Below are 115343 nucleotides of genomic sequence, written 5' to 3' on the forward strand. Positions count from 1 at the left end.
TGTGTTATATCTCTCATTTAAAAGCTTTATAGCATCTCTAACTTTTTCTTTAACAACTACATCAAGTCCTATAGTAGGCTCATCTAGATATAAAACCTTTGGCCCATGAATTAAAGAAGCTGCAATATCTGCTCTCATTCTTTGTCCTAAAGAAAGTGTTCTAACAGGTCTTTCTATGAATTCTTCTAGCTCTAAAATATCATTTAGGAATTTCATTTTTTCTTTAAATTCATCATCATTAATATCATAAATTACCTTTAAAATTTTAAAGGTTTCTCTAAGAGGAATGTCCCACCACAATTGAGTTCTTTGTCCAAATACCACTCCTATATCTTTAGCATTATTTTCTCTGTCTTTATATGGAATTTTTCCATTTACAATAACTCTTCCCTTAGTAGGTGTTAAAATTCCTGTCATCATTTTTATAGAGGTTGATTTTCCTGCTCCATTAGAACCTATATATCCAACAATTTCTCCTTCATTTATTGTAAAAGATATATCTTTTACAGCACTTTTAATTTCACATTTGTTACTAAATAATCCTTTTACAGCTCCTTTCAATCCTTCCTCTTTAATTTTAATTTTAAAATCCTTACTTAAATTCTCTACAACTATCATTATTATCCCCCCTTATTTTTTGTAACTCTTTAGGAATCGTTTCCATAAACAATATTAATCCCCCCTTTTATTAAATAAATATTTATCTCAATTTAAATGTTTTCATTAACTATTTTACACCTAAATTTTAAAATATAATATATATATCGTAATATTATATTTCTCCTTTACTTAAATAATTAATTATTTTTCTTTTTAATTTTAATTGTAATCGGAATTAATTTTTTTGAATATATTTATATTAATAACTGTTAGGAGGTATCTTAATGTTTATGTACGCTTTATCATTAATAATGGCTTTTTCTTTTATATTTATACCATTTATAGCTATTATAAAAAGCTCTGTTACATTATCAAATTTCCTAATTTTCACTGGTTATATTGGAAAGACACTCCAAAAGAAAAGGCTTAATATTAAACGAAAAGTTATAAATAAAACTACTTATTTAAGAATTTCATTTTTAATGCAATTTTTGCTTGGCTTTTTACTAACTCTATTAAGTTTAATTTTATTTACTAAAAATACAAATTCATATTTCAATATATTAATAATATTTTGTGTTAGCTTATTTGGAAGCATAATAATTGGAACAAATTTAAATAAGTATTTAGTCACAAACTAAATTTTACCATGAATAAATAGTATTATTATAGCTTAAAATATTACTGCGTAATAATACTATTCTTTAAATATCTTATAACCAAACGTGGAGTATAAAACTCCTCTATTCCACTAATTATATAATAAAAAAAAGAGTGTCTTAAGGATATATAATCACTTTAGACACTCATTTTTTTATATTAATTAAAACTTACTCTATCTTTACAAATCCAAGCAGAACCACCATTATAATTTATTCTGTACCATCCATTAAGTTTACCTGTTACAGTTACTCTAGTTCCATTATTTAAGTAACCTACTCCATCATTATTCCAATTTGGATGTCTTGTTATATAAGTGAATGGTCCACCTTTAAAATCTACTGTTCCTACTTTATTCATAAGGAAGTTTCCTGATGTATCTACTCTATCTTTGCAAATCCAAGCAGTTCCTCCATTATAATCTATTTCATACCAAGAACCTGATTCTGAAATTATTTTTACTTCAGTACCATTATATAAAGCACCTACTCCATCATTATTCCAATTTGGATGTCTTGTTATATAAGTGAAATCTCCTCCACCAAAGTTTACAACACCTGAAGTTGGCATTGTTTGAACTCTATCTTTACAAATCCAAGCTGAACCACCATCATATTTTATTCTATACCAGTTTCCGAATTCTCCTGTTATAGTTACTTGAGTTCCATTATATAATGGAGCTACTCCTGAATTGTTCCAATTTGGCTTTGATGTTATATAAGTGAATGGTCCACCTTTAAAATCTACTGTTCCTTCCATATTTAAAGTTTTTATATTTGTATCTACTCTATCTTTACAAATCCAAGCTGAACCACCGTTAAAGTTTATTCTATACCAATTTCCGAATTCCCCTGTTATAGTTACTACATCTCCATTATATAGAGAACCTAATCCTGAGTTATTCCAATTTGGTTTTGATGTTACATAAGTAAATGGTCCACCACTAAAATCTACTATTCCTTGCATATTTAAAGATTTTATATTTGTATCTACTCTATCTTTGCAAATCCAAGCTGAACCACCATTATAGTTTATTCTATACCAGTTTCCAAATTCTCCTGTTATAGTTACTACATCTCCATTATATAGTGAACCTACTCCTGAATTATTCCAGTTTGGTTGTTTTGTTATATAAGTGAATGGTCCACCACTAAAATCTACTATTCCTTGCATATTTAAAGTTTTTATATTTGTATCTACTCTGTCTTTGCAAATCCAAGCTGAACCACCATTATAATTTATTCTATACCAGTTTCCGAATTCTCCTGTTATAGTTACTTGAGTTCCATTATATAATGAACCTACTCCTGAATTATTCCAGTTTGGTTGTTTTGTTATATAAGTAAATGGTCCACCACTAAAATCTACTACTCCTTGCATATTTAAAGATTTTATTTGTGTATCTACTCTATCTTTACAAACCCAAGCTGAACCACCATTATAATTTATTCTATACCAATTTCCATACTCTCCTGTTATAGTTACATCAGTTCCATTATATAATGAACCTACTCCTGAGTTATTCCAATCTGGTCTTGAAGTTATATAAGTAAATGGTCCACCACTAAAATCAATAACACCTTTCATATTTAATGGAGTTACATTTATTCCACTATTTGGAGTATTTGTTTGAACATTATTTATATATTCTGCATAAACATATCCAACTCCACCATTATATACTATTTTATCCCATCCATTTACTTTTCCTATTATAGTAACTTGAGCTCCTGCTTGTAATGAACCTATAATTGAATCAGATGTAGAAGCTCCACTTCTAACATTTAATGAAGAACCTGGATTTACATTTACATTACCAGTTTCATTTACAGTTTTCATTCCTGAAGAGCTTGAAGATGCAAATTGAGGAATTGCAAATGTAAATGTGTCTCCTGGTGCATAAACCCATTTATTTTGTTCAATTATAGAACCTATTAAAGATCCATAATGAATATCTGATGCATATTGATGCCACATATCATCATTTGGAGCATTTATATATCTTAATTCATAAGGTGTATTTTGAGCTATATTTGTATTATGAATATAGTTAACTGATAAGAATTGTGCTGCTCCATAAATAGCATTTGAAATACTTGTCCATCCATGATTATATGCATAAGTAGTTCCTAAAATAGTAGTTTTATTTGGGAAACTAGCGTTTGCATCATAAGCACCTATTCCATATAAATTATAAACTGTAGTTGGATGTGGTAAATTAATCATTTGGTATCCAACTATAACTCCATTACTATTATAAATTGGTGCATTTGTATTTGCTATTTGAGTTATTGTAATTCCATTTGCAAAGTTACTTGTACCCCATCCAGTTTCAAGTGCTGATTGAGATAAGAAGTATACGGGGTCAAGATTATATTTTCTCGCTGCTCCTATAAATGCTTGAGCTTGTCCAGAAAATACTCCTTTACCTTGAAGTAAGTTAGCTAAAGCTTGTTCATTTACATTTCTAAAAGTATTAACTTTTAAGAATTGATACATAACTTTTGAATCTTCTGGATTTATTGCATTAGTTAATTCTTGTATTTGAGATTGACTTAAACTTGAAACTCCTAGACAAGCCATATAATTTTGTATTTCTCCAGCAACATATTCATCTAATGTTTGAGAATATTGAACATTTGTATAGATATTTGGTGTTACTAATGCTCTAATTGGTAAGCTTTCATTTGTTATTGCTGCAAAATTTGTAGCTCTTAACTCTTGAAGTTGAGCTTCATTAATTTTTTTATCTGTTTGTTTTTTTTGTTGTACTTGTTTAGGTTGTTGTACTTGTTTTGTCTCTTTTTTATTTGATTCTTTTATTTTACTTACTGTATAAACTACTTGTACATCTTTACCTTGCTCATGAAGTCCTTTAATTTCTTTTTGAACTTGTCCATTATTATCTACAACTTGTACATGTTTATCAGAATTAATTCTGTAAGTTGTAGAGTTTGGAACTTCAACTCCATTTATAGTAGTCTTTATTACTTCATATCCATTAGGTACAGTAGCTCCATTTGTAGTAAATGTTTTAGAATACTCTCCATCAAAATTTATATTTTGAGTATGTAATGAATTTACTACAACTTGTCCATCTGCATAATCTGTCTTTGAAGTTAATGCAGCACCTATTATTTTAGACTCTGAGTCCTTTTGTGTTTTCGTTGAATTGTTATGAGCCTTTACAACAGGCATATAATTTGTTGTCACCTTATTTGTAGTATTAGTATTAGCTGGTATTGTGTCAGCAAAAGAAGATACAGCTGGTGACATCATACTAGATAATACTATTGCTGAAATTGCTATTGCGGCTTTTTTTCTTCTGTTATTAACTTTTTTCATCATTCTCCTCCAAAATATATAAATTTTAATGTAATTAAAAAATTTTCAAAACATTTTAATTATAATACATATTTATAAACCCTCCAATAATTTTAAAAACATGTTTATATATTATTAAACTTTATAATAGGAAAAATTATATATAAAATATATTTAGATTTTCTTACGTTTAAATTTGCTTAAGCTCATGATGAAAATATTTAATTCACCTTATTTTTTTTATTATTTAACTATTATTTTTTAAACTTACATATTTCTAATTAGAAAATATATTTAAATTTAAAATAATATTTAGTTTATATAAAAATTTAATCTTTATATATTAATCAATCTAGTAAAATTTTAAATTATTTGAAAATAATTATAGAATTTAGATTATGTAACTTTTATATTAAGTCTAAATATTATATAGTATATAAATTTACAAATGAGGTGAACACAAATGGAAAAAATAGATAACAACTCAAATCCTGAATCGAAGGCTGCTCTTTTAAATGCAGAATTAGCTATAGTTGGCTCTGCTAGTCCTGACCCAGTAGATGTAGGAAATATTTTAACTTACACTTTAGTTATAACTAATAATGGGCCTCTACCAGCTGATAATGTATTACTTGTAGAAACTCTTCCAACTGGAATGATTTCACCAGAATATTCAATTGATGGTGGGATTACTTGGCTTCCTTGGCTAGGTTCAGTAAATTTACTTCTTTTACTTCCTGGATTATCTATAACTGTCTTATTAAGAGGAACTGTAAGCTCTAGTTGTACTAGTTCAATTACTAATACTGCTTCTGTAACTTCTTTAGATCCTTTAATTACTGACCCTGATTTATCTAATAATAGTGCAACAGTAACAACTGCTGTTAATCCAAGCTCTTGTAATTCAAATTGTAATAACTCAAGTTGTACTTGCAATAATTCGTGTTTAAAAGAATCCTAAATTTTATTAATCCAAATTTTTTTATGAAAACTTTTATAATTTATAATAATTAAAATTATGTAACCTATTTTATAAATTTGAATATTATATAGTATAAAAAAATTTAAAGGAGATATAAAAATGGAAAAGAATTCTTTAATAGAAATTCCAAAAAAATCTTTAAGTGAAGAAATTAAAGATAATGCAAAAGAACTTGATTCTTTAAAAAGCATTAATAATAAAGTAACTGAAGATTCTCCAGAACTATTAGATGTTGGATTGACATCTGTAATAAGTACTTTTAATATATCAAGTCCTGTTACGGATCCAAATCCACTTAATAATACTGTTGTAAGTACAGTTGCTATTACTCTTACAGCAGATTTAGCTTTAACAATGACTGATAGCCCTGACCCAGTTCATCCTGGTGAAATTTTAATTTACACTATAAATATAAAAAATAATGGACCTTCAGATTCAGTTGGTGTAATTTTAACTGACACTTTACCACTTACAGTTACACTTCCTAGTTATTCATTAGATAATGGAGTAACTTGGAATACTTGGCTTGGAACTTTACCTTTAGGAACTATTACTAATGGTTCAACTAAAACTGTATTAATTAGAGGAACTGTTGCTGCAACTGCTACTGGAACTATTTCTAATACTGCATCTGTTACTAGTACTACTTTAGATCCTAATTTATCTAATAACTCAGCTACAACAACTACAACTGTTTCTCCTTTAGCAGATTTATCTATAGTTAAAACTGCTAATCCTAGTCCAGTACATGCTGGTGCACAATTAATTTACACTTTAGTTATAACTAATAATGGACCTTCTACAGCTACTAATATAATAGTAACAGATAATGTTCCAGCTTGCTTTTCAACTCCAGAATATTCAACTAATGCTGGTCTCACATGGAATCCCTGGACAAGTTCAGTAAATATAGGTTCTTTAGCTAGTGGATTATCCTCAACAGTTTTGCTAAGAGGAACAGTATGTACTAATGGTACTAGTTCAATTACTAATACTGCTACTGTAAGTTCTGATACTGATGATCCTAATTTATCTAATAACACTTCAACAACAACAACTAATATTACTCCAGTTTCAGATTTAGCTATAACAAAACAAGCAAATCCTGAACCAGTAGCTGTTGGTTCACAATTAACTTATACTTTAGTTATAACTAATAATGGACCTTCAACTGCTAATGGAATAGTTTTAACAGATAATATTCCAAATACAGTTACTAATCCGCAATATTCATTAGATAATGGAACTACTTGGACTAACTGGACAGGAACTCTAAATCTTAATCCACTTAATAATGGAGCTTCAGAAAAAGTATTAATTAGAGGTACTGTATCTAATACAGCAATTGGTATAATTACTAACACTGCCAGTGTAACAAGTAATTCATTTGACCCTAATTTATCTAATAACTCTGCAACAGTAATTAGTACAATTTCACTTTTAGCTGATTTAGCAATAACTGTTTCTGCTAGCCCAGATCCAGTAATGATAGGTGAAACTTTAGTCTATACTGTAAATGCAGTAAATAATGGACCTTCAACTGCAACTCCAGTTACTTTAACCTATACAGCTCCTCTTAACTTATCTAATATAGAATACTCATTAGATAATGGAGCTACTTGGCAAACTCTTAATTTAGTTGCCAATGTTGGTACTATTAATTTAGGTACACTTGCAAATGGCGCAAATAAAACAATATTAATTAGAGGTATTGTACTCGCTTAAACTCATTTTTAATTAAATCTAAAAATTAAATTTAAATAATAAAGATACTATACTAATTTTTATTTTCAAATAAATCCTTATTGAACTTTTATAAATTAATTAAAATATTAAACTATGTTAACCTCCTTAAATAAATTTAAATAACATTCTCACAATGAAGCTTAATTTTTAAAATAAAAAAGGACTTTTTCAATTTTGAAAAAGTCCTTTTGTTATATGAAGTGTAATGAGATAGAAAACTATTTTTTGCAAATAATATTAATAAATTTATTAAATCCATTAACCCCTTTTTCATCACATTTAAAAACACCACAATTTTCTAAAAGTTCTTTAAATACTACTCCAATTTCATATTTTAAGATATTATCAACTTCATTTTCATAAATCATATTGTATCTTTGAATAATTCTATCTAACCAAGGTTTGTGAATTTCTATTTCACTACTATCTTTTCTTTTTAATAAATATTCTTTCATTAAATCCATATTAGAATTTAATCTTGAAGGTAAAACAGCAAGTCCCATAACTTCTATAAGACCTATATTTTCTTTTTTTATATGATGATATTCCTTATGTGGATGAAATATTCCTGTTGGATGCTCCTTTGACCTTCTATTATTTCTTAAAACTAAGTCCATTTCATAATTTCCATTTTTAAATCTACAAATTGGAGTTATTGTATTATGAATTTCTCCTTCACTTTTACAAATAATTTCGTGCTCTTCATCAGAATATTCTCTCCAAATGTTTAATATTTTTTCTGAAGCATTAACTATTCCTTTTTTATCTTTTCCAACTAGTCTTATAGTTGATAAAGGCCACTTAATCCTTCTAAGCTCTAGAGATTTAAATTCTTCCATCTTATAAACTTCTAAAACTTCTGCTTTTTCTATTGGGAATTTATATTTTCCTCCTTGATAATGATTATGAGAAAGTATTGACCCTCCAACTATAGGAAGCTCTGAATTTGAACCTATAAAATAGTGCTTAAATTTATCTACAAAATCTAAAAGTTCAATAAAAGTATTTCTATCTATTTTTATTGAGATATGTCTTTCACTTAAAACTATTGAATGCTCATTAAAATATGAATAAGGTGAATATTGAAAAAACCACTTAGAATTATTTAATTCTATTGGAATTATTCTGTGATTACTCCTACTTGGATAATTAAATCTTCCTACATAGCCTTCACATTCCTTACAAAGTAAACACTTAGGATAATCACCTTTTTCCATCTTAGCCTGTTTTTCAATTTCAGCAACATCCTTTTCTGGTTTAGACATATTAATTGTAATATCTAAATTAGCATATTCAGTTGGAACCTTCCATTTTAAATCTTTTTTTATTCTTTCAGCTCTTATATAATTTGATTTTTTACTTAATTCGTAGTAATAATCTGTTGCTCTTTCAGGGCTATTATAATATTTTTTATTAAACATATTTATTATTTCTGAAGGTCTTCCTAAAAGTACTCCCATTAATCTACTATCAAAGTTATCTCTTTCTGTAACTGAATCTTCTATAATTCCTTTTTCTATAGCAAATTCTAATAATTTATTTAATATCTCTTCTATATTATAGTTTTCTTTTTTGTATTCCATTGCTTTATATTCATCTAGATTTAATAATTCTAATATCTTATTTCTTGTATAAATTATGTCCTCTTCTAAATAAAGTTGATTTTCAAATCCATAGTCTACGAGCCTAGCCACCCACTCATAGATATTTTCCATAATAACACCTTCTTTTAACCTAACTACTATTTAATTCTAATATAATTTTTAAATATTACTCTTTATTTTTCTAAAGCTAAACTTATATAATATATTTATTTAAAAAGCTTTCCTTCTAATACCTCATTTCCACCTAGTTTATAAGCCATTAAAGCAGCTCCATGCCAAGGTTCAAGTTTAGGCTTTATAAGAATATATTTTATATTTTCTTTATCTAAATATTCTTTTAACGGCTCTAATACAAACTCCTCTGCTTTAAATACTCCACCTGTATATGAAAGGACAAACTCCTCCTCTATTTTTAGTTCTGTTCTTAAAGCTTTTATTTGTAAGAAAAGCTCATAAGCAGCTTGTCTAAATATATCTTTACAAGCTTTACAACCATTATCAGCTGCAATTTTACCTAATTTACAAAAACCAGCAAGCTCTGTTCTTGAAAGCTTATATTTATTAAATACAAGATCTACTATTCCAAAATAATCTTTTATGTCTTTTTCCTTTTCTATAATATCAACTAAAACAGTTTTTTCATGTCTATTATCCTTTTGCTTAGTGTATTCATTTATTACTTTTAATCCAATCCAATGAGCACTTCCATCATCACCAATATTAGGACCCCATCCACCTACTCTAGCTCCTTCTCCTTTATCATTCATTCCAAAAGCTATACTTCCTGTTCCTGCAACAATATTTATTCCAGTTTCACATAAAGTTCCTGCTGCCCAACCAGCTACACTATCATTATCAATTTTATAGTTATATCCTTCTAAAACCTCTCCTATGGCTTTTTCAATCTCTTTTTTATCATTTTCACTTTCGCCATATCCAGGAATGCCTAAAAATATATAATTTAAATCTTCTTTATTTATATTTCCTTTACTGCAAACTTCTTTTATTCCCTCATTTATTTCTAATTTTAAATTATCAATTCCTATTTGATGTAAATGAGTTGTCCCTCTTTCTATTTCTGAAAGAACCTTTAAATCTTCATCAACTAAAATGTATTTTGTTTTAGTTCCTCCACCATCTACTCCTAAATAATACATTCTCAATATCCCCCTTATTAAAATTTAAAAAATTGTTTCCTCAGTTTCTTTATTAAATACATGTAATTTACTTAAATCAAAATCAAAATTAACTTTTCCATTTTTACATGAATAACTAGTATTAGTTTCTTTTATTACAACTACTTGGTCTTCAATCTTTGTATGAATATATAATTCAGCTCCTAGGTTTTCTGAAACCTCTAATTTAGCAGAAAATTTACCATTATCTAAACAGTTTATATTTTCTGGTCTAATCCCTACTACAACTTCTTTATTTACTAAATCTTTTAGCTTTTTAGCTTTTTCTCCTTCAAATTCAATTTCTGAATCTAAAATATCTATTTTTATTTTTCCTTTTTCATCTTTTACTAAGCCTTTTATAAAATTCATTTGAGGACTTCCTATAAATCCTGCAACAAACATATTTTTAGGATTATTATAAATTTCATTTGGAGTTGCAACTTGCTGAATTACTCCATCTTTCATAACAACTATTCTTGTACCTAATGTCATAGCTTCAGTTTGGTCATGAGTTACATAAATAAAAGTTGTTTGTAATTGCTTAGAAAGTTTTGAAATTTCAGTTCTCATTTGAACTCTCAACTTAGCATCAAGGTTTGATAAAGGCTCATCCATCAAAAATACTTTAGGATGTCTTACAATAGCTCTTCCCATTGCAACTCTCTGTCTTTGACCTCCAGAAAGTGCTTTTGGTTTTCTATCTAAAAGATGTTCTAAATCTAATATTCTAGCTGCTTCTTTTACTTTTTTATCTATTTCCTCTTTATTTACTTTTCTTAGTTTTAATCCAAATGCCATATTGTCATAAACACTCATATGAGGATACAAAGCATAGTTTTGGAAAACCATTGCTATGTCTCTATCTTTAGGAGCAACATCATTAACAAGTTTATCTCCTATATAAAGTTCTCCTCCTGATATTTCTTCAAGTCCTGCTATCATTCTTAAAGTTGTTGATTTACCACATCCTGATGGCCCTACAAAAACTATAAATTCCTTGTCTTCTATTTCTAAATTAAAATCATTAACTGCTTTAAATCCATTATCATAAACTTTTTGTATATTTTTTAAAGATAAATTTGCCATAAAATTTCCCCCTAATATAATTTTTTATCTAAAATTTAAAATTTATAATTTAAATTTCTCTTTAAATCACAAATTTTAAGTTTTATTTATTAAAAAGGGGATGTCTATATAAAGACATCCCTATTGAATTATTAATTAACTATTTGATTATAGCTTTATTTAGCTTTTCACTTGCTTCTACTAAAGCTTTTTGCCAATCTTCAACTGTTTTATCACCAGTCATTATTGAATCTATAGTTCCCATATAGATATCAGTGAAGTTTAATCCTTCAACTGGTTCAGTTGCAACAAAAGATCCCATTACTGGCTCTGCACCTTTGTCATAAACACTTAAAAGTTCAACTTGTAAGTCAGTTAATGAACCTTTAGCTAAATCAATAGAACCTTTAACTGGTACAACAGCTTTAGCTTTTTCAGCAATTATCTTAACAGCTTCATCACTATACATATAAGCCATAAAATCTTCTGCAAGTTCTTTGTTTGCAGCATCTTTAGGAATATACATTTGCTCTAAGAAGTTGTAAGCATAAGATTTTCCGCCATCTTTAAATGCTGGATAAGCCATGAACCCCCATTCAAATCCATCTTTTCTTGGAGCATCTTTCATTTCATCTGGTAACCAGCTTCCATTTGGTATAAATAAAGCTTTATTATCTAAAATTAATTGTTGATTATTTTTGAATCCTTGTGCATTTGCATTAGCAACTACTGTTGGCTCTAAATAATTTTTCATTTTGCCTATAGTTTCTAATACAGTTTTAGCTTCATCTGTTTTCCAGAATCCTTCTTCATAATTCATAGCTTTATTAAATGCTTCAACTCCACCTGCTCCTGCAAGCATTGCACCCATAGCTCCATCAAAATATCCTGAAGTTGGATATGAGAATAATGCTATTCCATCTTTCTTAGCTTTATCTCCTAATTTGAACATTTCATCCCAAGTTTTTGGAAGTTCATATCCTTTTTCCTTAAATAATCCTTTATTATAGAATAATCCTGTTGGACTATAGAAAAGAGGTGCTAAATAAGTTTTTCCATCTGGGTAAGGATTAGTAGCAGATGTAGCTAAAAATCCTGGTAACATTTTATCTTTAACCTTTACATTTTCACCTGGAACAGTTTTTTCAAGCATATTTGATAAATCATGTAAAGATTGCTCTTTTATAAATGTTTCAGTTAATGCATCTTCTCTACCAGTTGCTAAGTATACTAAATCAGGTACATTTCCAGATTGGATTTGAGGTCTAATTACTTCTTCAAGATTTGATTTAACTGTAAGCTCTACAGTTACACCTTCATTTGCAGCTTCAAATTTTTCTTTTAAAGTTTCCCAATATTCTTTACCATAACCACCTTCAAAAGCAGCTATTTTTAAAACTTTGTTTTCACCAGACCCTTCAGCCTTGTCCCCTGCTGCTCCACCACAAGCCACTAATGATGTTCCCATGATTAGTGCGCTTAATAAACATATTAATCTTCTTTTCTTCATAAATTCTCCTCCATCAACCTACTAATAAATAACAATTAACAAGATATTTTAAATATATAACAATTTATGTCTATATTTTAACCTTTTGTAAACGTTTGTTATATAAGAATATTGTTCTTTTATATAACCATGTTGCTATGTGTATTTTTTATTATATAAATATATTTCTCCTATTATAATTAGCACACCTATTACCATCATGAAAACTCCCATATATCCAGTGTTAGCTGCACCTTTTATAACTAATATCATGGCAATTATGAAACAGATTAATTTAATTATATTTTTGACCATATTATTCCCACCTTAAATTAAATTTCTATCCATTTAATTTCTGCTGGCTTCATTAAAACTAATTGTGCCTTTCCTTCTCCATCATAAACAAAAGTTTCTACTTCTTCATTTGAATTATTTATTATTGCATATTTATTTTCTTCTAAATAAGCTGATACTTCACAATTCATATCATCACAATACCATTTTTTCATTTCATTTTCTTTGTGACTTGCATAATAAAGGCTTCTATAAAGAATTCTTGTATTTTCAGTTGAATATGGAAGTCCCGCAATATAAATTGCTCTACCTTTTCCATAATCATTTGAACTAAGCATTAAGTCTCCATTTCTATTACAAATAATTTCAGTACTTTCTTTAGTTGCATAAACATTTTTCATTCCTTCACCAAAGTCAATTTCTGACTTAACATCTTCAGTTATAAAATGTTTTTCTACTTCATCTTTAAAATATTTATCTGTGCTTAATGAGAATCCAAGTTCTTTATCAACTCCTAAAGCATCTGAAAGCTGGAAGAAATGTCCTCCATAAAGTTCTGCTGTTGGCTCTCCAATTCCTATAAATCCTCCGCCATTATAAATCCATTCTCTTAAAGTAGAAACTAATTTTTCGTCTCTCCAGTTTTCTCCTCCACTAAAGGCAGTTCCTGCATCTCCAACATTTAAGATAACATCTATATCTTTATCTATTCCTTCTTTTTTAACATCATCAAAGCTTATAAAATTAACATCTACACTCATTCCACTTAAAGCTTCAATTACTCCTAAATAAGTGTAAATTTGTTTATACCATAGTGCATGTGCTACCATGTGAGTTTGCCAAGTTCTTAGTTTTCCCCAAGAATTTAATACTGCAACCTTTAACCCACAATAAGGTTTTGTATTATTAATATTTTCATATATAGTTCTAAATTCATCACAAACTTTGCCAACATAATCTACAAACTTAGGGAATTTATAAGCAAGAGAAAGATATCCTCCATAACCAATTCTATCAACTGGTTTTCTCATAATTGCTCTTCTTGCAGTTAACCAATTTTCTCTAGCTTCAATAGTTGGGTCATTTCCTTCATAAAAAGTATCAGGGAAGAAGTAAGGTAAAAATCTTCCTTCTGTATATTTAACTCCTGGAATATCAGAAATCATTCTAAGAGTAGCTCCATTTCCTACAGAACCAACTACTGCATCAAGTCCAATACTTTCAAAATATTTTCCATAAGGCTCTGTTCCAATCCAGTTATCACCTAAAAACATCATTGCTTCTCTTCCATGTTCATGAACTATATCAACTAATTTTTTAACATTTTCAGCTACATATTTTTGTTGAAAATCCATAAAGTCTAAGTAAGCTTTGCTTGGAACTCTAAAAGTACTGTTATAATATCCTTTATCAATAATATCTTCTGGTCTTAATCTATATCCTTTTTCTTCTTCAAAAGCTTCTAAAGCTTCAGCACTTACACTTGAACTATATCCAAACCAATCAACAAATTTTTCTTTTGCAAGATTATTAAATACTAAAGTGAAATGATAGAAGAAAGTTGTAAATCTAATTACATCAGTATCAGGATGTTCATCAAGCCATTTGTGCATAGCTTTAAAAATATATTCATTAGTTTTCTTTCCTCTTACATTAAAAGGAATATCATGAGGCTTATCTCCCCAATTATTAGTTATGTGATTATACATTTGAGTTGGATCCCAAATACAATAAGCAAGGAAAGAAACAGTATATTCATGCCAAGGCTTAGTATTTTTTATTAATACTTTTTGATTTTCCTTATCATAAGACCAATCCTCAATAGAAACTACTTCTTCAATAGTTCTATCAATAACTTCCCAAAATTTCTTTATATCATGAGTGCTATCTGGAACTACTTGTTCCTTAAAATATCCATCCATTATATCTATTTCTAAAGTATCACATGTTGCTAAAATATGTTTTGTCATAAGATAAGTTTGTTGAAGCTCATCTCTATTTTTATTTGCCCATTCATTATCTCCTCTAGCAACAAAATAAGTTGAATAAATCTTTTCCGCTATACCTTTAATTTCTTTTGGTAATTTAAATCCATCACAATCACGAATAGCATCAGCACCCCATGCTTCAACTATTTCCATAGTTTCTTTAATAAAACTATCATCTGTGGGTATTGTAACTCTTCCTTTCTTATTCATTTAAAAACCCTCCATTTCAATTAACCCCATAAAAATATATTTTTACTACTAAAAGTTATTTATCTTATTAATAATCTATCTCTTATAAAATTCTAATAATTATTATTCTTTTATTCCTCCAACGGTCATTCCTTCAGTTAATTTCTTTTGAACTAACATATAAAGAATTATTGTAGGAATCATTACTATTACAAGTCCTGCATACATTGCACCATAATCTGTTGCAGTCTTTTGAACTTGCATTAAATTTATTAATCCTAAAGGTAAAGTTTTTGATTTATTAGGAAGCAAAGTTAATGCAATTATATATTCATTCCAAAAAGCTAAGAAATTAAATAAAATTACAGTTATTATACTTGGCTTTGCCATTGGAATTATTACATGTATAAGTGTTTTTAAATAAGAAGCTCCATCTATATAAGCTGCTTCTTCATATGCTTTTGGTAAAGATTTTAGATAGCTTGTTAAAAGGTATATAGTAAATGGAAGTGCTGTTGACGCATATATAAGACTTACAACAATTCTACTATCTAAAAATACAGAAGCATTTGCTGCTATTGAAAAAATCTGTCTAACTACCTTTTCTCCATCTAATACAAGAAGAAATATAGGTACAACAATATAGTTAACATTTATAAATAATCCTGTTGCAAATAATCCATTTAAAAACTTGCTTGATTTAAATGTAAATCTTGAAAGTACATATGCAGCTGGTATTGCCACAACTAAAAGAATTATTAAAGCAAGACCTGTTATTATTAATGAATTTATAAAATACTCACCCATATGTGCATCTCTAAATGCTTTTATAAAGTTTTCAAAATATAATCCTTCTGGAAGTGCCCAAGGGTTTCCATAAAATTCTGACTTATGCTTAAATGCCGACATTATAGACCAACCAATTGGAACTAATATGCTTAATGCAAATACACTTAAACAAAAGTATATAAAAAATCTATATAATTTATCTGATGACATCTCTTTAAGCTTTTTCATATTAATTTCCTCCTAGAATTCTATAACATCACGCTTAGTTGCCTTATTTATTAAAAGTGATAATCCAAATGAGAATACAAATATAGTTACACCTATTGCCATTCCATATCCATAAGAAGAGTTAGTATAAGCCTGTCCATACATATAGCTTAATAAAACCTCTGATGAACCATCTGGTCCTCCACTAGTCATAACTTTTACAAACAAGAAACTTAAATTCATTGTACTTATAATAAAGAAAGTTAAAGTTGTTCTTATAATATTCCATATAAGAGGTAAAGTTATTTGGAAAAATTGCTTTATCTTTGAAGCCCCTTCAAGTTCTGCTGATTCGTATAAACTTTCAGGTATACTACACATACTTGCCATATACATTACCATGTAATAACCTACTGCTTGCCAAATCATTGCTATTGCTATACACCAAATAACTACTTTTTGATCTCCAAGCCACATTCTCTTTAAAGAGTCTAATCCTAAAAAACCTAAAGACTCATTTATTATTCCTCTGTTTGGATCTAATATGGCAGAAAATATAGCTGAAATTACAACAACTGATAAAATATTTGGTAAATAAAAAACTATTCTAAAGAAATTTTTAAATTTTACATTTTCTCTAGATAAGATTGCTGCTGCTATAATTGCTAATAACATAGTAACAATTGTAACTACAACTAATAATAAAAGAGTATTTTGAAAAGATTTTATAAAATTCTCATCTTTAAGTAATATTTTAAAATTGTCTAAGCCAACAAATTTCTTATTGCTAGATAGACCTCCCCATTTAAATAAGGACATCCAAAATACATTAATTGTTGGGATAACCATAAAAACAACAAATAATATTACTGCTGGTAATACTGAAGCCCAAACAAAAAACTTTTTTGACATAATCTTGTCCTTCATAAATTCACTCCCCTTCAAGATGTTGCTATGGTTAAATTATACATTTAATGAAATCTTTTACACAATAAATATATTGCGATATTTAATAAAAATGTTGTGCAAGATAACAATATACTTAAATTCCAGATTATGTTATAATGAAGCTAAATTTAATATTTTCTATGGTTTTGGAGGAATTTATATGGGAAGTAAACGTTATTCTATACAAGAGAAATCTATTTTAAATTTCAACTATAAACTCTTGTATATTTGTAAGTCTAAATGTGATACAGACTGGCATAGTACAGCTCATTTTCATCCTTTTACAGAAATTTTCTATATAACTGGAGGAAAAGGAAGCTTTCAGCTAGCTGATACGTCTTTACATGTATCAAGAGGAGATTTAATAATAATAAATCCAAATTGCTTGCATACAGAAAAGTCCACAATTTCAGATGATCCTTTAGAATATATAGTTCTAGGAATAGATAACATTGTTTTAAATACCTTTGAACCACATAAGATAACATTAGAAGAAACAACAAATAATTCATATAAAGTAATTAATTACGGAGAAGATAATCAAGTCTTAGATTATTTAAATTTACTCATTGAAGAAATAGAAAATAAACCTTATAATTACGAACTTGCTTGTAAAAGTATATTGACATTATTTATACTTTACATTCTTAGAAACACAAAGAAAGAATTAAAAGTAGAAGAAGAGGGAAATGACTCATTAAATTTAGAATGTATAAAAATAAAAAATTATATTGATACAAATTATTCAGAACATATAACATTAGATTACTTAGCAAACCTAAGCTATTTAAATAAATATCACTTAGTTCATACATTTACAAAACAAATGGGGACATCTCCTATAAATTATCTTATAAATAAGAGGATAGATGAAGCTAAAAATCTTTTATCTACAACAAACTTTTCAATAAGAGATATATCAACTATAGTTGGTTTCTCAAACTCATCTTATTTTAGCCATATGTTTAAAAAAGTTACAGGAATATCTCCTAAAAAATATAAGAATACTCATTAAATCTTTATGTAAACATTTTCTAGGTTAATATAAACCATTTTTAATATTTAATGATTAACTAAATATATTATTTTAATTTTAAAATCTAATATAAAAAAGTCTATAAACTAAGTCAATTTAGTTTATAGACTTTTTAACTATGTCTCTAAATTATATTTTATAAATATTTCAAACTAATATTTAATAACTGAGTTTAATATAGTAGTTCCCTCACTTAAATTCTTATAAGAATGATTTTTATCAGCTTCAAATTTTAAAGAATCAAATTCATCTAGCTCAAACTCTTTATCATCAATAGTAATTAAGACTCTCCCCTTCATAACAGTAACAATCTCAATACTACCACTATTATGCTTTTCAGTTAGCATAGTTTTATTATTTTCAGATAAATATATTCTATATGTTTCAATTGAATTTGCCTTTTCTTCTCTAAAAACAAAATCTATTTTAAAAGATTTATCACTACTTTCTAAGTCATGAACAGAATTTGCTTTAGATAAAGATATTTCTTCTTTATAATCAACTAATTCTGCTAAAGTTATATCTAATTCACTACATATTTTCCAAAGTATATTTATAGTTGGATTTGCATCTCCATGCTCTATCTTAGAAAGAGTAAGCCTACTAATCCCAATGTTATTCGCTAATTGTTCTATTGTAAGATTTTTATTACTTCTTAATTTATTTATAGACTGACCAATTCTAGATACAAATTTTTTAGATGATACCTCATTTATATTCAATCTAAACATCTCCTAACAAATTTTCTTTATGTAAATTATATTATAATATATTCCTTTTAAAAAGTATAAGATAATATACTTAAATCATATTTTTGTATATTATACTTTACAAATAAAACTTTTTTATATATTATAATATACACAAACTACTTTAAAGAAAGGAGAACTATATATGAGTGCAATATTTATAGGACTATTATCATCAATGTTCTTTTCAGCAACTTTTGTTGTTACTAAACTTATGGGAACTGGAGGAATTAGCTGGGAATGGACTGCTTCATTAAGATTTATATTAGCATTACCATTTTTATTTTTAATTGTCTTTTTTAGAGGAGAAGTAAAATCACTTCTAAAAGCAATAAAAAAAGATTTTTTAAAATGGATGCTTTGGGGAAATTTATCTGGTATAGGATTTTACATATTATTAACTATGTCATCAAACTTCGCTCCTTCATGGCTTGTAGCAAGTAGTTGGCAAATTACTATAATAGCAGGTTTGTTACTATCACCTTTATTTTACGTTCCTGTTATTATTAATAATAAAACTGAATTAAAAAGAGGAAAAATTCCTGTAAAAAGATTAATAATTTCAAGTTTTATATTAATTGGAGTTATCATAATGCAATTAAACGAAGCTAAAACAATGTCTATAAGTTCTATTTTAAAAGGATTTATTCCTGTAGCTATATCCGCATTTTTATATCCATTAGGTAATAGGAAACTTATGGAGGTTTGTGGTGATAAAATAAATAGCTTTCAAAGATCCTTGGGAGTAACACTTGTTAGTATGCCAATTGCAATAATATTAGTAATTATAGGAGGAGCTAATAATGGAATGATATCAGGAATAGACTTTGTACAAGCTTTAATATTAGCTTTATTTTCAGGTGTAATAGCTACAATAACATTCTTCTTTGCTACTACAAAAGCTAAACATAACTTATCCCTTTTAGCAGCCGTAGAATCAACACAAGCTGGCATGGTTGTATTTACTGTTGTAGGATCAATTATATTTTTACATGGAAGTTTTCCAAAAGGACTTTCACTAATTGGAATAATAATCATAATTATAGGAATGATAGTAAATTCATTTTTAAAATAAAAAATATAATTAGTGATATACATATAAAAGCTATTAATTTTTTCATTGCATTTCCTACTACTTATTTAACCTACTAATAATTAAATTAATATGGATAAATAATAGATTAAAATCTTTATTTCTATAATTCCATTTAAATTCAAAAATTTCTTAACAATAAAATAGATAATTCCTTTAAAATAGTATTAAAAATAAAAGGAGTAGCTTAATTTAAGCTACTCCTTAACTTCTATTTATCCATAAATAATGAGAATTTTTTACCCATAAATATATAATCTAATAAATCTAAGTAATCCTCATCAATATATCCAACAATATTTCTTCTGTTGTCAATTCTTATATCTTGCTTAGCAATAATAAGTTCTCCTTTATAGTTTAAATACTTATCATTATTTAAAAGCACAGTTCCTTTTTTAACAACTATTGTTTCATCTCTATCACTCTTAATTTCAGTTCCTTTAAGGTCAACTCTGCTATAAGAATGTCTTATTATTTGCTCACTACTTTCTCTTCTATCAGCTAACTGCTTATTTAAAAATCCTTTTTCGATTTCAGTAAGCTCTCTATCTGAATGCATTTTTAATTTTAAAACACTTAGATTTACACTAGCTAAAGCTTCTAATTCTTCATCAGTTGCAAAAGCATTACCAATTATAATATCATCTACTCCTAAAGCAGCTAATTCTTGTGCTTGAGCTAAAATATCTCTATTTCTATGTTTTTCAAGAGTTGGAAGTCCATCATTTGCTGGCCAAGGTCCTTGCATTCCTCCCTTAGTTGCATTTACAAAAGCAGCAACTTTAAGTCCAAGTTCTTTATGTCTTTCCATACAGCTAACAAAATAATCTTTAGGAAGTCCTGTATATTCTTCTGGATAGAAGTTATGACATACAACAAGCTTTTCTTTATTACATCTTAAATCAATTATATTATTAACATATGCACTATTAAATGAACCATTAATTTCAATTTCAAGACCATATTCATTATAAGTCATCATTGATTCATAAATCCCATTAAATACTCCATCTAATCTAATGCCTGTACAACCAAGGTCTACAAAGAAACTTAAATCACTTGGATCAACATCTATATTTTTTAAAACTTGAGGATTTATATCAATAAATACCTTCATTCCTAAATCTCTAGCATAATTTAAAAGCTCTCTATAATAAGAAACTTGCTCTAACGCTTTATCTTTATTTGAATTTACTTCTAACATAGAAGTAAATATTCTTTCATATCCTAAATCTCTAGCTTTCTTAATATATTCTAAATTTTCTTCTTTTGAACTTAATAATGGATAAATACTAATACCTAATGCCATAAAAAAACACTCCTTTATACTCTAAATAAATTATTTTAAAGATTAAATAATTATTTATATGCTATTTAATCTCCCAATAATTCTATTATATACCTTATTTACATAATAGAGTATATGTTAACCATATACTCTATCAAAATTCTTCTAATTTAATTTTAAATTCTAATTAAAGCTTATTCTCATAAATTTAACCCTAATTTATTTCTCAACTCCTTTTAAATCAAAGTCCTCTCATTAATAATAAATTTTAGCTTTAATTATTTTTTTATTTTAAGCTTCATTTTCTAATGCAGCATTTTGTTTTTCTTCTAATCTAATTGAAAGATTTATAAATGGAAGATATAAAACTGTTGCTAAAATTAAGTTAACCCCGCTTAGTATTGCCCCACTTAAGTGACCAGTTGCTAAGAAACCTGACATTATAGGTGGAGTTGTCCAAGGAATTGACTGAACAATTACTGGATGAACTAATCCTGATGATATAGCAAAATATGAAATTACTGATAAAACTACTGGTATTATGATAAATGGTATTGCAATTATAGGATTTAATACTACTGGTAATCCAAAGATTACTGGTTCATTTATATTGAACACTCCAGGAGGTAATGATAATGAAGTTATAGCTCCATATCTCTTTCTAGCTCTCTTACCTGCAATTAATATTGCTAAAAGAAGTCCTAAAGTTGCTCCTGCTCCTCCAAGCCATACAAATGAGTAGAAGAAAGGTCCATTTATTACATTATATCCTGTTGTAGCTCCTTGCTCAGCAAGTTGCATGTTGTGTGCTGATAAAGAAGTAAATATTGGAACTGCTATTCCGTCAGTTACATTAGTTCCATGTAATCCTAAAGCCCATAAACCACAAACTAATAATGGATAGAATATTGCAGTTGCTAATGAATCTGTTACAGATTGTATAGGAGCTTGTATTACTTTAGTGATAAGATCTGGTAAATATTGTCCTGTAGCAGCTCTAAGTGCTAAACATGCAGCTACTAAAGCAGTTATTGTTAATATTCCAGGTAACATAGTTTTAAAACTTCTTGCTACTGCTGGTGGAACCATATCTGGTAATTTTATTTCAAGCCAATCAACATTACTTAAATATCTTAATAATTCAACAGCTACTATGGCAATTATAATTCCTGTAAATAATGCAGTTGCTCCAAAGTTACTTGCTGCTAATCCTCCAGTAACTTCAATAGCATCTTTTGAACCAGGTGGTGTATATAAAACAGTTTGTTTTGATACAGCTAAGAAAACAGCTGCAGCTACTAAGCCACCTTCAAAACCTTTATTCTCATAGCTTGTCCATAATGAGTGAGCAATTGCCATACAAGCGAATAAAGCCATAAATGAGAATGCTCCCCATGAAATATTTTGACACAATTCAGATACTTGTTGTCCAAAAGCGTTGTTCTTTAAAAAGTTCTGAACTGGACCAATTGGTATATTATTTATAAGAGTTGCTATAGATGCAACCATTGTTAACGCAATCATAGCTAAGAAACCATCTCTTATTGCAATTAAATGCCTTTGATTACCTATCTTAGATACTTTCGGCATAATCTTTTCTTCCATGTATGCGATTACATTATTCATAATCATCTCCCCTTTGCTTTCGATTAAGATTCTTTTGTTTCGAATCACCTTATGTCTATATAATAAGTCGATTTTTGTCGAATGTCAATAAAAATTACATATTTTATTAATAATTTATTCATTTTATTTTTTTCTAGTTAAATTTATAGGTTGTTTTTATTAATGTTCTCTAATTTTACTAAAAGCTAATTTCATGAATTAGTTACTACTATAATTACTTATCAAATGATATATAAAAGTTTTTATATACTGAATAATCTTGAATATATAAATAGTTCAAACATTAAATAATAATTGTTTATATGATTGCGAAAATTTTCTTATATGTACTTTTTCTTCTATGTACTCTTAAATAAATTTAATTTCACATCTAATAAGTGTAATAGTCTAAATTTTTAAAATATAAAATAATATCTATCTATAATCTTAATATCCTTTTGGATCTTACTGTGATAATACTATTAATAAAATACTATATATAGAAAAATTATTTCTAATATAAAAGGTCATAATCTATATAAAGAATTTACTAACTAAATAAAAATTATAATAATCAAATTTTTATTTTATTTTTTATCACATATTCTAAATAAGTTAAAAATAACTTTAAATTAATATGCTACAAAAATATCTCTTATTTTATTTACCCAATTTAAACAAATGTTTAATTTTAAAATTTAATTTTTAAAAAATATATTTAGATAAATCACAAGTATATATTTTTATAAATATTTTTGTTTTTATAAATGTAATTATTTATGTTTACATTTACGTTTTTAATTATATTTTAGTTTATATTTTTATAATTATTTTTGTTTACATTTTTATTTTTAATTATGTTTACATTTATATAAACGTTTTTATTTTTGTATACGTAAATATATATGTTTACATTTTTATTTATATATATGTTTTCATTTATGTAATTATATATGTAATTGTTTTTAATTACGTTTACGTTTATATTTTTGTAAATGTATACGTTAATATAAATATTTGTGTATTTGTAATTGTTTTTGTTTTAGTAAATGTTTTCGTATTTAGAAACGTAATTGTTTATATTTTATATATTTAGTTTGTAATCTTTTTTGTAATCTTTTTTGTAATTATTTTTGTAAACATATATAACAGTAATTTTATTTGTATATTTATTTGTGAAAACCAACCTTTTTAATTTAAAAAAAATATTTTATTTACATTTATGTAAACATAAATATCAATATTTTTATCAACAAAAATATTAGTAATTAATCTATAATTCCTAAAAATCCTATTAATTATATGATGTATTTTATATAGTCACTAAATCCTTATATATCAATACGTTGATATATATGTAAACATAAATATTTACAATAAAATCCTCTAATAAAACTTGTAATTTAATATAATATCTAAATGTCTTAATAGTTATTAAATTTAACGTTTAAGTTTTTTATAGATCAATACAACTGAAATTTGGTATCTTAAAATTGTATTCTTATTTTTTGTATCTTAATTAGAGCAATTAAATAAAAATTTAAGTTTAATATATATTGCCTAAAATATTTAAAACTAGATTTTAAATACATCTTATAATGAAAATTTTTAACTTATACATAAAAAATTTTAGTTATCTAACTTAAATTTTTAAGCTTACTATTTTAAATTTTTATTTTAATTTCTTATTTTAAAAATAATTTTAGCAATAAATTTTTTTAAATTTATAACTTTTTTATTTATATATTTTCTTATAAATATCTCATATTTTATTATCTATTATTTATATAATTTTATCTAATATATATAATTTATTTTTAATTTTTCTATAGTTTTTTTATTATAGTATTTAATATATTTTTAACTATATTTTTTCTTATAATTTTACTTATTATTTTTATGTATATAATATAAAAATTAATCCTTATATTAAATTTTATATCTTTAAATAAAATGTTTATCTATACTATTTAAGTATGCAAAAAATAAAAAATTGGATAAAATTTTTGAGAATTTTTTTATCTATAATTCAATGAAATTATATAGAAAATTAGAATATAAATTTGATTTAATATTGTACTATAATGTATTGTAGAATTGAATTTTAAGATTATATAATTTTTGATAACTTAAAATCTAACTTGATAAGTAAATAGTACTAATTGTAGTCTATATCTCAATATGTATATGATTAATTATCTCCGTCAAAATATGATCCTTATAGCCACTAATAAGCACTCTTAAATTCACACTTAATAATCTTAATATAAGCCATATATGGCCTTATCTGACTTTATCTATGGCTTATATTAATTTATATAATTTAATAAAATTAAATAAATAAGCTCATTAAAACTTAATTTTAAACCTTTATTATATAAATCAATAATAAAAATTTTTATAAATAAAAAGATGATAAAATCTAAAATAGTAAATTACTATTTTAAAATTTTATCATCCTTAATTATTATCTATGATTTTTTCTAGTTCTTCTTCTAGCTCTTCTTTTATTTTTATTTATATCTCTTATAAGCATAATTATGAATAGTAATGCTGAAAGTATTGCTATTACTAATAATATATAAGCAAATATCATTGGCTCAATTAATTGTCCTATACTTATTTGAGGAGTAACAGAGTAGTCTTTAGAGTATTTTAACTCATTAAACTTAACATTTATTTTATCTTTATTAAATATGCAATCCCATGCTGTTAAATTACTTGTATCTAATGTAACATTACTAAATTCATTGTTTTCTGAATTGTTATAGTACATTATATTATTATTTAAAACCATAGGAACTTTTACAGTTCTTGTAGGTCCAAAGAATCCAAATAATTTATAAGTTAAAGTTGGATCAAATATTGTTGTTCCTGCATTTTCATATACAACTGGAGTTGCTTCATTAAAGCTGTAATCCATGATTTTCTTCATACCACTATACATTTGTGGACTATTTAATATATTAGCTGAATCCATGATAACACCAACTATAGTTTTTCCATCTCTAACATCTATATTAAATAAACAGCTTCCTGCTTCGCTAGTGTATCCAGTTTTACCAGCAACATTTCCATACTTACCTAAGTTACTGTTTCTGTTTTTAATATGGATTAATTTATTACTTTGATTAAATTTTATAGTAGCAGATTCAGTACCCATTGTTTCTCTTGACCAAGCTTCACTATATGGTAATTGTCCAATTATTGCAAGATCATAAGCTGTAGTATAATGATCAGGATTTTGTAATCCATTAGGGTTCATAAAATGAGTTCCTTGTAATCCTAATTTTTTTACTTCATCATTCATCATTTGAACAAATTTATCTTTACTTCCTGCAACGAAATCTGCAATCATGTACGCACTATCATTAGCAGAGTATAGTAACAATGCATCCATTACATCTTTAGCGGACATAGTTTCACCTACATAAACTGGTCCAAAGTTTTTACCTAATGAAAAGGCTGGTTGTTGTTCTGCTGATTCTGTATATGGAATTATATCATTTGGTTTTGCATATTTTGCAAATAAATAAGCAGTCATAAGTTTAGTAAGACTTGCAGGATATCTTCTTGCATTAGCATCTTTTGAATAAATAACTTCATTAGTGCCTAAAACCATTGTTATTGCTGATTTACCAACAATATCAGGCTGCGCTTCTTTAGGAACTATTGCTCCTTTTTTCAAGCTTTGTTGAACTAGTACTTTTTCTCCATTTGTAGCAGTAGGGTCTGATGGAAAATTAATAACTATCAATCCAACTGAAACAATAAATACAAGAAAAACTACTAAGTATTTACCTTTTTTCATGTGTAATACTCCTTTTTAGCTATTTAAGACTTAACATAACATATCTTATCGATATTCATAACAATAAGTCTCGAACTATTATACAAAGAAAAACATGAAAAAAAGTGTACAAAAATTATAATTAATAAATATTTTAAATATAGACTCTAAAAACCTAGTCCTAGCTTCCTTTTGAGTAGGGGGAAGGCGCAAACGCCCCCACAAACATTAATATATAGATACCAAATTTCAGTTGTATTTTAACTAATATTTTCCCATAGTTCTTTTTTGGATGCGAAATTGTCTGTTTTGTTCTTTTGTTTAAGGTATTCTTGTATTATAAGAGTGTCAATTTGGCCAGTTTTCCATTCTTTTAATAATTTAGATACACCTTGTTGAGTAATTTTTATAAGATTAGCAATTTCTTTTTGTTTCATTCCACTTTTAGTAAGTTTTAAAATAATAGTTAAGTTTTCTAATTTACTTTGTTGTCTTTTAGTAAGTCCATTAGAATTTCTTGAGTCTTTTTTACTTTTATCTTTTTTCCACTCATTTCTATAATCTTTAGATCTTCTATTTTTTTCTTTTATAGAAATTATAGTTTTTAATGAATCCATTTCTTCATCTGAAATCTCTAATAATTTTATTAATTTCTTGTTTGAATAAACATAACATCCATTTTCTCTAAAAAATTTACTCATTGGTGGCTTATCTGTTAGCCTAATGTAATGATCAAAAGTTTTTGCCCAACGTATATATGCAGTTTCTGCTGATTTGGTCGCTTTTATTACTTCACTTTCTGAAAGTGGAATTTCAAATTGAGAGTTAAAATCCATAGTACTTTCAAGTGCAGTTTTTTCATCCTTTATGAAAAGGCATGAATAATATCTATATAAAAAAGTCATTAATTCTCTTGATCCATTACATTTTCCATTTCTTAATCTTTGAAGAGCTAAAATGTCATTCATTCTTGAATAATGGAGAGTGTGCAAATTGTAAAGTGATATTTCTTTTTGTTTTTTTGAAATTATATTTGCTTTTTTAGTTTTTTTTCTAACCTCATTCCATTCATTTTTTTCCATTGGAAGCTTAGGTAGAAAAATATCTGCAAGTTCTGGTATTGTATATCTTTTTAAAGATTCATCTTTATTTATTTCAAACTTAAATTTTGAATTTGCATTATAAACCAATCTTGCTTTTCTTCCAGTTTTTGAATTTATAGTTCCTGGTAATCTTAATATATGAACAGCATCTGAACTTAATGGATCAGCTCCATATCTTTCAAATTTTTTTACTAAAGTATCCTGTATTTTTTGCCATATTGGCAATGCATTCTTTGTTGCACTTTCTATAAGATAAAAAATATACATTCCATTTCCACTATCAACAAAAAATGAGGGTTCAACTTCTTCAAATTGACCATCTTTTCTCATTCTAGATATCATTTCTTCAGTAGTTTTATTCTTATATTTTTTTATTTTATAATAATCAATATCTACCCAAAAAGAGTGTAAATGCCGTATATTTTGAATTTGTCTAATTGGTGAAAGCATTGAATTTATTGATATATACACATCTTTAAAATCCATTAACTTTGAAATTTTTTCTGTTAATTTAAAGTTACTTATATGCCATTGAGTAAAAATTGAATTTTCATCTTTTATTCCAATAGCTGTGTAACCATCTTTTTTATTTTTTATACTTTGAATTTCTACTATTGCATCTTCAATTTTTTGTGATGAAACTAAAGGTGTGCTAGTAGAAACCAACGCATTTTTTATTATATTTAGCTGTGAAATTTTTTCTGCAGCCATAAAAAATACACCTCCTAATTTCTAGGGGTGTTTCAATATATACAAAAAAATCCATTTTAATACATTTTAAGTATAAAATATCTAGGCTATCTATTTTTAAATAACCTAAAAACAACAGACTAGACTATTATACAAATAAAAAATAGCCTTATTCCTGTTCTATATTGAAACACTAAGTTTTTAAATTTAATGGCTGCGAGCCTGAGAAACTTTACAGCCTATCTTTAGATAAGATTATAACACTAAAATTCTCTAACATGCAACAAATTTTAATAAAAAATTTTTCTCGTAAAATGTAGTATTTATGGGGGTTTAGACAACATTTGATATCAATAGAAGTGTATATATAAACATTTATTTTGACGTAAATAACTATGTTTGTACATATGTTTACATAAATAACTCCGTATATGTAAATATAATTGATTACATAATTAATTATAAAAACCTTTGTACAATTAATTATGTAAACATATATAGTTACAAATACATAAACATTTATGTAGGCTTTTTAGTACACATACTGGAAATACAAGCCTTACAAAGGATTTCATTGGGATAGGGGAGTAAATTTAAATAGTTTTCCCAAAAAGTTTTTTTAATTTTTTGATTAAATCTATTGACTAATGGCAAAAATACAACTATAATCAAATATATAAAATATCGATTAGAAACACTAAGTTTTAAAAAGAATTAAGAGCCTGAGAAACTTTTTTAATTCTTTTACAATGAGAGAAACAACTATAATTTTAGTTTAATCTAATATTATAGTTGTTTTTTGTTGCCTTTTATTATTTGAAATAAATAAATTTTATTTTCTTTTCTAATAAATTTCTTAGTATAATATTTATAAATATCTTTGATTTATATAACTTTAATCTAAATAACTTTATTTTTCACTTAAAATTTAATTTCCAAATTTACTAAATTTAAAATCTAAAAGTATTTTTTGTTAAAGATCTTTATAATAAAAAATTATAAATAAAAACTCATCTATAAATTTTCATATAAAATTATAATTAAAAAATTTTATATTATTAAATGAAGAAAGATACTTTGAATTTATGAAGAATAAAATTTATTTAATAAAATATAATTAAAAAAACTCGATTGTTATAATATATTTTATATGGTAAAATTATCTAAATAATAGTTATCTAGCTATTCTTAAAAAAATATATTTATTAGGAGATGTAATTTTATGAATTCTTTAAAACTCTCACTCTTATTATTAAAAAGAGATTTCAAAAATTTCTTTTTATATACTTGCTCTTCTATAATAATTTTTATGGTTTTATTTGGAATATTTAATATAATTTATGATCCAAATATTAAATCAAATTTATCACAAGGAGATTATGTATCTTTATCTTCTATACACCTAATAGTTCTTTTCATTATTATGCTAATCGGATATTATTCTAATAATTTATTTACGGAAAAAAGAAAAAAAGAAATTGCAGTCCAGATAATTAGTGGACTTTCCTTAAATAGTTTAGCTTTTTCTACTGCAGTAATTAATATAATAATATCTTTGATTTCTTTAATATTTGGATTACTTTTTGGATTTTTATTATCTCCATTAGTGCTTTCTATAATATACAATATTATAGGTATAAATAATACAAGTTTTTCATTAACCAATGAAGGAATTACTGCCACACTTCTAATAATATTTGTAAATATTTTCATTCTTGGATTGTTTAATGTTGGATTAGGATATAGGACAGAAATTTGTGATTTAATTAGATCTAAAAATGGAAATTATAAAACTAAAATAAAGAAGCCTTCAAAAAAATTTTTTATGATTGTTTCATTAATTATAAGTCTTTTATTTTTATTTTACATGATTTTTTCAAATGATTTTAATGCTATTTCGCTATTGGGATTCCTTGGAAGTATATCTACATTAATTTTTACTTTTTATTGCTTACCAAGTATTTTTTCTAAACTTAGCAATAAATCTTCTGATAAAATAAATTTTTTAGTATTTAGAAATATAAAATTAAATATAGAAAAAAATTTAGGTATTTTAATTAGTATATATTTAATTTCAGGTTTGTTATTAGTTAATTTAGCTAATTTTAAATCAAACATTTATTTAACATCAGCTTTTTCTGGAAGTTTAATACTTTTATTATTTTTGTTTATTATTGGAACACTATATAGTTTTAACTCTTTAGCAACTCTAAAAATAAGAAATTTTAAAATACTAAAACAACTTGGATATATAAATTCAGATATTAAAAAAATAATTTTTAAAGAATCGTTAGGTTTTATTTTTTGCATATCAATATTGCCATCAGTATTTTTATTTGTAGGAATATTTAAATATTATTATTTAGATATAATTCCATTTTTTATACTAGTATCAATAGTATGTATTTTTTTATTTTTAATGATTTTATGTTTTGGTAGTTGTTATGTTATATACTCAAAAGGTTTAGATAGTATTTTCAAAAATGGGGGAAGATAAATATGAAAGAAGTTATTGTTGCTGAAAATCTTACAAAAGAATATTTTAAAAGTTTTAAATATAAAAAAGAAGGATTAACTAAAGAAGTTACTGTTGCATTAGATGGAATAAGTTTCAAAATTTATGATGGAGAATTTATTTCAATAATGGGGCCTTCTGGTTCTGGAAAATCAACTTTTGTAAATTTAATTTCAACTATTGATTCTCCTACTAAAGGTAAAATTTTTATAAATGGAAAAAGGACAAGTGGTCTTAGTGAAACAGCACTTAGTAAATTAAGATCAGAAACTATTGGATTTGTATTTCAAGATTTTAATCTAATTGATAATTTAACAATTTCAGAAAATATATCTGTTCCTTTAAAATTATCTGGAATATCATTAAAAGAAATTAAAGAAAGAATTTCTGATATTTCTGAAAAGCTTAATATTTCTGAAATTTTAGAAAAATATCCAGCAGAATGTTCAGGTGGACAAATTCAAAGATGTGCAATTGCAAGAGCACTTATAAATAATCCAAAGGTAATTATTGCAGATGAACCTACTGGAAATCTTGATTCTGTAAATTCAAAAATAATTTTAAATATCTTTAAAGAGCTTAATGAAAAATTTGGAATAACAATTTTGATAGTAACTCACGATCCACTAACAGCCAGCTATTCTAAAAAAACAATAAATATAATTGATGGAAAAATAGAAAAATCAATTGAAAGAAAAGATTTAAGTCAAAGAGAATATTTTGATAAAATATTAAATCTAGTTTCTGGTGAAATTGATATATAAAATAAAAAACAAGTCTAGATTTTAGACTTGTTTTTTTATTTATTAATTAATATTAAATAATTGTATTATATTTCTATATTTTTACATTAAATAAGTGCAATTTAAAACATAATAATAGTGGATTTTAAGAAAAATAATTTTTTAAAAATATATTTTATATACAAATATAAGTTATTTTTAATTTTAAAATTTTTAGTTTTCTTAAAATAGTTATATATTTTTACCTTTTATTTACATGAATCTTTGCAAATAAAAGCTATTTTAAATTCATATGAAACCACATGATCATTTTCTACACTCAAAAAAGTTCAGCGTAAAATTTATATTTTATCTATAGCAAATCATATATTAACATTTTCATTTTTTCTAATTAACATATTGATATAAATAATTTGAAAAACACTTAAAATAAATACAGATAAAATTTTATATACTAAAAATAGAAGTGAATCAGTTGTATAAATAACTTCTAAAACTTTTGATGATAAAATTTTACAGATTTAAAAATAAAAGATCAATAGGAGAGTTAATAAAATAAGATGATAGTATATATTATTTTTTCATTAAATTAACACCAATATCTTATAAATATAAAAAGATTAGAGTAGTGTAGGTTTAGAAAAATATTAAAATAAAAAATATTGCTCCTAAAAAGTTTATTTATAGAAATAAATGGATATAAAATTAAATCAGTACATATAAAAAGCATTTTATCAAAATATTGTATATTATAAAAATAAATTAATTTTATATTGGATAGAATAATAATATTTTATTAAAAAAAATACTATTTTTTTATTATGTGAATTTACGCATAAATTTATTTTCAAAATTTACTTTAAAGTTCAATTATATATATTTTTATTTTTTGAAAATATTTTTTGTGTTAAATCAAGTGTAATTAGTTGTAAATTTATTACTTTTTACTTCAAAATTTCTCTGAAAACTATAAAAATATAAATGATATTATTTAATTTACAAATGAGTTTCTAAGATAATTTGTTCCAAAAATTTATTTGATTTTCATTATCAATATATAAACATTTAAAAATATTAGCAAATTTAACTATTATTTGTGGTTATAAATTCACTGAATTTCAACTTTATTTTTCCTTAAAAATATTTTATCTCTTTTTATTTTTATGCATTTATTTCAAATTATCCTTTTGCTTGTTATAGAGTATTTAAAAACCTATAAGGGCAATCGGAGGATTTTTATAAAATTTTATATGGTGATTTATGGTTTTTATAAGCGAAATTCAATCGTATTTTAGAGTTAATTTCATGCTAAATTGCCTATTTTTATTTCGCTAAATTATGATTTAGCGAAATAACGTTAATTTTTATATATTTTAATATAATTATCTAGTAAATCCAAATAATATTTTTCTCTTTATTTCTATTTAATTATAGGAAAATTTATTGTTAATATCTAAATAGTATTTTAATATTTTACTTTAATTAAATGTATAATTATTAAGTGACTAACAATAAAATAGACTTTGCAAAAAGATTATTTTATATAAAAAAATAAAAAATCATATTATAAAATAGCTTATTTTTAATATGATTTATATGCATATATAATAAATAATCAAGACGTATTTTCTCAATTAGATATAATTTTATTTTATTAAAATTATGATAGATTAATTATAATGATCATGAAAACTTTAAATTATAAATTCTAATTATTAAAATTTATTCTATTCATTTAATCACTCATTAATACATAGTATTTAATTTACTTTTAAATTTAATTTGTTTTCCTTTATTTCCAGTATTAAACTAATATTAATTATTTTTAATATAGAAAGGTGATTATATGAAAATTAAAAGCATTTTAATTCCTATTTTAGTAGGAATAATAATTTTATTATTAATAATTATGTCTTTGGTTATTTATAATAATAATTCTATCCAAAAGCCAATAACTAAAAATGTAGCTTTAAGTGTGAATAAAAACACTTCTTCCCCTACTTCCCCTACATTAAATAATATGGCTAATTCTAATAACCAATTAAGTAATGTAAATAATTCTAATATTTCAAATAATAATGCAAACTCTCAATCAAATACACAAAATTATGATACAAACAATACTTCTACTAATATGGCTCAAAGTACTGGTAATTTTTCAGATATAATTGATGGTAATACATATTTAACAGGAAATATTGAAGGTGATACTATAATTATTCCTTTAAATAACGCTACTATAGTAAATAAGCAACTAATTTTAAACGAATACTATGTAGATAGATTAAATGAAAAATTCACATTAAAAGTAAGCTCTCTTGGAAATAATAATTTTATAATGTATGAATTTTTTAATGGAGTTAATACTGGTATTTTTAATTTAAAAAGTATAAATTCTCAATATAGTTCAACTTTAAGTGGAACTTTTTCAAAACCTGGTTCAAATAAAGTAATTGGAATAAAGTTATCAAGTAATCCAACTGTATCTAAATATCCATTTTTTAAAGGCTATATTAATGGTACTCAAGTAACTTTAATACACTCTTCAAACCCATATGGATTCTCAAATGAATTCTTAGAAAAATATGCAGGAGACAATAATATATTTAACTTAAGCTATATGGCTTCTGGACCAAATAACAATTTTCAATTCCCTTTAGTAGAATCTTTTGATGGTAGAACAACAGGTGAATATGAATTAAATTATATTGATAATTATACTGGATTAAGCGGATTTTATATTAAGGCTCCAGTAACAAAAAATTCTATAAAGTACCCTATCACTTTAACAGGAAGTTATACTCCTTAAATTTATTTATAAGAAAAAGCACTATAAATATTTATAGTGCTTTTTATATTTTTTATTTAAAGTAGTTTTTTATTAAATTTAGTGTATATATTAATTTTGCAATTTATTTGTTCTATATACTTTTCTATCATATAAAAATACGATTAATCCACCTAAAATTATTAAAATATAGCCTATATATTGCATTGGTTTTGGCAATGCTCCAAAGAATACAAATGAAATTATCATTGAAAATATCATTTCTGTATAACCAAATACTGATATTTCTTTTCCTGGTGCATATGTATAAGCTTTTGTAGCACACACTTCTGCTCCAGCTATACAAACTCCACTAAGCATTAATAAGATTAATTGATGAGTTGTAAGTGGAACATAATGAATAATCATAGAAGGAACAGTAAATATAAGTGATACTAAGGCTAGAAAGAAAACTATTGTTTCTGGCTTTTCTTTACTTCTTATTCCTCTTATTATTGTATAAGCTCCTCCTGATAAAACTGCTGATATTATTGCAACTATTACAGGAATCAAACTCATATGATACTTTGCAGATGGTTTAATTATAAACAATACTCCTATAAAAGCTATTACAATAGCTGTAACTTGGATTACGTTTACTCTTTCTTTTAAGAATATAAAAGAAAAAATTATTATAAAAAAGATATTCAAATCTGCAAACATAGTTTCATTTGGAAGTATCATATGTTGAAGTGCATAAAATCCTGCTAAAATTCCTAAAGTTCCAAATGCTCCTCTTAAAACTAATTGAATTCTACTTCCTTTATGGCCTAAAAATGAAGATTTATTTTTAATAATTATAACTATAGATACAACGAATAACATTATATTTCTATAGAAAACTTTTTCTCCTAATGGAATACCTTTAACTTCTTTTATGAAACCATTCATAGCTGCAAAAAAGAGAGCCGATAATATTATTAGAATAATTCCTTTAAATTTATTATACAAGAAAAACTCCTCCTAAATATATTATTCGTCCCCCTTAATTTTCAATATATTCTATCATTTTATTTTTATAATATCAATGATTTTAGGATGTATATATCTATATTTAATATTTTATTCTTTGTAATTTTTCATTATATTTTATTTTTTAAAATTAATATTCTTTTACGAGTATTTTATTTAAATGTAAACTGGAAATAATATTTATTTTCCATAAATACCTATAAGATTTTAACATATTTCTTATTCTTTTTCCTTATTTTTATCTAATTTTAAATTTAAATTTATTTAACTTTTCATGTACTAATTATTTAAATTTAAAATTTCTATTGTAAATAATTTAATTATTTAATGTATATAACAATTAGTAACCTTCATATACTATAATATAAATAAAAGAATTCTTTTATTTTAAAACTAAAGTATTGCATCAAAAAAACTCTAAAAGAGAATTTAACACTTCCCTTTTAGAGTTTAAAAACAATTTAAATCTTATTAATTCTATCTTTTAATTTATAATTTGTTATAATATAACATGTGTAAATAATTATAAATTTATTTAACATATAATATTTTGAAATTATTAATTCAAATCTATTTAGTTTAATTTATTAGAATTACTTTTTTAATTAAAATTACGTATTTATAAGCATTAATAATTGATTTTCAATTTTTATATTTTTAGTTTAAAACTAAATAAATATTTCAAATTTATTATACTTATTTTTCAATTTCTAGGTTATCTAGTGCTTGGTCAAGTAGCAGTTGAACTAGCTTAGATTTACCTATGCCTGACATCTTAGAAACCTTCTCTATTTTTCTAATAGTTTCTTGCTTTAGATAATAGGTAGCTCTTCTAGGTGCTTCAGGCTTTTCTTGTTTCTTTATCTTTATTTTTATTACTCCATCAGTAGTTGTAGTTATTATATCATCTTCTTCTACATAGAAGTCATCATAATCATCATCATACTCTTCTTCTTGAACTACTTTTTTAGGTCTTGGAGATCTCTTTTTTCTAACCTTTTTTTCTTGTTTTTCTTCTAATACTTCTTCTTCTACAGCTTCTATTATTTCAGAATCTACTTCATCTATTGTATCTTCCTCAATCACTTTAGCTACTGGTTCTTCTTTTTTAATTTCTTTTATTACCTCGGGTTTATTTTCCTCAATTACAGGTATCTTTTTTTCCTCTACTACTTCATTTTTTATAGAATCATTTTTTATTTCTTTTGCTGCAACTTTATTATCTTTTTCTGAAATATTTTTCTCTTTTGCATTGTCTTCTTTGATATCTATAACTGCGGTATTAATCTTTTTATCATCATCTTGTGATTTATCTATACTTTGTCTTTCTGCTTTTTTTCTTTTGGCTTGCATTTGAGCTTTTAGCATTTCAAAGTTTTGATTAATATCTTTTTTAGCTTTAGACAACGCGTTCCACCAACCTTTCAAGAACCTTGAAGAACTGTTGTGCGGCTTCTTGATCATACTCAAAAACTGTTTTACCCATTTTTCCTGCTTCAGTTATCTTAACTCTTCTATTAATAGGTTCAGTTACTAAGCCTTCGTCTCCAAAGAATTCGTGAAGGAACATTAAGTTCTCTTTAGCATCCTTTGTTCTTTTATCATACATATTTGGTATTATAAGCGCTATCTTATCAGGAGTAAGTCTTAAATCTGAAAGATATTCATATATACTTCCACAAGCTCTAACTGCTGCTGCTTCTACTTGAACAGGCATTATTATGCTGTCTACATAGCAAAGAACTGCATCATTTATTTTTGTTCTTTGAGGACCACAATCTACTATTACATAATCATAATCCATTTCCTCAAGCCCTTGAAGCTTCTCTGAAAGAACTAAGTCAATTCTAGCCTCTCTATAGAACTCTGAGTTTATTTCTTCAATGTGAGAGTTTGGAAGAAGATCTAAGCCCTCTCTAGCTTCAATTATACATTCATCTATTGTTACTGGATCTCTTCTATTTATTAAATCAAAAAAAGTCTTTTTATAATCTGCTTCTTGTATTCCTAAGAAAAGACTTGAATCATTTTGTCCGTCTAAATCCACTAAAATAACTTTGAAGCCTAGTTTTGCTAATCCATGAGAAAGTTGAACTGCAACAGTACTTTTCCCAACTCCACCTTTATTGTTAAGAACTGCTATCTTCTTCATTTTTCTCCCCCCTTTGAATTTTTACTTATTATACTATTTAGGATATCAAGTCTTGCTTTTCCTAATATTTGTTTAGGTTTTTGAGCTATTTCATCTCCTTTATAGAACTTACTTTTATTAGCTTCTATAACTGAGAATATTTTTTCTTCTAACTCTGCATCTTGCACTTTATTTTGAAAATAAGCATCTATGTAATCTCTTAATGCATATCCAAGCTCTAATTGATTCTTGTAATAAAGTCTTATATCATTTTTTTGCATTTTGTTAACCTACTCCTTTCCGATATAACTACTAATTTTAACTTGATTTTATATTTAAAATTAACCTCTTTTTAACTTCCTTTTACCTTATTTTATACTAAAATCATCTTAGATTCAAATAAAATTTGAATAAATTTTATAACAAATTCAACTAAATTTATACACTTTTTATACCCTATTTCACTTAATTATATACATAATTCACTCTATAACTGACTTTATAACTGTTTCTACCATGTTTTTTTATTTATTTTTTAATCTAATTTTATTTGTAAAAAAATAAGCTATTTTGAAAAAAATTTTTCCAAAATAGCTTATTATAAAATAAATTTAAAAATTTACTTGTTTTATGGGTTAAATAATTATTTTTTCTTTACTTTACATCTGAAGAATGAATTTTTTTCTAATTCAAATGGAGTTTTAATTTTAAATATCATGTTTGGATGTTGACATTCATCTATCTTTTCTCCATCTTCATTATATATTTCTTCAGCTACAAAGCTTTGATCAAATTTTCCTGGTGATAATACTTCTATTACATCACCTTTAACAAATTTATTTCTTTGTCTGCAAAGAGCCATTCCAGTTTCTTTATCATAATCTAAAACTATTGCAGTCATATCATAATCTCTTATATGGAAATTTGTATCATATATTATTCCTTCTTCTTTTGGTTCTTTAAAGAAGAAACCTGTATGATATTTTCTGTGATTTACTTTATATAATTCTTCTTTTAATGCTTCAGGTAACTTATAATTTTCTGGATCTTTATAATAAAGGTCTATTGCCTGTCTATATGCATTAACTATTACTGCAACATAATATTCACTTTTATTTCTTCCTTCTATTTTAAGAGATGAAATACCTGCATTTAATAATTCTGGAAGATGTTCTATCATAGCAAGGTCTTTTGAATTCATTATGTATGTTCCATGACTATCTTCTTCTATTGGGAAGTATTCATTTGGTCTCTTTTCTTCTACTAATGAATATTTCCATCTACAAGATTGTGTACAAGCTCCCATATTAGAATCTCTACCTGCCATAAAGCTTGATAAAAGACATCTTCCTGAATATGATATACACATTGAACCATGTACAAAAGCTTCTAATTCTAATTCAGGATTTATATGTTCTCTCATAGTCTTTATATCTTCTAATGAACATTCTCTTGCTAAAACTACTCTCTCAGCTCCTAAGCTTTCCCATACATTACAAGCTTCATAATTTATTGTATTAGCTTGTGTACTTACATGGATTGCAAGATTAGTATGTTTTTTAACCATTCCTAACACTCCAAGGTCTGATACAAGTACAGCATCAATTCCTACTTCTTCTAATTGCTTTAAAAATTTAGGCATTTGCTCTAAGTCTTCATTTTTTGGCATTACATTTATAGTACAATATAATTTTTTTCCTAAGCTATGAGCAAATTCTGCTCCTTCTTTCATTTCTTCATAAGAAAAGTTTTGTGCAGCAGCTCTAAGCGAAAAATCTTTTCCTCCAAAATAAACTGCATCTGCTCCATATTGGAATGCTATTTTTAATTTTTCTAAACTTCCAGCTGGTGCTAAAAGCTCTGGCTTTTTATATTTTATTGTCATTAGCTTTCTTCCTCACTTTTTAAAATAATTTCTACAAAACATTATAAACAGAACTTTTACAATTTACAAGAAAGTTAATAAGATAACTAAATTAATGTTTTCTAATTAAATATTATTTTTTTATTATATATTTTTAATTTTTATAATTTCTAATATTTTTTCAAAAAATAAAGGACACCTTCTGGTGTCCTTTTATTTATTAAATCCCTAGTGGTATACCTAGAGTGAAGAAACCTATTAATAATATTGTCCAACAAATTATGAATCCAATTGAATATGGAGTCATTAATCTTATCATATCACCTAATGTATATTCTGGTTTGTATTTTCTCATGAACACTAGGATAATTCCCGCATATGACATAAGAGGTGATATTACATTTGTAGATGAATCTGCAAGTCTATATGCTGCTGCAACTACATCTGGAGTAAGGTCTGGATTTACACTGAAAAGCATTGGTATAAATATTGGTCCTAATAACATCCATTTTGAAGTTAATCCACCAACAAAAAGGTTTATTATTGCTGTTACAATTATAAATCCTATTAATAATAATACTGGGTATTTACTTAATCCTAAGCTTTGTAAGAAAGAAGCTCCAAGATAAGTAATATAAGTTCCTATATTTGAATAGCTAAGTAATGCTAAGAAGTTATATGAGAAGAAAGTAAGAACTAATACATATCCCATTCCACTCATTTGCTTACTCATTGCTTTTACTATATCCATTGCATTATTAAATTTACCAACTTTTTTACCAAAGAATAATCCTGGTAAGAAAAATGCAAATGTTATAAATAAGATTATGTTATCCATAATTGGATTAACTGCTGCACCTTTGTCATTAACATAAGGATGAAGTGGCCCAACATATAATATAGCTATTATTCCTAAAGCTAATACAAGCCCTAATAATGCATTCTTTAATGCTTTATTTTCTTCTGGTTTAACAGCAAAGTTTTCTGCATCAAAATCTTCTGGTATAACATATGATTCTTTTTCAAGTCTTGGTTTTATAAATTTAGCTGTTATAAAATAACCTACTACTGATAAAAGTACTGTTGAAGCAAGTATAAATATATAGTTCATTGTTGCAGGGTTTAAAGCTTGTCCAGATGCTGAAACAAATGGTACTCCTTGACCTTCTGCAAATATTTTAGCATTATTTCCCACTAATACATCTATTGGAGTTCCTGGTATTAAGTTAGCACTAAATCCAGCAGATACTCCAGCAAAAGCTGCAGCCATACCTATTAAAGGATTTTTCTTAAGTCCTACATAAAGCATACCAGCAAGTGGAATAAGAATGATGTATCCAGCATCTGTAGCTATACTACTCATAATTCCTAAGAATACTAAAACTACTGGTAAAAACTTATCTGAAACCTTTAATCCAACTTTTTTGATTATTGTACTTAAAAGTCCTGATTCTTCAGCAAGTCCAACTCCAAGCATTACTATAAGGATAGTTCCTAAAACTCCTCCACCATATGCAAGCCAGTTGTTTAATAATGCATTATCAAATATCCATCTAAAATTTTCTGGAGTTAACATATTTTTTATTTCGTGAACTATGTTTCCTCCATCTGCTCCTAAAGTTTCAAATTGCATTCCACCCATAAATAAAGTTAAAGTAAATACTAAAGCATATAATCCCATAAATATAATTACCGGATCTGGGATTTTCTTTCCTACTTTCTCTATGAACGATTCTTTTTTAGGCTTTTCTGACACATTAGTCACTTTTTTTTGTTTTAATTTTGTGCTCATAAATTCTTCCCCCTTGTTGTTAAATAAACTGTCCCCGTTAACACTTTATTAATATTTGTATTTATTATATCATCTTTCTATATATTTTTAACTACAAAATCAAAATTCGATTATTTTTTCATTATTTATCATATATAGGGAAGTATTACATAATTTTTTTGATTATTTATTAAAAATTTATATACTTTATTGAAATTATGTTATTTTAATTTTTCTTGCATGTCTTTTATTTAAATACATTTTTAAATTTATGTCTTTTCAGAATAAACAAATTAATGTTTTTTTGTTAAAAAATCACTTTTTTAATTTGATTATATTAAAAACTAAAATTTTTATAATTATTTTTTTATAAGTATTTTAAAAATGTAATTTTCATATTGCACCATTAACTAAATAAAATTTAATCATTTAAATTTATAAAAATAACTTTGAGAAGAATACTTTTTAGTTTATCTTGATCTTACCATTTAAATGTATAAAAAAATAACCATTAAGACTAAGTCTTAATGGTTATTTAATATAAGTAGTGAAAATTTAATTTATTGAGTAAGTTTGTCGTTTATAAAATATTTTCAATATAAATTCCGATTTGGGCTAGAAATTTATATTTACTTTAATTTAGTTTTTTCTTATTTATCTTCTTTTTTCCAGCTTGGTTTTTTACAAGCATAAATTATTAGTGGAATTATGAATACAACTAATGAAGCTATTACTTGGAATGCAATATATGCTCCACCGTGTCCTGGTCCAACTGCTGTTGGTGGGATTAAACTTGCAATGATAGTTAATGTAACACCAATTAAAGCAAGGATTGATACAAACCACATTGTTCCCATTCCACCTAATTTAAATGGTCTGTCTAATTCTGGTTTAGAATATCTTAATTTGATAATTGCGAATATCATTAAGATGTATGCTAAACAGTAAATTATTGTAGTAGTTATAGTGATTATTAAGAACGCAGTATTTACGTTTGGTACTATAACATATACAAATGCTATTAATGAAATAACAATAGCTTGAATTAGTACGAAAGTAACAGGTACTCCTCTTTTGTTTCTTTTTTGGAATACTCTTGGTAATAAACCTTCTTCAGCAACTGCTATCATAGCTTTTGATGGTCCAAGAACCCAAGCAGATAATTGTGCTAATATACCAATAGCAATCATCCATCCTATGATATTTGTGAATATCATTGGAATTCCTAAAGCTTTAAAGTATATTGAGAATGGTTGTAAGATGTTTGAGAATTCCATTTTTCCATTAGGTACTGCATTTGCCATAGTTAAACCAGTTACAAGGTTAAGAATTATAATTATAACTAAAGTAATAATTATTGCAACTGGATAGTTCTTCTTAGGATTATCAATATTGTTTGCGTGAACTGAAGAAATTTCAATACCAGCAAATATAAAGATAATAGCTGAGAATAAGTTTAATGTTCCACCTTCATGGAAGTTTGGTAACACTTTACTAGCTGAGAATCCACCTGCTAAGTAACCATCTGGGTTAATTCCTACTTTTGCTAAGTAAGCTATTCCTAAGATGATTAATAAAATAAATGGAATGTAAACACCAATTATTGCTCCCCAGTTACCAACAACTTTAACCATGTCAAATTTCATGTTAAGTAAAGTTACTAACCAGTATCCAACTAATATACATACGAATACGAAATAGTTGTTTTGAGCAAGTTTTGGACTACCAACACCGTATCCAAGCATAACTCCAATTGTTGAAGCTATCATAACCATTCCGAAAAACATTTGAACCCATAGTAACCATGAAGTTACGAAACCAAATCTTTCTCCGAATGCCTCAGAAACCCAAACTTGAGGACCTCCTTCTTTTGGATATGCAGTTGCAAGCTCTGCTGCTATTAATGCTATTGGAATAGCAAATAATATAACTGCTGCGATAAGATAAGAAATTTGTGACCAACCTGTTGCAGCTAGTGTAGGAACACTTCTAACTGTACCAAAGAAAGCCATAGTAATACCAACTAGTTGTACTAAACTAAGTTTTTTTGTGTTATCCATAATAACGACATCCTTTCTCACTCTATATTTTGTTTTTAATTTTTAAAGGTTTTTCCTCGGAAATCCTTTATGCAATTTATTATATAGAGAAAACTAACTTAGTCTAAATTGCAAAATATATATTTTTTATAAAGTTAATACATTTACATACTAAATATATCAGTAAATTTTAATAAGTATTATCATATTGATAATTTATATTTAACTATATTAACATTTTTTTATTAAGTCACCGTAGTTTTAAACTTTTAGTTACTTTTATAAAATTAATGTTAACATTAGTTTCAAAACTATATTTTTTCTTCTTTTTATTAAAAATTATTTTATATTATTAACTTTTTATCGTTATTATTAATTTTTTATTTCTATTTTTTCAATGTTTATTAAAAGAAAATAAGTATATTTAAGGAATTATAGTCTTTATTTTCTTTCTATTAATTATTTTAATATTAAATTTATATTTTTAATCAATTTTAGAAATCTATAATATATGATATAATATTTTGATATTTTAAGAATTGGAGATTTTTTATGACAGTAGGAATTAGTAAACAAGATGAAATTTTATACCTTAATAAAACTTTAGATACTATAAAAGAGCTTTTAGATAAATTTGGTGATTCTTCTTATGAAAGAAGTAATGATATAAAATCTGATAGAAGGCTTCTTTGGGATAGTATAAAAGAACTTGACGAAATTGAAGTTCAACATTTCAATCAAAACCTTGCCATGCAAGAAAAATTATATTTAAATAACATAGAAAAAATTAAAACTCTTAGAAATCAATTAAACTCTCCTTATTTTGCGAGAATTGATTTTAAAGAAGAAGGTGAAAGTCCTGAAAGCATATACATAGGTATAGCAAGTGTTATAAAAGATGATTTTGATTTTCTTGTACTTGATTGGCGTTCTCCTATTTCAAATATGTTTTATGACTATGAAATGGGTCCTGCATCTTATACAACTCCAAATGGAGAAATTAAAGGTGAAATAGTTTTAAATAGACAATATAACATAAAAAATGGAGAAATAAAGTTTATTCATGAAAGTAATTCATCAATCCATGATGAAGCTCTTTTAAGTGTATTAGGTTCTAATACATCAGATAAAATGAAAAATATTGTTTCTTCTATTCAAAAAAAGCAAAATGAAATTATAAGAAATGATAAAACAAAAGTTCTTTTAATTCAAGGAGTTGCAGGTTCTGGTAAAACTTCAATTGCAATGCATAGAGCTGCTTTTCTTTTATATAAATACAGAAAAACATTAAAGGCTGAAAATATATTAATTTTTTCTCCTAATGATGTGTTTAGTGAATATATTTCAGATGTATTACCTGGACTTGGAGAAAGTAATATAAGTGAAACAACACTTGAAGATTTTTATAAAAGTTTTCTTCCTAGTATTTATAATTATGAAAAGAAAAATGATTATCTTGAATATATTTATTCAGAAGATACTAAAGAAAAAGCTTTACGTGAAAAAGCTATGAGATTTAAAAATAGCTTAGAATTTTCTAAAATCCTTGAAGACTTTGCAAATAAACTTCCTAATATGCTGATTCAATTTAAGGATATTATATTTGATAACAAAGTAATAATTTCTAAAAAGAAAGTTTCAGAGGTATTCCTTAATAAATTTAAAAATGTTCCTTTTATAGATAGAATAGAATCTCTTAAAGGAAATCTTTTTGCACAAGTTGAAACTAAATACTTTGTTCAAGCTAAAAATAAAAATGCTTCTGATTTTGGATATAATCCTTTTGACCATGGAAATAACATTCAAAGCTATTTAAAAGAGGAAGTTTCAAAACAAGTTGAGTCTATGATAGAAACTATAAATCCTGTAACTATATATACTTATTTATGGAGAGATATTTCTAAATATACTAAGTTAGATATAGATGATATATGTGATTTTACTATAAAAAATATTGGAGATATGAATATTCTTTTTGAAGATATAATTCCTATACTTTACTTGAGAATGCATATGGATGGATTTAAAAACTATAAAAATATAAAACATTTAATTATAGATGAATGTCAAGATTATAGTCCTCTTTTCTATAAGATAATAAGTAAATCATTTAAAAATGCTACATTTACTATACTTGGAGATATAAATCAAAAAATATCTAATGATACTAATATAGATAAAAAAGAAGATATAGAAGTTATATTTGGTGAAGATAATACACAAATAGTTTCACTTACTAAGAGCTATCGTTCAACCTTTAATATTACTGAATTCTCTAAAAATATATTAGAATTTGGGGAGCCAATTGAAGGTGTAGAAAGACAAGGAATGGAACCACAAGTATTAGAAAATGTAAATATAGAAGAGACTATTTTAGAAAAACTAAAAGAAATTAAAGAATCTGGTTTTGAATCTATTGCAATAATACCTAAAACAGCAGAAAAATCTAAAGAATTATTTAATCTTCTTAAAGATAAAATAGAAGATTTAAATTTAATAATAGATGATAACAGCCACTACTCAAAAGGAATTTCAATAATTCCTTCATATATTGCAAAAGGATTAGAGTTTGACTCTGTTATAGTACCAGATTGTGATAAAACTTATTCAAAAGATAGCGAACGTAATCTTTTATATACAGTTTGTACAAGAGCATTACACAGCCTTTATCTTTTAAGTAGTTCAGAAAAATCAAGATTATTATAAAACAAAAAGCTTTGAAATTAAAATTTCAAAGCTTTTTATCTAATCAAACAATTTAATTATCTCTTCTTCACTAAGTCTTTTAAGACCTTTACCATCCATCTCTTTCCCATCCATAAGACTTTGAATTAAATCTTTTTTATCCTCTTGCATAAGTACAATCTTCTCTTCTATTGTATCTTTAGCTACAAGTTTTATAACTTTAACAGTGTTTTTTTGTCCAAATCTATGAGCTCTATCTGTTGCTTGGTCTTCAATTGCAGGATTCCACCATGGGTCAAAATGTATTACTACACTTGCTGAAGTTAAATTTAATCCTACTCCACCAGCTTTTAAGGATATTAAAAATACTTTTATATCATCATTTTCATTAAAGTTCTTTACCATTTCTACTCTATTTTTTGCAGAGGTTGATCCATCTAAATATAAATAATTTACTCCACTAGTCTTAAAATCATCTTCTATTTTCTTTAATACTGAAGTAAATTGAGAAAATAATAATATTTTATTTCCAGCTTTTTGCTCCTCTTCAACTAACTCTTTTACTATATTTAATTTAGCACTTTTCCCTATATAATCCTGTATAACAAGAGAAGGGTCTAAACATAGTTCTCTAAGCTTTGTAAGATATGCAAATAGATTAACCTTATCTCTTGAAGTTTCTATCTTCATCTTAACTTCTTTTATATAGGATTTATAAATTTGCTTTTGTTTTGAATTAAGTTCTACTAAATATTTCTTTTCAACTTTACTTGGTAATTCATCTAAAACATCTGACTTAACCCTTCTTAATATAAATGGTGTTATTAATGTTTTTAGCTCTGCTAAATCACTATTCCCAACAAATCTTTCTTTAAATCTTTCTTTTGTAAACAAATATCCTGGCATAACAAAATCAAATATTGACCATAATTCCATTAAATTATTTTCTATTGGAGTTCCTGTTAATGCAATATTACATCTTGATTTTATTTTTTTAACTGAAATAGTCGCTTGTGCTAAATGATTTTTTATATTTTGAGCTTCATCTTATGTGTAAAGACTTTTTTGTATTTTTTTATTTTTTATTAATATAACTAGCTTAATACTACTTTTATTTTTGTATTTTTTATATTGTATTTTTTCAAACAAAAATATCAAAAAAGTGATTTCAACTTTATAAAATAACCTTCATTTTTAGTACTAATATCAATATTTATATAAATATAGCAGCCCTCTAAAACCAAGGCCTGCTATTTTCTTACATAATATTTTTAATATATTTAATCCAAATCTCTTTTGCCATCTCTTTTGCATCCATTAGCTTATTACTTACTAAAAAATTCATAAGCATTTTTAATTTAAGTTCTTTATTCTCATCTATTTCACAGTTGATAATTTCATTCATACTTCCATCATCATTCTCATTAATCCAATTTCCTGACGATATACATATAGAATTTTCTCTCATTCCCATAGATGATCCAAGCCATATTTTCAAACCAGTCACAAGTGTTCCATTTACAAATGTTTTTATAATTGCTTTTCTTGCAGTTATTTCTTCAAGTTCATAACTAAAGTTTTGATTTATTTCTTCAGATTTACTTAGCAATGACTTAAATATTCCTAAGATATCATTATAGCACCTTTTCATAAATTCGTTTTTTTCTATATCTGTAACTTCTTTCACTTTAGGTATTAATAAATCATCTAGCTCCATAGTAATATCATTATTGCTTCTAGTATTATCAACTATACTTTTTTTGGGTACTAAATTGGGTATTTCACCAATTGGTTCCATATTATACAATGGAACATTATATATCTTATATATTAATTCCTCTAGCTTTTCATCAAAATTGCTTTCATTTGAAAAATCTATAGCATATACATCTCTTATATGATATGGAAATACCTTTGTATAATCTCCTTTATGTCTCATTATAAATATTAACTTATTAAGATTATTTTTTATATCTGGAATAGTTAACATTGTTTCAAATCCTACTCCACCTTGAAATCCATCTGATTTTTTTGCGTATTCTTCTGTTAATACGATAACCACATAATCACTATCTTTAATGTTCTTAATCATCATTTGATTAAGATTAACCGTCCCTTGCTGTGTTTCAAACAAATCCATTGTTGCTACAATACCTTTTTTCCTTAACTCATTTGTTAACTCTACTACCCATTGTTGGTGTTCTATGCTATCTCAACTATAACTTATGAATGCTGTTGGATTTTTCATATTCACTATTTATTCACCCCTAAACCTTTCTATTGTACTCCCAATGCTTTAAATACAGCATCTTCTGTACTGCTGTAAAACATAATTTAAAATTTTGCAAATAATTCTGGTGGAACTAAAGGTATATCTGCTGCATTTTCCATTGGTAAAAGAACTTTTTTAGCTCCTGCATCAAAGCATACTTGCAGTGTATTTGCTAAATTTTCAACTTTATTTATTGTTCCACCAATACTTACTGAACCTAATATAGCAAGTTGGCTTTGTACGGGTTTTACTAAAGCTCCTGAGCACATCAAGAGAAAGACTAGATGTCATCCCTACTCCATTTACATATTGTATATGCATAAGATAGTCTTTTACTGTTGTTGATATTGAAGCGCTAATATTTCTACTATTATCCTTAAAGTATCTAAATGCTGTATCAATACTTTCCTTAGCCTCTCTATCATATCCAAGTCCAGTCTTTTCAAACTTACTTGTTCCTCCAACAACTTCTAATTTATATACACCAATCATTCCAGAATCACCAACTCCAATAATATAAACGTGTCATGCCTTTGAGGTACCTTCTGGTATTAATGATCCACTACCTTGTTCTGGTACTGATATAAACTCTTCTTCCATTGTCTCATTGTCTATATAAGAAAAATGTACATCGTAGAATTCCATTCCCCATATTTTCTTTAATTGTTCTTTAACTCTTCTACGACCTACCAAAGCATATCTTAATATTTCTTTAATATCTTCCTTTGTATATTCTCCGTGAGGGTATAACAATTTCACTAAGCCTGATACGGTCTTTCTTACTGCTATAACATCTCTTTGATTTAAGTTATTTCCTAATTTAAAAAACTTATCTACAACATCCCCAAAGGTAGTTTTTCTCATATCTCTTAAATATTCTGCAAGATAATCTGTTATAAATCCAAAACTATCCGTAATAAATTCTGGTCTCATTTTAGGGACTTCCCAACCTGGTAAATAGTAATGCATTCTATCAAAGAAGGCGCTATCATAAGCCATAGCCTCTGGGAATGGTTCAAATAAATGTGAAGTCTTTAAAAGAACATCTACACTTTGATTTATATTTCCTACGAAAACCATTGAGGCAGATGCTGCCTTTTCTTCTTTACCTCTTGCAAAGGATCCTGAAGCCATATAATCCTTCATTATTTGAATACAATCTTTATCTTTAAATGTTATACCTGCAACTTCATCAAAGGCTACTGTGTCCCACATTCCAACAAGTCCAATTTTTCTTTGAGACATATTATAAAATAAGTTTGCTACAGTTGTTTGACCACCTGAAACTAATATAGAGTTTGGTGATATTTCTTTATATAAATGTGATTTACCTGTTCATCTTGGTCCTAGTTCGCACATATTATAATTATTTTCACATAAAGGAACCATTCTAAGTAACATATGCCACTTAACCTTATTTTCTAATTGTGTTGGCTCCATTCCTATACTTCTAATAAGTATATCTATCCACTCTTCTTTACTAAACTGCTTTCTGCCTTCTACTAATTCATCCATATCCATATTTGGCATTTGAATAGGTGTAACAGAATCTATAATAAACGGATTTTGATCTATTACTCCATCTTCATAAAAGTATTGCAGTTTTACAATACACCATATTCCTCCACCTAAAAGTTTTTCATAATCTTTAACATAGTTAGCACTTATCTCAACGTTTTTTAAACCTAAGTTTGAAAACTCTGCTACATATATATCCTTTTTTTCATTAAGTTTAACTGTTAATTTATCTATAACAGTATACCTACTCATTTCTCTAATTTTAGACTTAATCTTTTCTGCTTCATCTGGTCTAACAAAGTTATCTGCTAATATGTTTTTAACTCTTTCTACTCCTGCATTAATACTATCTTCATCATCAGTAGCACAATACATACCCAAAAGATATTCAAGTACATATATAGGTACATTTGCGCCTTGCTTTAACTTTTGTGTTAAATCTTTTCTAACAACCTTACCAGCAAAATGCTGATTAAGTTTCATACTTAATTCATCCATGCTCTCCACCATCCATAGTTTTATAAAAAAATATTAAGAACTCTATTTTCTTGTCTTTTCTAAATTCTCTTTAACTTCTTTAACTGTCATACCTTTCCCATTAAGTCTTTCTTCTTCTGCTATACGTATTCGTTCCTTTAATTTTAGAATCTCTTCATTTTCTAATTGATTTATTATTGGACTATTATCTTCTCCATATATAGAATTCTCTACCTCAACTCGTGATATATCATCTATATTGTACATATTATCTATTTCACTAAATGAATTAATTATTATTTTTGTATTTGTTCCTGATTTAAAGTAAATAGTAACCAACATTTTTATTCCTCCATTCTACATAAATCAAAATACGATTACTATAAAAATTAATAAAAGGTATTCCTCATAATTAGAATTTATAGTTTTAAAACCTTTATATATATTGGTAAGTAGCAGCATGTATATGCTACTACTTACTGTTAAAATCCAAAATCATCCACTATTGCTATATCAATATTAAATGGTATTCTCTCATAATCACCATTCGCATCTTCTTCATCTTCCATCACTAAGAAATACTGCTTAGTTTTATCATACACTCTACTTTCTAAAACAAACTCTATTCTATAAGTTCTATCCGTAGGGTTCTCTGACCTTGAATCTGCTATTATAGTCTTAATATTTGATATCTTATTTCCTTCTTCATCTTCAAAATAAGTTCTTATTTTCTTTCCGATTACTTTATCTTGTAGTTTTTCATCTTGGAAAAATTCTAAGAATGTTATTGGATTAGTTACCTTTCTATTTATACTTGTTAAAGATACTTTAACCTTTCTTATATCATTAACTGATGATGTACTTCTGTCATTCTTAAATCTTATAACTGGTACTACAATTTCTTGTAACATTGCTCCACCATGAACATAGTTAGCACCTGCTCCTTGAACTTTAAATCTTGAAGTACCATTTGGAGTTATAACATATTTATTAGAACCATCTCCTAATAAATAATCCATACTAAATGTTATTGTGCCTTCAACTAAATTCTCTTTAGATGTTAATAAGAATCTTCTGCTATTTTCACCATAATCAAGTTTAATTCCTGATATTTTATTGCTTTCCTCCATAGAACTTCTTTTATAAAGATATCCATGATCTGCTGTAATAATTATACTTGCTGCACTTACTCTATTAACTAACTTATTTACTAAAGCAATTATTTCTTTAAAGGCTTCTTCTGTAGCGCTAAATACTTCTCTCTCTGTTGAAGCATGATCTCCCCTTGCATCTATAGTATTATGATAAATATAAACTACTTCTAAGCCTACAAATGCTTTCCTTATTTCAGCATCTCTCATATCCATAACTTTATCATAAGTAATTGCTAAAGATTTTTCATTTTCCATTTTTAAAATAGAGTCTCTGTTATCTGTTCCATTACTACTTATTCCATTAACTATAACATCATATTTATCATTAATTTCAATAGTTCTATTAGGTAAAAGAGAGGCCATTCCTAACTTAGTATACGAAGGTAGTACCCCTTGCATATAATCCAATTCAGTTTTACCTTTTCTTTCATTTGTAAGTAAGGTATTTAACTCTTCTGCGCTTTCATATCTTAATCCATCAGATATTATTACAAAAGTTCTCTCTTTTCCTTTATACTTAATATTTTCTCTGTAGAATTTATCTTGTTGTTTTAAACCTTCTATTCTCCAAGAATTTAAACTTCTAATAGAATCATTCCATTTAATTGATAACTCTTGTAAATACCAGTTATTATATGTATTTTCAATAGTATCTCTTAAATCAGTTAATTCTTCTTTCCGTTGACACTTATCATAATGGTAATAGAACTTTCTATATGCTTTATCTATATAGTAGTAATCTTTTGTATAAGACTTAACCATATCAAATGATCCTTCTGTTTGTATCATTGAATTTAATGACTTCTTCTTATTTAATAAGTTTATAGCCCATTTTATAGCCTTGTATTCACTTTTATACTGCTTATAATAATGTAATGTTCTTCTTGATGCTAAAATAGATAAATACTTATCATATTCTTCTACACCATCTTTTAAGATATTGGTTATTCTAGTTAAAATTATTTTATCAACATCTTCAAAAACTTCAAATTTTATAAATTCATCAGTATCCCTTTTTTCTAATAACTGTGTTATTTTTAGTTTTCCTGCAATTAACTCTTGCATCTTATCATAATAACTACTATCTTTAATGTTATCCATAAAATGATTTATGAATACTAAACAGTTTCTAACCTTTGAAGAAATATATGTTATATACGATTTAGGTAATTCAAACTTAATATTTTCATTCATATTAGTTACTAATAGCATAGCCATAAATCTCTCTATACTTTTTTCTTCAAATGAATATCCAAAATACTTTTGCAGTAAATCCCATAAAGCATCTACATTTCCAAATTTCTTTATATCTTCATATATCTTATTGCTTCCATCTAAATAGTCTTTAATAATAGCCTTAATTATTTCCTCAATATCCATTACTTTAACCTTAGTTAAAACAGCAAGAACACCTATATGAACTTTTTCTTTTGTATAATCCTGTATACTTAAATTTTTAAATCCTGATATTCTTTCTTTATTTTTAAAGAATACATTATAGGTTTCAAACTCTGGCTTTAGTAATAAATCCATTACTTTTAATTCTCTCATTATAACTGTTGCTCTATCAGTAGAGAATTCTTGGCTATAAGAAAATATATCATAAAGCCAATCTTCTTGTGGATCTGGCTTTTTCATATTTGAATATATTAATATATTACTTATTTCATCTTCTTTTTCTATATAATGTTTTATCCAGAAGGCATTGTTTTCAGTTAATTTAATAACATTTATACCGTCTAAATCAAAACCATCTATTTCATCTGTAAAATCTTCATTTTCATCATACCAAAATACAATATGACGCTTCTTACCATTATCAAATGGCTTTGAAAATAATTCTTTAAGAAAATTTCTTATTTCTTGTAAGTTCACTTGAACACCTCTATCTATTTTGAAATAATTTTTCCTGACTTATAATAAAAGTATAATTGATTTTGTTCTATTTGTGATAATTTCTCTTTCCACTCTTTATATGCTAATAATGACGTCCCCGCCATAGAAGCACCTGTTAGCATTGCTGTCGTAGAGAGATTAATAAAATTTGAAATTGGTGATATTATTGCACCAAACATTGGTGTAGCAAAACTAATTGGGTTTTTTAAATTTTTTTCAACCATTTTGTATAATAATTTATTTGCTTTTACTTCTTCGTCTATAGCCATTATTTTGGGATTAACCTCTTTCAAAAACAAATTATATGCTTCATGTTCAAACTCATTTGTCCAAGGTTCACTTTTTATCTTTTCTGAATAGTCCACAATAGCACCTCTAAAGTTATTTACATACTTATCCAATTCTTTTCTAATATCTATTATTTCATCAACTGTTGAATTTTCAAATACTGGTAACCTTAATATCAAATCTGATGCCACATTTGCATTTTTTATATTACTATTGCTATAACTAGGTACTTGAATTTTTCCTTCTTTAATGGCACTCCTTAGTAAATCAACTGTAGATTTATTATATATAGGGTATTTATTTCCACTAACTACAGTGCTACTTACCTTATTAAAAAATTCCTCAATTAGTCTATCATTAAAAAACTCATTATTTTCCTCAATATTTAATGTATCTACAACTAATCTATTAGTATTCATTGCTGAAATAAATTGTAATATGCTTTCCTCTCCAAACATCTCTATTATTTTGTTTTTATATTCTTCAATACTACTATTAAATTGTATTTCTATTTGCTTTATTAATAATAATTCTTGCATATTCTTATGTTTCTTTCTTTTTATTGCAGTATATTGTTGAAAAATGTTTTCATACTGTTCCCTTTTATACTCATCCTTTTCTATACCCTTTATCATATCAATCAAATACCTGTATGTCTGTCTTTCATTCATTCCTAAAATACATGATACTCCAAGAAATAACAATGATTTTGGACTTACCAGTGTAATGTTATCCCCGTATAATAAAGCAACTTTTATATACTCCAATTCTTCACCTATTGAAACATTGCTATCTGGACTTAATCCTATCAATATATCTAAATTTTTCTTTATCATTATATCCACAACCACCTTATGTAATATAGGTGAGGGATAAATCTCACCTATATTTAACAATTATATTTTTGCTAATAAATTCATTTTAGTTTCTTTCCCTTTTGAATTTATTACTTTAACATCTTGGAACTTAGCATAATTTACTTTTACACCATCATCTAAATCAATAGATATCTTTTCATTCGCTAAGTATGCCACTACTTGGTCATACTCTCTACACTCTTCTGTTTGCTTTGATATCCTATCTATCTTCTTTTTAGCAGCAGTTCTATCCTTAGCAGTATACTCCTCTGAATCTACTACTAATTGGAGTCTATTAATCTCTGCTTCATATTTTCTTTGTAATGTATGAAGATAATCAGTTCTGACCTTGGCAACTGTTTGTTCATTATATCTATGCATATAAACTAAACACTTAAATCCATCATTCTTACCTGATTCAAATAACCAATATATAGGTCTCTTTTGATAAACCTTTAAATGATCTTTATAGAAATCTTTGATAAAGTATCTTCTAATTGCCTGTCTTGAAGTTTCTGATGATTTTCTACCAATAGAATCAGCAATGAAATCTAAATTTTCTTCTAATGTTTCTTCTCCATAAACTTTTCTTACAAACTCAATAAATCTTGTAACTATATCATCTTCAAAATACTCATCCTCTGTAATAGGAATAATATTTTCTATATCAGGCATGAACCTAGACTCAATCCATGAATCAGATATTATGTTACCTTCATCATCCTTCTTTATATCTCTAACTAAGCACTTATCACTTGTCACTTGCCATTTGCCACTAAATAATCCACCTGCATAAATAAGACCTTCACTATCAATAGAATATCTACCAAACATACACCCAACAACATAAGAAATAAATGATTTAATATCCCTTTCCCTATCAGCCTTTCTAAGTGTAATATTCTTATCATCAACCTCTGGAGTTAATTCATCTTGAAGACCATATATATCTATAAAGATTCTATTTAATTCTTCTTCATTATTCTTTAATTGTTGAAAATTGTTATCACTTTCATTTTCCCAAATATTAAATATATCACTTAAACTATTTTTCTCATTCTTATCTAATAATTTTAACCATGGGTGAGTTTTAAAATTCCACGAATTTTCAAAATAATCCCAATTATTTTTAGATAATTCTATACATTTTTTTACTAACTCAGTTACTTCTTCATAATAATCACCATTTATAATTGTTGGAATATTTGCAATATCTCCAACATTAGAATTAACAGTTGGATTTATCATTTTGCTGAAATACTCGCAAATATTTGTATTTAAAAGTCCTAATAAATAATATATTTTATTGTCCTCTGGAAAACATGATATACCTGCAACATTAAACATAAAGTTATCATCGTAATACCTAGCACTAAACTGACCTATTGTAACTAAAGACCAACTTATTGCTTTTTTAAAATTAAAATCTAAATTTTGTGGTCTTGATCTCAACTTCCCTTTATTATCTTTAAAATTCTTTATTTCATTCCCATCATTTTGCCAATTTATAATATATTGATGATTTCCATACCATTTTCTAAATTCTCCACCTTTGTTTATGGGAAACCATTTTTTATCCAATTCTCTATTAACTGAAAGTTTATCCTTTGATACCTCATGCCAGAACCTTAAAAACCTATCATTATCTCCTGTTATCAAACCTTGCTTAGGCATTGAATACTTACCTAGATTATATTCTTGATTAAATAATCTAATAATATTTTTACTAGCCCAATAAGCAAAAATATATGATGGTAATTTATCAAATTCAATTTGTTTCATTAAATAATATTCACTATCTTTTGCTATACAAAATCGACTCTCTTTTTTATCAATCCTTTCCACTTCTCCACTTTTATCAAACAATCTTAAATATTTAGCATTATAAAGATTTAATTTTGTATTCTTAATGCAAAATGCCGTTGTTCCAAAATCTGAACCAAATATTCCTCTACCTAAATGTAACATGTTTATGATTTTGAAATTATCAATTAATGATTTTCTTAAATCCTTATAAGATACTATAAACATCCATACTGGAATGTTTATCATAGCCATATTTCCATTAACTTTTGAATATCTAATACAACTTTCCATAAATACAGTACTCATATCACTTTTGCTATTAGGAAACTTACTTTTTAGATATTGTTGTAATTTAGAGTTCATTCCACCATTCCCCATATAAGGTGGATTCGTAATACAAACCTCATACTTTCCACTCATTATCTCTGCCTGTTTTACAATTACAGGAAGTTTCTCTAAAATCATTTTTCTATAATCACCAAACATTAAGTTATCATCATCTTCCATTTCCTTTAATCTTTCTTTTAAAGCATTAAAGTTCACTTTTTCAAACTCAAGTATAGAACCATACTCTTTTGCATCTATAAATACTTCACATAAATATTCCATGGCACTTCTTAATTCGTTATTCTCTAATCCTTTACCCAAAGTACAGAAATAATCTATCTCTTCTCTTCCTAAAGCATTACTTTCCTGTATTGAACATAGATTAAGTTCTAGATGTTCTCTTTCTATTTCCCTAAATAATCTTCTATTGTAATGTCTAGCCTTCATTATTAATGCAAATGATGCTAGTTGCGCTGCTCTATCATCTATATCTAAACCATATAGGTTATTTTGCAGTATCATTCTAGGAATTTCTCTTTCAGAATATCCTGCTGTTTTATATATTTCATAAAGAACATCAAAGGCATAAACTAAAATATGACCTGACCCCATACATGGATCTAACACTTTTATATCTTCAGGTTTTAGTTTTGCATGTTCTTCTCTTATTTTCTTTAACTCTTCTTCAACTTCTGTCTCTTGCTCTGCTTCTTCTAAGTAATATTTAAATTCTTTTTGTAGTTCTTCATTTGGATGTCCTTCAAGCCATAGTCTTCCTAATGAATTTTCTACCATATACTTAACTATCCATTTTGGAGTAAATAATTGAGTTGCTGCTGGTATATTTTCTTTTGTTATTTTTACATTTTTCTTTAATGCTGCAAATACTTCATCTTTCTTTTCTGAAATATAATATTGGTACATCCATCCTATTATTTCTACTTCTTCAAGCCAATCTGATTCCTCTATATCTTCAACCATTCTTCTTATAACAGAACCTTCTTCTAATAAATTATCTGGCAGTAAAAGTTCTGTATAATCGCTTATTTTTTCAAACATTTGAGGTATTATTTTACCTAATTCATTACATTGCTTAACTAAAATGATTCTATATGCCTTTTCTCTATCTAATGTATTACCTGTATCTAAAAGATCATATATTTCATTAGCATTTAATTTTAATTCATCTATTATTTCTGATACCTTAGTTAATACATCAGGTTCTTTTTTTTCTTTAACTTCTGATGAAAGTATTCTAACTCCTGTTGGAATATAATCATTAATTTCCATATATCTTAATCCCATAAATCTATTGAACCAAGTATATGCAACTTCCTCCATTACTTGTTCAAATCCTTTTTCTCTTACTTGAGTAACTAAAGCATCTCTATCCTTTTTTGAAAGAGTAAATATCTCTTCTTTTCCTTCTAACTTAAATCCACCTTGTACAGCTGTTGCTTCTAGTATATTATCTTCGTATATCCCAATGCTATATGCTTTTTCACTTATCGACTTAATTAAACTTCTTCTTGACCAAATAGCAAAAGATTTTATTCTATTCTTATCCATCTTTACAACCCTTTCACATTAAATAAGAGAAGTACCACCTTCCCCTATTCACTTAAATTAAACTTATAATTGTATCTTGCTCTAACTCTTCTTCTAACTTCTTTCTTAATGCTTCAACTACTTCATTTATATCAGTAGTATTCTTAATAACTTTCTGTCCTTTAACTAATTCTCTCATACTTAAAGTTTTAGTTTTTATTACTACTTCAGGTTCAGGTTTAACTGTCTCTTCAATGTATCCTGTATCATCTCCTTCTGTTGCTCCTGAATGATCTTTAATACTATTTGCTAACTCAATTTCTTTAGCCTTTAGTCTCTTTTGTCTTTCATCTTCTGCCACTATTTCTTTAATCCATTTCAATTTTAATTTCTCCGAAAGATCTGACATTGATGAAATCACTGCAAAATTATTAGCCGTTTTAGTTCTAGTCACTAAATTATTAAATTCTTCACTTATTTTGTTAAAGAACTTATTCTTAAAGTCATAATTTTCTAAAGTCTCTATAACTTCCTTCTTACATGTTTGAATAAATCCAAGAATAGGAATACTTTCTTCTTCTAATAATGACAAAATTTTATTATTATACTTTTCTATCAATAGTGGAATAGTTGGTATTTTAGAGTATGGCTCTTTCATTCTTATGATAGTTTTTATTTCTTCAACTATTTCATTAATTTCATCATTAACTATATACTCTTTGTTATCTTCATAGTTCTTTAATTTATCTATTGCATTATCAAATATTACTCTTTGTTCTCCTTTAGAAGAGGTATCAATAATTCCATTTTCTTTCTTAAAGAAGAATCCCTTTATGTTATCAATCTTATCTACATAATCTAAGAAATCATCTTCTAAGTCGTATACTTTCTTAAAGAATTCTAAGGTATCCTTAACTTCTTTAATATCTTTAAATAGTTCTCTGCCCTTCTTTAATATATCTTCTCCAGGATATCTACTTGTTATATTAAAGTTATTTAACAATGCTTCTATTCTGTGCAATTCTGTTCTGCTGTGTTCTTTAAATAAACCCATCATTCCATCTTCATCACTTGGCATAGAAGAAAATCCAAATAAATCTTTATTTAAGTCCTTTAATGCTTCTATATACTTAGTTGGAACTTTCTCTCTAGTCTTTAAAATAACCCTATCCACATAATCTCTCTTAGTAACATAATTAACAACTTCTCTGTTATTTGGTGCTAATACCTCATTATTCAAAACAACCTTTATATCCTGCTTTTTAAATAAAGTTACTACTACTCCTTGAATGTCTATCTCTTTCCACCCATATGGAGCATTTGAAAATTTGCTTATAACACTTTTAACAGTTACTTGAAGATTTCTTGATGTACTTGTTTCTATATGTGTTTTTATTTCATTTATTGCAAGTCTATTAGGATCAACATCTATCATAGTCATTTTAACTAACTTAGCATCTATAATATCAAATAAATCCTTTGTACTTTCTTTAAATTCCTTTATATAATTTAATTTATTATATTTAGAGTCTATTAGAGCTTTTAACCCTTCATTTACTCTATCTACAGCACCTTTTTCTTTTATATCTAAAAGGATTCCATTTACATATATTTCTGCTGTTCTTATTGCTTCTTCAATTAGGAGTTTCGCTCTTTTTAGCCTGTCTTCTCTTTCTCTACTTTTCTTAGTTTTTATATCTTCTATAGTAGATGTTGACTTTGAGCCACCTTTTAATCTTAAATATGCATCTATTTTTAATACATTTTCAATTTCATCTAAATAGTTAACATCTTTCGAAATATTAACTATTACATTATTTTCTCTAATAGATAGTTGCTTTAATTCACTTTGGGACGTACCGCCTCCACCTATTAAATCAAAGTTAGCAGTTGTTATTCTAACTCCTATTTCATTATTTTGTGGACCTCTTGTTCTATCATCAACTATCTTGTTAAATGTAAACATGTATTTTTTAGAGTAATTATATTTATTATCTTTATATATATCATCAAAGATAATTTCTCCAACCTTTTGTATAATTTCTCCATTATCTACATTCATATTCTTTATTTCTTTATTAACATCCTGTTCATCATTAGTAAGGAATACATACTCTTCTCCATTCTCTTGTACTAATGTTTCCCTTATTAACTTCTTTAATGACTCTTGAACTTTAAATGTCAAATCTCTATGAGATGCATCTATATTATCAACTAATAAAGTTGATAGGTTATTTATATTTGATTTAATTTCCTTTACGTATTTAACTAAGAATAATAACTTTAATACTTCCACATCAAATTCATCTAATCTATCATTTTTTTCTGCATTCATAATAACAGATCTTATTGATGAATCTAGGAAAGTTTCTATAGTTTTATAAAATGCTGAAAAAGGAACTAATATATTAGAATCACTTTCCATATAATCTACTGCAACTTGTTGATAAGCACCTAAAAGAGATCTTTCTCCCTTAGATAAACTTTTCCCTGATGCACCATGTTCTCTTACACCATTAAAGGCTGACTGTAATAAATTAAATTGATATGGTATAAAAGGATATACTTCTGCAAAATCATCACTATTCTTATATAACTTCATTTCTGCTGTATCTGAAGTGAACGTTAATAGGTTCTTTATTATTGATTCTTTTTGCTCATATAATGCCTTTAAATGACTTTCAGCGCCTTCTGTTTTTCTAAGTATACGTTTCTTAATAACTTCATCAACATTGGCTGATGATAAAGATAATCTTGTATTAAATCTACCTTGAATCTTAGAGAAGTCATTCCCTTTTACCTTTGTAAACTCGTCTAATCCTTCTTGTGAAGTTACTATAACCCAACACTTGCCTTGGCATTTAGTACCTAAATCCTCAACAACTGTTTGAAGGTTAAGCATAAGTTGAGTATTATCTCCAATATATTGTCCAATTTCATCCACCAAAAATACAACATGGTGATTTTTACCCTTTGAATTGCAATATTCCTTTACCTTAGTAGCAAAATCATCAATACTTAATGAATAATTATTTTCAGCCTTGTTATACCAATTCCTAGCGGCATCTATGCTCATTTTAGTAGTTTCTGATAATGCTTCTACTATTGCATCTTCTTCAAAGTAGAAATTAGATCTGCATTTCTCCCATTCTCCACCACTGATCTCTTTAAACTTTTCTTTAAAGTTTTCATAAACTCCATCCTTAGCTATTTGTCTTTCTAGGTCTGCAAGCCAAGGCATAGTACCACAAAATCCTTGCATTTCATTGAAAACTTTATTAAATACATTAACTATTGCATCTTTATTTAATTTACTTTTAGAGTCCGATTTTGAATCTATATTAAATAGAATTACATCACTTGAAACATCTCCCGCTGCTTTCATATTTGCTAATATAAAACTATCTAATCCCTTATCATCAAAATAATTAATAGAATTCTTACCTTCTATATTCTTATTCTCTAAAAGATACGATAATATTTTTAAGAAATGTGATTTACCACTACCAAAGAATCCTGATATCCAAACTCCATTCTTATCGGTATTTCCTATAACTCCCGTTTTATATGCTCCAAAGAATCTATCTATATGCTTATTTAACTCTCCAGTTACAACATATTCTTCTAATTCTTGCTTAATATTTTCATCATCAGCCTGACCTACTTTAATTACCCCTTTAATATCTCTATTAATTGGTTTATAAAACATAGATTTTAATTTTACGTCCATAAATTTATTCCCCCACAACTTAATATTTGTCTATTAATTGAAATGCTCTATAATAATTATCATCTTTTAATTGATTAAATAACATAAGTGTTCCCCCATCATATGTACCTGGGAAAAACATTACTAATGGTTGCTCCTCAACAATTCTATGAAGGTTATTTAATATAGTATGTGATCTTATTATAGGCCACGCTTTTCCAATACCAGTTAAAAATACTATATCTGTACCTTCAAGTCTTGATTCAATGTACTCTAAAAATAAATCATCATCTTCAGTAATTCTTAAACAAGTTTTTATTGCCTTTAAAAGTACATGTTCACTGCCCTTAGCCTGCTCCATTTTAAAACAGCGCTCTAAATATCCAAACTCAATTAATATTTCTATTATAATTTCGTATAAGTCAAATTCAACAATATTTAATCCATATGCTGATTTAGCCTTTTCTTTTATAAATTTAACTCTATCTCTAACTAGTAACTCTTCTTCTGGGTTATAGTCAAATACATAAAATCCAATTTCATTACCTAATCCTTTGTTTTTTCTAAAATCAGGTTCTACTATCTTAGCTAATATCTCATCCAACCTTTGATATATATCTTTCACTCCATTAACCACCTATCATTTATTAATCAATTATTCCAAGTATTGCATTTAAATAAATACCATCTCCAAAATTATATAAGTAATCCTTTACTTCACTTTCAATTATAGGAATTTTAATTTCTCTATCACCTTTTTGATTTGAAATAAGACCACTTTCAAATAGTATTCTTATGTATACCTGTTTTAACTTTTTAAAGGTATATTCTGACCATGATCCAACCTTCTCACTTTGTTCTCTTTTATTTTGAAAAAATACTCCAAAATCTTTATCTCTTAAATACAAATCTTTTAATAATATTTTTTCCTTATATACTTCATTTATAAACTCAAAAAATAATCTATCTGTTTTCATTATTGCATATAAAACCAATACTTTTGATGTCTCCACGTTGCTATTTTCGATTTTATCTATACTATATTTATCTAATCCTTTTAATCTAGAAATGATTATTGATGCAACTTCCCTCTTTCTTGTTTCACTTTCTAATTGAAAAATATTATCCTTTATTGATTTATTTTTTATACCCTCTAACTCTAAACCACTATTTATAAGGCTTGCAGACTTTTTAGTTTCTTTATATAAGTACGGTCTTGATTTTATAGTTGATTTATACTCCATATTTTTTTCACCTCCGTGGTCCACTTTATGCTTATAATTATATCATCTAATAAATTAAATTTACATATAATATTAAAATAAAAAATCACACTAAAAAGATGAACCCTATTTATTATAGGATTCATCTTTTATTCTTCTCTATAATTATGATTATAAACTTATTTTTTTAATAATATCTCTTTTTTCTTTATACCCTTTTAAATCATAGTTCTAACTCTATATTATCAGCTAGAAACTTTTTACACTTTTCTTTCATATCAACTTTCCAACATATTATATAATCAAAAATCTAAATAGGTAATCATACTTTAAAATACTAATATTTAATATATATCTTATAAACACATTATACTTAGGATTACTTAATAATATTGCAAATAATAATGTCATTTGAGCCTCATTATCTTTTTTTCATTAAAATATATGGTTTATCTTAACACTATCTCTATTATAAATGTTATTTCTATCTGCTGTATGGTCAAAGTTTTGAGAATTTAAAAGTAAATGAAAGTGATGAAAATTATTACTAAATATCAAATTTATTTTTGCAACTGATATAAATTTTTTGCCAAATAAATTCCAAATCCACTTTTATATCTTCCACTTATTATTTTAGAAATTTCTTTTTTACAATTTATTCTAGATATAGTTCTGTATAATTGAAAAGAAACATATTCTCCATCAATATTTTTTACTTCTATAAATATAGACAAAATATATATAATAATTTACTGACCTTTTATAAACTTTTTCATTTGAATCTGGTTCAGAATTTTCTCGTGATTCTAAAAACTGTAGATAAACTTATATTTGTATAAATTCATCCATAATTCCCTAACAATTTTATTTTTGCTAAAGTGCTACCCTCCTTCAAATTTGGCTAATCTCAAAATTTATTTTTAAGACAACATCTCCTTAATATTACACTTGATGAACCTATACTCTCACACATAGAAAACCCAAAATCCACCTAACTGACTTTGAAATTTTAGCATTTTCACTAGCATTAAATTCATCTATTGACAATCTATTTAATATGTAAATCTAATACTTTCATTTTGAGATATTAGACTTACACCATTTACTTAAAGCCTAATATCTCATCTATATTAATTAAATTATCCTTTAGCTTCTTACCTTTATCTAATTTATTATTTGCTATTTTATCATCAATATTTTCTATTTCATAAAGCTCGCTTTCATAATATTTCTTTTTATAATATTCTTTTTGCTCCTCTAACTCCTTTAACTTGTCTTTTAATCTTTTTATTTCTTTTTCAGATTTTTCATTTTTATTTTTTAAGCTCACTATCTTTTTATTTGCTTTCACATTTTCATCTGCACTATTATAAAACTCTTGTATTGACTCAAATAAGTAAGTTATAGCATATAACATCTTTTTTTTACTACCAAAATTTTCATTCACAAATTCTTCTGGTGTTGGCAAGTCAATTTCATTTTCACTAAACTTTATTTTTTCTATATCTTCTAAATAATTTATATTATTCAGTTCATCAATTTTTCTTTTAATAGATTCTCTATTATACCAATAGTATCTATCTATCCCTGTAAATTTAGCTAATTTTGATATACTTATCCTCTCTCCTGGATTATTCTTTAAAAAATTTTCTAACTCTCTCTGTAAATCTAAGTCACTATATAATTTTTTTCTTCCTACCTTATTCATTTTTTCCTTAACATTCCTTTAAATATTACCTTTTGCCTCTAATATTATACTTTTTTCTATATCTTGTAAAATACATCTAACATCACATAAATATTTCTCATTTACAGTACCATCTTCCTTTAATTTTTTTACTAACTCGCTTCCTATATACTTTTTTAATAGATATATATCATTCTCTATTTTATTTATATACTTTCCTTTCTCCTTATTTTCTCCAGCAAAGATTGAATATTTGCACTCTTCACATTCACTAATACACCATTCTGGAAATCTTTTTATATTATCACCATATCTTGTGCAATAGTAATCTCCTATTTTAAATATCCCTGTTTTCATTAATTCCATTTTTTTTAATCTTTTATTTTCAACCTCTACACCTAAAATATTTTTCTTTTGAATAGAAAACATATCTGTCAACACAAGTATCTTAGACTCCGCATAAGTTTTTGCATGATTAATATAATGTAAATGTGCATTTATATCCCTATGCCCACACATTTCTTTCACTATATATGGGTCTACTTCTTGTAAAATCAGATTCATAATTGCTAAATGTCTAGTATCTCCTAGTTTCATTTTTTTTATTTTATATTCTTCTTTAAGTTCTCTAAATACAACATTTTCATAAAAATTTTCTAACATTTTTCTTAGCTGATATGTCTCAAACCTCTCTGTATATATTTTAAACTTTCCATACTTATTATTTATATCTTTAGAGATTAAATAATTTCCTTTATAATTTTTATTATTTAAATATTCTTCTATTAAAATTCCTATGTTATTTGTTATTTTAAATTCTCTTAACTTCAAAGTTTTTTTAATTTTTTTTATATAAGAAAATTCTTTTTTTGTAGGAATTTTCAAATAAAAATCTCCATTTTTTTTGTAAAAATATTCTTTTTTTATATCTATAAGCTCACTTGTTCTTGTTGGAATTACTGACGTTACTTGCCACCATAAAATTAATGGAAAATACTCCATTCTAGCTTCATAGGATGCTTTTTCTAAAAATTGTTTAAAAACATACTCAAAAAATAATATACTTTTAAAATCTGGAATTTCACGTACTCTCTTAATTGGAACTCTAAGCCTCACTTCTAAAAGTTCCCTATACTTAGAATGATCTTTATTATTTAAATATCTTAAGTATGCCCCTAAAAAAATTTTATATTTCCATTTTTCATTTAAATCTGAATTTTGATAATAACTTTTAAATTTTTCAAAATTCTCAAAAAAATCACTTTCATCTATTGCTTTTTCTATTCTATTGAAATATTCTGCAATTTGCTCAACACCTATTTTATTTTTACACACCTCCAAAATAAACGATTTCATATCATTTGTTTCCCCTTTACGCCATCTCAAATTTCTTCCCCTTGAAATGCCATCATTATTTTGCTTTATTTTCCACAAAGAACCTGTAAATTCACCTTCTATAAAGCCTTTCTCTTTTAATTCTTCAAAAAATATTTTATTTTCTTTTAAAACTTCATCAGAATAAACTCTTTTTTCCTTCATTATCATCAAGATTTTTTTTAACCTCATAGTCGAATTCACATAATATCCTTGTTTCTTTAATCTATTCATTTTTAAGCAGTCCCTCTTTTCTTAATTTTATTAGATTGTTCTTAATATTTTCAAAATCAGTTAAATAATTGAAATATGAAGTTTTGTTTACTCCTAAAAAAGAATATGCTTCTACTAAAATATATAAATATACTCGTATCATGTGATTATATTTTTTTATTAAAATTTCTGATATATTATTTCCATTCATATTTTCTACTATTTTTTTTAAATTTCTACTAATTTCTGAAAGATTAACTAACGTTAACATTGAAGATTCACACATACTACAATTTGCTACACCTATTCCATTACTATTATAAATACAATATTTATTTCTCTCTTTACCTTTTTCATATAAACAAAATATACCCTCTTTTATTATGTGTGTATTTTTAAAGATATCATTAAAACTACTATAAAAATTTTCTTTATTACATATTTTTGTATCAATAATTTTTTTAATTCTATCTATCTTTTTATCTATAAACTTCTCATCTATTTCAATATCTCCAAATAAAATATTAAAATTATCCATATATAGTTCCCTTATCACTTCTACTGTAAATTCATCAAAGTTTCTATACTTAGTTTCTATAGCTCCAGCCATAGCATATATTTCATCTTTTTTAGCTTTTAAACTAGCTTCTTTTTCAAATAATTTCTCAGTAAAATTTTCTAAATTAAATACAGCAACATTCTCTTTAATAATCTTTATATCTTGTGTGATTTTTTTTAAATCAACCTCTCTATTCTTTAAAATAAGCATCATTATTCTATAGTATATAAAACCAAAAGCTTCTCTTTCCATTAAATTTTCAACAAACTCTAATATCTCATCTTCCTTCGTTAAATAATACTCTGCTACTGTATTTGATAATTTTCCATCCTGCTTTTTATGACCTCTCTGTAAAGATAAAATACTATAATTATTTTTGCCTTTATTTATCCCATAACTATACCCATATGTTATTATACTTTTTGTACACTTCAAATTTTGAAAATCATATAACTCCTCATCCCCAAATAACTCCTTTTTATATCCAATATCACCATTAAATTTCGAAAATATCTTTTCTCTTCCTAATGTTCTCCTCTGTAATTCACATATTATATATGCAATAACAAATATTTTTTTTATACTTGATGGAACTAGAAACATAATATTTTCTTTATTTTTACTAGCCTGAAAATTATTTAAAACCATTTCTATCTGTTCTAAAATTATATCTACTTTTTCTTCTGATAAAAACTCATTAATATCCTCCATCCTTTCAATTCCAACTGATTCCGGAAAAATATTCATTGTAATTCTTAATATATCACTTCTTCTTATTGGTAAAAATAAATTTTCTAAACAATATAACCAAATTTGAGCATATCTATAATTTTTTTTAGCAATTTCTATATGACACTTTACATCTGTTAACCTAAGATAGTACTTTTGCCATACTTCTTTTGAATATATTTCATCTTTCTTTTTCTTATTTGTATTAATTAGACGTTCACTTATCTCTTTCTTATAAATAGTTTCTTTAATCTTTCTATAATTGTTTATAAATGCTGCTATGTAGCCTAAATATCCTTTTTTTATCTTTTTATCACTAACTTTTTCTTTTAAAAAGTAAATTAACTCTTCATCTGTATATAACTCAAGTTTTTTTTCCATATTCAAATATAGGGATTCTAACGCATCTATATTTCTATTTACCTCTCCCCGCTTCATATTTTTATTAATTTTTAATTTTAGATACTTATGAATATATTCTTTTAGTTCATGTCTATCATTTTTAAAGAACTCCATCCTCTTTTCTAATAATATTGATATATCATCTATTCTTCGGACTGCATCATAATTTCTTTTATTAATAATAAATAAAAGAAATTTTTCCATTTCTTTTTCGCTAAAAAATATTAAATCTTCTATAACAATATAATTTGAATCTGATTGATTTTTTAACAAAGTCTCCATCGATTTTTTAGCTAATTTTAAAATATATCCCATTTTATCTAATGAATACATTCTATTCCTATTCATTAACTCTTCTAACTCTGTTCTATTAACTTTCTCCTTAAATATGCCCTCTTTTATATCAACATATTTTTCAATCTCTTTAATCTCATATACTGCATTATTAAATTTCTTTTTAGTAAACTTAATTTTTTTCAAAATATTTCCCAATTCATTTAAATCAAAAGATTTTAATTTATTGAATCCCTCAAAATGATTTTCTGATTTAATATTTTTAAGATTTTCTATAAAGCTTTTCTTTACTACAGTTCGAATTTTATTATCTTCAATTATTTTTGCTTTATATTTTTCTTCTTTTTCTTTATGCCTTGTAAATATACGTTTAATTTTTTGTGCTATTTTTTTATCTAACTCTGATAAGAGTATCCATTCCTCCCTATTCTTTACCTTACTATCACTGGTATATTTCTCTTTTACTATTCTCTTTATATCTTTTTTTAAATAGAAATAGGTATTTTCAATTCTCTTTTTTTCACAATTTCTATATTGATGCTTTTTAAGTCCGTACTCTCTCTTTATCTCACTAGATAATATATATTCTTTTTTTATGCTATCATCTAATTTTCCATAACACATTTCCTCAAAAAAATTTTCTTTATTTATTTCATTAAGAAAACTTCTTCTTATCATTCGTCTCTTGCCTTCTCCACATTCAATTATCAACTGATTTTCTTTTTTTAAATTCTCATTCTTTTTTAATATTCGAATTATTCTCCCTTGTATTTTACTATCTTCTATCATTGACATTTGTATCCATTCACCACTATCAACCAAATTTTTAACTTCTTTTATTTTATTTTCTTTTTCATCAAAAATCTTTTTTACTTCATCCTCAAAATAAAAATTTCTATTTTTTATTTTTTTTCTGTTACAATTTTTAAGTTGATATTCTGTAAGTCCATATATCTTTTTGATCTCAGTCTTTGTAATATATTTTTTATTCTCTAAAATTATAATCTCCGATTCTTTTAGCATAATATTATTAATTTCATTTACAAACTTTTTTCTTATAAACCTTTTTTCTCCTTCTACACACTTAACTTTTACTTGATTTTCATTTTTAATTTTAAAATTTCTCTGAAATATATTATTTATTTTATTTTTTATCTTTTCATTTTCTATTTCAGTAAATTCTATCCACTCGACATTATTTCTTATTTTTTTTGCCTCCTCAATTTTTTTCTGTTTTTCCTCGAATTTTTTCTTTACATCACTTTCCAAATAAAAATTTAAATTTCCACATTTCTCCTTATAACACTCTTTCACATCATCTCTAGTAAGTTCATACTTTTTTTCTACATCTTTAATTGATATATATATACCTTGTTCTGTATTTTTTATCTTTTTATATTTTTGCAATTCCCAAAACTCTGCTTTACTAACCTCATTAACAAATATTTTTTTTACAAATGCTCTTTTTCCGTCAATTCCTTCAATTATTAATTGATTCTCTTCCTTAAGTTTCTTATCCCTTTTTAATGCTCTAGCCACTTTATTCTTCAACTTTTTATTTTCTATTTTACTAAACTGCAACCACTCTTCACTATTCTTTAAGTTTTCAAACTCTTTAATTTTTTTCTCTTTATCATTAAAAATTTTCTCTACATCATTTCTTAAATAAATGTTCTCTCTTCCCCTTTTTTCTTTAAAACACTTTTCTAATTCACGTTTACTAAGTCCATACTTATCTTTTATCTCACTTGCTAATATATACTTTTCATTTTCTATCATTCCATAAATTTGTGATTTTAAAAATTCTGAGCTATTAATCTCAGCAATAAAATCCTTTCTTATAAATCTTTTTTTCCCCTTTAGCATGACTATTACTTGATTTTCTTCTTTAAGTCTATTATTTTTTATAAAAGCACGAACTATTTTCCCTTGTATTTTTTTATCTTTTATTTTTGAAAATTGAATCCAATCTCCACTATTTATTAAATCATCAACTCTCTTTAATTTCTTTTGCTCTTCTTTGAAAAGCTTTTCCACATCACTTTTAAGATAGACATTCCTATTTTTACTCTTTCTCTTATTACATTCTCTTAACTCATATTCTGTAAATTCATATTTTCTTTTAACTTCTTCATACGTAATATATTCACTTTTATTATTTTTCATCTTCTTTACCTTTTATTTTTTTAAACATATTATTCATACTATCTTCTATTTTTTTATTTATACTCCCTATATCTTCTATATAACTTTCTTTAGATGCTATAGAAGAATCTCCTCTCATATGACTTATATAACTTCCACTTTCATTTATACTCATTAGCATATTTGTAAAAATCCCCCTTCCTATATGTGTTCCCCACTTTCTACTTATAAGAAGTAGTCCATATGTCTTTAACCTTGGATCATTACTTTCTTTTAATTTTTCTAAAAATATACTTTTTAATTTTTTAAAATAATAAATATAGCTTTCATAACTCATTGCTTCCCCTTTTTTATTTATAAATATAGCCATAGTATTCTTTTTCTTATATTTTCTCTTGTGTGTTGTGTAAAAAAAACCTAAGATTCCATTTGGCGAAAAAACTCTTTGTTTTCTCTTCTTTTTACAATATCCTTTTCCTTGATTGTTCGCTCTACTTCCTCTTAATTCCCTATTTCTTATATCTAAAATAGCTCCATTTTTGAAATCACTTCCAATTGGTGAAATTGCACTATATGTTAAATTTATAACTTCCCCAACCCTAAGCCCTCCAAAAATTTGAAATATTACTCCTAATGCAATTTCATTTACCTCATTAAATGCTATATCTAAAAATATCTTCACAAGCTCATTATGCATAATGTGAAGTGTTCTATGATTCAAATCTTCATTTTTATAGTCTAAAACTACAGGAATATCATAATACCTGATATTTCCCCTATTAGTTTCCTTTTCAATTAATTCAAAATCTGTAACATCTACTTTTTTTAAAAATCCTCTCTTTATTAAAAATAAATACAAATTAATCAAAATTCTTTTATACAAATTAATAGTCTTCTTTGCAGTTGTTACAGCTTTAAACTTTAAAAACATAATTATATCTTCTACATCTAATAATTGTAGTTCTATTTTTCTATTTGATTCTAATAAAAAATTAAGAAATGTTGCTACTCTTTGTGCATAATCTATTTGTGTCTTTACTGCCATTTCACCATATTCTCTAACTATAAAAGTTGAAAATGGATGTACTATACTTCTTTTGTTTTTATTATTTTCAATGACTATAATTACTCGTTTTACTCGATGCTTTACTCCGTAAATATTTTTCTTAAATTCTACATATTCTACCTTATGTATATATTTAGATTTAGTAAATTCAAGAATTTTCAACCTTTTTATCCCTCCTTTTTAAAATACAATTTCTATTTTGTATTTTATTCAACTCCCATAATTATAGTATTCTATATAAAATATTTATTTCCTACATTTACTTTAGCATTATTCATCTATTATTAGATAATCAAAAGTTAATGAACTATATTTTTCTTCATCATTTTTTAAAGTTCCATATGTAGTTAAAATTACATCATATTTTTTATAATCATCTATAACCTTCTCTCTTGAAACTTTACTTCCATGAGCCAATCCCACCTTTAATGTAGGTGCAAATTTTTCAAATTCATCTTTCCAATTATAAATTACTGAAGTTGGTGTAATTATAAGAGTTTTTGTTTTCTTTTGAGATAATATAAAAGATATAATTTGAATAGTTTTACCAAGTCCCATATCATCTGCAAGTATTCCACCAAATCCTAAGGCAGTTATTTCATTAAGCCATTTAAACCCTTCTACTTGATATGGTCTAAGAGTTGCATTTAATTTTTTAGGTACAAGCTTTCTTTTATATTCTTTATTTAATAGCTTTTGTACAATGTCTTGAAGTACCTTACTTCCTTTTATAAAGGATAAATTTCTATCTTTTAATTTTTCCTGAAGATATATAATTTTATTTTTATCTATCTCTATTTCATTATCATTTATTTTATCTAACCCTAAATCATCTAAAAGATTTAAAAATTTAGCTACTCCTGGGTCTTCTAAATCTAAGTAAGTATTTTTGCTTTTATAAAATTTTTCTCCACTCTTCATTAAATTTATAGCTTCTCCAAGCTCTTTTACTGTAAAATCTCCAAAATTATATTTAAGCTTATAAAAATTATCAAATTCATCTAGATTTGAAATAATATCTTTTGAATTTATTAATTTTATCTTTTCTAAATCATTAGAAAATAAAACTATCCCAATTTCTTTTAGCCTTAATAAGCCTACATTTAAAAACTCATACATATCCTCTTCATTACCAATAAAGAAAAAATCCTTTTCTTTTTTAATGAACTTATATCTTTCAAGCTCCATATCTATTAAAGTTTCTTTTTTAACATCTCTTAAAAAACTCTTATTAGATTTATCTTTAATTAAATCAATAACGTAACCAGAGTAATTTAACTTTACATTACAATAGATATTTCCATCTTCTTTATAAAAATAAAAATTTGGAGCAATCAGTTTTCTTTTAAATTCTTTTGTATTCTCATCTAAGGTAATTTCATTAGTTATATTTTTTAGTTCTGATAATAGATAATTTAAAGTTTCTAATGACTTATTATATTTTATCTCACTATTTTTTAAGAACTTTTTATAAATTGGAATATAAGAATTTATTTGCTTTTCTTTTGGTAAATAAATATTTCTATCAAAAAACATTACTTCTCCATTAATACTTAAAAGTTCAGGAAATTTATTATGATGTTTTAAAATAAATTCATCTCCTCTAAGCCTAATAGTTAAAGCGACAGGAACATTAGTCTTCTTAACTCGAACTTCATAATTTATAAAATTATAATTTAATATAATCTTTTTATTTTTATCTACAAGCTTTAAAAACTCTTTTATTTCATTTTGATGTAAAACTAAATATTTTCCCTTTATTTTTTGTTTATTTTTATTTATAAAATCAATTATATATTTGTCACTATCTAAAAATTCATCTTTTAAAGGATTATAAGTGAATACATCATTAAATCTTATTGATTGTTTATTATCTATTCTTTCTATAAAATCTTTAATATCTGTAATTAAATTAGTTTTTTCAGGCCCTATTCTAAATTCGCATTGAAAAGAAGGTATATTGTCATTTTTAATACATTTTATCCTTAAATCTAAATTTAAATATCTCTTATTTTCTAATTCTTTTTTTTCTTTATATTTTTTTATAATTGTATTTTTATTTACTGTTTTATTTTCTTTTTTACTAACACTCTTGCTTTTTATATTTTTTCTAGCCTTATTATAAAAAGTATAAGTAGTTGCTACTATGTGCTGACAAATATAATTATTTATATGTTTACTACTTTCTTCAAAGATTTCACAAGTACATTTAGCATCAATTATTTTATTTGTTTCCATATCTATCTTTATGTGAGTACTATATGTTTTACTTTTATTATTATTTAATACTCTTCCATAAATATGATAAATATTATTTATACTTTTCCCCTTTAATTCTGTTACAAAAGATTCTTTTGATAATTTTTCTCCTTGTGTTCTTGCAAATGATGAACTAATTTTGAGTATATTATCTTTTATTGATTTCAAATTCAAAGGATTCACCTCCTTTTGTTTTCTAGAAATATTCTATCATAGTTTATAAGAGAATATATACCATTCTTATATGCTTAAGCTTCAATAATAAAACAATATAAAATTGTTTCTAATAATATAAATACCTAGAAGAGACTATAAAAAATCCATCATAAATTAATGATGGATTTTCAATGATTTTATATTTAAATATCTGATACTAAATTTTGTAGATTTTATTGATTGGTATTTTCTAAGCAATAGGACGTAATTTAAATATCCCCTACTAATTTTTATAGTCTTTTTAACACTTATATTATATTCTAATTCCTATTAAACCTTTAATTTGATGATGAAGCAGCAGCAACTGCTCCAGTAGTTGCTGCTACAGTTGCTATCTCTATAGCTATTGCTATATTATTAGTAGTATCTATTAATGTTTGTTTATCTTCTTCATTTAATCTATCAACATAGTATGATGCAACAAGTCCTGTAGCTATCATATTTCTAATAGTTGAACCTAAAGTAAAAGTTCCAAAACCTTTTTCAGATTTTATTTTGTCATTAACTTCTTTAACTTCTTTTGCAAATGCATTAGGATCATCTGTTATACCTGCTACTACACCTAAGATTGGTAATGAATAATATCTTAAAGGTACCCCATTATTTTTTAATGCCATATTAACATTAAAAACTCTTTGAACTTTTTCTTCTACACTCCCGCTAAATAAAGGTAAGATATGTGACAAGCTTTGAGTATTATTTCCTATTCCAAAACCTTTTTTTATTAAAGCTTCATAACATTCTTCTATTTCATTTAAAGTTAATTCTATATTTATTGAAGTAGTTGCAATCATAGCTGCAGCTGATATATCTTCTTGTCCTGTTAAAAACCTATGCTTCTTTTTCATGTAATCATAAACTTTTCTAGTGTTTTTAACTGCATCATCAATATCTACTCTATCTCTTGCATTAAATATTACAATAGCAGCTAAAATTAAATACTGATTTGTAAAGAAAAAACCTTTTAGCTTATCATAAATACTCATTAATTCTATAAAACTACCTTTCATATTTTCTTCAAGAGATATAGTAGTTGCAGTAGTTAATAAATTATATCCTCTAAAATTTGATAAGATAGATGTATTATATTTAATAACTTCTATAGCCTGATTAATTTTTTTTGAATCTACACTTCTACCCTTTAATATTAATAATAAAGCATTACATTTTCTAAAAGAATTCCCTGTAAATATTCCTCCTGCTTTATCTAACTCTCTACTGTTATTTACTAATAATTGAACTTTTTCATAATTCACAATAATCCCTCTCTTAAATAAATATCTTTTCATTTAATTATACAGTATTAAATATCACTTTTAAAGATTTAAAATACATTTTATGTATTTTGTTTCCAAATATCTTTTATATATAAACTTCATAAAATAATATTAATCAACTTAAAATATATAAATCTTATTAAATCAAATTTATTAAGTTTTATAATTATAAAAATAAATTATTATATAAAAAAAGAAAAAGTGCCAACTTTGTTGACACTCTAATATCTTAAATTTTATTTCAAAATTTTATTGACTTATATATTCTTTTACTTTCCTTAAGGCCAAAGTTTCTCTCTCTACCCAAGGATTCATAATGTCTTTTTCATCTTCTATAATTTTTTCATTTTTAGAAAGAGCTTCATCTATAGTAGTCCAAACTGGTGAAAATTCTTGTTCTCTTTCATAATCATCTAGATTTTGAGATGTTTTTTCTCCTGATAAATCACAAAGATAATACATAGAAGTCATATCAAACATTGACTCTTTATCAAACTCATCTATTTTTCTTTCAACGATAGTTCCTAAATTTTCTCCTACAGTATCTATTATATATCCACTCTCTTCAATTACTTCTCTCTTTAAAGCCTCATTATATGTTTCTCCAGATTTAACTCCTCCACCTGGAAATATAAAGTCACCTCTATTTGTTTTTATTAATAGTATCTTATTTTCATTTAATATTACAGCTCTCATAGCAAGTCTAAAGTTTATCTTTTCTCTTATTATTTCAGTATTGCCTAAAACTTCTTGAAAAAACATAATATCAACTCCTCTAATTATTTATGCCTCTTTATTAAAATTCTACTAATATTATTACAGATAAGTTAGTTATTTATTCTATTTTTCTGCTTTTAAACAAGATTATATAATATATAATCTCATTTAGCTTGTATTCTTATCCTTTTATAATATATTAACAGGTTTTCTTAATACTTTAAACTATAATTTCTAACAATTATTAAAATTAATATTTAATTAAATATATTGAAATTTCTAATTATTATTTATTTAAGTCTATCTTCTAAAATCATTTTTTTATTACACTAAATTATTATTAATGTGAAATATATGAGTCTAATAGCAATAATTAAAAACTATAAAAATAATTTTTTTTAAACTATATTTATTTAAGTATAATAAATACTTATTTATTATACTTTTTTCATATTTTTAAAATTTTATTCTACTATTTAATATCTATATATATTTTTTAATCGATAATTAACATGATTTATTTATAAACTATTCTTACTGCTAATCATTTTTCTATACAATTTTCAACAAATTTTTTATTTAATTTTATCAATTCGTCATTTTTAAACTTTTTGTAAACTTTAATGCAAAATTGTATGAATAAACAAGCATAAATGTTAAAATTTAAGTATAAAATTTATTTAATTTATGAAAATTTATTAATTTAATTAAACTAAGGTTTAAATTTTAAATAATGGATAGGAGGAAAATATTATGGTAGGAATTATTCTTGCTAGTCATGGTGATTTCGCTAACGGTATTTTGCAATCGTCTTCAATGATTTTTGGAGAACAAGAAAACGTTAAAGCTGTTACTTTAATGCCAAGTGAAGGACCTGATGATATTAAAGCAAAAATAGAACAAGCAATTGCATCATTTGAAAATGTAGAAGAGATTTTATTTTTAGTAGACCTTTGGGGAGGAACTCCATTTAACCAAACAAATAGTTTATTTGAAGAACATAAAGATAAATGGGCAATTGTAACTGGAATGAATTTACCTATGGTAATTGAAGCTTTTGGAGCACGTTTTTCAATGGAATCTGCACATGAAATTGCAGCTAGTATTTTAAATTCTTCTAGAGAAGGAATTAAAGTTAAACCTGAAAACTTAGAAGTAGTAGAAGAAAAAGCTTCTACAAATACTAATCAAATTTCTAATGTAGGTTCTCCTGGATCTTTTGAATACGTTTTAGCTCGTATAGATTCGCGTTTACTTCATGGTCAAGTAGCAACTGCTTGGACAAAAACTGTACAACCAACAAGAATTATTGTTGTTTCAGATGCAGTAACAAAAGATGAACTTCGTAGAAAGTTAATTCAACAAGCAGCTCCACCAGGAATCAAAGCTCATGTTGTTCCAATAGACCAAATGATTAAACTTTCAAAGGATAATGAACATTTTGGGGGACAACGTGCTATGCTTCTTTTTGAAAATCCACAAGATTTGCTTAGAGCAATAGAAGGTGGAGTACCTTTAAAAACTATTAATGTTGGATCTATGGCTCATTCAGCTGGAAAAGTTCAACCTAATAAGGTACTTGCTTTTAGTCAAGATGATATTGATACTTTTAATAAGCTTAAAGAAGCAGGATTAGAATTTGATGTTCGTAAAGTTCCAAATGATGCAAAAGCAAATATGGACGAAATCCTAAAAAAAGCACAAGAAGAATTAAACAAATTAAAATAAAAATATTTTAATTTCAAAGGAGGATTAAAGGTCATGAATTTAAATATTATTCAAATAATATTAGTCATTATTATAGCATTTTTAGCCGGAGTAGAAGGGATTTTAGATGAATTTGAAATCCATCAACCAATAATAGCATGTACTTTAATTGGATTAGTTACAGGAAATTTATTACCTTGTTTAATCTTAGGTGGTACTCTTCAAATGATTGCCTTAGGATGGGCAAATATTGGTGCAGCAGTAGCCCCTGATGCAGCACTTGCCTCTGTTGCATCCGCAATTATATTAATTTTAGGTGGAGAAGGTAAAGCTGGAGTTAATTCCGCTATTGCTATTGCTATACCATTAGCAGTTGCAGGTTTATTATTAACAATTATTGTTCGTACAATAGCTACTGCATTTGTTCATTTAATGGATTCAGCGGCTAGAGAAGGAAACATAAGAAAAGTTGAGATGTGGCATATTATAGCTATTTGCTTACAAGGACTTCGTATAGCAATTCCAGCAGGATTAATCTTACTAATTGGTGCAGAACCTATTCGTGCATTACTTTCAGCTATGCCAGCTTGGCTAACAGATGGTCTATCAGTTGGTGGTGGAATGGTTGTTGCAGTTGGTTATGCAATGGTAATTAACATGATGGCAACAAAAGAAATTTGGCCATTTTTTGCAATTGGTTTTGTATTAGCAACTATTTCTGAAATTACTCTTATTGGATTAGGTGTAATCGGTGTATCTATGGCACTTATCTACTTAGCACTTAGCAAAAAAGGTGGTTCAGGTGGTAATGGTAATTCAAATACTGGAGATCCAGTAGGTGATATCATAGATAACTACTAAGAAGGGGGAATATTTAAAATGGAAATGGAAAAGAAATTAAAATTATCAAAAAAAGATCGTCTTGCAATTTGGTTTCGTTCATTCTTTCTTCAAGGATCTTGGAATTATGAAAGAATGCAAAATGGTGGTTGGGCATTTGCATTAGTTCCAGCAATCAAAAAATTATATAAAACAAAAGAAGAAAGATCTGCTGCATTAACACGTCATTTAGAATTCTTTAACACTCACCCATATATAGCTTCTCCTATTATTGGAGTAACATTAGCACTAGAAGAAGATCGTGCAAATGGTGCACCAGTTGATGATGTAACTATTCAAGGTGTTAAAGTTGGTATGATGGGACCTTTAGCTGGTATAGGAGACCCAGTGTTCTGGTTTACTCTTAGACCTATATTAGGAGCTTTAGGTGCTTCACTTGCTCTAGCTGGTAATATTTTAGGTCCAATTATCTTCTTCTTTGGTTGGAACATTATTAGAATGGCATTTATGTGGTATACACAAGAATTTGGCTATAAAGCAGGTTCTAGTATTACAGATGATTTATCAGGTGGAATATTACAAGATGTAACAAAAGGTGCTTCTATCCTTGGTATGTTCATCTTAGGTTCATTAGTTAATAGATGGGTATCAGTTAAATTTACACCAGTAATATCACAGATTCCACTAAGTAAAGGTGCTTATATTGATTGGAGTAGTCTTCCAGCTGGAGCAAATGGTATTAAAGAAGCTTTAATACAACAAGCTGCTGGATTATCATTAACTCCAGATAAAGTTACAACATTACAAGATAATTTAAATGCATTAATTCCTGGTCTTGCAGGATTATTAATAACACTTCTTTGTATGTGGTTACTAAAGAAAAAAATATCTCCAATTGTTATAATTATTGGTTTATTTATAGCAGGTATTATATTCCACGTAATCGGTTTAATGTAATATTCTTATATGACCTAGGTTATAATTATTTTTAACCTAGGTTTTATTAAACATAGTATAATTAAATAAAAAGATTTAAAAACATATAGATAAATTTAAATAGAAAGAGGGAAAGAATATGGTTAAGTCACTTAATACAAAGGTAGATTTAGTTGTTGATGGAACAGCTTTCACAGGCATAGCAAATTATGGAAAAATAATGATTGGTGATAAAGGTTTTGAATTTTATAATTCTAGAGATTATAGAAAGTTTATTCAAATTCCTTGGGAGGAAGTAGAATGTGTTATAGTGTCAGTAATGTTTAAAGGCAAATGGATTCCACGTTATGCAATTAAAACTAAAAAGAATGGCACATATTCTTTTTCTTCAAAAGATCCAAAAAAGGCACTTCGCACAATAAGAAACTATATAGATCCAAACAATATAGTTAGATCATTAAGCTTTTTCCAAGTTTTAAGAAGAGGAATATCAAATATATTTAAAAAAAATAAAATTAGTCCTAAAATGGGAAACTAAATATATAAAAGCTAAATTTAAAATATAATATAGAGTTTTACTTATTTAAAAAGAATGATTCCAATATTAAAGTCATTCTTTTTTTATATTTAAATCTTAGATTTATAGAAATATAAGTAGAAAATTTAATTCTCAACACCCTTTTTATAATTTAATCTATTTTACTAGTAATATTTCTTCTTTATATATATTTAAAGGTTCTTTTTTTAATACTTCTATCACTTCTTTAAAATTATCTTTTAATGATATTTTTTTCTCTTCTAATAATTCTTCTAAAGATATATTTTCTCTTTCATAAAACCTATAAAAATTTAAAGCTTCTTCTTCAAGTTCATCTGCTTTTTCTTTACTCATTGTTTGCTTTATTTCATCACATATAAAAAAGTTACAAACATTACTTCTAAAATCTATTGGTATTGTGCATCCTTTTCCTTCAACAACAAAAGGACATGTTTTAAAAAATATAGTTTTATCTTTTATACTATTTTCATCTTCATTTTCATTCTTATATTTTTTATATCCTTCTTCGTCAAACTCTCCTTTAGCCCAAATATAATAGTGATATATCTCTGTATTTTTATTTTCCAAAATTTTTTTAAGTGTTTTTAATCCTTCTTCAGATTTACTCATTTTTTGAATATCATAAAGATTAAATTTTGGAAAATAAAAACAACATCCTCTATCTTTTACTTTAGTTAAACTTCTACCTATAACAGAATTACATTTGTGGCATTTATCACTTGAGTAACAAAACGAATATTTGTATTCTTTTATCTTTATTTCCATGTTATCACCTCATAATAATTTTAGTATTTTAAACATAAAAATTTCAATAAAATCATTACTTTTTTTATATATTTAACCTATAAATTACTAATACAATTATTTATTTACATTTTTAATTTTGATTTAACATTTTATTACTTCTATATATCAATAAATAATAGTCACTTATTTGAATAAAAAAATTAGAAAACTTATGTTTATTAATATTTATATATTTTTTTAAATAAAATTCTATATTTAATTTTCCAAAATTGATATATTTATTAACATTTTATACACTTTTAAATGTTATAATTTTAAAGAAAAAGCTCTTCAAGCAACTTATCTGTATTAATTTAAAAAATTAATATTCTTAAGCTACTAAGAACTTAATAAATAACTAAGCAAAAAGAAAAGAGGAATTTATTATGGTAGAAGCATTTAAGGTAACAGAAAGAAGCAACGGTGACACGCCACATAAAATAAGAAGGGAGCTAAATGTACCTGGTATAATCTATGGTGACACTTTAGATAAAAATATAGCTTTTAAAATTGAAAAAAAAGAACTAAGTTCACTATTTAAAGATAATTCTATGACTTCAATTATTCCAATAAAGGTTAATAATGAAGTTAAAAATTGTATTATCAAAGAAATTCAAAAAGATAACTTTGGTAATGTTATTCATATAGATTTTCAAGCTATAAACAAGCATGAAAATGTTAAAATGAATATTCCAATAGAATTTATAGGTCAAGAAGCTATTGCTGACAAAGGATTAGTATTTGAAGCTTTAGAAACTCATTTAGAATTACATGGACCTGCAGATAAAATGCCAGAAAAAATTGAGTTTGATGTTTCAAATTTAAATATTGATGAAAAAATATTAGCAAAAGATGTTAAACTTGATAAAGAAATAGAAATGTTATTAGATAAAGATACTGCTTTAGCAGTTGTTGGATATTAAAAATAATAAAAAAGCATTACTTTAATAAGTAATGCTTTTTTATATATTTTTAGCTAAGATTAAGAAAATTATAGTACATCTATAGTAAATATAGATATTAAATTCAAAATACCTTTAAATATCTAATATTTAAGTACCACAGAATGTTCTATATGATTCTGGAACTTCTGGTGTCTTAATATAATACTCTAAATCTTTAGAATAATCATATGGATTTTTAATAGCCTCAACTAATTTTTCCATTATAGAATAATCTCCATTATCAGCTGCTTCTAGAGCCTCCTCTACTCTATAATTACGAGGTATAACTACTGGATTATGCTTTTTCATTAATTCCACCACCTCTTCGTCTGATTTTCCTTGTCTTTCTAATCTTTTAATCCAAAGATTATACCATGTTTTAAATTCTTCATCATTACATAAATTAAGGTCTTCTAATCTTCTACGAGTTAATGCTAAGAAAGTATTTGTATAATCCATTTGATAATTTTTCATTATATTTAAAAGACCTTCGATTAGATATTCATCTTCTTTTTCTTCATCAAATAATCCAAGCTTTTTTCTCATCCCATTAATCCAGTATTTTGTATAAATGTCTGGATACTTTGAAATAGCTTTTTGTGCTATATTTAATCCTTCTTCTTCATTATCACTTAAAAGAGGAATTAAAGTTTCAGCAAATCTTGAAAGGTCCCATCCACCTATATTAGGTTGATTTCCATATGCATATCTTCCACCTATATCAATTGAGCTAAAAACAGTTTCATGATCATATACATCCATAAATGCACAAGGTCCATAATCTATAGTTTCTCCACTAATTGTCATATTGTCAGTATTCATTACTCCATGAATAAACCCAACTAATTGCCATTTTGAAATAAGCTCTGCTTGATTTTTTATCATTTGCTCTAATAAATAAAGATATTTATTTTCTTCTTTTTCATATCCCTTAAAATGCCTATCTAATGCATAGTCTGCTAAAGCTTTAAGCTCTTCTTTACTACAAAATCTTGAAGCATATTGGAAAGTCCCAACTCGTAAATGACTTGATGCAACACGAGTTAATATTGCTCCAGTTAAATAAGTTTCACGTACTACATCTTCTCCAGTAGTAACTACTGCTAAGCTACGAGTTGTTTTAATTCCAAGTCCATGCATTCCTTCACTTATTATATATTCTCTAAGCATTGGTTTAAGAGCTGCTTTACCATCTCCACCTCTTGAATAAACAGTTCTTCCTGAACCTTTAAGTTGAATATCAAATCTTTCTCCATTAGGTGTTATATGCTCTCCTAATAAACAAGCTCTTCCATCACCTAGCATAGTAAAATGTCCAAATTGATGTCCTGCATAAGCTTGAGCTATGCACTCTGCTCCATTAGGTATTCTGTTTCCACTAAATACATTAAGCCCATCTTTTTCTATAGCTTTTTCATCTAATCCTAATTCCTTTATTAGTGAATAGTTTAAAACTTTTAATTCTGGTTTTATAGATGAGTTTGGCTTAGTTTTTGTAAAAAATTTTTCTGGAAGATTTGTATAACTATTTTGAAAATTAAATATATCTTTCGTTTCTTTCATATTTTCTCCTTTACTCTTTTTTAAATTTAATTTCTAGCCAATAATTTAAGACTTATTTTTCTTTGAATTCTCTTTTTGCATACATATTATAAGCTAATTTATTTTTTCAATTACTATTAATTCAATAGGCTTTTTAGTAGAAAATTAATTGCAGTTTCTAAAAATTTTTTTACCTCTATATTCATGGCATAGCCCAATATAAAATACTCCTATATTATTGTTAATTTCAATGTTTAAAAATCCTATATTTTTATTATCTCTAGTTACAATAAAGAAATACCTATTTCGTCTACTTAATTATTTATAACTTCTTTTTTCTTTTTAATATCTTTTCTTGTTTCTATTGAATATAAATTTTAAAGTTTTTTGCAAACTTCTAATATAATTTAGATACTCCCAATTATTTTCTTATCTCTAATAAAAATTAAGCTATTACGCTAATATCCACTTTTCTACTATTAAACATATTTTTATTTCTTCAATAGATTTATACTTATCTTCTAATCTATTTACAAAGTTAAGTAATTCTTCCTTTTAACTTAACCTAAAATCTAAATAACATTTTACTTCATCCACAGTTATTCTATTCCCCTCATAAAAATTATTTTGATTTGTATCATTGATTATCTATATTGATAATTAATAAAAATTTTTACCATATATAGTGTTTTTCATTTTATAGTTATTTCTTAACTTGCTAAACTACATATAGTACATATATATATATATAATGATTATAACTTTGTAATTACTCCTTAACCCAATAACTACTACAATCCTTAGAGCGTTCTATAAATCCATATTCTATTAATGCTCTTCTTATAGTTGCATAATCATCATAAATTCTTTTTAAAACTCTATTTATTTCTTTTTCTGAATACTTTTTACCTAACTTAAAGTTTTTAGCTACTTCTGATAAAACTATTATTTTCTTTTTCTCCTTAGATGGATAAGTTTTAATACCACCATTTTCATTCATATAGTTTTTTATAACATTTTCTTTCTCACTATCAGTGATATTGTATCTATCATCTATATTTTTAGCTGTCTTATGAGCATCTTCTAATTTTTCTTTATCTAAAACATTTATCTTTTTATTTGTATCATTAGCTAAAAGCTCCATAATAGCTAAAAACATTCTTGCTTGCTTTTCTTTTTCTCTTAGCTTATAACGATGATTTCTTATAGTAGAGTTAGCAACTCCAAGTTTCTTTGCAATATCTTTATCAGATAATCCTGAAGAGATTAACAGTAATAATTCTCTTTGTATTTCTGTTAAGCCAGTAAAAGAAGTATTCATATTTAATAAATACTCTAAAGTTGAACCATGTTTTTTCCCTATATGAATCTCTGTTGCTTTTTTTGCATCAAAAAGCATATTATCTATTTCATATATTCTTCCTTTAGTAAATTCTTCTTCACAAATAATGCATTTATAACTATCTTCATCTTCTGTAAAACCCCTTTTTACATCTTCAATAGTTGCATCCCAAAATAATTCTTTATTCTCTTTCATAAAATCTACTCCTTTTATAATATATTTTATAAAGATTATATGCTTAATTTTTATTTTTGTCTACTATAAAACAAACATTTTTATTTTTAGTTTATAAATATGTAGTTAAATATAATAATTAGATATATTTTTACTTATCCTATTAATCTTTTCTTTTGCTATTTGATTATTTATTTTATGTCTTTTCAATAAATTATTTATCTCTTTTGTTTTAGATCTAACATATGTAATTTCATCTTTTTTTAAAGTAATAATTTTATTTAAAATTCTTATGATATCTCTTTGTTTTCTTCTACTAAGCAATATACTCTTTGATTTTATTTCTATAATATTGGTATTATTCATTTTATATTTAGTTAAAGTATCTGCATGAGCTGTATATCCCATAAATATAAATATTGATATTCCAACTGTCATAACTAAAATAAGCTTTCTCACGCTTTCACCTCTGTATCTATAAACTTATTTATCTACACAAATTAATATAGATTATTTAGCTATAATCAAAATGAATCTAATGTGAATTTCATGTGAAAAACATAAAATAAAACACTAATAAAAATTAATTTACTAGTGCTATTTTTCTAATTTATATTTTTTATTATAAAATTTAATCTTTGGAATTTAAATATATATATATCTAAAATTAAATATATAGCTATTTATATTCTAAAATATCTCCTGGTTGACATTCTAATATTTCACAAAGCCTTTCTAAAGTTGAAAATCTTATAGCTTTGGCTTTGTTATTTTTTAGAATTGATAAATTAGCTGGAGTTATTCCTAATTTTTGTGACAGTTCTGTAGAACTAATTTTTCTTTTTGCCATGACAACATCTAAATTAACTATTATAGCCATACTCTCCTCCTATATAGTTGCATCATTTTCTTCTTTTATTTCAATTACTCTGTTAAATAGATTAGATGAAACAAGAGCAAAAAATCCTATTATTGCTGAAACAAACGTTACTATAATACAAGAAAATACAGTTAATGCATAAAAGTATAATCCATAGAAATAATATAATCCTACATTAACAATATTAAATAAAACTACTTCACTAAAAGCACTTATTCCTATCCAATTTATTATTCTAGGTATGTTTCTAGAAAATGCCTCTTTACTTCCTATAAGTTTACATAGCTTCTTTAAGTAAACTAAAGCCACTAAATAAGGAATTGCACAAATATATATAGCTACTGAAATTATTATTGGTAAATTTGAGTTATAAACTCCTTGAGTTTTAAAAAATGCTGTTAATACTAAAGGCGTAAATAAAAGTGCTATTACAGTAATTACTATTCCAAATATAACTAATCCATTTAATATTTTTGAATTTATAAGTTTATTCATTTTTATTTTCCTCTCTTTTTATCTTTTTAAATCAAATTAATATTAACTAAAAAAAATATTGTTTGTCAAATATTTTTTATCGAAAAACGATAATATATTTTTGAAAAATAATATTTTATATAATAAACAGAATTTATTGATAGTAAAAATCTATTGTGATTAATTCTTTAAATTCAATTACAATTTCAATTTGTAAATAATTATGTATATATATATGTTTACATTAATATTTGTAAAATTATTTGTATTTTATTTAAGCTACGCTTTTTAATAAACACGTGTTAATCTTATTGTTCTAATTAATTGATTATCATAAAAAAATACCACTTCAATATATTGAAGTGGTATTTTAAATAAAGTTTATATAATTTTTATTTACTATAGATTACATTAGTAAATTACGAAATTAATATTATTTAATAACTTTTATATGTATTTATTAATTCTTATGTTAGTAAAATACTAAATTAAATATATACTAATTTACAAAAATATACTTCCCAGTTTCTATATTTCTATTTATTTTAGCTATTCTATTTATTCCTTGTAAGCTAGTTATTTTCCTGTTTACAACTAATTTATTAACCTCATCTGTTTTTATTTGCATAAGATTTTCTTTAGCTTTAGTTAAAGTTTTACCAGAATTTAAATCATTCATTATTGTTGTATTTTTAACTACTCCATAAAGTATATTATCTTTATCTATACCTTCAGTATATTTTTTTAATAACTGATTAGCTTCATTTTTAGTTATTTTACCATTTGCAACTTTATTGTTTAAATCTATCTTGAAGTTGTTTATCATATTACCTTTTATTTGACTTACTGTTTCCCCATTTTCTAATGATAATTTTATATTTTTAAATATTTCTATTCCTGAATTCTCTGTATTAGTATTTTCTTGTTTTTGATTTGATATTGTATTTTCTTCATTTGAATTTAAACTTTCTGCATGAGCTATTATTCCTGCACTTGATCCCAAAATCATTGTTAACCCAATAATAACTGCTATAAATTTCTTTTTCATATGTTTTCACCTCATAATATTACATTAGTTCAATATAACTCTTTATACTTTTCATATAATTTAATATAAATTATATAACTATATTCTAAATGAACCTCTAGTAAATTTACTATTAAGAATCTCCTCAAAAAAAAGAAGCATATCTTAAAGTTTTTTGCTTATTTAAGACTGCTTCTTTATTAATTATATATATTTTATTATTTATCTCTTTCCTGCATCAAATGGCTCTCCTGCTGCTTTTGGTGCTTGTGATGATTTAGAGAATATTATTAATGCAATAAGTGTAACTATATATGGGAAAACTTTAAGCGCAACTGGTGGAATACTTTCAAGAGATGGTATTGCTTGTGATACATTTGCAATTGTTATCGCAAAACCAAAGAACATAGTTGCTCCTAATATTCCAAGTGGCTTCCATTGTCCAAATATTAATGCTGCTAATGCTAAGAAACCAAGCCCTGCCACACTTCCATTAAATTCTCCTGAATAAGTTACTATGATTATTGCGCCTCCTAATGAAGAAAGTGCTCCTGATATCATAACTCCTATATATCTCATTTTAAATACACTTACTCCAGCTGCTTGAGCTGCTTGTGGATGTTCTCCACATGCTCTTAATCTCATTCCAAAACTTGTCTTATATAAAATAAATGCACTTATTGTAATTATTCCTAATACAAGCCATGTAGTTGGATAAGTTTTTGTAAATAAAAGAGGTCCTAAAACAGGAATTTTTGAAAGCACTGGTATATCTTTTGGTACAAATCCCATTTGAATTCCTATATTTCCGCTTCCAGTAATATTTCTAGCTAAGAATATTGTTAAACTACCAGCTATCATATTTATTGCTGTACCACTAATAACTTGGTTAGCACTAAGATTTATACTTGCAAATGCATGTAAAAGTGAAAATATTGCTCCAGTTATAGCTGCAACTAATAATCCAATCCATAAATGAGTTGAACTTCCTGCTGGAAAATTACCTTGTAATTTTACTATAGTGAAAGCTCCTGCAAAAGAACCAACTATCATAAACCCTTCTAATCCTATATTTATAACTCCACTTCTTTCACAATATAAAGCTCCTAAAGCAACTATTAATAAAGGTGTCATATATGCCATTGCATAAGGAAATATTTGTTGTATTGTTTCCCACATATTAAACTACCTCCTTCTCTTTTTCAGTTTTTAAATTTTCTTTTTTAAGTTTTCGTTTTCTAGAAAAATTATCTAAAACTTTATCTACAATAACACTTGTTGCTGCGAAATAAATTATTATTGATATTATAGTATCTGCTATTTCTGGTGGAATTCCAGTCATAGCACTCATAAATCCTCTTCCTGTATAAAGAAGTCCAAAGAATATTGCTGAGAATAAAACACCTAATGGAGAATTTGCTGCTAAAAGTGCAACTGCTATCCCATCAAATCCTTGTGATGGCATAACTCCAATTTGTATTGCATTTGTATTTCCTGCATATTGAATAACTCCTGCTAATCCTGAAAGTGCTCCTGATATCATCATTGATAAAATTATATTTCTATTAACAGGCATACCAGCATATTCTGCTCCATGTCTATTAAATCCAACAGCTTTTAATTCATATCCTAAAACTGTTTTTTCTAATATAAACCAAACTAATATTACAGCTCCTATTGCTAAAAGTACTCCAGCATTAATAAATGAACCCTCAAATATATTACTTAATGCATTTATTTTTAAAGTAACTCCTTCTGAAAGAGCTCTAGATTCAGTTTCTATAGATTCGCCTTTAAAATAAGCTGGAATTGCATAAAAAACTATCCAATAAGCTATCCAGTTCATCATAATAGTTGAAACAACTTCATGTACATTGAACTTAGCTTTTAATACTCCAGGAATAACTGCTAATAATGCTCCTGAAATTATACCTACTAAAACCATAAGTGGAACTAAAACTATTTGAGGTAAATCTACTGTAAGACCAATTGCTGTTGCACAAAATCCCCCAAAAAGCATTTGTCCTGGTGTTCCAATATTAAAAAGACCTGTTCTAAATGCAAAAGCTACAGAAAGTCCTGTTAATATAAGTGGTGCTGCAGTAGCTATTGTATTTCCTATTCTTTCTATACTCATAACTCCACCTTTAACTAAATATGAGTATCCATCAATAGGATTATTTCCTATTAAAGCCATAAGTATAGCTCCTGCAATAAGTCCTAATATAACTGCAAACATAGATAATAGAGATTTTCTATTCATGTAAAGCTACCTCCTCTTTTACTCCTGCCATCATAAGACCAACTTCATTTTCATTTGTTTCACTTGCATTAACAATACCAATTAGCTCTCCTGCATTTACTACTGCTATTCTATCTGAAACATTTAATACTTCATCAAGTTCTAAAGAAACTAAAAGAACTGCTTTTCCTTTATCTCTTTCTTCAACTAATCTTTTATGAATATATTCAATTGAACCTACATCAAGTCCTCTTGTTGGCTGAACTGCTATAAGAAGCTTTGGATCAGCTTCTATCTCTCTTCCTATAATAGCTTTTTGCTGATTTCCTCCTGACATAGACCTAACAATAGTTTTTTCTCCTTCTCCAGATCTAACATCAAATGCTTTTATAATTTCTTTTGCATATTCTCTTATAGCTTTTCTGTTTAATATTCCTTTATTTGAAAAAGGTTTATTTTTATATGATTTAAGAACTATATTTTCTTCTAAAGAATAATCTAAAACTAATCCTCTCTTATGTCTATCTTCTGGAATATAAGATATTCCTTTATCAATTCTATTTCTTATAGATAAAGTTTCTATATTCTCTCCTAAAAGTTCTATATTTCCATCATGTATTTTTCTCATTCCTGTAATTGCTTCAACAAGTTCAGATTGACCATTTCCTTCTACTCCAGCAATTCCTAAAATCTCTCCAGCTCTAGCTTCAATAGAGAAATTTTTAAGTCCTAAAACTTTTTTATTATTCATAACTGATAAATTATCTATTTTAAGAACAGTTTTTCCTGGCTTAGCTTCTTTTTTTTCTACTTTAAAAGAAACTTCTCTCCCTACCATCATTTCAGCCATTTTAGCTTCAGTAGTATCTTTTACATCAACTGTTCCTATATATTTTCCTCTTCTTATAACTGTACATTTATCAGCAATAGCTTTTATTTCTCTAAGCTTATGAGTAATTATTATTATAGATTTTCCTTCTTTTATAAGGTCTCTTATTATATTCATAAGTTCTGAAATTTCATCAGGTGTTAAAACAGCTGTTGGTTCATCAAGTATTAAAACATTTGCTTCTCTATAAAGCATTTTTAAAATTTCTACTCTTTGTTGCATACCAACTGATATGTCCTCAATTTTTGCATACGGATCAATATTTAAATTATATTTTTTTGAAATTTCTAATATTTTTTTAGCTGCTTTTTCTTTATCAACAACTAGTCCTAATTTTTTAGGCTCATTTCCAAGAATTATATTTTCAGTAACAGTAAAATTCTCAACAAGCTTAAAATGTTGATGAACCATTCCTATTCCTAACTCATTTGCTTTATTAGGGCTTGTTATTTTTACTTCTTCCCCATTTATTTTTATCTGTCCCTTTTCTGGCTTATACATACCAAAAAGAACACTCATTAAAGTTGATTTTCCTGCTCCATTTTCTCCTAAAAGTGCATGAACTTCACCCTTTTTAAGTCTTAAAGTTATATTATCATTTGCAACTATACCAGCAAATTCTTTTCTGATATTAAGCATCTCAACTACATAACTCATCTATTCCCCTCCTAACTAGAAATTTAACTATAAACCTGTTATGTAAAAAAGGTGGAATATTTTTTATATTCCACCTATTTCTTTAATCAAAAAACTAAGGTATTAAGTTACCTTTTTCTGCTGAAATTTTAATTTTATCAGCTTTCATATCTTCTTTAACTTGGTTAACTTTACTAATTGTATCTTCTGAAAGGTTTGGATTCTTTTCTGGAATTCCAACACCATCATTTTTAATATCAAATGTTAAAGTTTTTCCACCTGGGAATTCACCTTTAATTTCAGCATCAATCATATCATAAGCTGATTTTCCAATATTTTTAGTAGCTGAAGTAAGAATAACTGATTTATCTCCTTCATAAATACCATCTGCATATTGGTCAACATCAACACCTACAACCCAAGCAGTTTCACCTTTTGAAACTCTTGTTTTAGCTTCAGTTATAACACCAACACCAACTTTACCTGCTGATACGAAAACAGCTTTAACTCCTCTGTCATACATAGTAGCTGCCAATTGTTGTCCAGCTGCTGTATCTACAAATGAATTTGCATATTTAACGTTTTCAGCTTTTAAAGTAGTTTTAGTTCCAAAGTTTTCATTAGCATATTTAACTCCTTGTTGGAATCCCCAGTTAAATTTTTGAACTGGTGGAATTTCAAGTCCTCCAATAAATCCTAAGTCACCTTCTTTTATTTCAAGTGCTGTTGCAACTCCAGCTAAGAATCCTGATTGTTCTTCAGCATAGAATATAGAAACTGTATTATCAGCAACTGTTCCTTCTTTAGCGTTATTATCCTTTTTTGGAGATCCATCTATTATAACGAATTTTGCATCTTTATATTTGTCCTGTGCTTTATATATAGCAGTTTCGAATTTAAATCCTGGAGCTACTATAACTCTATTTCCTGCATCATATAAATTTGTAATTTCCTTTAAGTAGTCTTGTTCAGTTTCTCCAGCTGGCTTTAAGTATTGTGTAGTAACACCTAAATCCTTTTCAGCTTTAAGTATTCCTTCCCAAGTCCCTTGGTTAAATGATTTGTCATCAATAGTACCTGAGTCTGTAACCATTCCAACCTTTATTCCTTTTTTCTCTTTTGAAGCATCATCTCCTGACGCCCCTCCACAACCAGCTAATACGCCTGTTGCCATTAAAAGAGTCATTGCCATTGCAATTACCTTCTTTTTCATAATTCTTCCCCCTAAAATTTTAAATTATAAAAAAAACAGATTTGCCAAAATGTACATCTATTTTCTTTTACAGGAAAATTATAGCATGCGTTAATATAGCGTTCAATATTTATTCATGCTATATTCATTAATAATATAAAATAAAATTTTCTTTTCTCAAAATCTGATAATATTCTTATTTAAATTTTAATCTCCTAAAAAAATTCAAAATATTTCTTTTTGTTTTTGCAAAATTTGAAACATAATTGACTAAAATATTCTTTAATATTTTAATTTTCTGATTTTATATCCAAAAATTGTATATAATTAATATGTAAACTACTAAAATCTTAGAAATTAGGTGATTATATGGATATTATTTCAGTTACAAAAGAAAATATAGAAAAAGAACATATTTGTTGTGCAATTTCAAATAATAAAGACTGTCAAGTATCCTCAAAAAAATCTTGGCTTAATAAACGTTTTGAAGATGGACTTGTATTTAAAAAATGTAATGTTAGAGGAAAATGCTTTATTGAATATATTCCATCTGAAATGGCTTGGAGTCCTATCAATGCAAATGATTATATGTTTATTAATTGCTTTTGGGTTTCAGGAAAATTTAAAGGAAAAGGTAATGCTAATTTACTTTTAAAAGAATGTATTAGAGATAGTAAAGAAAAAGGAAAAAAAGGTCTTGTTGTTTTATCATCCAAAAAGAAAATGCCATTTCTTTCTGATCCTGATTTTTTAAAATATAAAGGATTTAAATTAGCAGATACAGCACTACCTTATTTTGAACTTTTATATCTACCATTTAATTCAGATTCTTATAAACCTTCTTTTAAACATAATATAAAAAGTCCATATATAGAAGATAAAGGCTTTGTACTTTTTTATACTCATCAATGTCCATTTACAGCTAAATATGTTCCTATTATTGAGGAATTTGCTAATAATAAAGGAATACAATTTAAAACAGTACTTTTAGACACAAGAGAACAAGCACAAAATGCCCCTTCTCCATTTACTTCTTATAGTTTATTTTATAATGGTAAATTTATTACTAATGAAATTTTATCAATTAAAAAGTTTGAAAAAATTATTGAGCAACAATGCTTTTAATAAAAATAGCTTGGATTATTTTAAATAGAGTAATTAAAAAATAAATTTTAAGAATTCTTATTAAAATAAATTTCCAAGCTATTATAATTTACTTAATTGCTTTATGTAAAATTTTTAATTCATATTATACTTAAACTTTATTAAGTTAAAAGCTAATTTTTGATCTCTAGGATCTAAATCATACATTATTTCAGCTAAGGCCATTTTAGCTAATCTAATATTAAACATATTAACAGCTAAATTAAGTAGCTTTCTTTCACTATTATCAAAAGGTCCTGTTACACATCTATTCTTATCATTTTCTAAATCAACTATTAATTCATCAAATGATTCTGAAAGTATATGACTTCTCTTATCCCATAATCCATCATTACCAGCTATTATAAAATAAAGAATTTCATACTCTTTATTTTTTTTAGTTTTTCCACTTTCTTTTTCCATATATAAAAATCTTTCTTCATGTGTTTTATCTAAAAATTCCATTTTTATTTCTCCTATGTTTTATTAATATTAACTATCATTTAAAAATAATTACTATTATATTATACTTTCTTATTTTATATTATACTTTCTTATTACAAATATTCAACTTTATATCATAATTTTATAATATATATGACTATTTCTTATAACTCAAACATATGTTCTCAAATCTATTTTTATCTACTTTTTCTCTTATCTTTGCATTATAAAATATTTTCAATTTTAATTTTGTTGCTATTTTGATACCTCTTTAAATTAAATTTTAAAACTAAATAAACACTATTTTTTATAAATTGATTTAACTTTTACATTATTTTATATATAAAATTCTAATAAATAGGCATAATATTTATGCTAATTTTGAATACATCTCAATCTTTTAATAAATATCTCTTTTAAAATAACTATATTATTCTTTTAAATCTAATTTTTTCTAGAAAAAATGTTAAAAATGCCATTTTAAATTAACTAAAATTACAAATCTATACTATTATATATAAATATTTAATATTATTTTCTGTTATATAATAAATATATAAAAAAATTACCATATTTAATAAAGAGGTGAATTATATGTACAATAAAATGTTTAATTTCGTAGAAACCTATCTTGTAGATAATGATGCTGAAAAATTTAATTTTGGTTCTAATTTTAGAAATCGTTCTGAACATATTAGTCGTGTTTTTATGTGGTCTAAAAGATTACTTGATGATAGGTACACAATTAATGTAGAAGCTCTTTTGACAGCAGCTATATTCCACGATATTGGATATGCTGTTAATTCTAATAATTTAAGCCATGCTGAAAATAGTGCTATTTTGTGTGAAAAATACTTAACAGAAGAAGGATTTGATTTTGAATTTATAAATTTAGTTACATACTTAATTAAAAATCATTCAAATAAAGAATTATTAACTAATGAAGAGGTTCCAATTGAATTAATATTATTAATTGAAGCAAATTTATTAGATGAAACTGGAGCATTATCTATAATCTCCGATTCTATGTTTGAAGGAAGCTTAGATGAGCAATCTTATTATAAAACATATCATCAAATAATTACATATTCATATAACAACTTAAAGACAAATCCAATGGTTACACAAAAGGCAAAAATGTTTTGGAAAGAAAAACAAAAGCTTACTAAATCATTTATAGATCAATTAGCTTTTGATATAGGCTTATTAGAATAATTAAAAAACTGCTGAAATTGTATTTCAGCAGTTTAATTTATAAACTTATATAATCTTTTTTCTTAAACTTAAAACAAATCTACTATACTCTTAAAATTAAATAATTTGATATTCTTCTTTTATATAGTTTAATACTTTTATTAGATATGTTTTATGATGTCCTATAGCTTTTGAAAATACCTGTATAAACTTAATTACTTCTTCCTTAGATGAATTTTTATTGCTAAATGCTAAATAATATTTAATAAGTGCATATCTAACTAAAAGCATTATATATCCATCATATATAGATTCTATTTCTGAATATGGAAATAGGCTATTATACATAAAATTAACTAGATAATTTTCAAAAATAAAATTATATTTTTCTACAGTATCTCTTAATGAAATATTCTCTTTTAAATAACTTAAACTTTCTAAATTATTTAGAAGAGATATAGTATCTTTTTTAAACTCTTCACTAGTTATATTTTCTAAATCAATAAGCTCTGCAATATTCTTTATTAAATCAGTTGTAATGTTTAAGCTTTCTCTAACCTTTTTGTTTATATCATATTCTTTTATAAATTTAGAGGCATTATCATAATTAAAATCTATTTCATTTTCTACACTCTTTATAAAATCACCTAAAATATTTATTCTATCTTCTACTTTAAGAGTTCTATTTTGCATTATTTGAATACTTTTATTTCTAATTTCATAAAAGAATTCTACTGGAAGCCAATTTAATTCTTCTAAACTAGTGTTTAATCTATTTAAAATTATATGCTTTCCTAAATTCTCTTTAACTTCTTCAAATTCAATTTTTTCTCCACTCCATAAAACTATTCTAGCAGCTTCAGGACAAGCAACATCAAGGGAAACTTCATAAACATTATCTACTTTATTAACTACTCTTGGAAATGAAGTACATACATTTGAAAGATATTCTTCTCCAAGCTTTGAATGAATAATACAATAATTATCTTCATCTAAAAAAGGACATCTCTTATTCTCTTTTATACTTACCTTTCCAAAATCTATTTCAAAATCTTCACACTCTTTATTTAATATAATATTTCCTTTTAAAAATTCTTTTATAGAACTTTCTTTTATATTCTCATATTGATTAAATGTGCTTTTATCAATATCAACATCCCAACCAATACAGCAACTATCTTCACATTTTCCACCTATACATTTAAAACTATTAAAGTATTTTGGTTGTCTTTTTTTAACTAATTTATTCATATATATTTTCCTTACATAATTAAATTTTCTTTAGATTAAATAATTATATCATGTTCTATAATTTTATTATTCTAATATTATCTTATAAATTTCAGAATTTTGTAATGTAATTTAGAAATTTAAACCTTATTTATCAATTACATTATTTATCTTTTTTATAATTTATAGTTTTCTAATCTTAATTTCTGCAAATACAGGATAAAATCCTGAAGCTAAAGCAACTCTTTGAGATATTATATGTGATTCAACTGTACCGTAAAAAGGAACCTTTCCTCTATTTAATATTTCTTCTTTTAAAAGTTTTACTATATTTTGACCAATCCCCTGTCCACTTGCTTCTTCCATTACATTAATACCAATTTGCCACATATTCTCTCCATCTCTACTTGCTCCTGCCATAGCTAATATATTTCCGCCTTCATCTAACGCACTTATTCCTAGAACATCTTTATAACTTCCCTCAAAGGCAAAAGCTTCACAAAACCTATCATCACCTTTAAATTGTAATATTTCATCTTCTTCATACCATTTTATATTTTTAATTGGTCTAGTTTTTTCGTGAACTTCATATGGAAGATAGTAATGATGTGTATTGTCTATTTCATATCCAAATTCATTTAGTTTTTTATCTATTTTTCTTAGAGTTGAATATAAAAATAACCATTCACCTGAAGCATTAGATAAATTTTCTACACACCAGTTTTTTATACATTTATCAGCACTTATAATTGCCTTTCCTTCAAAAATCAATATTTTTAATATTTCTTTATCATTTTTATATATACGTCTTCCTTTAATCTCTTTTATATCGGTTATTAAAGTATTTTTATTTTCAAAGTCTTCTATCTTAAAATTATAATCTTTACAAAGCTGTTTTTTTACTTCATTTAAAATTTCTTTTTTTGTAAGCATTTTATTTCCCCTTTCATAAAAATCACATTATATAAAAAGCAGAATCATCAAAAAGATTCTGCTTTTTAATTTATATTTGATTAAATCTTTCTACTCCCCATTTTTTTAATAAGTAAAAGAAAACTATATCAGTTATTACCAAAAACATTGTTATTATCATTAAATAAATATTTAAGCTTATATTAATTTGAGTAAATAAAAATCCTGTTCCAAAAACTAAAGCTAAACCACCAAATGTCATTATCATTGTTGAAGCACTTCTTTTTACAACTACTACTTCAGAAGTCCATGTTAATGTATAGAATTTTAAATTTACTAAAAGTCCTCCCATAGATACAAAAAGACATATAATAATTAATAATCCTATAGCACAAACTCCTTCTATAAAAGTTAATCTAAGTCCTATAGAGCTTAATATTCCACCTATAATTGCTGATGGTACAGAAATTAATAAATTAACCATTATTTTTGATTTAAAAATAGTTTCAGTATCTATTGGTAAAGATCTCAATTGCCAAAATTTATTTCCTTCAAGAGATATTGTATTACTAGTTGTACATGTAAGAATTAAACAAAATGCTCCTACGAAAATAATTCCTCCTAATTTTAAATCTGAGTATATATTACTTTCAAAAATAATTTCTATACTCTTTTCTCCCATAAATATAGTAGCACAGCTATAAATAACAAATAATACTGCTCCAAGACATGTATTTAATATTACCATTGGAATTCCTAAATATCTTTTTATTTCATTTTGGATAAGAGTTTTTTCTACTGAGTTTTCTTTTAAACTTTTCATTTTAAAGTTATTTTTTCTATTTGTTTCTAAAAGCTTTGAATTTATACTTAAATAAACTGTATTAACTACCCATACAAAAGCTATAAATATTGCCAATGATATTCCTATAAAAATCAACATATCTACAAAGCTACCATTAACTAAAGCATTTATATAAAACTTTGATGGTGGATATATTGAATAAAATATATCACTTATAGATTTACTATTTTTTAATATTCCATTTAAAAAATCTTCTCCAAATACTGTTGGAAAAATCATAACTCCAATTATAAAAATTAAGAATATTATTATTGTAACTATATTTCTATATTTAAATTTAGAGGCTACATACATTAATACTGTACCAATAAGAGTTGCAATAGCTGTAGGTATTATTGGTACAAATAAAGACATTAATATTCCATAAATAAGAAATGTCCCATTAACAGAAGGTGCATTTTGCATATAAACTATATATGATGGTATTATAAAAATTAATGTTAATATATAAGTTGGAATTAGTATATTTATTATCTTAACTATAACTATTTCTATTTTATTAATTGGCATTGTTCCTAAAATATTATAATCACGTCCACCAAATATAGCTCCTGAAAGCTTTAATATACTAGCAATCCCTATAACTCCAAAACTCATTGAAAGGCTCATAGCTAGAGCATATTCACCAAATCCTGCCTTTGCAAGATCTTTTCCTAAAAAGTTATTAAATATAAAGGAAAATCCTATTATATATACACTTAGAAATAATCCTAATGCTAATTTATACAAATTTAAACTATTTAATCTATTTAATCTATATGTGTTTATAAAATCATATTTTAAAAAATTAAAAAATCTACTCATCTTCTTCAAGCTCCATAAATAATTCTTCTAAAGAACTATCACCTATAATATCTTTTACATCACCATTTGCAACTATTTGTCCATTTTTTATTATTGCAACTTTATCACATAGTTTTTCTGCTACTTCTAATACGTGAGTTGAAAAGAATATAGAAGCTCCCTCATTACACATTTCTCTCATAATTTCCTTTACTTTATGAGATGCAACAGGATCTAACCCAACAAAAGGCTCATCTAATATTAAAATCTTAGGCTTGTGTATTAATGCTGAAATAATAACAAGCTTTTGTTTCATCCCATGAGAATAAGATGATATTAAATCTCCAAGAGCACTAGTTAATTGAAATAAATCTGCATACTCTTTTATTCTCTCTTCTCTATCCTTTTTACTAATCTTATATACATCTGATATAAAATTAAGATATTGAATTCCTGTTAAATTTTCATATATATCTGGATTATCAGGTACATAAGCCATTATCTTTTTACATTCTTTTGGATTTTTAATAATTGATACTCCATTTATCAATATATCTCCTTCTTCAACTTTTAAAATTCCAACTATTGATTTTATAGTTGTAGTTTTTCCAGCACCATTATGACCTATAAATCCAAATATTTCTCCATCTTGGATTGTTAAGTTAACATTATCTACTGCTTTTTTTCCTTTTAAATAACTTTTTGAAAAATTTTTAATCTCTAACATATCTCTATCCACTTAGCTATCTTTATAGCCTTTCCCCTTTTATTTTAATAATGCTCCTATAATTGGAGCTATAATTGATCCCATTAAAAGAATTATTATTCCTATATAAATTGCCATACCTACTTTAGTTCCAGCATTTATAGTAACGCCAATTCCTGAACGTTTTTCAACAAATATATTAGGATTTTGTTTGTTATAATAAACAAAGCCCCATTTCCAGTAATCATCATCATTTTTATAAGTTACTTCATTATTTTTTACTTTATAATTATTTTTAGCTTTTACTAAAATTACTGTTAATCCTATTACTCCTAATAAAGTAATTAATGGTATATACATAACAAATTTCATATAACTTTCTGGCAAAATTGTAAGAGTTACAAAATTTCCTATTGTTAAAGAAATTAATACTGGAATCATAGTTATAAACATCATAATACTAACTAATTTTTTTGACTTTAAATTTGCTTTATGAGATTCTTCTGAATTTTTAGGATCTATTTTAAAACTTGTTTTTTGAATAAGAATATCAGTTCCTATATATATTAAAATCATAAATAGGATTGTAATTATTAATGGAAGTATTGCTATTAAACTCTTATTTGTCCATCCATCTGCAACTCCAGAAGCATTAAAATGAATTGCAATTCTTTCAGGTAAATCTTTATATTTCATTACTGCCGCAATTATATTTATAGCCATAAATGTAATTGCTATAAAAATATAGTATATTATCATATAAGAAGAGATTTTAGAAGATTGCATATTTACAACTGCAACTTGTTTCTTTACTGTTTTAATTTCTTTTTTAGCTTCTTTTACCTTTTTGTTAAAATGAGCTAATATAAAGAAATTTAATCCTATATAAGTAAATAATCCAATAACTTGAAAAATTTCATTATATAAAAATATCCCTATAAGAATAAATATACAACCAAGAAGACAAGCTAATATATTATAAATTTTATATTTTTTTATAATTCCACTAAAAGGTTCTTTCTCTTTATCCTCTTCTTCAACAATTGAACCTAGTAGAATTCCTTTCTTTCCTTTAATCGGGAAATAATTATTTAATACTCCTGATAAAATTAATGCTACTAAGATAATAAAATTAACTAATTCCATATTAATCCTCCTTAGAAAACTTTTTAAAATTTTCTTTTACTCTTTTTAAGACCTCTTCTTCGCTTATTCCCATCAAAAAGCTTTCTGATAAAATCAATTCCATTTTTTCTTCAAATTCAGTTTTATAAGATTCCTTTTTATCTACTTTTACTATTACTCCCTTTCTTCTATCTATTTGTACATATCCTTCAGACTTTAAAATATTATAAGCTTTATTTATTGTATGAAGATTAACCTCTATCATAGATGACATTTGTCTTACAGAAGGAAGTCCATCACCATCTTTTAATTTTCCTGTTGCTATTGCTTTTACTATTTCATTTCTTATCTGCATGTAAATAGGCGTTTCACTATCAAATTGTATTTCTATAAGCAAATAACCACCTCCTTGTTATATATAATATATAACAAGTAACACAATTCTTCAACCATTTTTTAGAAAAATATAAAAATAAGAAAATTAATATTAGTAAACTTTTTCTTTTTCTATTTAATCAATTTATTAATATATAAATTTTTAAATTAAAATTTAAAATTCATTGTAATTCTTTTCATAATTAATGGTATAATGTTAGTGAAATAAATTTTATTTATTTTTACAAATGAAAGTGAGGCGATTTTTATGGGTAATGATTTAAAAACTAACTCAAGATTAGTTTTTGGATTTATTGAAAGCCATTTTTTAAAAACAAAAGAAAAATTATCAGTAGGAGATATAGTTATACCTGGTATTAATATAGATGATGTACAAACTATTATCTATTCACTAGCAAATAGAGGTAAAATTGAAATAGACAAAAGCTCTATTCAACCTTATATCACGAAGATACTAAATTAATTTATCTTGTAAATAATTGAGTGAACATTAAATTTTTATTTCACATAATAAAAAGAACCTATATATTATAATTGTTTTAATATAATATATAAGTTCTTTTTAATTTTATAAAATTTCTAATTTAATTATTTCATTTTATATTTTAAATATTTTATTTATAATTAATAGATTAAAATTTTAAATTTATATTTTATAAATTTAGTTTGCTACTGCATTTAAATCATATCCTTTATCAGTAACATATCCATTTATACTCCAAATATTTAATTTTTGTTCTTTTGCACTATCTTGAGCATTATATAGGTCCTTTAGAAGAGGATTTTTCTTTTCATAAACATAAGCTATTCTTGCAAGCCCATTTGCTATTAATTCCTCATTCAGATTGTACCACTTATCTCCTGACTTATAATATACATACGCTAAATATCTTCCATATTTATCTGTAGTATTTTTACCTGATACAAGCTTTATGCTATCTCCTTCTGAAAGTTTTGATTTTACAAATTCTTTAGCTTGAATTCCATATGGTTCTATGGGAGTTCCTGTCTTTACAGTTTCAGGAGTATCCATCATAAGAAATCTAACTTTTTCTTCTTTGTTTCCAATTTTAACTACTATAGTATCACCATCTACATCTCTTACATATGTAGCATCAATTCCTTCTAAATCAAAAACACCTTTTACTTTGTACTTTGTATTATATTTTAATTTTGCATCCTTATCTGCTTTATTAATTTTTTCTACTTGTGCTTTTGTAAAGCCTTCATTAAAGTATATATGTCCTTTTTTACTACTAGAATCCTGTCCAAAGAATAAAACCCCCAGTATTACAAATACGGCACATAATATAATAACCCCTATTATCTTTTTCATTTTCTTCTCCTTAGTATATTTTCTTACGAATAAATAGATTATTCGACTATTATTATACGTATTTTATAATTCGCAATCAATTACTTTTCTCTTAACTCTATTAATCGATAGTCTTCTTTTTACAATTATCTTTTCTATTCATCAAATTACTATTTAATCTTTTGTAGAAAATACAAATAGCCCATTTGTTTTTCTCTTTTTTTATAAAACTTAGTCGCAAAGTGTTGTACGATACTATATTCCTTTCTTTGGTAATAATTGGTAGAATAATGTTGTAGATAGGAAATATTTAAAGTAATAAACTTAATTTCAAATTATTCAGAAGAAATTTAGTGCATAAAAATGATATTTATAAAGAATTAAGGAGGATAAATGTATGACTATACCAGTATTAAGGAGATATCTTGATTTATGTAAAATGTTTAATATTGAACCAACTTTAAAAGGGGCAAATAAATTTAAAGAAAACGCTTTAATTATAGACAATCTATTAAATAGTGGCTTTAGAAGTTTAGTGTTTGATATAGTTAAATAAACTATCATTTAATTGAAAATAATATACATATGAAATAGATGAAAGAAATTTAATTTTTATATTTTCAAATATAAAATAACAAAATGACTTTTTCAATTTTGAAAAAGCCATTTTGTCTAAATGTTTAGGTGTCTTTATTTAGACGCCTTTTTTCTATCCAGTTCCAATATTAGTTATTACATATTTATCATTAATTTGTGTAATATCAACTACTGCAAACTTATCAACAACCCAATTATTATCTTTAAGTTCTCCATTCCCTGCAACCCACATATCGCTTTCATTAGTATATTGAATATCATATGAAACACTTACTGTAAAATTATGAATATCCTGACTTTCAATGTCTATATCATTTATCCTATAGTCAGTAAGACAAATTACAGGTTCTCTCTTTAAATTTTGAGATTTAACAATAGACCAATCAGTTCTATTTTCATTTATATAATCATCAAATAACTCTCTTGCAATTTTTATTTTTTCATCTTTACTTAAAGAATTATAAAATTTTAAATTATTTTCAGAGTTGCTTTCAAGATTTATATTATCTTCATATAAACTTGTTTCTTTAGATTCTTCATTCTCTTTATTATTAAATGTTACAGCTAAATATATTCCATAAGTAATTACTCCAACTGCACATATTCCTGAAATTAAATATCCAAGCTTTCCTTTCATTAATTTTCCTCCCAAAATTCTATCTAATATACCAAATCTATACCAAATTAATTTCCATATTATACTAATAATAACAAAAGCCAATAATACTATCAATATTATTGGCTTATTTCTGTACTATTCATTATATATACTCAAATATAATATTTCCATATACACCTTAATTCTAAGTTATATAGATTATATTTTATAATTAAAACTTCTCATTATCATCTAAATATAATTTTTATAAATTAATTGTTCTATTATACTATTGATAGTAAAAGCCTTTTATATATTTAATTTTAACATTAAGTCTACTTGATGTTCTTTATTGTTAATTCATCTATATTCTTCTTTTATTTTGGTATTTTATATCGTAATTTTTTTATTAAAAATATTTGCATTCATAAAAAAAGTATTATATAATTTTACTTGTAAAGCACGGCGCTATAGCCAAGTGGTAAGGCAGTGGTCTGCAAAACCTTGATCCCCAGTTCGAATCTGGGTGGCGCCTCCATTTTAAAAGATTACTCATTTTGAGTAATCTTTTTTTATTTTATTTTTTTAATATCAATAAATAACTTCATAATAAAATACACCTAAATTATTGCTCATAATATTTAAACTTTTCGCACAAATCAAAGCTAAATATAACTTTTTCTTCCTTGATTATAATAATAAATTTATTATATATATTTTAATATTTTTAATTTTTAAAACTATAAATATAACTTTTCTGTGATATAATCTTTTTTAACAATTAATTCATTTGTTATTTTTTTATTGTTAATTTTTTTAATATACTCTAAATATACAAATATGATTATATTTAGTATAAGCAATGTTTTAATTGGGAAAAATACCAATAAATTTTAAATGGGAGGAAAAAATTGAATATAAGAAATTTAAGAAAAAGTTATGCCCTTCAAATAGGTGTGATTCTTATCCTTCTTGTATATTTTCTATTTAAATTAGATGATGTACATAGATATTTATCTTCTTTTAGTGATATGATGACACCTATATTTATAGCATTCGCCTTAGCATTCATATTAAATTTAGTAGTTAGATTTCTTGAAAATAAAATTGTATATAAATTTATTTTGAAGAAAAAAACTCCTAAAAATCGTGGAATAGTTAGAGGTATATGCATAATTTTATCTATTCTAATAGTTTTTGGAATAATAACTACTGTAGCTTTTGTTATAATCCCAAAAGTTATAGAAAGCTTAATTCAAATTGCTGGAGCTGCTCCAAGATATATAATGCAATTTGAACAAACTATAGAAAAATGGTTCCATATATCAAGTACATCAGAGATTACTCATTCTCTTTATAATGAAGCCTTTGGTGCTTGGAAGAATATACTTTCTATAGGGACTAATATTATAACTACAAGTCTTTCATCTATAGTTTCTTTTACTATATCTTTTACAAGCGGTGTAGTTGACTTTATTATGTCTCTTATTCTTGCAATTTATATGTTATTCAGTAAAGAAATGCTTATAAAACAAGTCAAAAAAGTTATTTATGCTCTTTTAAGAAAAAATGAAGCTGATAAATTTGTTAATGTATTAAAAATTTTAAATAATTCTTTTGCATCATTTATAACTGGACAATGTACTGAAGCATTTATAGTTGCAATTTTATCATTTATATTAATGACTATTTTAAGAATACCTTATGCAATGCTTATAGCAGCATTATTAGGTGTTACTGGAGTTATTCCTATACTTGGAGCTTTCATAGGTATAATACCTTCTGTATTTTTACTTCTTATGATAAGCCCTATTAAAGCAATAACATTTGTAATAGCAATTGTAGCACTTCAACAAGTTGAAAGTAATATAATTTACCCAAGAGTAGTTGGTTCTTCTGTTGGACTTTCTTCACTTTGGATAATGATTGCTATTATAGTTGGTAGCTATATATATGGAATTCTTGGAATACTTATAGGAATTCCTCTTATAAGTGCGTTTTATAAAATATTTAGAGACTATGTAAATAAAAGATTGCATGATAAAGATATTTCCATATAAGAAAAGCTATGAAAACAATGTTTTCATAGCTTTTTTATTTTTATTCTTCTGACATTATCTCTATTATATCTTCTTTAGTTAAAAGATTATTTAAAAGATAATAAGCATTTTCTTTTCCATCATACTCATACATTTGAGTTTCTTTTGAATTTGTTATAATACAATACTCTGCCATTGTCATATCACTTAAATCCATAAGTTTATCTAAAGCTTCTTCTGTTATTTCTTCATCTTCTGATAAACATGAAACTATAATAAGTGGGCATATTTCTTCATCTGTATGATATTCTACTATAATATCAGCTACATCATCAGTCTTTAACCCATATGTTTTAAGTGGCATATCTTTAACTACTGTTTCATCAAAGTGAAGTTCATTTTTTATGAATTCTAATGTTTTTTCTTTTACTAATTCTTTACTCATCCTTTTCACCAGCTCTTTCTTTTTTTCCTACTAATTTGTGAAAATATATTCCTATCATTTCTGATACATACCCTAATATATTACCACAAAGTAATGCTGGAACAACAGCTTGCCAATGACCATTTAACCCAAAAGTTGAGAAGCATCCACAAAAAGCGCCAGATATAAATTCTAACTTCTTTAATTTTGCTTGAATACACATTACGAATGAGAAAAATGCTGTAAGAATATATGACCACCATGCATGGTGAAATAAAGTTGAACCTTTTATAATGCACATAGCCCAAAGTATTCCTGTTGCATTAGAAAATAATGATTTTATAAGTCCTTGAAATTTTCCTCCAGATGAGAAATAACTAGTCCAACCTACAAATCCAGTCCATGAAACCATACCAAATGTAGCGGCTATCCAAGCCCAAACTCCTGATAAGACTCCTACGCTTATTGAAATAGCAGTAAGTAACTCCATAAAAAAAACTCCTCCTTAGTACCTCAAATTATATATTTAATTTTTTTCTTTTAAAAAAGATTATATCACAGTTAAATTTAATTTATATATAAACATTTTTTTAATTCTTTTTTATCAAAAATTCTATGGTTTAATTAATAAATTTCTACTTAATTTTTATTATTATATTTATTTTTCTAATTTATTTATATAAAAATAAAAGAAGCTTAACCTCAAAAAGAATTTATTTCTTTTTGAGGTAGCTTCTTTAATCTATTATTTTATCATCTTGTAATAATTTTAAAAGTGTAGGTTTAAAGTTAAATTCATTTACTAAATTATTCACTTCTTCAATAGCTTTTTCTTTTTTAGCTTTTGAAACTCCACCTTTTGATGCTCTTATAAGTATATTTTTAGGTGAATGAGCTATATCTATAAATTCTAAAAGCTGAGTCTTATAACCTGCTGCTTCTAAAAGATTTCCACGAACAGCATCAGTCATAAGTGCTGCCATTCTCTCTTTTATTATTCCATATTTAGAAATTATAGAAAAAGTATCAGTATCCATTTGACTATTAAATTCATGTTGACAGCAAGGAACTGAGAATATCATTTTAGCATTCCATTTAACAGCATTATAAAGAGCATAATCTGTAGCCGTATCACAAGCATGAAGTGTAATTACCATATCTACTTTATTTTCATATTTAAAGCCATTTATATCACCAAGCTCAAAATGAAGGTTATCATATCCATACCCTTCTGCAATCTTATTACACTTCTCTATAACATCTTTCTTTAAATCTAATCCTATCATTTTTACTTTTATATTCTTTATTTTTACAAAGTAATAGTAAAGAACGAATGTTAAATAAGACTTACCACAACCAAAGTCTAAAATAGTAAGCTCTTTAAAATCATTTTTCTTTATTTCATCATCAACAATTTCAACAAATCTATTAATTTGCTTATATTTATCATATTTAGAGTTAATAACTTTTCCTTCTTTAGAGAAAACTCCAAGGTCTATAAGTGGTTCTATAATCATTCCTTCTTTAAGGATATAATTCTTTTCTTTATTATGTGAACTCGCTTTAGAAGCTATTTTAGAATTGTCTCCACCTTTTTTACCTAAAAATATTTTTCCTTTTTTAGATATTTTTAAATCATATGTAGAATTCTTTGACCATGCATTTAGATTTTTATAATTATTAAACACTAAATGAATAAGTCTTTCTTTTAATTCTTCTTTACTTAAATTTTAATGAAATACTTGTTTATCAGTAAATTTTTCAACTTGATAAAAAGACTTATTTTTAGTTTCTTTTAAACTTATATTTATCTTATTATACTCAAAATCTTTTTTAATTTTATTACTTATAACTATCTTAACAATGTCATCAGCTAATATTTCTTCAATTGCTTTTTTTAAATCTTCCATTATATCCACCTAACTATAGTTTTATAAAATTTCCTTAATAAAAACTCATGTATATATTTTTCTGTTATTTATTATACCATCTTTTTAATTCTTTAAAACAAAAAAATGTAGTCATTTGACTACATTTTTTTAGGCAGATTTATATTCTGTCCATTTTGTGTCCTGTAAAGATACTCTTCTTATAAAAATATCTCCTTTTCCATCTTTAACTATAGTTATAGATGGTTTTGAATAATTTCCATAAAGTATTGTAGAATAATTATTTTGATCATCACAATAATCTGGTGAATACCCATATTCTTTTCCATCTTTTTTGTAGATTACATCATCATTTTTTACTATAAGTTCATTTCCATTTAAAGATTTCCATGTTCCTTTTATGCTATTTAAAACATTTATATATCTTTTTTCTATACAATTAAATTCAATTATTTTTTCTACAGTTTGCTCATTATCTTTATAGGTTATTGAAAGAAGATTATTATTAACCCATCCGACTTTCATTTTAGTATTAAAAGCAACTTCTCCTTCATTATACATAATATCTTTAAGCTCAGAAAATATAAGATATTTTCTTTTATATACATAAATTTCTGAACCAACACCTTCATTTACAATTTGTATTATTACATCATCAGTTCTTTGTTTAGAATTAATTAATATCCTTTCAGTATTTATTGAAGTATTTATTAAGCTAACTGTATTTGCTGCAAGTAAAATTGCAACAAAAATATAAACTATAGTTCTTATCATCTTAACATCAAATGAAAAAATTAATGGACTTAATATTACTCCATAATCTACAAAACTATATAAAATAGGATTGATAAGTATAAGTCCTTTACTATTGGATAAAAAATACAATAATAATCTGCATAAAAAGAACACAGTAAATAATATAAGACTTAATAGATTTCTTTTTCTTATACTAGTCATATATTTTACTCTCTTTCTCAATTTTTGTTTATAATAATTCCAATTATTAATAATTAAAATATAACACTTTTACAAATTTATATTCTTGCTTTTATATTAAGTTAAAATTAATCTTTAGTTTATTAACTCTTTAGTAATAGATTTAATAAAACTATATTTATTTTTGCATGTCTTTTACACAAATTTATCAAAGAAGCAAGCCTTAAAAGTATTTTAAAGCTTGCTTCTTTTATTTTATTTAAATAATTCTATTAATTTTTTTCTGTTCTTTAATACTAAAACTATTATTACTAATATTGCAAATCCACCTACAACTAATGTATAACGATGTAAAATTGTATCTATTAAAGCTGTATTATTTCCTAATAAAAATCCTAATCCTATAAGTATAGAATTCCATATAACTATCCCAATTGTTGAATAAGCTATAAAAGGTAATGGCTTCATTTTTACAACACCAGCAATTACTGATATAAATGTTCTTGCAACAGGAACTAATCTTGAAATAAAAGTTGCTCCTTTATCATATTTTTCTATCCATTTATAACTTGCCTCAATTGCTTTTCTCGTCCTTGGAAACTTATTTCCTACAAAAGTAAGTACTTTAATTCCAAATATATATCCAATTGCATAAGTAATACTTGAACCTAATAATCCTGCTATTAATGATACAATAAGTATCTTAAAAAAGCTGATTCCATGTAAAGCCCCTATTATACCTATAAAAGGTAATACAACTTCACTTGGTAATGGAACACTAGCATATTCTAATAAAACTAAAACAAATACGCTAATCATACCATAGTGTATAATAAATGTTCTTATCGTTTCTTGTAAATCCATATATCTCTATCCTTTACTTTAAATAGTTATTATTTATTTTGTGTGCTAGAATCTTTTGAATCAGAAGATTTAGCTACATTATTAACCCCGTTATTTGTTGTCTTTTGTTCATTTAAATCTGTTGTTCCATTATTTTTATTGTCTTGTGTATTTGAAACCTCAACCTTTGTATCATTTTGTTTATTATCTGTATTAAAATGTTCAGTAGTGCCAGATGGTATTTTATTTGATTGCTGTTTATCATTTTCATTTGTACTTGTATTTGTATTAAAATGTTGCTCTGTTTCAGTTTTAGGTACAAAAGTATTATTTTGTTGATTTTTATTTGAATTATGTTTTACTGGTACATTACTATTGTTATTGCCACTTACTGAATTTGAACTTGCATTAGAACCAGTATTTGAGTTTCCACTTATTGCTCCACTACTATTTGTATTGCTATTTGTGTTAGATTCATTACTATTTGTTGTATTATTATTTTGTGGTGTATTTACTTGAGTATTAGTTTGTGGTGTATTTACATTATTTAATTTTCCTTTTATTAAATTTATATTATTCTTTACTAAATTATAACCAATTACGGCTATTATTAATATTATTATTATAGTTATAACTAATTTTATTTTTTTCATTAACCTTTTTGGTTTTCTTTTTTTCTTTAAAGGCTTAACTCTACTTTTTCTTTTTGTATTAGTAGGTTTTTTCTCAACTTTTTCTGATTTGTCTTCAAAATCATCATCTAATTTCTCATCATATAATTCATCATCGTCATCATCATCATCAAAAATGTGAAATATATCTATTCGTTTCATAAAAGACTTTCCTTTTTCATCCAAGTCTTTTTTTATTTTTTCTTTTTTAGCTTTTCTATCTTCTTTTGTTTTTGAATTTGATTTTTTCTTTTTAGAAAATTTTTCACTTCTTCTTGAGTATTTATCATTTTCTCTATTATCATAATCCTCTTCAAAATCATCTTCTTTTAGCTCATCTTCTTCAGCTTCATGACTTAACTTTTCTTGAGCCTTTTCAAATTCTTCTTTTCCTAAAACATCTTCAAAAAAGTCTTTATCAAAGCCCATCATTACAGTTTCATCTTCATCAATTTTTTGTTCATTTGCAAAATTTTTCTCATATTCATCTTTATCCATGAACATGGTTTTATCATTTCTTAAATCATCTTCTTTTTTCTTACATGAAGGACAAATAGTTTCTTTTGTATCTCCCATGTTTTTTCCGCATTTATTACAAAACATATTTCTCACTTAAGAGTATTTCAAATACTCTACTCCTCCTTAATAACTTTAGAAAAATATTAATTACAAACATATAATACTCTCTTTTTTTAATTAAAGGTTAATAAATTTATTAAATTAGCTATATTTTAATAAAAATTTAAAATTTAAAGAGTATAAAATCTTATTTTTTTTATACTCTTTAAATATTAAACACTTATTTTTTTACATTTCTAATAATTCTTTTAATTTTTTTGGATAATTTGTTATTATCATATCTACTTCTAAATCAATCATATTTTTTAAATCTTTTTCTTTATTTACTGTGTAAGTATTTATTTTTATCTTTTTATCTTTTAACTTTTTTACAACTTCTTTATTTAAACTATTGAACTCAGGATGATAACAATCTGCTCCAATACTCTTTATATAATCTTGGGGTTCAAATATACAACTATCAACTAAAGCTCCCACTTTAACTTTATTGTTTATAGACATACATTTTTTAATTGAATAGTGATTAAAAGATGAAACTATTACTCTATCTTCTAAATTATATTTTTCAATTAATTTATATACCTTTTCTTCTAATCCTTCATAATTTATAATACTATTTTTAAGCTCTATATTTAAAATAAAATCATTATTTACAAAAAGCTTTAATACATCTTCTAGTTTAGGAATACTTTCACCTTTAAATTCTTTTGAAAATTTATATCCAGCATCAAATTTTAAAAGTTCTTCATAAGTATAATCTTTTACATATCCTAATCCATCAGTTGTTCTATCTAAAGTTTCATCATGAATTACAACAAGCTCTAAATCTTTACTTAGTTGAACATCAAGTTCAATTCCATCTGCTCCATTTTCTAATGCTTTTTTAAAGGCAATCATAGTGTTCTCAGGAAAATCTCCTGAATCTCCTCTATGTGCTATATTTAAAATATTTTTCATTTATATCACTCCTTAATATAGTTCTATAATATACTATATTTCTTTAAATTCAATTCTCTTAATTAACTATTTTAAATTCCAATTGATTAATAAATTTAATTGCTAATGAGATAACTAAAAGTAGAATCTATAAAAACATTTGCATTATAGCTACTAAAAATTGATAATTACTATCCTACATAATATTAAAAAAGTCTTATGTAATAAAGTAATATAATATTGCTTATTATATTAACTATCACTATGATAATTTTAACCCCAATAATAAATTAAGTTAAATAAATTCATATTTTAAAATAGTAAACTAAAAGATACTTTTAAAGTTTTAAACTTAGAAAAGTAAATAAAAAATAATAAAATCTACATTCAAATATATATTTTTTATTATTTATAAAAAAGACTAAAAGTTTAACTAAATTAGATACACTTCTAGTCTAATTATTATATTTTTTTATTTTATTAATCGAATAACTGATTTAATACATCTTATATTTTACTTTAATTTATTTTTTTCACTTAATAAATTAGGAATTATTTTATGATTATTTAAATTATATGTTTCCTTAGCCGCTTCAGTAGTACTTTTTGAAAAACTAAAGTTTACTGCCATTAATGTTGTTTGTGCAGTAGAAATTAAATTTTCATTTTCTAAAATATCATTCGGAATTTCTTTAGATAAAAATACATCTTCAGAATATAGAAAAACAATATAATTTATTATAGATAATTTATCGTCTAATGATAATCTGTTAAACTTTTTATAGAAGCTCCTATATCTTTTTTGATGCTTCGAATCTATAAATAACATAATTATACTACTGTCTTCCAAAGGAAATATGCACACATGTAGCCCATATATCTTATAATTAGGATCATTACAATAGATATCATTAATTATATTATTATCTAAATCAACTACAAGTGCTATACTACTTTGAAATGCAATAGGAACAACATAATCTAATTTTTCATGGAAAAATAGATAATATTCATCTCCAAAATTTTTTTTACTAATTTTCTTAGCTTTATTAAACTCTTTTTCATATTCATCCAAATCTAATGACTGAACTTCATGCATAGAGTCCACAAAGTCTATAACATTTTTGTTTTGATCTCCTATCAACTCAAAAATAGATTTTTCTTCTAAACGTTTTCCGATATATCTTAAACAATTTTTCATAGCAATTTGAGCGAGCATTTTAGTGGTAGGTTTATTTATATAAGCTTCAGGATTTTCATACTCCCGGAAAATTTTGCTATCACATTCTCTACAAATCAAATGAAAAGTTCCTGCTTTATTAACTCCTTTCTCAAAATCCATTAATGGAAAATCAACTAACTGATTTATGGATAGAACTAACCCTTTTGATGATATATTTCGTAAACAAAATGCTGGAAGTGAATGTGAATTGCAATAACTACTAGTTTCTTTTTCACAATATTTACAATATGTTCCTTTAGATTTTTTACGTGCTATGGCTATGTTTTTATTAATAAATTTTTTATGCTCTACAAAATTAGAGCGTATAGTTTCATGTTCTTTATCAGAAAGTTTAATTTTAAAAAATTCTACATCTTTCATATTTTCTCCCCCTTTTAATCACTATATTAACATATTATGTAATTTCACTGAAGTTACATATGAAATTTATATAATCAAAATTTCAAATATCATACTATAAATTTTTATCTTATCGTTTATGTAATAATTTATTTCAAAATTTTCACTTTTATTTTAAACTAAAAACACCCTAAAAGTATTTACCTTTAGGGTGTTTAAAAAAATATATATCTAATTAAGTGAGAGTAAATAAATTTTTTATTTTATAATAGTATATCCATTACCATCTTTAGCATTAATAATGAATTCAAAATCATTTAAAGTAAGTGAGTCAAAGTTAGCATTTTTAAGTTTATCCATTTCTATATCATCTGTTGTTACTATGTATTTAAAATAACTTTCAACACTTTGACCTGATGCTAACATTGGTTTATTATCAACCTTTTTAAGGTCTTTATCAAATACACCTAAGTAATACTCTTTATTATCTTTGTCTGTATTACCTTTTACAATTGCACCTGTTTCCATGCATCTTAATTTTAATTGGTCTTGGTATGGATTATAATTGCTGTCAATTGTTAAACCATTTAATAAGTCCATAGGTTGAACTTCATTTTTAGCTTTATTAGTAAGCTTTAATGGAATCATAACTTCAATGTATGATTTTCCACCTTCATCTTTTTTATGCATTAGAGTAGGATTTCCAATTGCTAATTCTCCATAAACATTGCTTCCTTCTTTTCCTATAACATAAGTTTTATTAAATACACCTGTTATTACATCTTTCTTTACATGGTCATTAACTTCACCTTGCTTTTGAGTTTGGTTTGGTGTTGGAGTTGGTGTTGGTGTTTGATTTGCTTTATTTCCCCAACATCCAACAAGAGCTGAGCATAATAACCCTGTAGCTACTATTGAGCTTAATAATTTCTTCATAAAAATACCTCCTATTTATTTTTGTTCTTTTGAACTATCTCATTAGTTAGTATTTTCAATTTTTTTATTTTATATTACTTATTTTAATAATCTATAAAAAAAATATTTTTAAAATTTTCTTATAAAATAAAGGAATTTTTGGTTTTTTGTGGAATTATATAATTGTAAAAATATTTATTCATAATTTTGATTATAAAGTATAAGTAAAATAACCTATAATTAATGCCATAATTTAAAGTATATATAGCAACCAATCAACTAATAAACGAAGTACTAGCCACACTATTATTTACATTTTTATATATACTAACAGACATAATAACACTTAAAATATTGAGATTACTACTATTCGATATTAGCTTTAAAGGCATTATTAATAGACATTCTTAATTTCCTTTACATTAAATATAAAATATACTTATACTTTATTTTAGAGAAAGCTTTATGCTTTCTCTTTATTTTTTCAAAATTTCATAATTACGTAATTCCTTATTTCTTAATATTCATATATAATGTACTTATTATACATAACAAAATAAGGAGTACAAATGACGAAGAATACCCACTCATCAGGAGGTTTTTTATTTGCACTTATAACTTTAAATATATTTATAAGTTGCTACATAAATGGATATGAGATTCTTTACCAAATACTTTTAATAGCATTGTTTTTTCACTTTGCAAATCTTGGTTCTGTTTTTCCTGATATTGATATGAAAGGTTCTTATATTTCTAAAAGATATCCTCTTTTATCTAAGGCCTTTAAAAAGTGTAAACATAGAGGATTAACTCATAGTTTTATTTTTTTATCTATTCTTTATGTAATAGCTTTAGCATTATCATTTATAAGTCATGAAAATATAGTAGTAATATCTATTTGTGGTGGATTTTTAGTAGGATATATCTCCCACTTAGTATTAGATTTGCTTACAAAAGAAGGTATAGAACTATTTTTCCCATTTAGAGCCAATATTCGTTTTTTCAATATAAAGACAGGTTCAAAGGGCGAAAAAACCTTCCATAAATTTTTAAAGTTAATCATTGCTATATTCT

85 protein-coding genes, 1 tRNA gene and 3 pseudogenes (2 of these 89 cut by a window edge) are annotated in these 115343 nt (G+C 25.4%); 20 read left to right on the forward strand and 69 right to left on the reverse strand.

Translation table 11 applies throughout. The annotated features are described in order from the left end of the window. Positions 1–618, reverse strand: partial view of an ABC transporter ATP-binding protein gene (locus HMPREF1092_RS14165; RefSeq protein ID WP_002599353.1) — the 5' portion only. 381 nt of this gene lie to the left of the window's left edge; 618 of the gene's 999 nt are visible here — the first part of the coding sequence; it begins with the start codon at positions 616–618; its stop codon lies beyond the left edge, outside the window. Positions 619–1419: 801 nt separating this feature from the next. Beyond that, positions 1420–4605, reverse strand: a complete 3186-nt coding sequence (locus tag HMPREF1092_RS14175) for an SH3 domain-containing protein (protein WP_002599355.1) — start codon at positions 4603–4605, stop codon at positions 1420–1422. A gap of 442 nt (positions 4606–5047) precedes the next feature. Here HMPREF1092_RS14175 and HMPREF1092_RS14180 point away from each other — a divergent pair, with 442 nt between their 5' ends. Both HMPREF1092_RS14180 and HMPREF1092_RS14185 read left to right on the forward strand, forming a co-directional pair. After that, on the forward strand, positions 5048–5545 hold the full coding sequence (locus tag HMPREF1092_RS14180; protein ID WP_002599356.1) for a DUF11 domain-containing protein: 498 nt from the start codon (positions 5048–5050) through the stop codon (positions 5543–5545). Between the two features lie 120 nt (positions 5546–5665). Further along, positions 5666–7291, forward strand: a complete 1626-nt coding sequence (locus HMPREF1092_RS14185; protein ID WP_002599357.1) for a DUF11 domain-containing protein — start codon at positions 5666–5668, stop codon at positions 7289–7291. 239 nt (positions 7292–7530) lie between these two features. Here the strand turns inward: HMPREF1092_RS14185 and HMPREF1092_RS14190 are convergent, their stop codons facing one another. The 8 genes from HMPREF1092_RS14190 to HMPREF1092_RS14220 all read right to left on the reverse strand — a co-directional run bounded on the left by HMPREF1092_RS14190 (position 7531) and on the right by HMPREF1092_RS14220 (position 17042). Then, positions 7531–9027 (reverse strand): UDP-glucose--hexose-1-phosphate uridylyltransferase, encoded by a 1497-nt coding sequence (locus HMPREF1092_RS14190; RefSeq protein ID WP_002599358.1) that lies wholly within the window; start codon positions 9025–9027, stop codon positions 7531–7533. 95 nt (positions 9028–9122) lie between these two features. Next, positions 9123–10073: a BadF/BadG/BcrA/BcrD ATPase family protein gene (locus HMPREF1092_RS14195; RefSeq protein ID WP_002599359.1), complete on the reverse strand. Its 951-nt coding sequence runs from the start codon at positions 10071–10073 to the stop codon at positions 9123–9125. A 24-nt stretch (positions 10074–10097) separates the two neighbouring features. Continuing rightward, on the reverse strand, positions 10098–11180 hold the full coding sequence (locus HMPREF1092_RS14200; protein WP_002599360.1) for an ABC transporter ATP-binding protein: 1083 nt from the start codon (positions 11178–11180) through the stop codon (positions 10098–10100). Positions 11181–11319: 139 nt separating this feature from the next. Beyond that, positions 11320–12669, reverse strand: a complete 1350-nt coding sequence (locus tag HMPREF1092_RS14205) for a carbohydrate ABC transporter substrate-binding protein (protein WP_002599361.1) — start codon at positions 12667–12669, stop codon at positions 11320–11322. Between the two features lie 135 nt (positions 12670–12804). Then, positions 12805–12963: a DUF6903 family protein gene (locus HMPREF1092_RS17295; protein WP_002599362.1), complete on the reverse strand. Its 159-nt coding sequence runs from the start codon at positions 12961–12963 to the stop codon at positions 12805–12807. Positions 12964–12980: 17 nt separating this feature from the next. Continuing rightward, positions 12981–15140 carry a 1,3-beta-galactosyl-N-acetylhexosamine phosphorylase gene (gene gnpA, locus HMPREF1092_RS14210; protein WP_002599363.1) on the reverse strand — a complete coding sequence of 720 codons (2160 nt, stop codon included), beginning with the start codon at positions 15138–15140 and terminating at the stop codon, positions 12981–12983. 102 nt (positions 15141–15242) lie between these two features. Continuing rightward, positions 15243–16136: a carbohydrate ABC transporter permease gene (locus tag HMPREF1092_RS14215; RefSeq protein WP_002599364.1), complete on the reverse strand. Its 894-nt coding sequence runs from the start codon at positions 16134–16136 to the stop codon at positions 15243–15245. 12 nt (positions 16137–16148) lie between these two features. Then, positions 16149–17042 (reverse strand): carbohydrate ABC transporter permease, encoded by an 894-nt coding sequence (locus HMPREF1092_RS14220; protein WP_002599365.1) that lies wholly within the window; start codon positions 17040–17042, stop codon positions 16149–16151. Between the two features lie 181 nt (positions 17043–17223). Between HMPREF1092_RS14220 and HMPREF1092_RS14225 the strand changes: the two genes are divergently transcribed. After that, positions 17224–18078: an AraC family transcriptional regulator gene (locus tag HMPREF1092_RS14225; protein ID WP_002599366.1), complete on the forward strand. Its 855-nt coding sequence runs from the start codon at positions 17224–17226 to the stop codon at positions 18076–18078. Between the two features lie 173 nt (positions 18079–18251). Here HMPREF1092_RS14225 and HMPREF1092_RS14230 read toward each other — a convergent pair whose 3' ends face one another. Continuing rightward, on the reverse strand, positions 18252–18821 hold the full coding sequence (locus tag HMPREF1092_RS14230) for a helix-turn-helix domain-containing protein (protein WP_002599367.1): 570 nt from the start codon (positions 18819–18821) through the stop codon (positions 18252–18254). A 172-nt stretch (positions 18822–18993) separates the two neighbouring features. Between HMPREF1092_RS14230 and HMPREF1092_RS14235 the strand changes: the two genes are divergently transcribed. Then, entirely contained in the window at positions 18994–19923 is a 930-nt protein-coding gene (locus HMPREF1092_RS14235) for a DMT family transporter (protein ID WP_002599368.1), read from the forward strand. A gap of 229 nt (positions 19924–20152) precedes the next feature. Here HMPREF1092_RS14235 and HMPREF1092_RS14240 read toward each other — a convergent pair whose 3' ends face one another. From HMPREF1092_RS14240 to HMPREF1092_RS14255, 4 genes are all read right to left on the reverse strand, one after another. Continuing rightward, the gene (locus tag HMPREF1092_RS14240; protein WP_002599369.1) at positions 20153–21250 is read right to left on the reverse strand and encodes a DUF871 domain-containing protein; all 1098 of its coding nucleotides are present in this window, start codon (positions 21248–21250) and stop codon (positions 20153–20155) included. A 270-nt stretch (positions 21251–21520) separates the two neighbouring features. Next, positions 21521–22855, reverse strand: coding sequence for a PTS sugar transporter subunit IIC (locus tag HMPREF1092_RS14245; protein WP_002599370.1), 1335 nt, complete (start codon positions 22853–22855; stop codon positions 21521–21523). A gap of 2446 nt (positions 22856–25301) precedes the next feature. Beyond that, the gene (locus HMPREF1092_RS14250; protein ID WP_002599371.1) at positions 25302–26645 is read right to left on the reverse strand and encodes a D-alanyl-D-alanine carboxypeptidase family protein; all 1344 of its coding nucleotides are present in this window, start codon (positions 26643–26645) and stop codon (positions 25302–25304) included. A gap of 239 nt (positions 26646–26884) precedes the next feature. Continuing rightward, entirely contained in the window at positions 26885–28438 is a 1554-nt protein-coding gene (locus tag HMPREF1092_RS14255; RefSeq protein ID WP_002599372.1) for a hypothetical protein, read from the reverse strand. A gap of 1201 nt (positions 28439–29639) precedes the next feature. Between HMPREF1092_RS14255 and HMPREF1092_RS14260 the strand changes: the two genes are divergently transcribed. The 3 genes from HMPREF1092_RS14260 to HMPREF1092_RS14270 all read left to right on the forward strand — a co-directional run bounded on the left by HMPREF1092_RS14260 (position 29640) and on the right by HMPREF1092_RS14270 (position 34484). Next, on the forward strand, positions 29640–30914 hold the full coding sequence (locus tag HMPREF1092_RS14260; RefSeq protein ID WP_002599373.1) for an FtsX-like permease family protein: 1275 nt from the start codon (positions 29640–29642) through the stop codon (positions 30912–30914). A gap of 2 nt (positions 30915–30916) precedes the next feature. After that, positions 30917–31696 carry an ABC transporter ATP-binding protein gene (locus HMPREF1092_RS14265; protein WP_002599374.1) on the forward strand — a complete coding sequence of 260 codons (780 nt, stop codon included), beginning with the start codon at positions 30917–30919 and terminating at the stop codon, positions 31694–31696. Positions 31697–33521: 1825 nt separating this feature from the next. Then, complete coding sequence (locus HMPREF1092_RS14270) at positions 33522–34484, forward strand: hypothetical protein (protein WP_002599375.1); 963 nt, start codon at positions 33522–33524, stop codon at positions 34482–34484. A 90-nt stretch (positions 34485–34574) separates the two neighbouring features. Here the strand turns inward: HMPREF1092_RS14270 and HMPREF1092_RS14275 are convergent, their stop codons facing one another. From HMPREF1092_RS14275 to tyrP, 7 genes are all read right to left on the reverse strand, one after another. Continuing rightward, positions 34575–35453, reverse strand: a complete 879-nt coding sequence (locus HMPREF1092_RS14275; protein WP_002599376.1) for a DMT family transporter — start codon at positions 35451–35453, stop codon at positions 34575–34577. 717 nt (positions 35454–36170) lie between these two features. Continuing rightward, positions 36171–36938: a hypothetical protein gene (locus tag HMPREF1092_RS16635; RefSeq protein ID WP_207637639.1), complete on the reverse strand. Its 768-nt coding sequence runs from the start codon at positions 36936–36938 to the stop codon at positions 36171–36173. After that, the gene (locus HMPREF1092_RS14285) at positions 36874–37626 is read right to left on the reverse strand and encodes a ParA family protein (protein ID WP_002599378.1); all 753 of its coding nucleotides are present in this window, start codon (positions 37624–37626) and stop codon (positions 36874–36876) included. The genes HMPREF1092_RS16635 and HMPREF1092_RS14285 overlap by 65 nt, the downstream gene beginning before the upstream one ends. Then, complete coding sequence (locus HMPREF1092_RS14290; protein ID WP_002599379.1) at positions 37623–37886, reverse strand: TIGR04540 family protein; 264 nt, start codon at positions 37884–37886, stop codon at positions 37623–37625. Before HMPREF1092_RS14290 ends, HMPREF1092_RS14285 begins: the two co-directional genes overlap by 4 nt. Positions 37887–38248: 362 nt before the next feature. Further along, the gene (locus HMPREF1092_RS14295; RefSeq protein WP_002599380.1) at positions 38249–39490 is read right to left on the reverse strand and encodes a peptidase U32 family protein; all 1242 of its coding nucleotides are present in this window, start codon (positions 39488–39490) and stop codon (positions 38249–38251) included. Positions 39491–39689: 199 nt separating this feature from the next. Then, positions 39690–41261 (reverse strand): AbgT family transporter, encoded by a 1572-nt coding sequence (locus HMPREF1092_RS14300; RefSeq protein ID WP_002599381.1) that lies wholly within the window; start codon positions 41259–41261, stop codon positions 39690–39692. A gap of 629 nt (positions 41262–41890) precedes the next feature. Beyond that, a complete protein-coding gene (tyrP, locus tag HMPREF1092_RS14305) occupies positions 41891–43300 on the reverse strand; it encodes a tyrosine-tyramine antiporter (RefSeq protein WP_002599382.1) in 1410 nt (469 codons plus the stop codon). 531 nt (positions 43301–43831) lie between these two features. Between tyrP and HMPREF1092_RS14310 the strand changes: the two genes are divergently transcribed. After that, positions 43832–45985 (forward strand): HelD family protein, encoded by a 2154-nt coding sequence (locus HMPREF1092_RS14310; protein WP_002599383.1) that lies wholly within the window; start codon positions 43832–43834, stop codon positions 45983–45985. Positions 45986–46024: 39 nt separating this feature from the next. Here the strand turns inward: HMPREF1092_RS14310 and HMPREF1092_RS14315 are convergent. The 18 genes and pseudogenes from HMPREF1092_RS14315 to HMPREF1092_RS14395 all read right to left on the reverse strand — a co-directional run. Beyond that, positions 46025–47011: pseudogene (locus HMPREF1092_RS14315) on the reverse strand (DEAD/DEAH box helicase); the annotation flags it as partial. A gap of 211 nt (positions 47012–47222) precedes the next feature. After that, positions 47223–48170, reverse strand: a complete 948-nt coding sequence (locus tag HMPREF1092_RS14320; RefSeq protein ID WP_144054970.1) for a toll/interleukin-1 receptor domain-containing protein — start codon at positions 48168–48170, stop codon at positions 47223–47225. A gap of 128 nt (positions 48171–48298) precedes the next feature. Next, a pseudogene (gene brxL, locus HMPREF1092_RS14325) lies at positions 48299–50252 on the reverse strand (protease Lon-related BREX system protein BrxL). Positions 50253–50294: 42 nt separating this feature from the next. After that, positions 50295–50573: a hypothetical protein gene (locus HMPREF1092_RS14330; protein ID WP_002599389.1), complete on the reverse strand. Its 279-nt coding sequence runs from the start codon at positions 50571–50573 to the stop codon at positions 50295–50297. 140 nt (positions 50574–50713) lie between these two features. Further along, on the reverse strand, positions 50714–53260 hold the full coding sequence (gene pglZ, locus HMPREF1092_RS14335; protein ID WP_002599390.1) for a BREX-1 system phosphatase PglZ type A: 2547 nt from the start codon (positions 53258–53260) through the stop codon (positions 50714–50716). A 14-nt stretch (positions 53261–53274) separates the two neighbouring features. After that, positions 53275–54405 carry a hypothetical protein gene (locus HMPREF1092_RS14340; protein WP_002599391.1) on the reverse strand — a complete coding sequence of 377 codons (1131 nt, stop codon included), beginning with the start codon at positions 54403–54405 and terminating at the stop codon, positions 53275–53277. Between the two features lie 60 nt (positions 54406–54465). Then, positions 54466–58128: a BREX-1 system adenine-specific DNA-methyltransferase PglX gene (gene pglX / locus HMPREF1092_RS14345; RefSeq protein WP_002599392.1), complete on the reverse strand. Its 3663-nt coding sequence runs from the start codon at positions 58126–58128 to the stop codon at positions 54466–54468. A 52-nt stretch (positions 58129–58180) separates the two neighbouring features. Continuing rightward, complete coding sequence (gene brxC / locus HMPREF1092_RS14350) at positions 58181–61837, reverse strand: BREX system P-loop protein BrxC (protein ID WP_002599393.1); 3657 nt, start codon at positions 61835–61837, stop codon at positions 58181–58183. Positions 61838–61856: 19 nt separating this feature from the next. Beyond that, the gene (locus HMPREF1092_RS14355; RefSeq protein WP_002599394.1) at positions 61857–62441 is read right to left on the reverse strand and encodes a DUF1788 domain-containing protein; all 585 of its coding nucleotides are present in this window, start codon (positions 62439–62441) and stop codon (positions 61857–61859) included. A 22-nt stretch (positions 62442–62463) separates the two neighbouring features. Continuing rightward, a complete protein-coding gene (locus tag HMPREF1092_RS14360; RefSeq protein WP_002599395.1) occupies positions 62464–63060 on the reverse strand; it encodes a DUF1819 family protein in 597 nt (198 codons plus the stop codon). A 539-nt stretch (positions 63061–63599) separates the two neighbouring features. Continuing rightward, positions 63600–63773: a hypothetical protein gene (locus HMPREF1092_RS17445; protein ID WP_207637640.1), complete on the reverse strand. Its 174-nt coding sequence runs from the start codon at positions 63771–63773 to the stop codon at positions 63600–63602. Between the two features lie 368 nt (positions 63774–64141). Further along, the gene (locus HMPREF1092_RS14365; protein ID WP_002599396.1) at positions 64142–64747 is read right to left on the reverse strand and encodes a hypothetical protein; all 606 of its coding nucleotides are present in this window, start codon (positions 64745–64747) and stop codon (positions 64142–64144) included. 18 nt (positions 64748–64765) lie between these two features. After that, positions 64766–66334: a site-specific integrase gene (locus HMPREF1092_RS14370; RefSeq protein WP_002599397.1), complete on the reverse strand. Its 1569-nt coding sequence runs from the start codon at positions 66332–66334 to the stop codon at positions 64766–64768. Continuing rightward, a complete protein-coding gene (locus tag HMPREF1092_RS14375) occupies positions 66327–70463 on the reverse strand; it encodes a hypothetical protein (RefSeq protein WP_002599398.1) in 4137 nt (1378 codons plus the stop codon). The genes HMPREF1092_RS14370 and HMPREF1092_RS14375 overlap by 8 nt, the downstream gene beginning before the upstream one ends. Next, positions 70453–71670, reverse strand: a complete 1218-nt coding sequence (locus HMPREF1092_RS14380) for a hypothetical protein (protein ID WP_002599399.1) — start codon at positions 71668–71670, stop codon at positions 70453–70455. Before HMPREF1092_RS14380 ends, HMPREF1092_RS14375 begins: the two co-directional genes overlap by 11 nt. A 108-nt stretch (positions 71671–71778) precedes the next feature. Beyond that, the gene (locus HMPREF1092_RS14385; protein WP_002599400.1) at positions 71779–73941 is read right to left on the reverse strand and encodes an SNF2 helicase associated domain-containing protein; all 2163 of its coding nucleotides are present in this window, start codon (positions 73939–73941) and stop codon (positions 71779–71781) included. A gap of 320 nt (positions 73942–74261) precedes the next feature. Beyond that, positions 74262–75239 carry a DUF4003 family protein gene (locus tag HMPREF1092_RS14390; RefSeq protein WP_002599401.1) on the reverse strand — a complete coding sequence of 326 codons (978 nt, stop codon included), beginning with the start codon at positions 75237–75239 and terminating at the stop codon, positions 74262–74264. A 270-nt stretch (positions 75240–75509) separates the two neighbouring features. Further along, a complete protein-coding gene (locus tag HMPREF1092_RS14395) occupies positions 75510–76022 on the reverse strand; it encodes an NUDIX domain-containing protein (protein ID WP_002599402.1) in 513 nt (170 codons plus the stop codon). Positions 76023–76730: 708 nt separating this feature from the next. Here HMPREF1092_RS14395 and HMPREF1092_RS14400 point away from each other — a divergent pair. The 4 genes from HMPREF1092_RS14400 (at position 76731) to HMPREF1092_RS14415 (ending at position 79998) form a co-directional block, all read left to right on the forward strand. Then, complete coding sequence (locus tag HMPREF1092_RS14400) at positions 76731–77705, forward strand: mannose/fructose/sorbose PTS transporter subunit IIA (RefSeq protein ID WP_002599403.1); 975 nt, start codon at positions 76731–76733, stop codon at positions 77703–77705. A 33-nt stretch (positions 77706–77738) separates the two neighbouring features. Further along, positions 77739–78545, forward strand: coding sequence for a PTS mannose/fructose/sorbose transporter subunit IIC (locus HMPREF1092_RS14405; protein WP_002599404.1), 807 nt, complete (start codon positions 77739–77741; stop codon positions 78543–78545). Positions 78546–78569: 24 nt separating this feature from the next. Further along, a complete protein-coding gene (locus tag HMPREF1092_RS14410; protein ID WP_040414476.1) occupies positions 78570–79481 on the forward strand; it encodes a PTS system mannose/fructose/sorbose family transporter subunit IID in 912 nt (303 codons plus the stop codon). A gap of 118 nt (positions 79482–79599) precedes the next feature. Continuing rightward, positions 79600–79998, forward strand: a complete 399-nt coding sequence (locus HMPREF1092_RS14415) for a DUF956 family protein (protein ID WP_002599406.1) — start codon at positions 79600–79602, stop codon at positions 79996–79998. 156 nt (positions 79999–80154) lie between these two features. On the opposite strand, the gene HMPREF1092_RS14420 is transcribed toward HMPREF1092_RS14415, so the two are convergent. Further along, complete coding sequence (locus tag HMPREF1092_RS14420) at positions 80155–80784, reverse strand: hypothetical protein (protein WP_002599407.1); 630 nt, start codon at positions 80782–80784, stop codon at positions 80155–80157. Between the two features lie 407 nt (positions 80785–81191). On the opposite strand from HMPREF1092_RS14420, the gene HMPREF1092_RS14425 reads away from it, so the two are divergent. Continuing rightward, the gene (locus HMPREF1092_RS14425) at positions 81192–81728 is read left to right on the forward strand and encodes a 50S ribosomal protein L25 (protein ID WP_002599408.1); all 537 of its coding nucleotides are present in this window, start codon (positions 81192–81194) and stop codon (positions 81726–81728) included. Positions 81729–81857: 129 nt separating this feature from the next. On the opposite strand, the gene HMPREF1092_RS14430 is transcribed toward HMPREF1092_RS14425, so the two are convergent. The 10 genes from HMPREF1092_RS14430 to HMPREF1092_RS14475 all read right to left on the reverse strand — a co-directional run bounded on the left by HMPREF1092_RS14430 (position 81858) and on the right by HMPREF1092_RS14475 (position 92168). Next, positions 81858–83312 carry a protein adenylyltransferase SelO gene (locus HMPREF1092_RS14430; RefSeq protein WP_002599409.1) on the reverse strand — a complete coding sequence of 485 codons (1455 nt, stop codon included), beginning with the start codon at positions 83310–83312 and terminating at the stop codon, positions 81858–81860. A gap of 748 nt (positions 83313–84060) precedes the next feature. Then, positions 84061–84828 (reverse strand): DUF2087 domain-containing protein, encoded by a 768-nt coding sequence (locus tag HMPREF1092_RS14435; RefSeq protein ID WP_002599410.1) that lies wholly within the window; start codon positions 84826–84828, stop codon positions 84061–84063. A gap of 105 nt (positions 84829–84933) precedes the next feature. Further along, on the reverse strand, positions 84934–85266 hold the full coding sequence (locus HMPREF1092_RS14440) for a hypothetical protein (protein ID WP_002599411.1): 333 nt from the start codon (positions 85264–85266) through the stop codon (positions 84934–84936). A gap of 220 nt (positions 85267–85486) precedes the next feature. Further along, entirely contained in the window at positions 85487–85687 is a 201-nt protein-coding gene (locus HMPREF1092_RS14445; protein WP_002599412.1) for a helix-turn-helix domain-containing protein, read from the reverse strand. 9 nt (positions 85688–85696) lie between these two features. Next, positions 85697–86182, reverse strand: a complete 486-nt coding sequence (locus HMPREF1092_RS14450; protein ID WP_002599413.1) for a DUF2975 domain-containing protein — start codon at positions 86180–86182, stop codon at positions 85697–85699. A 478-nt stretch (positions 86183–86660) separates the two neighbouring features. Further along, a complete protein-coding gene (locus tag HMPREF1092_RS14455; protein WP_002599414.1) occupies positions 86661–87209 on the reverse strand; it encodes a hypothetical protein in 549 nt (182 codons plus the stop codon). A gap of 201 nt (positions 87210–87410) precedes the next feature. Continuing rightward, entirely contained in the window at positions 87411–88367 is a 957-nt protein-coding gene (locus HMPREF1092_RS14460; RefSeq protein WP_002599415.1) for an ABC transporter permease, read from the reverse strand. 1 nt (position 88368) lies between these two features. Then, positions 88369–89451 (reverse strand): ABC transporter permease, encoded by a 1083-nt coding sequence (locus tag HMPREF1092_RS14465; protein WP_002599416.1) that lies wholly within the window; start codon positions 89449–89451, stop codon positions 88369–88371. Further along, positions 89444–90976 (reverse strand): ABC transporter ATP-binding protein, encoded by a 1533-nt coding sequence (locus HMPREF1092_RS14470; protein ID WP_002599417.1) that lies wholly within the window; start codon positions 90974–90976, stop codon positions 89444–89446. The genes HMPREF1092_RS14465 and HMPREF1092_RS14470 overlap by 8 nt, the downstream gene beginning before the upstream one ends. A gap of 94 nt (positions 90977–91070) precedes the next feature. Next, positions 91071–92168: a BMP family lipoprotein gene (locus HMPREF1092_RS14475; RefSeq protein ID WP_002599418.1), complete on the reverse strand. Its 1098-nt coding sequence runs from the start codon at positions 92166–92168 to the stop codon at positions 91071–91073. Positions 92169–92516: 348 nt separating this feature from the next. Here HMPREF1092_RS14475 and HMPREF1092_RS14480 point away from each other — a divergent pair, with 348 nt between their 5' ends. Further along, complete coding sequence (locus HMPREF1092_RS14480; protein ID WP_002599419.1) at positions 92517–93272, forward strand: N-acetyltransferase; 756 nt, start codon at positions 92517–92519, stop codon at positions 93270–93272. A gap of 114 nt (positions 93273–93386) precedes the next feature. On the opposite strand, the gene HMPREF1092_RS14485 is transcribed toward HMPREF1092_RS14480, so the two are convergent. After that, positions 93387–93755, reverse strand: a complete 369-nt coding sequence (locus HMPREF1092_RS14485) for a hypothetical protein (protein ID WP_002599420.1) — start codon at positions 93753–93755, stop codon at positions 93387–93389. A gap of 573 nt (positions 93756–94328) precedes the next feature. Here HMPREF1092_RS14485 and HMPREF1092_RS14490 point away from each other — a divergent pair. Beyond that, positions 94329–94949 carry an HD domain-containing protein gene (locus tag HMPREF1092_RS14490; protein ID WP_002599421.1) on the forward strand — a complete coding sequence of 207 codons (621 nt, stop codon included), beginning with the start codon at positions 94329–94331 and terminating at the stop codon, positions 94947–94949. Positions 94950–95045: 96 nt separating this feature from the next. Here HMPREF1092_RS14490 and fliB read toward each other — a convergent pair whose 3' ends face one another. The 6 genes from fliB to HMPREF1092_RS14520 form a co-directional block, all read right to left on the reverse strand. Beyond that, the gene (gene fliB / locus HMPREF1092_RS14495; protein WP_002599422.1) at positions 95046–96179 is read right to left on the reverse strand and encodes a flagellin lysine-N-methylase; all 1134 of its coding nucleotides are present in this window, start codon (positions 96177–96179) and stop codon (positions 95046–95048) included. 162 nt (positions 96180–96341) lie between these two features. Further along, the gene (locus HMPREF1092_RS14500) at positions 96342–97091 is read right to left on the reverse strand and encodes a GNAT family N-acetyltransferase (protein WP_002599423.1); all 750 of its coding nucleotides are present in this window, start codon (positions 97089–97091) and stop codon (positions 96342–96344) included. Between the two features lie 70 nt (positions 97092–97161). Beyond that, entirely contained in the window at positions 97162–98739 is a 1578-nt protein-coding gene (locus tag HMPREF1092_RS14505) for a hypothetical protein (RefSeq protein ID WP_002599424.1), read from the reverse strand. Continuing rightward, complete coding sequence (locus HMPREF1092_RS14510; RefSeq protein WP_002599425.1) at positions 98732–99445, reverse strand: ABC transporter ATP-binding protein; 714 nt, start codon at positions 99443–99445, stop codon at positions 98732–98734. Before HMPREF1092_RS14510 ends, HMPREF1092_RS14505 begins: the two co-directional genes overlap by 8 nt. Before the next feature lie 39 nt (positions 99446–99484). After that, a complete protein-coding gene (locus tag HMPREF1092_RS14515; protein ID WP_002599426.1) occupies positions 99485–100570 on the reverse strand; it encodes a DUF1648 domain-containing protein in 1086 nt (361 codons plus the stop codon). Position 100571: 1 nt separating this feature from the next. Next, a complete protein-coding gene (locus HMPREF1092_RS14520) occupies positions 100572–100946 on the reverse strand; it encodes a GntR family transcriptional regulator (RefSeq protein WP_002599427.1) in 375 nt (124 codons plus the stop codon). Positions 100947–101192: 246 nt separating this feature from the next. On the opposite strand from HMPREF1092_RS14520, the gene HMPREF1092_RS14525 reads away from it, so the two are divergent. After that, complete coding sequence (locus HMPREF1092_RS14525; protein WP_002599428.1) at positions 101193–101408, forward strand: hypothetical protein; 216 nt, start codon at positions 101193–101195, stop codon at positions 101406–101408. A 198-nt stretch (positions 101409–101606) separates the two neighbouring features. Here the strand turns inward: HMPREF1092_RS14525 and HMPREF1092_RS14530 are convergent, their stop codons facing one another. Continuing rightward, positions 101607–102281: a thermonuclease family protein gene (locus HMPREF1092_RS14530; RefSeq protein ID WP_002599429.1), complete on the reverse strand. Its 675-nt coding sequence runs from the start codon at positions 102279–102281 to the stop codon at positions 101607–101609. Positions 102282–102657: 376 nt separating this feature from the next. Between HMPREF1092_RS14530 and HMPREF1092_RS17300 the strand changes: the two genes are divergently transcribed. After that, a complete protein-coding gene (locus HMPREF1092_RS17300; RefSeq protein WP_002599430.1) occupies positions 102658–102816 on the forward strand; it encodes a hypothetical protein in 159 nt (52 codons plus the stop codon). A gap of 153 nt (positions 102817–102969) precedes the next feature. Here the strand turns inward: HMPREF1092_RS17300 and HMPREF1092_RS14535 are convergent, their stop codons facing one another. Next, entirely contained in the window at positions 102970–103494 is a 525-nt protein-coding gene (locus tag HMPREF1092_RS14535; protein ID WP_002599431.1) for a hypothetical protein, read from the reverse strand. Between the two features lie 425 nt (positions 103495–103919). Here HMPREF1092_RS14535 and HMPREF1092_RS14540 point away from each other — a divergent pair. Continuing rightward, positions 103920–103993: transfer RNA gene (locus tag HMPREF1092_RS14540), tRNA-Cys, on the forward strand. A 373-nt stretch (positions 103994–104366) separates the two neighbouring features. Continuing rightward, on the forward strand, positions 104367–105515 hold the full coding sequence (locus HMPREF1092_RS14545) for an AI-2E family transporter (protein WP_002599432.1): 1149 nt from the start codon (positions 104367–104369) through the stop codon (positions 105513–105515). Between the two features lie 40 nt (positions 105516–105555). Here HMPREF1092_RS14545 and HMPREF1092_RS14550 read toward each other — a convergent pair whose 3' ends face one another. The 9 genes and pseudogenes from HMPREF1092_RS14550 to HMPREF1092_RS14590 all read right to left on the reverse strand — a co-directional run bounded on the left by HMPREF1092_RS14550 (position 105556) and on the right by HMPREF1092_RS14590 (position 114290). After that, on the reverse strand, positions 105556–105939 hold the full coding sequence (locus HMPREF1092_RS14550; protein ID WP_002599433.1) for a type I restriction enzyme HsdR N-terminal domain-containing protein: 384 nt from the start codon (positions 105937–105939) through the stop codon (positions 105556–105558). Next, positions 105932–106408, reverse strand: a complete 477-nt coding sequence (locus tag HMPREF1092_RS14555) for a DUF1097 domain-containing protein (protein ID WP_002599434.1) — start codon at positions 106406–106408, stop codon at positions 105932–105934. The genes HMPREF1092_RS14550 and HMPREF1092_RS14555 overlap by 8 nt, the downstream gene beginning before the upstream one ends. 247 nt (positions 106409–106655) lie before the next feature. Beyond that, positions 106656–107828 (reverse strand): annotated as a pseudogene (locus tag HMPREF1092_RS14560) (class I SAM-dependent methyltransferase). Positions 107829–107957: 129 nt separating this feature from the next. Next, the gene (locus HMPREF1092_RS14565) at positions 107958–108764 is read right to left on the reverse strand and encodes a hypothetical protein (protein WP_002599437.1); all 807 of its coding nucleotides are present in this window, start codon (positions 108762–108764) and stop codon (positions 107958–107960) included. A gap of 234 nt (positions 108765–108998) precedes the next feature. Further along, positions 108999–109607, reverse strand: coding sequence for a DedA family protein (locus tag HMPREF1092_RS14570; protein WP_002599438.1), 609 nt, complete (start codon positions 109605–109607; stop codon positions 108999–109001). Between the two features lie 29 nt (positions 109608–109636). Beyond that, positions 109637–110860, reverse strand: a complete 1224-nt coding sequence (locus HMPREF1092_RS14575; RefSeq protein ID WP_040414428.1) for a hypothetical protein — start codon at positions 110858–110860, stop codon at positions 109637–109639. 204 nt (positions 110861–111064) lie between these two features. Next, positions 111065–111793, reverse strand: coding sequence for a glycerophosphodiester phosphodiesterase (locus HMPREF1092_RS14580; RefSeq protein ID WP_002599440.1), 729 nt, complete (start codon positions 111791–111793; stop codon positions 111065–111067). Positions 111794–112286: 493 nt separating this feature from the next. Continuing rightward, positions 112287–113375, reverse strand: coding sequence for a hypothetical protein (locus HMPREF1092_RS16640; RefSeq protein WP_002599441.1), 1089 nt, complete (start codon positions 113373–113375; stop codon positions 112287–112289). A gap of 237 nt (positions 113376–113612) precedes the next feature. Beyond that, positions 113613–114290 carry a hypothetical protein gene (locus HMPREF1092_RS14590; protein WP_002599442.1) on the reverse strand — a complete coding sequence of 226 codons (678 nt, stop codon included), beginning with the start codon at positions 114288–114290 and terminating at the stop codon, positions 113613–113615. A 548-nt stretch (positions 114291–114838) separates the two neighbouring features. On the opposite strand from HMPREF1092_RS14590, the gene HMPREF1092_RS14595 reads away from it, so the two are divergent. Further along, positions 114839–115343, forward strand: partial view of a metal-dependent hydrolase gene (locus tag HMPREF1092_RS14595; protein ID WP_002599443.1) — the 5' portion only. The gene runs 83 nt beyond the window's last position; the window shows 505 of its 588 coding nt (coding positions 1–505); it begins with the start codon at positions 114839–114841; its stop codon lies beyond the right edge, outside the window.

Source organism: Clostridium thermobutyricum (assembly GCF_000371465.1).
Classification (GTDB): Bacteria; Bacillota; Clostridia; order Clostridiales; family Clostridiaceae; genus Clostridium; species Clostridium thermobutyricum.

Coding starts and splice junctions, on each gene's coding strand:
- HMPREF1092_RS14175 (WP_002599355.1), bottom strand. CDS start 4,605: ATGAAAAAAGTTAATAACAGAAGAAAAAAAGCCGCAATAGCAATTTCA.
- HMPREF1092_RS14180 (WP_002599356.1), top strand. CDS start 5,048: ATGGAAAAAATAGATAACAACTCAAATCCTGAATCGAAGGCTGCTCTT.
- HMPREF1092_RS14185 (WP_002599357.1), top strand. CDS start 5,666: ATGGAAAAGAATTCTTTAATAGAAATTCCAAAAAAATCTTTAAGTGAA.
- HMPREF1092_RS14190 (WP_002599358.1), bottom strand. CDS start 9,027: ATGGAAAATATCTATGAGTGGGTGGCTAGGCTCGTAGACTATGGATTT.
- HMPREF1092_RS14195 (WP_002599359.1), bottom strand. CDS start 10,073: ATGTATTATTTAGGAGTAGATGGTGGAGGAACTAAAACAAAATACATT.
- HMPREF1092_RS14200 (WP_002599360.1), bottom strand. CDS start 11,180: ATGGCAAATTTATCTTTAAAAAATATACAAAAAGTTTATGATAATGGA.
- HMPREF1092_RS14205 (WP_002599361.1), bottom strand. CDS start 12,669: ATGAAGAAAAGAAGATTAATATGTTTATTAAGCGCACTAATCATGGGA.
- HMPREF1092_RS17295 (WP_002599362.1), bottom strand. CDS start 12,963: ATGGTCAAAAATATAATTAAATTAATCTGTTTCATAATTGCCATGATA.
- gnpA (WP_002599363.1), bottom strand. CDS start 15,140: ATGAATAAGAAAGGAAGAGTTACAATACCCACAGATGATAGTTTTATT.
- HMPREF1092_RS14215 (WP_002599364.1), bottom strand. CDS start 16,136: ATGAAAAAGCTTAAAGAGATGTCATCAGATAAATTATATAGATTTTTT.
- HMPREF1092_RS14220 (WP_002599365.1), bottom strand. CDS start 17,042: ATGAAGGACAAGATTATGTCAAAAAAGTTTTTTGTTTGGGCTTCAGTA.
- HMPREF1092_RS14225 (WP_002599366.1), top strand. CDS start 17,224: ATGGGAAGTAAACGTTATTCTATACAAGAGAAATCTATTTTAAATTTC.
- HMPREF1092_RS14235 (WP_002599368.1), top strand. CDS start 18,994: ATGAGTGCAATATTTATAGGACTATTATCATCAATGTTCTTTTCAGCA.
- HMPREF1092_RS14240 (WP_002599369.1), bottom strand. CDS start 21,250: ATGGCATTAGGTATTAGTATTTATCCATTATTAAGTTCAAAAGAAGAA.
- HMPREF1092_RS14245 (WP_002599370.1), bottom strand. CDS start 22,855: ATGAATAATGTAATCGCATACATGGAAGAAAAGATTATGCCGAAAGTA.
- HMPREF1092_RS14250 (WP_002599371.1), bottom strand. CDS start 26,645: ATGAAAAAAGGTAAATACTTAGTAGTTTTTCTTGTATTTATTGTTTCA.
- HMPREF1092_RS14255 (WP_002599372.1), bottom strand. CDS start 28,438: ATGGCTGCAGAAAAAATTTCACAGCTAAATATAATAAAAAATGCGTTG.
- HMPREF1092_RS14260 (WP_002599373.1), top strand. CDS start 29,640: ATGAATTCTTTAAAACTCTCACTCTTATTATTAAAAAGAGATTTCAAA.
- HMPREF1092_RS14265 (WP_002599374.1), top strand. CDS start 30,917: ATGAAAGAAGTTATTGTTGCTGAAAATCTTACAAAAGAATATTTTAAA.
- HMPREF1092_RS14270 (WP_002599375.1), top strand. CDS start 33,522: ATGAAAATTAAAAGCATTTTAATTCCTATTTTAGTAGGAATAATAATT.
- HMPREF1092_RS16635 (WP_207637639.1), bottom strand. CDS start 36,938: ATGATCAAGAAGCCGCACAACAGTTCTTCAAGGTTCTTGAAAGGTTGG.
- HMPREF1092_RS14285 (WP_002599378.1), bottom strand. CDS start 37,626: ATGAAGAAGATAGCAGTTCTTAACAATAAAGGTGGAGTTGGGAAAAGT.
- HMPREF1092_RS14290 (WP_002599379.1), bottom strand. CDS start 37,886: ATGCAAAAAAATGATATAAGACTTTATTACAAGAATCAATTAGAGCTT.
- HMPREF1092_RS14295 (WP_002599380.1), bottom strand. CDS start 39,490: ATGACAATAAAATATAAAAAGCCAGAGCTTTTAGCACCAGCTGGAAGT.
- HMPREF1092_RS14300 (WP_002599381.1), bottom strand. CDS start 41,261: ATGAGCACAAAATTAAAACAAAAAAAAGTGACTAATGTGTCAGAAAAG.
- tyrP (WP_002599382.1), bottom strand. CDS start 43,300: ATGGATAACACAAAAAAACTTAGTTTAGTACAACTAGTTGGTATTACT.
- HMPREF1092_RS14310 (WP_002599383.1), top strand. CDS start 43,832: ATGACAGTAGGAATTAGTAAACAAGATGAAATTTTATACCTTAATAAA.
- HMPREF1092_RS14330 (WP_002599389.1), bottom strand. CDS start 50,573: ATGTTGGTTACTATTTACTTTAAATCAGGAACAAATACAAAAATAATA.
- HMPREF1092_RS14340 (WP_002599391.1), bottom strand. CDS start 54,405: ATGATAAAGAAAAATTTAGATATATTGATAGGATTAAGTCCAGATAGC.
- pglX (WP_002599392.1), bottom strand. CDS start 58,128: ATGGATAAGAATAGAATAAAATCTTTTGCTATTTGGTCAAGAAGAAGT.
- brxC (WP_002599393.1), bottom strand. CDS start 61,837: ATGGACGTAAAATTAAAATCTATGTTTTATAAACCAATTAATAGAGAT.
- HMPREF1092_RS14360 (WP_002599395.1), bottom strand. CDS start 63,060: ATGGAGTATAAATCAACTATAAAATCAAGACCGTACTTATATAAAGAA.
- HMPREF1092_RS14365 (WP_002599396.1), bottom strand. CDS start 64,747: ATGAATAAGGTAGGAAGAAAAAAATTATATAGTGACTTAGATTTACAG.
- HMPREF1092_RS14370 (WP_002599397.1), bottom strand. CDS start 66,334: ATGAATAGATTAAAGAAACAAGGATATTATGTGAATTCGACTATGAGG.
- HMPREF1092_RS14375 (WP_002599398.1), bottom strand. CDS start 70,463: ATGAAAAATAATAAAAGTGAATATATTACGTATGAAGAAGTTAAAAGA.
- HMPREF1092_RS14395 (WP_002599402.1), bottom strand. CDS start 76,022: ATGTTTTTTCAAGAAGTTTTAGGCAATACTGAAATAATAAGAGAAAAG.
- HMPREF1092_RS14400 (WP_002599403.1), top strand. CDS start 76,731: ATGGTAGGAATTATTCTTGCTAGTCATGGTGATTTCGCTAACGGTATT.
- HMPREF1092_RS14405 (WP_002599404.1), top strand. CDS start 77,739: ATGAATTTAAATATTATTCAAATAATATTAGTCATTATTATAGCATTT.
- HMPREF1092_RS14410 (WP_040414476.1), top strand. CDS start 78,570: ATGGAAAAGAAATTAAAATTATCAAAAAAAGATCGTCTTGCAATTTGG.
- HMPREF1092_RS14415 (WP_002599406.1), top strand. CDS start 79,600: ATGGTTAAGTCACTTAATACAAAGGTAGATTTAGTTGTTGATGGAACA.
- HMPREF1092_RS14420 (WP_002599407.1), bottom strand. CDS start 80,784: ATGGAAATAAAGATAAAAGAATACAAATATTCGTTTTGTTACTCAAGT.
- HMPREF1092_RS14425 (WP_002599408.1), top strand. CDS start 81,192: ATGGTAGAAGCATTTAAGGTAACAGAAAGAAGCAACGGTGACACGCCA.
- HMPREF1092_RS14430 (WP_002599409.1), bottom strand. CDS start 83,312: ATGAAAGAAACGAAAGATATATTTAATTTTCAAAATAGTTATACAAAT.
- HMPREF1092_RS14435 (WP_002599410.1), bottom strand. CDS start 84,828: ATGAAAGAGAATAAAGAATTATTTTGGGATGCAACTATTGAAGATGTA.
- HMPREF1092_RS14445 (WP_002599412.1), bottom strand. CDS start 85,687: ATGGCTATAATAGTTAATTTAGATGTTGTCATGGCAAAAAGAAAAATT.
- HMPREF1092_RS14450 (WP_002599413.1), bottom strand. CDS start 86,182: ATGAATAAACTTATAAATTCAAAAATATTAAATGGATTAGTTATATTT.
- HMPREF1092_RS14455 (WP_002599414.1), bottom strand. CDS start 87,209: ATGAAAAAGAAATTTATAGCAGTTATTATTGGGTTAACAATGATTTTG.
- HMPREF1092_RS14460 (WP_002599415.1), bottom strand. CDS start 88,367: ATGTGGGAAACAATACAACAAATATTTCCTTATGCAATGGCATATATG.
- HMPREF1092_RS14465 (WP_002599416.1), bottom strand. CDS start 89,451: ATGAATAGAAAATCTCTATTATCTATGTTTGCAGTTATATTAGGACTT.
- HMPREF1092_RS14470 (WP_002599417.1), bottom strand. CDS start 90,976: ATGAGTTATGTAGTTGAGATGCTTAATATCAGAAAAGAATTTGCTGGT.
- HMPREF1092_RS14475 (WP_002599418.1), bottom strand. CDS start 92,168: ATGAAAAAGAAGGTAATTGCAATGGCAATGACTCTTTTAATGGCAACA.
- HMPREF1092_RS14480 (WP_002599419.1), top strand. CDS start 92,517: ATGGATATTATTTCAGTTACAAAAGAAAATATAGAAAAAGAACATATT.
- HMPREF1092_RS14485 (WP_002599420.1), bottom strand. CDS start 93,755: ATGGAATTTTTAGATAAAACACATGAAGAAAGATTTTTATATATGGAA.
- HMPREF1092_RS14490 (WP_002599421.1), top strand. CDS start 94,329: ATGTACAATAAAATGTTTAATTTCGTAGAAACCTATCTTGTAGATAAT.
- fliB (WP_002599422.1), bottom strand. CDS start 96,179: ATGAATAAATTAGTTAAAAAAAGACAACCAAAATACTTTAATAGTTTT.
- HMPREF1092_RS14500 (WP_002599423.1), bottom strand. CDS start 97,091: ATGCTTACAAAAAAAGAAATTTTAAATGAAGTAAAAAAACAGCTTTGT.
- HMPREF1092_RS14505 (WP_002599424.1), bottom strand. CDS start 98,739: ATGAGTAGATTTTTTAATTTTTTAAAATATGATTTTATAAACACATAT.
- HMPREF1092_RS14510 (WP_002599425.1), bottom strand. CDS start 99,445: ATGTTAGAGATTAAAAATTTTTCAAAAAGTTATTTAAAAGGAAAAAAA.
- HMPREF1092_RS14515 (WP_002599426.1), bottom strand. CDS start 100,570: ATGGAATTAGTTAATTTTATTATCTTAGTAGCATTAATTTTATCAGGA.
- HMPREF1092_RS14525 (WP_002599428.1), top strand. CDS start 101,193: ATGGGTAATGATTTAAAAACTAACTCAAGATTAGTTTTTGGATTTATT.
- HMPREF1092_RS14530 (WP_002599429.1), bottom strand. CDS start 102,281: ATGAAAAAGATAATAGGGGTTATTATATTATGTGCCGTATTTGTAATA.
- HMPREF1092_RS17300 (WP_002599430.1), top strand. CDS start 102,658: ATGACTATACCAGTATTAAGGAGATATCTTGATTTATGTAAAATGTTT.
- HMPREF1092_RS14535 (WP_002599431.1), bottom strand. CDS start 103,494: ATGAAAGGAAAGCTTGGATATTTAATTTCAGGAATATGTGCAGTTGGA.
- HMPREF1092_RS14550 (WP_002599433.1), bottom strand. CDS start 105,939: ATGAGTAAAGAATTAGTAAAAGAAAAAACATTAGAATTCATAAAAAAT.
- HMPREF1092_RS14555 (WP_002599434.1), bottom strand. CDS start 106,408: ATGGAGTTACTTACTGCTATTTCAATAAGCGTAGGAGTCTTATCAGGA.
- HMPREF1092_RS14565 (WP_002599437.1), bottom strand. CDS start 108,764: ATGACTAGTATAAGAAAAAGAAATCTATTAAGTCTTATATTATTTACT.
- HMPREF1092_RS14570 (WP_002599438.1), bottom strand. CDS start 109,607: ATGGATTTACAAGAAACGATAAGAACATTTATTATACACTATGGTATG.
- HMPREF1092_RS14575 (WP_040414428.1), bottom strand. CDS start 110,860: ATGTTTTGTAATAAATGCGGAAAAAACATGGGAGATACAAAAGAAACT.
- HMPREF1092_RS14580 (WP_002599440.1), bottom strand. CDS start 111,793: ATGAAAAATATTTTAAATATAGCACATAGAGGAGATTCAGGAGATTTT.
- HMPREF1092_RS16640 (WP_002599441.1), bottom strand. CDS start 113,375: ATGAAAGATGTAGAATTTTTTAAAATTAAACTTTCTGATAAAGAACAT.
- HMPREF1092_RS14590 (WP_002599442.1), bottom strand. CDS start 114,290: ATGAAGAAATTATTAAGCTCAATAGTAGCTACAGGGTTATTATGCTCA.